We start from the raw sequence: 113969 nt of genomic DNA on the forward strand, positions 1-113969 counted from the left end.
GGGGCATACGGTTTCATCCAAAATTGGATTTAGATGAGATAAAAACTCTTGCATTATGGATGACAATAAAATGCGCTGTCGTCGACATCCCCTTTGGTGGTGCAAAAGGTGGGGTAATTGTTGATCCAAAACAATTATCTCGCATGGAGTTGGAGCGATTAAGTCGAAGCTACATTGAGTTAATAGCGGATTTTATTGGACCAGACAAAGACATCCCTGCTCCTGATATGTATACCAATGAGATGATCATGGGCTGGATGATGGATGAGTATGCCACCATTGTTCGGCAAAATAGTCCAGCGGTAATCACAGGCAAGCCTATTTCTTTGGGAGGGTGCTTGGGGCGTGAGGGTGCGACCGGTCTAGGTGCCTACTATTGCATTAAAATTCTTGAAAAAAAGAAAAAATGGCAGTCTTCTGAGCTACGAGTTGCTGTTCAAGGATTTGGTAATGCGGGACAAAGTATTGCTAAGCTGCTTTACGACAATGGCTATAAAATTGTTGCGATAAGTGATTCGAAAGGAGGAATTTATAATACCAAAGGCATCGATATACCTCGCATGATTGAAATAAAAAACAGCTCTAAAGAGGTGCAGTCCATATATTGCAAAGAGTCTGTTTGTAAACTTGCGAAGGATGCTACCATTACGAATGAAGAGTTATTGGAACTCGATGTCGATTTACTTATCCCAGCTGCTGCACAAAATCAAATTACCCAAGAAAATGCAGCCAGAATTAAGGCGCCAATAATCATTGAAATTGCAAATGGTCCAATAACCTTAGAGGCCGATGCACTATTGCAGAAAAAGGGAGTATTAATTGTACCCGACATATTAGCCAATACGGGTGGGGTCATCGTAAGCTATTTTGAGTGGGTTCAAAATAAATCAGGTTATTATTGGAGTATGGAAAAAGTTCAAGAAGAATTACAGACTATCATATCCCGTGAATTCAAGAATATTTGGCAGCTGATGGAACAATATCAAACAGATATGCGGCAAGCGGCATACATTCATGCCTTGAGTCGATACGATAAAGCAGTTACAGCCCAAGGAACTCGCGGATATTTTTCAAATTTAAGCCTAAGCCTATAAGGAGAGTTATCCTGCTTGAATTTCATGCCTCTTCTTACTGGGGCTCATTGTCCTATTATTGGTGTTGATTGGGGTATTAGGCTTACTCTCCCCAAAGATTAGAAGGTCCTTCCCCACGTCTTTATGACGGTGACTGATTTACCTGACTGAATATATTTGGCACAAAAAAAACCTCTTAACAACATGTTAATACAGTACCACGCATCAAGAGAATGAGCTCCCTTCTTCTTAATGTCCGCTGCCATGCCCGCCTTGCCAGCCGTGTCCACCTTGTCCACCGTGATGCCAGTTTTGTTGGTGCCAATTTTGATGCCAGTTATGATGCCACTTGTAGTGGTATTGAATCCAATGCCATCTATGTCCATCCCAATGCCACTTACCATGTCCACCATGAGGTGTCCAATGAGGTGGATGATGGACACTGGCAGCCAATATCATAGAACCTAATTGGGAATCATTTTTGACTGAGGTATCAAAAGCAGCGGCTACAGCAGTTGAGCCTATCAAAGCGGCTACAGCAACAAACCGCTTCAACGTCTTTAAAGTCCACATATTGCCGCTCCTTGTAAAGGATGTGATAGCGTTATTTCTAAGCTAGTCTAAATCCAATACTTATCAATCTAAGTATAGACAAGATAGCACTTTAGTTCGAAATTTGAACAATATATGGGTGATACTTTACTGGCGCAATCTTTTATCAGGATGGACTATACTAATAAAATTTAATGAGCAAAGGAGGGCACATCATGTCGCCTGAACCTAAGCATCACCCGCAGTCATCAAAACCACAAAAAGAGATGCACTTTTGGAGTTCTCCTTCTGGTATGGTGGCCATCATCATTATTGGGATTATTGGCTATTTCTTGATTGTAGAGCATGGTGCTCACATTGCGAGTTTTCTTGGGGCTTCGCCTTTTTTGCTGTTAGTCTTACTCTGTCCACTAATGCATCTGTTTATGCATAGAGGACATGGAGGTCATGAAGAGGAGCATCATCATAAGTCTGATAATGAGGACGACTCGTCTGAGGATAAGGATTAATCGAAAATGGAACATACTTCGTATGCCTATGGTTTGTGGTTATTGGTCATTGTCAATTCGGCTATTTTCATTTTGTTTGCGTACAGTTTTACCACCACGTTTAAAACAAGGCGAGATTGGCGCGCCTTTGGTGCTTTTTCTGCGTTTGTCATCGCTTATTTTACCGAAATGTATGGTTTTCCTTTAACCATTTATTTTCTGTCAGGATGGCTTTCTAAATATTATCCTGGAGTAGATTTATACGGTCATGACAGTGGTCATTTACTCCATACCCTGCTTGGCTTGAAAGGTGATCCCCATTTTGATGTCTTTCATATCTTAAGTTTTGTCTTCATTATCGGCGGTCTTTGGATGATTGCATCCGCCTGGGGTACTCTTTATCGTGCTCAAAAGAAGCATCAACTTGCAACCAGTGGGCTGTATGCCAAAATTCGTCATCCGCAATATGATGGGTTTATTCTGGTGATGATTGGTTTTTTATTGCAATGGCCAACCATTCTGACCTTAATCATGTTTCCTATACTGGTTTATATGTATGTTCGTCTCGCACGTAGGGAAGAAAAAGAGGTTTTGGCGGAGTTTGGTGAGGAATATCAACGCTACGCTGCGGTTACTCCTGGGTTTATACCTCGTTTTGGTAAACAACAAGACAGTAAAGGAGGTGCACCATGATGTTTATGTTTCACAGTGCCGAGATGCTCGGCCTTATCGCAATAGCGCTTGGAATCATGTTGGTCGTCTGGGCATTACGTAATGAAGGCAACAGTACTGGATTAAGCAAAGTATTTGGATGGCTGATTGTCATTATTGGGATTTTAGGGGAATTATGCAGTTCTTATTACGCAATTAAATACTGGTATGCAGGCTATTTCCAGATGCCAATGATGTCAGGTGAAGCATTCCTATTTCATGTGGCTCAGATGTTGTCTTTGATTGCTATAGCGTTTGGTATTATTTTGGTTGTCTGGACTTCACGTCACGAAGGTTTCGGTATTTCGTTGGCAAAAGTTTTTGGTTGGCTCATCGTTCTCTTTGCGATTTTAGGAATGATTTGTAGTGCTTATTATGCCACTGTGTATTGGCATAAAGGATATATTCAAACGCCTACTGGTATGCCTCTGTTGATGCAACATCAAATACCGATGCAGAAACAGTCACCCAATCAATAGTCCTGGTAAGTGCCATAATAAATTGTTATGGCACTTATAATTTTCCATTGTAGAGAAGGAGTCCCTCAATGATGCTTATAAAACCCAACTCCTTTAATATCAGTCCACAACGTGGTTTGGTGGCAAAGGAAGCATTGATCGACACGGGCTTCATGCTCATGAGCCACTTTTTTTGAAATCATATTAAAATGCTCCATATAATGACTGGGTGGCGCTTGGTGGCATTGAGCACAATCCATTGAACTCGGAGATGGGTGCCTAAATTCAGAGAGGCTCCAATGAGCCGTTTCATGACAAGCAGAACAATCGTCGCCAAATAACTTAAAGTGCTTGTCCTTGTTTTGATGACATGAGGCGCAGCGTAAAGTCAGTTCTTGAGGTGATGAATGGGGGTTGACCCGTAATGTGGACTTATTGGATTCGTTCTGCGCTAAAAAGAGCATAACTTGATTAATAATCAACTGTTCTTCTTCATCATTTGCATTTGAAAAGGCACGAAGTTGCTGAAGTCCTAACGAAACCAAAGCATTGTGATCCATCTGGGTGATACGTGCTGTTCTGCCCTGGTGCTCTCTATGACATTCAACACAACTGCCTATGTTGGCATGAAAGGAGGTCGGCTGGCGTTTTAACAGAGATTCGTTGTTGGCATGGCAGACGTTACAGTTCGCTGCCTCAACCCCTTTCACAGGCGTATGACATGCAGTGCAGTTGTGACTTAAAAACGAGTGGGCTTTGGAAAGTTCTCCGGGGCTTGCCATTCTTTGCCACTCCGCTACGTTCGTCAAACTGCTCACCTCATCTCCATGAGAAGACAGATAATAGGCCATAAAAGACAGTGCCGCGATTACGGTAAGGGCAGCGAGGGTAGCCCAACTCAGCTTCATTGAAACCACCTTAATCCAAAATAAATTCCAGACCAAACGTGCAAACCCAGCAGAACATACAATACCAGTGCTGTAATAATGTGACAGGTTAACCATTTTTGAAACAGGCGCTTGAAGTGCTCGTGAAAACGAATGGCGTATTCCAGCTCAGAGATGGCATCTGCTAAACACAAAGCGCGTACTTCTGCTGACTTGATTAACTGACCATCCAGTGCGGTGTCTTCAAGAAGCCAGGAAAGAAAGCGAGCTGTCATAAGATGTAATTTCCCGATGTTTTGCTTGGGGTGTGCGCTTGCTTGTAATTCTTGAGCTACGATTTGGTATTGCTGTTGTAATCCCAAGAGGATTGTCTTTTTTTCATCGATTTCCTGAGTCATAAAGCCCATGAGATAACGGCCAATAAAACCACTGAGCGTGACAATGAGCGTCATAGCAGTCAAAGCAATGCCTAGCGCGCTATTAAATTTATGTCCTGTATGAATCAAGACTAAAATCGAGCCGATAATACCTGTGTAAATATGCCACGACAACAGCGTATTCATGGACACATAGTGTGTTACCCAATTTTTCAAAAATGAAATGCGTTTAACAAAGAGGTAGAGGAGCGGAATCAGCATCAATATCGAGCCACTCACCCCAAACACACCACCCCAAAAACTCCCGGCAAAACGAGAAGACGTATGGACTGCAAAGCCTAGCCATGTAATAAGCATTAGAAGTACTAACCCCAAAACCATCATACGTCCTTGCGCATTCATTAAGCATCCACCTCAATGTTTTGAGTCGCTTTGGCCTGACAGGCTAAGATAAGCCCCTGTTGTTTGTCTTCCTTGGAAAGTGCATCTTCACAAGCCATGGTCACTTCCCCCGACAGCAATTTCACTTTACATAACCCACATTGCCCGGTTCGGCACGCATTATCAATCGCTATCCCATTGGCTTCAGCGATTTCAAGAAGGGTACGGTCCGGCAGAATTGGAACCATTTTTTCGGATTTCCTAAACGAAACCATCGCACGGGTATCGGCTTTGATGAAGTCTTCTTGGACTATTTCTGGTTTCTTTTCTGGTCCAAATGCTTCTGTTAGAATCAAATCAGCGGGCACGTTAAGCTCTTTTAAGATACCAAGGATAGCTTCCATCATCGCAGGAGGACCACAAACGTGGATACGATGAGAGGCAATATCAGGGACAAGATGGCTGATGATATTCTTGGTAAATAGGCCTTGTAACCCCATCCAAACGGTTCCCTCTGAACGCAGCATCGACGCATACACATGGAGATTCAGGTATCTTTCTTGAAGTTGCTCTAATTCTTCGCGAAAGATAAACTCACTCGTCGTGCGACAACAATACAGCAAATAAATGTCATTGTGCCATCCAATATCGGTGAGATAGCGGATGATACTCATCATGGGGGTAATGCCGACCCCGCCACAAATCAGTACAATGCTCTTTGCCTCTTCCCCAGTAAAAGTAAATTTACCATTAGGTCCCATCACCTCCAGTAAATCCCCTTCCTTAATTTCGTCATGCAAATAACGGGAAAACACGCCTTGTTCTTCCCGCTTGACCGTGATGGCACAATAATGCAATTGGGTTGGGGTGGACGCCATGGTGTAACTGCGTCTTATCGTTTTACCATTAATTAAGGCGGTGAGCGTAATGAACTGGCCAGGATAATAGGTAAATGGCAAAGCCACCTCATGGGTTGATGCCAAATGATACGTTTTGATTCCTGGTGCTTCTTGAAAGATACGGCAAACACGAAGTTGTCCTTCCCATTTCTCTTCCGGTTCGGTGAGCGATCTCATGACCGGAAATTGGGGGACTGGACATTTATGCGCGGGGCAGGTAGGAGGGGTAGTTGGGGCTGTTTCTGATGGCACTTTAGAAGCTTGAGAGGATTTAATGGGCTCCACTGATGTTAAGGAAGGGGTTGGTTCAGGTGTTTTTGAGAATTGGGGTGAGGTATCCAAAGGAGCAGCCGTATTTTGTTGGATTAAGCGATCGAGCAAAGCAGCCGCTCTTCTCATTTTGAAAAAATACATCCAAATCATGACCAAAAAAAACAGAGCAAATAGCGCAATAATCGTTAAATGAAAAAAAGGCCCCCCTAAGACATTCTCGGCTTGCGGACTAGTTGGAAGAAGATTCATTTCTCGTTTAAACCACTGCAAGGCGATGTCGCTTGGATTTTTTCCTTCAGAAAGGGCGCGAAGTGCGGCCAGTGCACTCTCATATTGCGCAATCCCTTCTCGTAATTTCTCTAAAGCTTCCTGCATTTTAGCGTAATTGTTAGTGCTGGATGCCAACAAAAGCTCGTTAAGCCCACCTTTCATGAGCGCGATGCCTGAGGTGATGCGCTGGTGTGCCTTTTGTTGAATTTCAAGGCGTTTTTCAGGGGATAATGTGGGTAAACTCATTAAAGAAGGGTAAAGCTCCTTAGAGGGAGTCCCTATATTTTTCATCATGCCACTCATTCCCTCGCCTTCTTTCTCCTTTTCTCCTGGATGATGTGCGGCATGCTCATCCGCTGTGGGTTGTGCAAAGGAAACAGAGGCCATCGCCAACAGGAAAGAAATGGATAATGTTCGAACCCATCGAAGTAAGGTAAACTTTTTAGTGTATTGAAACAGCATCCTTTCTCTCCAAAAGCTCACTTAACATGACGATTCAAAAAATGGTTAAAGTGGAGCAGTCTGCACGAGTGTTTTCCCGCCTCATATGAGTTTATTCACTATTCTGTAACCGATTTCCAATCACTCGAAAGGGATGACTACGAATTTATAGAAAATTCATTTCATTGATTAGAAACCCAGTCCAATCAGTATATTATAGTTTACCTTGTCTTTCTATGTGAGCTCATGACCAATAATCGCTTCGGCGCTTTGTACAATATTCTGAATTTCTTCGGTAATTTCTTCTTGGCGCAGTAAATTGAGACGATGGTTTAATGCATTTTTTTTATTTTCTAAGCGATCTAATGCCTGGTTTAAGTGAAACAGTCTTTGATGATTCTCCGCAAAAAACGATTGATATAAAATCGAATAACACATGGCCAGTAAATAATGCTCCACCAAGTCAGCGAAAAACTGGTCTTTGGAACCATTCAAAACGGGTGGCACAGAAAAATAAGGCGCAGGACTTGTATCCAACTCTTTAAAGGGTTGCCAGGTTTTTGCTTGAATTTGATTGTGCTCTTCCTCATTGAAGAGAATAGTCCATTGCCAAGAATGCCATGTCTTATTTCTTTGCAATAAGGCTTTTTCTAATGTTTGTAACACGTTTGAAATCACGTCTGGGATTTCTTCAATGGCATTGGGTCCATCGATTGTTGCTATGACACGAGGGTCATTAGGCATTTTTAATGCCAGTTTATGCCCTACAAGAATGAGTGCTGGTTCCAATTCAGAATGGTGCTCTTTGTGCACGTCTAACTGATGAAGCACATTATCATTAAAAGAACCACAAAAGCCGCGTTCTGAGCCAATAAGAATAGAAACTAAGGGAGGATTTTCTTGTTGATTCATGGGGGGCATGGGATAGAAACTTAAAAAATCATGACTCACCTCACTAATGGTTTTAATGACGTTGTCCTGCATGGAAAGACATTGAGTGATTTTGCCCAGTTCAATTAAAGAAAGATTTTTCATGGCCGTCATAATGTGGCCAATTTCTTCTAAAGTATGAAGATGTTCTTTGAGTTTGGTTCGTTTCGTCATGATACCATCCGGGTATTAAGTGATACTCATTGCTTTGGAGTGGATAATGAGTCCGTTCTATGCCATTAGCCATTCTTTTATCGCTTTTTCCCATTGTTCTCGTGGGTTTCCCAAGGATAAAGTGCTCTGTTTTATTTCTCCCTCTATTTTTTTGAGAATTTTGGGGATGTCTTCTAAATTCAATTCGTCAAAGAAACCCTCATTGTAAGCAATTAGCCATGCGAGTTGAAATTCAATGGGTAGTGGTGAAAAACGTTCTTGTTTTAGAATTTCTCTTAAAATTCTCCCTTTTTGAATCTGCTTTTGCATTTTGGCATCCAGTTTCGCCCCAAAGCGGGTGAACAGTTCCAAATCAAGAAATTGCAGGTAATCAAGTTTCATTCGACCGGATTCTTTTTTAATTTGTGGATGCTGCGCTTTACCACCGACTCGTGAGACCGATTTGGTGATATCAATGGCGGGAAGAAATCCAGAAGAGAATAAGGATTCATCAAAAAAGATTTGCCCATCGGTGATGGAGATGAGATTCGTTGGAATATAAGTAGCCATTTCACCTTCTTTGGTTTCAATAATAGGCAACGCGGTCATACTGCCGCCGCCCATAGCAGGGGAAAGACAGGTGGAGCGCTCTAATAAACGGGAATGCAGATAAAAAATGTCCGCAGGAAATGCCTCACGTCCAGGAGGTCTACGCAGTAAAAGGGACAGTTCACGATAACTATTGGCATGAGCACTCAAATCATCATAGACCACCAGGGTATCTAAGCCCTTTTTCATCCAGTGCTCGGCAATGGCGCACCCTGCAAAAGGAGCTAGATAAAGTAATCCTGGTAAGGCCGTCGCTTGGGCCACCACAACAGTCGTATAGTCCAAGGCATTGGCTTCTTTTAATAATTGAATGGTAGAGCTTACTGTAGAACGTTTTTGGCCAATCAACACATAGACACAATACACATTTTTATCTTTTTGATTCATCACAATGTCAAGGGCTAAAGCACTTTTACCAAGCCCATTATCCCCAATCAGTAACTCCCTTTGTCCTTTTCCGATGGGAATTAGATTATCAAGCATCTTATTTCCCGTGTACAATGGTCGATTCACAAAGTCGCGGTGAAGAATAGGTGGGGACAGCCTATCCAGTAATCCTTGTTCTTCATGGGGCGGAATCTCACCGCCGTCTAATGGATGGCCTAGAGGATCAATCACCCGCCCAAGCAGTTTATCGCCTACTGGAATACTCAATACGCGTTTCAGAGGAAAAATAGGGGTGCCTGCCTTTAATTTTTTGGTTTGTACCAGCATCACAGCGCCAACCAGATCTTCGGTGAGATGGAACACCATGGCAATACAGCACTCATCTTCTGAAATAAGAATTTCATCGATGGCAGCCCTTGGTAAGCCCTTAATCCAGATAATCCCATCTCCAACAGAAACCACCCGCCCTTGTTCGGATACCTTGATTTGAAATTGATAGCGCTCAAGGCGTTGTCGTTGCTTCTCAAGAAAAGAAGGGGTGTTAGGCCAATTCATTTTTTGTCTCTGTAAAGAATTTTAATTCATCACGAAGATTGGCTTGCAAGCACATGGGGCCCATTTGCAGGGTTAATCCCGCGAGAAGCTTTGGATTTTCCGTGAAACAGACGGTAAGTTTTTTAGGCGACAATTGTTCAATGACTTGCAAGAGATCCTGTTTCTGATGTTCTTGGATGGGGTAGGCCGTTTGTATCGAAATGGTTTCTTCTTCCGGCACAGTATTGAGCCATTGCCATTGTTCTACCGGAAAATGATTCAGATCCTCAATGGTTTTTTTAATGATGTTCTCTTCAAGATGGGCATCCGCAAAAGGCATTAACAATTTTTCAGCAAATTTCCCAGCCAATAGAAACGCTTCCTTGGCATTGTTTTCAATGGTGGCTGCGGCTTTTTGCATTTCATGGGAAAAAACCTGCTCTTTTTCTTGACGCAATTGTTTTTCAAACCGGAGTCTTTCTTCTGATTTCCATTGCTCCATCGCCTCATGCCACTCGTTTTGTAGGGTCGCTTTCTCTTGTTGCCAATCGGCAAGGCGATGTTCATAGGTTGTTTGCAATTGCGTTGCTTGCCTGTGCAGTGTTTGTGCAGTCTCTAATTGTTCTTGCACTCTTTTTTTTCGTTCTAATATGGTTTTTTGTATGGGCTCATAAAGAAAGCGTTTCAAAATCCAAATGAGAATAAGAAAATTAATGAGTTCTAATGAAAAAGTGGTCCAAGAGAGTTCCATTGGTTTTATCCCTGTTGCGTTACAAAATAAGACAATAATGGATTTCTAAAGAGGATAATCAAAACAATCACCAAACAATAAATGGCTAACGACTCGATCATGGCCAAACCAATAAATAAGGTTCTGGTGATGGATTTTTCGGCTTCAGGTTGCCTTGCCAAAGCATCTAAGGCGTGACTAATCGCGCGCCCCATGGCCAGAGCTGGCCCTATAGTTCCTATGGCAATGGCTATTGCTGCAATAACGGTTGACGCTAAACTAAACCAACTTATGTCATTCATAACGATTCTCCTTGGCTTTTAAGCTCATGGGCTTGAATGCCCCCAGCAATGTAAATTAAGGCCAGCATGCCAAAAATATACGCTTGGATGATGGCTTCAATAATATGTAAAATGAGTATTGGAATAGGAACTAAAAATCCGGCAATCATGAGGACAATCAGGGCGGTTAATTGCAAGCTCATGATATTACCAAACAAGCGGACGGCCAATGCTAAGGTTCGAGAGATTTCGCTGATTAAATGAAAAGGCAATAAAAAAGGAGTTGGCTTAATATAATGTTTCAAATACTCTCGCCACCCCTCGGCACGAATTCCAAACCAGTGTACCGATAAAAAAGTTATTATCGCAAGGGATGCCGTCACCGATAAATCCGCCGTTGGTGAATAAAATCCCGGGATAACACCGATTAAATTGGAAACAAGGATAAAAATCCACAAGGTGGCTACAAAAGGAAATATCAACTCAACGTGGTTGGGCAATACTTCTTTTATCGCATCGTACATGGTGCTCAAAACACCCTCCCAAAGGAGTTGGTACGTGCTTGGCTGTAGGAGAGAGCATTTGTAAGTGGTACTCCATGCCATGATGAATAAGGAGATCATAATGAACCACGTGGTTAAGACGCTTTGTGTGATGGGTAATCCACCGATTGAAAAGGCAAAATGCGCTAAGAATCCTTCTTCTCCCACGGTTAGTCCTTAATTAAAAGATACACGTTAATGGCACCAATAATCACCCCAAGGAGGATTAAATTGATGGTCCAACTCATGGAATACCCTTTTATTTTCTCATCGAGCCAAACCCCGAGATAGGCTCCTGCAATGATGGGTAACACAAAAACAAAGCCTAAAGTACCCAGGTAAACTGTTTGGGCTAATAACGTTGATTTTCCCTTTTTAGCTTTATTGATTTTGCGGACGTTTCGTTTCACTTGTTGTTCCAGTTCCTTGTTTGAATTTTTAAATTCCATAGCTGTTCTGCCGGTTTAATTCCCATAAACGCTTTAACATTTCTTCATCCAAACGATGCACGCTTTCTTTAGTGCGCAATAGATTGTTTTCTTCCCAATGTAATTCTTCCGCCAGGACCCTTTGTATGGCTTGGTATTCTTTATGGCGCACATAATGTCGTGTCGCAATATGCAATTGATTGTCAATGAAATAAACCACGGCACCTGGCAATGCTAAGTATTCCGTCTCTTGATTTTCATCACGAAACCAGGCCAAGCCGAATTTTAAGCACGTCATCATTCGGCTATGATGAGCTAAAATTCCAAATTGCCCAGAAGCATCCTCACCCACAAAACTGATGACCTTATCGATTTTTTCATATTGTGTGGCACTCTTAAGATGGATAGTAAAAAGCTCCATGTCCGTCGTTATCTCCCTTTATCCATGGCACCTCTCATGTAACACTCTTCTTCTGAAAATTCATCGTAATCGCCTCTTAGAAAGGATTCGCAATCGGTTAATGTGTGTTCTAATGAAACCGATTTCCCTTCCATTCCTGTTTGAAGCTTGGTGACATGAAAGGGTTGGCTAAGATAGCGCTGCAGTTTACGTGCTCTTAACACAATAGCACGGTCTTTAGGAGAAAGCTCTTCAATCCCCATCATAGAAATCATGTCTTCTAATTCTTGATAATGTTCAAGGTGTTCTCGTACGGCTTGTGCAATGGAATAGTGTCGCTCGCCCAATAGGATTTTATCCATAAATTGACTCTTGGAAGCTAAGGGATCTACGGCGGGATAAATGCCTTTGCCTGCTTGTGCGCGAGAGAGTACGATGATGGAATCCAAATGAGTAATAATCCCGGTCACCGCCGGATCGCTCATATCATCAGCCGGAACATAAACCGCTTGTACCGAAGTCACTGCTCCTTTGGCAGTCGATGTCATGCGCTCTTCAAGTTCCGCTATCTCAGTCATTAAGGTGGGTTGATAACCGACACTGGCCGGCATTCGGCCGAGTAGGCCTGAAATTTCACTGCCGGCTTGCACAAAACGATAAATATTATCCACAAGAAAAAGAACCTCATGGCCCAACGTATCACGCAAATATTCCGCATAAGTTAATGCCGATAACCCTGTGCGAAAACGCACTCCCGGTGATTCGTCCATTTGACCAAACACCATGAGGGTTTTATCCATTACGCCTGCGGATTTCATCTCATGCCACAATTCATGTCCCTCCCGAATACGCTCGCCAACACCAGCAAAGACGGAGGTTCCTTGATGCAATTGAATAATGGCATGCATCAATTCCATCAGGAGTACGGTTTTTCCAACTCCTGCACCACCAAACAATCCCGTTTTAGAGCCCCTGACGAAGGGACAAAGTAAATCAATGACCTTAATTCCTGTCTCAAGAATGGTTTCTTGAGTGCTCGTCATTTGAAGTGGTTCTGATTTGGCTAGAACATCACGATATTCATTGGTTTCTAATGGTGGGCCGCCGTCTAACGGCTCACCAAAAATATTTAAAAGGCGGCCCAAGCATTCTTTTGAAACGGGAATTTGTAACGAAGTGCCTTGGTCATAAACTATTAAACCTCTTTGCAATCCTGAGGCACGGTGGAGCGTGATGGCTCTCACATGATGCTCATCAAGGTGCTGACACACTTCCAAAATGTATTCATCACTGTCCGTGTAAGTTTTAAGAGATTGATGCAAAGGAGGCAGTACATCACAATGTATCCTGACAACAGGGCCATTGATTTCGATTATCCTGCCGATGGGAGTTCCATGACTTTGAGCAACAGCCGTGTTTTTATCCATCATTTTCCAATTGTATTCATGACCCATGAATTAGGTGTCGTCCTATTCTCTCTATTTTTACATCACTTTATGGAATTTTAATATAACAGAGTTTGAAAACAGAGAGCAAAATGCTAATTAATAACAGCCCGCCTCAAATCTAAAAAACAAAAGCTATGTAGGAGGTCTCATCAATCTGCACACCCATGTCACTGGGTTATATGATGATACACCAAACCATCCCTTTATAGAGTTCAATGAAATAGGTAGGCTCTGAATAGGCCAATCTTAATGGGCTACTGACAATAGGGCTCTTAGACATCTCATAAGAGCTCAGGTGATTTGAGTCAATTACCCTAGGATAGGCCTCTCTTATAGAGGAGTTATTGGTTTTTCATCATGGGACATCCCATCATTTGCCTATCCATCATCATCTGCATCATTTGCGTCATCATTTGCATCATTTTCATACGTTGATCCATCATCTCGGGTTGTTTTGCTGTATCATCGTGCATACTTTGCATCATCTTCATGCCTTTTTGCATGGTGTGCATGCCTTCTTCCATCATGGGCATTTGTGTTTGCATCAACGATTTCTTTTCTTCCGTTGTTTTTGCATTCATAAGCTTATCATGCATCTCCTGCATTTGTTTTAGTGCTTCTTGCATTTGCTTCATTTCGTCTTGCAGTTGGGTTGACTGCTGATTAGAGCTTTGCATTCCCATATTATTCATTTGAGAACCAGAAGGCATATCTTCTGCGAAGAGTGGCGTGGCAACCAAGCTGCAAGCGGCCAATAAAATGAACGCATTCCTTTTTAACATAATGAAATCTCCTTATTATTTTTTCAATGAATTGTTTGGACTGAACATCCTACTATAGCACTACATGAACAGGGGATGAAAAGCAAAAAACATACTTGTTCATGTTAATGCCAACCTATTCCTCCCGTGTTGTGTCCTTCATAAGTATGAGAAACACGGTGTGAATTATTGGTCGTTGTTGATGGGGCGCAAGAGATCAACAAAAGTATCGCGCTCATTATCCCAATAACTGCTTTAATAAGTCTCTGCTTTGGCATATCTATGCTCCTTGCAATGAAATAAAGTGAGAGAGAATCAATATAAAAACAACCCACCTCATTTTATAAATCATTTATATAATATAGCACCGTTTAGAAATACGCAGTGCCAGTCATGACTACTTGTTGAAAAAATCAGTTGTCTTTTGGAATAGGGAATCTATACCTCCCCAAGCTTAATATAAGTTCAAATTATTATTTGAATTCACTGCCAAGGATGTGAATAGATGTTGGAGTTAAGGAAGACGATAAGTAGGGTATTTAATTATTGCGAAGATTCTACCATTCTTTTATGAAGAAATTTTAAGATGATTCAAAAGGTAACATGCCAGTTAAGAAGCGATTTGGTGGCTATCATCACCACAGACATGGGCATTGACACCATTAGAAATGATCCAATGAACACTCATTATTAGTGATAATTAATGCCTGATATCGTATGAAAATATTGAGTATACGAAGACAAGTACTTTTGTTATAACTTTATTAATTTTCCTTATCCTGCAGGCATTTTTTACATGGGTTTTTATTTCAATTTTCCACTTCTTTATCAAGCATTAGATTAGCCCCTTACTCATCATGGTTTATGAGGCTGAGTTTTTAGTTATTTTCCTCTTCAAGCTCACATAAGTTGAGGGCGGGAACAACTCATTTGGTGTGACATCTAATCCTTTAAGAATTTTTAGAAGATTTAAAATGGTTATATTGGCTTCGCCACGTTCCACAGTCCCGTAGTAACCCCGATTCATTTCGATGAAATTGGCAAAACCCTCTTGAGAAAAACCTTTCTCTTTTCTGATTTTGCGAATTTGCTTGCCTAGTACAATTAAGTCGGTTTGTTTTTTCATTCAAAAAGCATATGTGCTATGCTTCATATATAGCCACACGGTATGTCTATCATTTTTGAGTTTTGTTTAGGAAATGGTAATAAAATCCTATTTTGTTATTTTTAACATTGTTAATTTTTAACACGGTAAATAATCGTTATTTGAACTATATTGATACGATTAGGAGAAGAAAATAATACCTGACTCACTGGATAGTTATCAGGAATTAAAGTAGGTTAGAGTTCTTTAGTTAAATTGAGCGGACTCATGAGGAATTCATCTGTAGGTAAACCAATTTTAGTATTGAGAAATGACGTGCTACTTAATTAAAAGGGATTTAAAGATTTGTTTTATGCTGGAGACCATAGATGAAAGGTATCGTTTTTACCTCCTTAAATAACATGATTATAGAACAATTTGGCATAGAAACCTGGGACCAACTCGTATCCTCACTAGACCTTCCAAGTGGTGGAAGTTATACAGCAGGCGGCACTTACTCGGATACAGAACTTCAGCAATTGATTCAGGCCATTGCGAAGAGGACCAATCAGCACGCTTCTGTTTTTTTAGAGGCCTTTGGTGAATACATGTTTCCTATCTTATCGAGTAAGTACGCAATTTTTTTAAAAAAGGACATGACATTAAAAGAATTTTTAAAAAGCATTGATGGAACAATTCATGTGGAAGTAGAAAAGTTATACCCAGATGAAACATTACCTACCATTAGCTATGAAGAGCCTGCTGCAAAACAATTGGTTATGTTATATCGATCACATAGAAGGCTCTGCCATTTTGCAATAGGTCTCATCCAAGGAGCCGCTCAACATTTTAAAAAGAGAATTACCATTAAGCAGACTCACTGCATGTTAAAAAAAGATGATCATTGTCGTTTGGAGATTACCTTTGAGTAATGAGAACAAAGCAATATTTGAGCGCTCTTATTATCGCGAAAGAAAAGCACGCGAGGAAGCCGAATTATTGTTGGAAAATAAGACAAGGGAACTTCATTTACTGAACCAGGATTTGGAAAAAAAGAATGCTGAACTGCTAAAAACGCTAAAAGATTTAGAAAGCGTACAAAAGAAATTATCGAAATTAGCCCATTTTGATGTATTAAGCCGATTACCCAATCGATTGCAGTTTGAACTGGATTTAAAACGTGAGATTGCCAGGTCAAAAAGATACGGTCGTCATCTGGCTCTGTTAAGCATCGATTTGGATTTTTTTAAAAATGTGAATGATCGCTTTGGTCATGATGTCGGTGATGGTCTATTGCGTGAAGTAGCGAAGCGTCTTTGCTCAAGTCTTCGCGAAGAAGATTGTGTGGCTCGATTAGGAGGAGATGAGTTTGCTGTTATTTTGACAGAAATTAATAATCCACAACAGGCAAAATTAGTGGCCAATACTATGATTCAAAAGATGGGTCAACCATTCCTTATTAAAGGTCATACCGTCATGATTGGACTAAGTATAGGAATTGCTTACTTTCCTGATGCCGGTGAGGAGGCAGTAACCCTTCGTAAGAATGCCGATATTGCTTTATACAACGCCAAAGAATGTGGTCGAAATAATTGCCAAATCTTTACACCGTCTCTTAGAAAACAATATTCAAAACGCTTGGGAATAGGGACCGAGTTGCATCTTGCTTTGGAGCGACAAGAGTTTTTTCTCGTTTATCAGCCTCGGGTTGACTTAAAAACGAATTCTATGGTTGGGATGGAGGTCTTATTGCGTTGGCAACATCCCAAGCGAGGTGTTGTTTTTCCTGATGAATTCATTTCCGTTGCAGAGCATTTTAACTTGATTATTCCAATTGGTGAATGGGTCTTACGAACCGCGTGTAGGCAGTATGTGGATTGGAAAAAGAGTTACGCTCCTTTCAACTGCACCCTGGCGATTAATATTTCGCTTCATCAATTTCAACACAAAGGGTTTATTTCTTCTGTGAAGCACATTTTACAAGAATATCAAATGCCATCGGATTGGTTAGAGCTTGAAATTACGGAAGCAACGGCAGTCAATTTTTTGGGAAAGATTGAAGATACATTAAGTACGCTTCGCAATATGGGGGTAAAGCTTGCTTTTGATAATTTTGGCTCAGGCTATTCTTTTTTATCTCACTTAAAAAATTCACCAGTCCAATCCATCAAACTGAAACAAACCTTAATTGAAGATGCTCATCTCAGAGAAAATGATAATTTAATTATCAAATCGACGATTGCTTTGTCGCAAGAATTAGGATTGAATGTGGTGGTGGGTGGTGTCGAAACAGAAGAACAACTCAATTTTTTACGGTCAAGTCACTGTTTCGAAGTGCAAGGTTATTACAGCAGTAAACCGTTAACAGTAGGACAGATGACGCAATTTATCGAGGAAAGGAACTCCAAAGGGCTGTAGCTTTATGTTATTTCATTCCTATCAAAAAATAACACCAATTAGGTTACCAAAAATAATTTAGCCTAAAATGGATAAGTTAATAAGCCCCGCTTTATTGACCAAAATCTATGAGAAAATGTTTCTTGTAGGAAAGTAGGAGCGCTGTTTGGTCAAGGAGACAGCAAGGGGTGACTATTTAGCCTTTCTATTTCCGAAGAGAGACTCCTTAAACGGAATTGATGGGTTAAATCTTGTGCTATGCTGTATTATATCGTGTTGATTATAGGGCATAATGCCAGGGATGTCGTGGCCATGAAGAGATCAGAAAAACAATGTTGTCCTAAGGAAAGGATACTCACTCAGAGTCAAGAATTGCAAGAAGGGGTAGATTTCTCGTGTTGTGCACAGGCTGATAGAGGTACTTCCGATAACTTCTTTCCATTTTTCACTCGATTAGTGCAAGCCAACTTGGCTAAATGGACGGCAGGAATAAGTCCTGCTGCCATCGGCTCTTCTTATTCCACCTGGCTTTGGCAATTGGCCCAATCCCCTGGGGTTTTGTGGGAACTTGCTTTTTATCCGTTTTTTCATGCCAAGGATTGCATTAATAATATCGTTTGTGTTGAACGTGCTGCGGATGGTAAAGACGTGCGTTTTAAAAAAGACAGTTGGCAGCCCATGCCTTGGCGTTTATTCGCCGAAGGATTTTTGCAGATGGAGGATTGGTGGCGACGCGCCACAACGGACGTACCAGGATTGCCCAACCAGGTGGAACGTATTGTTTCGTTCTGGGCACGTCAATCCCTTGATGCCCTATCCCCTTCCAATTTTGTTTGGTCTAATCCTGATTTATTCCATGAAGCCAGGCGCACTGGGGGCCTTAATCTCATCCAAGGAGGCCAAATCGCATTCGAAGATTGGCTAGAAAAGCTAACCGGTGCACCACCTACAGGTTCTGAACATTTTATCCCTGGGAAACAAGTGGCTATTACCCCAGGGCGGGTGGTCTTTCAAAATCATTTAATTGAGCTCATTCAATATGAGGCCCAAACGAAAACAGTCTATAAAGAGCCGATACTTATCTTACCAGCCTGGATTATGAAATATTATATTCTCGATTTATCACCACATAACTCCTTAGTGAAGTGGCTCGTAAGTCAGGGGCACACCGTATATATCATTTCTTGGCGCAATCCTGACAAAGAGGACCAGGATTTGGGGATGGATGATTATTATCGGCAAGGAGCTATGGCTGCATTTGATGCGGTGTCGACCCTTTTGCCAGAAACTAAAATCAATCTGATGGGGTATTGTTTAGGGGGCACCCTGGCCATGATTACCGCAGCTGCGATGGTAAGAGACAAGGACGAACGTTTAAACAGCTTGACCCTCGTGGCAGCCCAAGGGGATTTTACTGAGGCTGGGGAATTAATGCTTTTTGTGACTGAAAGTCAAGTGGATTTTCTTAAAAGTATGATGAGGGAGCAAGGGTATCTGGATACCAAGCAAATGGCCGGTTCTTTTCAGATGTTGCGTGCTTATGACTTAATTTGGTCCAAAATGGTTCAAGATTACATGCATGGCATGCGGCGCGGGATGATTGATTTAACCGCTTGGAATGCGGATGCTACACGAATGCCTTATAAAATGCACAGCGAATACCTTGAAAAACTGTTTTTAAAGAATGATTTTGCCGAAGGGCGTTACACCGTTGAAGGAAAGCCGGTGGCTGCTGAAAATATTCAGTTGCCTGTTTTTGCGGTGAGCACTGAAAAAGACCATGTAGCCCCTTGGCAATCCGTCTATAAAATCCATCTTATGACAGAAGGGGATGTGACCTTTGTTCTCACTGGCGGTGGGCATAATGCGGGCATCATCAGTGAACCTGGCCACTCAGGACGTTCTTATCGTGTTCATGAGCATAAACAAGGCGAGGCTTACTTAAATCCTGGGAGCTGGCTTGCGATGGCAGAGAAGCGGGAGGGCTCCTGGTGGCAAGCATGGCATGCGTGGTTAGTCCAGCAAAACACTAAAAAACGCATTGCATCATCGGTCATGAATCCCTCACTGCCAGCGGCACCGGGAACTTATGTGCTTCAGAAGTAGAGCGTTCTTCTTGAACAATAAAACAGGAGTCAAGGACGGATGAAGAGTAAAAACGCTTGATTGTCGATTTTGCTAATCCGCATTCTATTGGTGCTGCTCAATAGGGCAATGAATTGGTCATTACTTATCAAAATTGAAAAACCAGGGAATAGGTACAAATTTTTAGCCCCCCATTTTCATGCCGCTGGATATTATTAAGCATCTGATAAAGCCGCACCCATTGCTGGGCAAATCCTTTATGTGGATGGCGGCTTTAAAATATAAACGCTCAATGGACTTTCGAGTGAGTTACATGTATTGCCCACCATTGACATCAAAATTGGCGCCGGTAATAAAACCACTTTGCTCTTCTGCAAGGAAAGCAACAACACGAGCAATTTCCTGGGGTTTGCCTAATCGTCCCACAGGAATTTGAGCAACAATCGCTTCTAAAATGTCATCCCTCAGAGAAGCAAGCATCTCGGTATTAATATAGCCAGGGGAGATGGTATTCACTGTGATGCCTTTCTTTGCGACTTCTTGTGCCAGACTTTTGGTAAAACCGTATAATGCGGATTTAGTGGCCGCGTAATTACACTGGCCAAATTGACCTTTGCGTCCATTAACGGAAGAAATGGTGATGATACGTCCATAACTATTATCCAACATGGTGGATATCACGGTTTTCGTCATATTAAAGACACTATTTAAATTGGCATGGATGACATTCTGCCATTGTTCTTGAGTCATCTTTTTCAAAGTGGCATCGTTTGTAACACCGGCATTATTCACTAGAATATCGATCTTGCCGTATTTTTCGATGACCAATTCGGTCACTTTCTCACAATCATTGAAGGAAGAAATATCGGCGTAGACAATGTCGATATCAAAGCCTTGCATGGCCTGTTTTTTCTGCCATTCTTTCGCCAAATCATGATTGCCTTGTTTAAAATAACAGGCAATGACTTGATAATCTAACTTTTGCATTTCCTGGCATATGGCAGTACCAATACCACCAGTGCCCCCTGTGACTAAAGCAACTCGTTGATTCACTTCTTTCCTCCTTGATGGTTTCATACAGTAAAAAAATAAGTGTTATTGTCATCAGAACGGTTTTGCCTAGATCTAATAGTGGTCATTTATTAGATAACTTCTACTTCCTCGGCCTGAGGTCCTTTCTGTCCTTTTCCCATTTTAAAAAGAACAGTTGCCCCATCAGGAAGTGTTTTAAAGCCGTCACTTTGAATTGAACTAAAGTGGACAAAGTAGTCTTTGCCACTGCTTTCAATAAAACCAAAACCCTTGTCTTTATTAAACCATTTGACTTTACCACGAATTTTATTGGCCATTTTTGTTTATTTCCTTATAATCAAGCAGGTTACATAGTGTCATGCCACGTTGTTCTTTTTGTCAATACTTGTTAACCAGAGAGCTCTTAGTGATTTAATGGATTGAATCAGTGGACTCTCCAGTGTTTCCCTTTGTTTTTTTCAATGAAACCACTTTATCACATTGAATCTCAATGGTATTTGTTTTAGCAGCAGATACTCCCCAACATCGTATTCTTTTTCCCTCTTTCTCGATGAATAGCACGTGAATAACCAAATTTTTCCCATAAGTGTTGTCGATGGTGATGCCTTGAGTCTCATTCGTTTTTGTCAGGAGTCTTCCCAGTGAATTGCCACTACGGTGGAACTCTATTAATACTTCAGTATTGGATAAGGAAACATTGTTTATTTTGGAGTCTTTGTGGTATTTGATGTGATAGGATTGCAAGCCAGCATAGGCATTGAGTGTCGTGCAGGAAAAAATTGCCGCAAAAGTAATTTTAAGAAGAACTATTTTTTTTATTTTAAATGACTTGATATCGTTCATGTGATTCCTATCCTTATCTTTGTCCATGTACTTTTACTATTTTGTGTCATAAAATTTTTACATGCCCAATCTTTAATAGCAAACGGATTATCTGCTTAGACGTTGCACTTCTAACCTTAATATGTATAATTCTCAAAAAATTTACATTTCATTAAAATTTAAAGGCATCCATTAAATGGCTCATATAAGCAAATTTTTACCCCAATCTATTGAAGAGGCAAGTAAAATAACCACCGATCCTTTTAAAATTGGAGACCGTGTATATTTTGTAAATGATCAAACAAATGAAACATGGACAATTGTGAATTTTTCATTGAGCTCTATTGATAAAAAACCCGTGGCTATTCTCAGAAGCGATACTTTTGATACCTATTCTTCCCTGGGAAATATCAAATTAATTTGTTAATTGGGCTGATTTCAAAATTAATCAGCTAAATGCTTTACCCAATCAGCAAAAGCCTCATCTTCGAACTGATAAGTTCCAAAATCAATTTTAGTAATCAAATTTTTATTCGATAATCTTCTTAGTGCATTATGAGTGGTATTTTTATTAACACTATCAATTCCAAGGGCTTCACCGAGTTTTTGCAAAGCTAGTTTTCCATGTAAGTCACTTATTCCATTGGCAATCATTGACATTATTATTTTATCGGCCGGCAATAACGTTTCCCATTGACGCTTAAAATTATCATCACTAAATACCCTGCTTTTAGTAGCCGCTAAAGCTGCAGCCGTGCCCTCCTCCGGATTACTTAAATAGTATTCTATGTATCTTCGAAAAAACTCAGGAGTCTTCTTCAGTTTTTCAAATGCATCAAGAGCGTCATGAATACTCATTGGGTATTTCGATATTTTATTTACCCTTTCGACCATAGCCAATACGAAATCTTTTCCTAATAATTCGAAGGGTTCTAGAGGCGCCCAGTTATAAAATGGCTCTGATGCAACCCCAAACATACGTCTTAGAGTGGTTTCCGAACTGCCAGCAAAAATTACTTTTATACGCTCTTTCCTGATATCCAATGCTGCTCTTAGAGCATGAGCAAAATGAGAGTTCTCTTCATATGCCAAAACTTGGGCTTCATCTATTACCAAAATCATTTGATCTTTTGTTTTATCGAAAGCATTCATTGCTTCCATTAATAAAGTACTGGTTCCTTTTTTTGTTTCTGCTAAATCTGTCTCAAGAGTCCTTTCCCCTAGACCTGTAATTTTTCCTGAGGCCTTAACTTTTTTAATATTTATAGGCTTGTTTAAACTGGTCCAAATTTTATTAAATCCTTTTGGCTCAATTGTCTTATAAAATTCGGAAACCAAAGCTGTTGCAGGATCAATTTCTAATTCCCAAAGATTACTATAGACGACAATATAACCTGCCTTTTGAGCTGCAGGTATAAAATCTTGTTTCAAAAATTCGGTTTTTCCCATTCTTCGTCTAGCAAATAATCCTCGGGCAGAGGTTAGACCTATTTCAAATAGATCGAGATATTTTTTAGCTAGTTCGGGGCGGGCATAATGCCAATTGTTGTGTTTTTTCATAAGTTCTTAATAATTCTTAAAGGATTTAAGAATTATTCTATAGGATAGCCTAATCATTAACAATGAAAGTCTTAAAAATTCTTATCGTATTTAAGACTTTTTAAGAATTATCAGAAGTGTCTTAGTATGTGCATAAACCTTCGTGGTCTATTTCTTGCTTTAGAAAATGTTTACTTTTGGGTTGATTGAATCTCAAACATTTTCTTTATAATCGATATATCCTTTAAGGATCAAATATAGACTCTTATTCGCAAAATGTCCTAAACAATTTGTCATTTAATGTATTTGCTACATTGCTACACGACCATCAAATCATTGAAACCTGATGGATAAAATTATCCATTAAATCATAGGGTAATTCGGTTTTTTCTGTTATAAATCCGATTAATTAATTGTAGCAAAACTCGTGCTACTGTATTGCTACATAACGCTACACTAAGAACACCGAAAAAACACATCCTGAAATAGGCAAAAGAGGGTGTCCTCAGTTGTGGCTTGGGTTTCTTCATGTTTTGTTTTTTTAAGTTCTTTTGTTTTTTGCAAAGAGTTCCTTATTTATAATAATTTTCTATAAATAAGGAAAATGGCAGAAACAAGACGTGATCCAGTGAAATTTATTAATCTCTGAAATTGTAGCGATATGTAGCATTTATGTAGCAATATATTGCTACATAAATGCATTCATTTTGATGCGATGAATATTGTTATGATCCTTGTGAACACTGTATTATCTGATCAATATAGGTATGCTCGTTTGTCAACGAGTAGCAAAAGTAGCATGGTGCTCAATGGGTGAATATTAGAATAACGTTTAAATCAAGGGGAAGTTAATGCCTTCTGAAAAATCTCGGTACCTTAACAGAGGACCTAAATCACCTGTGGATATGCATCAGCTGAAAAAGTATTTAAACTCTTTTACTAAAGAACATTTGGCTGAAATTGTTCTTTTAAATGCACAATATAATTCTGTCTTATGGAGGGCTTTAAGTGCATCTATTGGAATGCGACTTGCCAATGGAGACTGGGAAGAGATAAAGAAAGCCATTGACTATGCATTTTATTTCCCTGAGTACATCCGTTATACAGAAAATGGGTATGGATTCATTATTTATGAAATGATTAATGCGCTTGAGTTCTTGTATAAAGATAGAGACAAGCAATTTATTTTGCAGGTTGCTGATTATATGTTTGAGCAGGCAGAACAGGCTCTTGAATCTTTTGAAGAAGGTTGGGATTGGACTTGTGCATTAGAAAGCCTTAAAGACTGGATAAGAAATAAAAAATCAAATGTAAATGAAGGTGTAACTTAATAGAATTAACACAGAAAAAACAACTTTTATCTCATTGGCTTTCTCCTAAATGAAAGGGATCGCAAGCAGGCGCACAATCGTGAAAGAGATGTTGCTTAAAATTTTTTCTTAGGGATACTTAAATAATCTTTTGATTCAACTTCCCTAATCCCCTTTATAAATTTCGTGATGATTGACCTTTTATTATAAAAAGCACTATAATTAAGTCATAATAAAGGTATTTATTTAGGTCATTAAAATGCAAACTTTATATGCAACACAAGTCGCTAGCATTAGCGAATTAAAGAAAAATCCCACAAAACTTATTAATGATGCGCATGGGATGCCCGTGGTGATTCTTAACCATAATGTAGCTGCTGCTTATTTAATTCCAGCAGAAACTTTTGAAAAACTGATGGATGCTGTTGACGAAAGCGAGCTAAAAAGCATTGTAGAACAACGCCTTTCAGAGCCCTTTACGCCAGTTAAGGTTGCGCTTGATGATCTATGAGTTACATTTCCATCCGCTTGCGTTAAAAGAATGGAAGAAACTATCGAAGGAGTTGCAGGAACAGTTTAAAAAACTATTAAAACGGCGACTGGAAAATCCGCATGTTATTTCTGCCAAACTTAGTGGCCATCTTAAAGATTGCTATAAGATAAAATTGCATCAGGCTGGCTATAGATTGGTCTACCAAGTTAACGATAATAAAATGATTCTCCTTGTTGTTGCTGTAGGCAAGCGAAACAAAAATAAAGTCTATGAGTCAGCAGAAGATAGGACTTAAGCTGATGATGAATAGGGTATTTGATGGTGTGCACCTGAAGTGATTCTTAAAAATAACAACTACAGAAACTTGCTAATTTAACTTAGTTTATGCAATCAATTTGATGACTGGATTAATGGTCGTTTTAACAGGTTTAAAAAAATTATTATATCTATTGACCTTGCCGTTACGTCAACCCTTATCGTGTATGTTGTCAATTAGAGGAGAGCAAAATGGCATACACGATTAATCAATTGGCGAGGCTTTCAGGGGTCAGTACCCGCACTCTGCGATTCTATGATGAAATTGCTTTATTAAAACCTGCCTACTATGGTGGCAATCAATATCGTTATTACAAAGAAGAGCAGCTGCTTATGTTACAGCAGATTTTATTTTTTCGTGAGCTTGGTTTTCCTCTAAATGATATCCAACAGATTATGAGTAGTGATGATTTTGATAAAATAGAATCATTAAAAAGACATAAATCTGCTTTGGAATCTAGTCTTGAACGAACAGCAACGCTCATCAAGACGATTGATAAAACCATTTCACATTTAAGAGGAAAAATAATTATGCGTGATGCGGAAATGTATGATGGCTTCGATCCCATCAAACAACAAGAGCACGAAAAATATATGCTCGAAACAGGAGTGATATCACAAAAGCAAATTGATGATAGTTGGACGCGTGTTTCTCACTGGAAAAAATCAAATTGGGAACAGTTTAAAAATGCGGGTGAAAAGCTTAATCTTGAGCTGGCCAATGCATTAGCAAAAGGAGTTAGGACTGATTCGGATGAGGTTCAGGCATTAATCCAAGAACATTACGATTGGGTTAATAATTTTTGGACACCAACAAAGGAGACATATTTAGGACTTGGAAAAATGTACCTGGACCATCCAGATTTTCGATTATTTTATAATAAATATCACCCTGGTTTGGTTGATTATTTGGTAGCTGCTATGAGAGTTTTTGCTGAACGTAAGCTATCGTGATCATCTTGCTCTGCTGATAGAAGCATCAGTAGAGCACTATCTTTCTGGGAAATTATTATGAATACCAAAATTTGCTTTACTAATTCTACTATTCTGTTAAACGATGGCAGAACACTTGGATATGCTGAGTTTGGAGATCCAAAAGGAGAGGTAGTTTTTTATTTTCATGGACTTCCAGGTTCTAGGCTTGAGGCTGGGCATTGGGAAAATATAGCATGTTTAAATCATTATCGATTAATTAGTATTGATAGACCAGGAATGGGTTTATCTTCTAAACATCCAACGCGCACTATTCTTTCATGGGCTGATGATGTTGAGGCTCTTGCCAATTACTTAGGTATCCCTAAATTTTCTATTATAGGTCACTCTGGTGGAGCTCCTTTTGTTGCAGGATGTGGATATAAAATACCTCATCGGTTAAATAAAATAGCGATTGTCTCAGGTATGGGGCCTTTTGAAATACCTGAGGCTACAGCAAGTCTAGGACGAGGACAGCGGTTTATAAATAAAATGATTAAAGCAATACCCCCAATTGCTACCGTCATGGTAAATCTCATGTTTTTGATGCTGAAAAAACCCGGGATATTAAAAAAAATGACGAGTAAAATGTCAGAGGTAGATCAGCGTATTTTAGGTGACACAGAAGCTGGTGATTTATTTATCCAATCATCGTTAGAGGCTTTTAAAGGTGGTATTACAGGCGTATCTCAAGAAATTCAATTAAGCCTAAAGCCTTGGGGATTTGATATGAGCCATATAAAGTGCCCTGTTGTCATTTGGCAAGGTAGATTAGATAAACAAGCTCCGTTAGCTCATGCCAATCTTTATGCAAAATTAATCCCTAACGCCTCACTAAAAGTTTTGGATCATGAAGGACATATCTCGTTGCTCATTAACCATGGTGAGAAAATTTTGCGCAGTGTTCGTGAATAAAATTTTGCATCGTCGCTACTATTTTAGGTTACAACCGTATTGGAAGTAACGATCGTGATAAAAGTGGCATACAAGAGAACATTTTTATTTATATTAGAGCGTTAGATTCAACGATTTTCCCCCAATTTCACAATTGTCGCTATTGCCTGTAAGATAAACGTAGCCCATCGTTTTAAGTTCTGTTTGCAATCCCAATAAATTATAAAACTGCTCACATTCAGCAAGTTTATTAACTGCTAGGGCTATATGTCCCAAACTGGCATTTTTGGGTAACATTTTTTAGGTCCTTATTTGAATGTAAGTTGGTTCATATTGGAAGCATTGTTTATTATTAGATACTCTCAACCCGAAACGCTTGATAAGAAGGTGATTCATAGGGATGAGCCTTCTTTAAGGCCGCAACAGCCACTGTGATTTGCTCTTCAGTACAGATAATTTCTACTTTATATTCAGGTACTCTTTCAAGCTGATTGATTTCCCCAATAAAAGCATGGCTTCCAGGTAATGGCATAAATTGCCCCTCACCCAATGTTTGCCAAGCACAATGCTGATAATGATCAACACTCCCTGCGCCTGTAGCAAAAATAGCATTTTTAACAATTTCTAAATGGGTTTCTGGAACACAAAAACAAAGCATGTACATGATATCACCTATGGGGAAATTAATTCTGATTTCCAAGAATCTTCTATCTTCGTATAGCGAATTACTTCAGAAAAAGAAATAGAGCCGACCGTGTAGAAAATCCATGTTTCTGGGATAAAGCGAAAACCGAAATAATACTCGCTCATAGGGATAGGAAGTCCTGCAAATTGATCACTCAATTCTTTTTTCCTGGTTTCCAATTGGTTTAAATCTTTAATGACAAGTCCTGAAGTAGGAGCATAAGCAGAGAATCTCAATTGGCGTTCACGAGGAAGAGTACTCCAAAAAGCTTCATTTTCTTCTTGAGAAATGGGGATTGCTGTACCTTCTAAAATAACTTGTCGGTTCTGCATCGCAAATAAAAAATTTAAACAGGATTTAGGGTTATTTAATAATTCAGCAACCTTGCGTGTTTTTTGCTGCGTAAAAAATAAAAGACTCTCTGTTTCAATTTCCCGAATGGCCACCACTCGACTATGAGGTTCGCTAGAGCTGCTACAAGTACTTAAAACAGCACAGGAAGGATCCTCAATCCCCCTTTCTTTTTCCTTGTTCAACCATTCTTTTAGCATGTTAAAGGGCACGAGTTTCTCCTGTAAATTGGTGTGATAAAGTTAAAAGTATTAAACAAAACTCATGTTGGCACTTTGCATGCGCGTGGATTCACTTCCACCATCGTTTTTGAACCTGATTTTACAATGCGTATTTGATTGTGCTCCACTAATAATTCAACCGCTTGGTCGCGTTTTATTTTATCTCGCAATGGACTTAATTGTTGAATAGTTCGTAAGGTTGTTGAACTAATATTTTTTTCAATAAACCAGTCCATAAGTTTTAGGGCATCGGAAAACTGCAAAGAAACGGTTTCAGTAGGCATAATTCGTCGTGCTTCTTGCAAATGCCAACTAATTATTTCAATGGCATTTTCGGTATGCTCTACACCAATATCCCCATGGCGTCCTTCAAAAAGATGAAAGAGTGCTGCAAGTCGCGCTGTATTTTCAGCGGCCTTTGACGCGAAATCAACGACATCGACCCACTGGCCTTGAGGTTTTAACCCAGCTTCCACTGCATTAAAAAATAAAATCCATTGTTGTTTTGCGGCCATACTCATTTTCAACAATGGAAGTTGAATACAACCTTGATGGCTTAATTGTTCTGACTGGTTTAAGCAGGCAGTGACGCGTTGCTCATAATGGGTTAGAGAATGTAAAGAGGCAGGCGGCTCTTGGTAAAATCGATTTCCCATACTATTGGCAGGATAAGCCATAAGGCAACGAGCTAAAAAACCGCTTTGTCGGCTAATACCGGATGCTTGCTTGGTAAGTTGTTGTAAGATAAGCGGTTGCATCATCAAGTTAAGTGTTAAACGCCGATTTTCAATGGTAAATCCTTGCGTTGTCTTACGATGTGCTGTGAACGTCTTACCGTCCCACAAACGATTAAGCAATGCTACAAAACGAGTTGGATTGCCTTGCATGCTATGGCTACCCAAGATGATGCCTGCCTCATCAGACCATAAGGATGCAGAAGGCCAACCTTGGGCTAAATGAATAGCCAGTGCTTCTTGGGTAGCATCTTCAAAATAAAGAGTGGGTTGCAAAGGAATTTCCGGTTCTTGATGAATTAACTCATCAAGCATTTCTTTGGCATAATCCGAGTCTTCTCCCGTATAGGTTGCACGTTTGATTTGGGAGAATAAACTGTCTTTTTCCATTTGCCATACTTGGTGTTGCGTTAGCGCTGACAACACTTCAGGTTCGCGCCTTTTACGAATAAGTGTTTCCCAGTGACGCGCTGCCCTCGAAAAAACATTATCTGCAGCAGTTTTTCGGGTGCCAGAGCCGCTGGCAATTAAAAAATAAAGCGATACAGGACTAATTAAATAGTTGTCTCGCGCTACATTGGCAAGTGATTGACATGATAAAGACATGTTAGCCAAGGCGCTGCATGCAATCAAAGGCAGAGGTTGCTGTCCATATTGTTGATAGTCTACTACGGCTTTTTTAACAATTGAGGGAAGTGCCTCAACTGGGTAAGGACAGTCAGGGGCTAAGATTGGGGAAAGTGGAATAGGTTGTCCCCATGTAATGCTTTGATGTAGATTATTTTTAATCTCTAATTCATTCTGTTCAATAGTCATTGTTTTAGAGGATAAAGTTTTGGTTTTCGATTTTACCAGTAGCCTCAGTATGATGTAAAATTAGTGGCTGAAATATACTGATGATGCTAAATACTGGCTCTATGGCGATTCGGATATAGCGCTTCTATTAAAAATTGTTAGGGTCTAGATGATTGTAAAATGTGTACGAGCTGGTGTCCATGAATTAAAACAGATCAATGAGTTAATGTATCGCTCAAAATCTTATTGGGGATATGATAAAGCATTTATGGATAAATTCATGCAGCTTTTTCAAATGACCACAGACTATCTTGAAAAAAATACAGTGCAACTTTTTTGTGAAAGAAATACTGAAAAACCCGAAAAGGTGATGGGTTTTTATAGTTTTAGCATCAGAAATAAAGAGTCTGAACTGGATAATTTTTTTATTGATCTAGATTATATTGGTAAAGGCTTCGGTAAAAAAATGTGGTCTATGATGGTAGAAGATTTTAAATCAAATGGTGTTAGTAGATTCAAATTATGGAGCGATCCTGGTGCTGAACCATTTTACAAGAAAATGGGATGCATCAAAATTGGTGTTAAAAAATCTCCTATGATGCCAAATAGATATCCCATTATTTTTGAGTATAAGATTTGAAGAAGTTTTTTTCATTTTACTCTGGAGTAATGTGGTTTTTTTGAGCAACCCAAACAGTTGCTTCCCCACAATCAGGATCCCTAATGTTATGTACAAGGACTTTAAAATGGCACTTTAGAAGAATTTGAGTATATTCTTCAGACGAAAGGGATGCATGATATAAATCATATCCCCCATTATCACCCCAGACTTCCCCGTACTCGGGTCCGGAAGTAAATATTAATAAACCATTTTGCTCTACCAAAGAAGCAAGAGATTTTAATGTTTTTCGTTGATCATCATGAGGTAAATGAAAGAAACTATGCCAGGCAATGACCGCATCGAATTTCTCTTGTAAATCTAAAGTTCTCATATCAGCAAGTAGCCATTTTGCATCTGGGAATCTTATCTTGTATTGCTCAATCATTTTTTGACTTGCATCAATGCCCGTTACTTTATATCCTTGTTTAATTAAAAATTGTGCTATGGGTTCGCCTGTACCGCAGCCATCCGATATTTCAACTGAACAAAACCACCGCCAATACATTTGGTTTCAAGATGCTCCAGTTCAATGTCTTGTGTCAAATGTACAAATAATGAACGACCAGAACCTAGCAAGACTGGTGCGATGGTTATTGTTATTCATGGATTAAATTCGCGGCTATAAAATTTTGGACAGTTATTCCTCCATCAATATAAAGATGCTTAAATCCTTCATCAGTTAACCGCTTAACGAGCTCGATGGGTGTTTCGGAAGATGCTGAAACATATTTTAAATGAGCAGGAATTTCTATAGGTTTGCTACTCATCACTATGACAGGAAGCTCACCATAAGGCCAAGGGTCGAATGATAAGACTTTCTCAAAAGAATGCCTCCCCATAATGAGTCCATCGACCGTAGATATGAACTCTTTATAACCACCATCCTCACCTGGGGGCACAAGCTCATTTGCTTTCATTAGCCAATCAATAGAACCATTATCTCTTGCAATAAAGCCATCAAGACTTGTAGCAATAAATACAGAACATTTAGCAAACATCATCATTTATCCTTTGTATACAGACTTATTGATTGAGCTCATGCAGTGTAATAGCATTTCCTTCAGAATCGATGATAATTGCCATTCTACATACGGGTGATGAAAAAGTATCCAATTTGAATGTTACCCCATTCTTTTTTAATTGTTGCGTTAAGGAATCCAAACCTTCCACTTCAAAAGCAATACTACCCCCGGACACAGCACTTGGTTTAACACCTTCCGCAAGGGTTGTGATTGCAAAGCATCCGCCTTGGGGTAAGTCGTACTCTATCCAATGACCATTCGCAGATATTTTGCTAGGTATTAAACCAAGATTTTTTTTATAAAAATCCATCGCTCGATCTAAATTTTCGACAGGATACATGGTAAACGCTACTTTTTTAACATGGTTTCTCCTTTAAATAATTTTTCCCATTATTATAAGCTCACATGCGCCCAAATGTCGTCATGGTGAAAATGATCGATTATTTATCGAAGCGGTTTGCTGGATTATCAGGACTGGCGCGCCTTGGAGAGATTTGCCACCTGATTATGGAAAATGGCAAAGTGTTTATGGTCGCTATAATCGATGGGTTAAAAATGGACATTTCAATGGAATACTTGAAATTTTAAAAAAAAGATGGCGATCACGAATGGCACATGATGGATGGTAGCGTTATTCGAGCACATCAACATGCGGCTGGAGCTCAAGGCGGCCAAGAGAAACAAGCACTAGGCCGAAGCAAAGGTGGTTTTAGCTCAAAAATCCATGTAAAGGTTGATTCTTTTGGATTGCCTTTGAGTTTTATTTTAACACCTGGACAAGACAGTGAGATAAAAACAGCAAAGGAATTGCTCGGTGATGAACTATCCGAGTATTTATTAGCCGATAAGGCTTATGATAGCAATGAATTTCGCGGGGAGTTGAAAAATAGAGGAATCACGGCGGTCATCCCATCCAAAAAGAATCGCATCATACCTATAGAGCATGATACACATATATACAAAGAGCGTAATTACGTTGAGCGTTTTTTTAATCGAGTCAAAAGTTTTAGGAGAATTGCTACACATTATGATAAAACAGCTATCATGTTTCTAGGAGCACTAACTCTAGTAAGTATTATATTGTGGCTGAAACTTTAAAAACACGCCCTAGTATTAAAGTGCCATTGTTACCTAAAAATAAATTTTTTTAAAGAATTCACTCTAGACATTGAATAGAACTATTTGTTTTTCTAGCAGTATTTGGAAAATTAATTACTAATAAAGAAAGACTTTGGTTATCTATCTGTATGAAAATACTATAACAACTTTATGTCACATGAACATCATGTATTTATTCAAGCATTTTTGGGACCCTTTTATTAAAAGTTCACGAGAAGTTTTCAAAGAAATTTTTGGCTGGGTATTTATTGTGTGGGATATTTTGCGATTATCTGCCTTTATTAGCCTCTATTTTACAGAAAGGAGGTTCTAGTTCACATTTGCTCCGTTTCTGTAACTTAAGCATTCAAATTCTTAATGCTAACTATATGAAAACAAATTATTTTGTTAAAATAAGCGCTAACTTTTGATGGTAAGTGGCCTAGCGCTCCGGAACTTGCGCCCTGATGCAAAAATCTAAAATATTAGATTGGAAAATCTCTTATGACGTCATTATATTTATCTTGTGCATGCTAAGCCTTCCTTGGATTTAAAAAACAGGCAGCATTGCAGGCATCAGCTGATTCGTGATGGCTCTTGGGATAAGGATAGAGGATGTCAAGTCTTAAATTTCTTTAAGCTTAACTTAAATAGGTTGGCTGTTTTATTTATTGAAAAATTTTAAATGTTGCAGAATTAATAACTCTAGTTCTCTTATTCAAGGATATATATTTTGCCAGAATTAGCATCGATGCGTAATTTAATTTTTTTATCCTCTGTACCAAGGGCCTTTGCCTCATACTGACTGCCGTGCGCTTCAATTTTGAAAATAGTATGATAGCCAGCGCCCTCAATTCTCTGCGCCGCTTCAAGCATTGAGATGGGGTATTTCTTGGTTTTTAAATTGGTGTTGATAAAGTCCCCTGTATTTGGGTTCATTCGAATAATAAGCTGAATCCCTTTTTCATCAAAGGCTTCCACCTCATATAAACCATCATCAAATTCAACTTCTCTTATTACGCTATAACCGCGAGTCTGTAGAATTTTCAAGATTTCAGACATAGGTAAGGTGCGACTGGGAATTTCATCGGCCAGGATTGTTTGTGTGGATAACGAAAAAATAAGGCCGCCACAGATTGAAATAAAAACCTCTTTTTTCATATTCGCCTCCTGTGCGGTGTTGACGGGAATAAAATTTCATCAATTTAACTCCGTTTTTTTTATATTGAATGAATATAAAACCAAAGGAGTACAATTTACTTTTATTTCATCCATAATAATGATATTAAAAAATAACAGCAAGTGAGTTATTCCAAGGATGCGAATGATGAAAAAATCTAGTTTGGTAACCCCATATGTATTAGTGCTCATTTCTTTAATGTTTTTGTTGGCTTCCTGCGCTTCTTCTATTAATAAGGAAGATTCAAAAAACAATAAACAGCCTAAACGTGTATTTGGTGGGTATCACCCGCGTGGTCATGGTCACGGACACCACTAAACCGAATTAAATTAAAAAATTGACATTAAGATAACCGTTAGTGATTCATATTTTAATGCATGGGTATGGTGTGAAAATATTTTTGATATAAAGATAAATAAAATCCATTTTTTTCGATATGTTTTAAGGCTTGATTGATTTGGTTCATTAGCATCTTAGAATCCATTTTGGCCATGATTCCATAACCGATGCCGACGGGGAAGGGTTTACCTAATCCTTTAAACAAGGTGTTATTATTGGCTATCCAATAATCAGCCGAAAAGTCATCCATAAGCAAGGCATCCACTTCCTGTTGATTTAAGGCAGTGATGAGTTGATTAGTTGAAGGATATTCTCTAACCCTATTGGTTTTAAATTTCTGAGTAATGAGTTGTTTGAAGAGAGAGCCTCTGATAATGCCTATTGATCTATTGTTGAGTTTTTTAAGAGATGTAATTGAGTCGTTTTTTGTGGTCATAAAACGTGCTGCACTTGCCAGATAGGGAAGACTAAAGAGAAAGGTTTTCTGTCGTTCGTCGGTGATGATAATTGCCGCTATCCCCAAGTCAATTTTACTCGCTTTTAATTCTGTAAACAGCTCGTCAAACAGCATGGGTTTCAATTGACACTGAGCTTTAATTTGCTTGCAAAGCTCTGTTATGAGCTCAACATCAAATCCAAAGAAATGATTTTTGTCGGCATTCATTGAAAACGGCGGGTCATACGCTACTATTCCAATAGTTAATGACTGAGCCTTAAGTTCGGCAGTCAAGATTATTAAAAAAACAAATAATAATCGTAGGTGCATAGGATAAACAAGTTAATGGATTATAAAGATCAGTGTATACCAGTTTGGTAATCATTTCAGTGACTTAATGCTATGATTTTCTGGTTTTTTTAGCAATAAGGTGTATCAAGGCCCAAAATCAAGGTACACTGGAACGAAAGGTTTGACAAGGATTTGATAGGGTAGGGAATGCGTTATTTATTTTATTATGTTGTGTGGAGTGCAATGAGCCTTGTAGCGAGTGAGGCACTCGCGGCCACCCCTTTGACATTCAAACAAGCCCTGGGCATTGCTTATCGCAATAATCCCGAATTACAGGCCGAAATAGATAAAGCACAAGCCATGCGCGGTTTTTTTATCCAAAGTGGGCTTTATCCCAATCCTCAAGTGACTTTAACCGCAGAAAACTTTGGCGGCTCGGGGAGTTATTCAAGTTATGAGGCGGCAGAAACTACGGCATCAGTGACCCAGCCCATCCCTTTGGGTAATCGGTTGCAGTATCTGAAAAAAGCAACCTATTCAGATTACTTAGCCTCTCTTGCCCAAATTCAAGTACAAAAAGCGATACTTTATGTGGCAGTTGGTGTGGCCTATGTGGATGCACTTTATGCGGGTCAATGGCATCAAGTCACCCAAAAACTTATTCGCCTCAATCAAGACATCGTAAGCGCAATCGAGCGTCGAGTTAAGGCAGGCGCTGGAGCGGAATTAGACTTACGTTTGGCCCAGGTGCGCTTAGGCGAAGCGCGTATTCAAGAAAATAAAGCTGCAAGGGATGCATTATTTCAGCGTGCGAAATTGGCGCGTCTATTAGGTGATGGATTACGAGTTGATGGACAATTAGTGGATAAAGGTCTTCCTGGAGTGACATTGAACTGGGCTGTGTTACTTAGAAAATTACCGCAAAGCCCTCAGTTAGTACAGCTTCAACAGCAATTACACGCCAAGCGTGCGACTATTACTGCAGTTAAAAAATCTGTGTGGCCGGATTTAAACATTCAATTAGGCGGTCGTCATTTCTCTGATGATGGCAGTAATGCCGCAGTGGCTTCAGCCTTTGCAGAAGTCCCTGTTTACAATAGAAATCAAGGAAAAATCATAACCGCTGAGGCACAATACACCCAAACGGCTCATGAGCTTCAAGGTACACGCCTTGATGTGCGTCAAAATGTCTATGGGGCTTTTCTACAAGCCGAACAAAGTCATTATGAGGCGAGCTTGGTGACGAATTCGTTATTACCTTTGGCGCGTAAATCAATCAAATTGGCACAGGATGGCTACCAAATGGGACGTTATACGTATATTGAATTATCCACAGCCCTTAATTCGTTGTATGAAGAAGAGCGTCATTACCAACAAGCTCATGCTGATTATCATAAAGCCTTAATTCAACTGACCGGGCTTTTAGGATTAGCGCCTTCTAAGGAGAGTAAATGAGAGTTTTAAAGCCATTCCTATCCTGCATGCCCTTTATAATTCTGTTATTGGGGTTGAGTTCCTTTTCGTTATGGGCAACAAATGAAGAATCCCATGGCGATGAAGAAAAAAATCATCAAGAAACCATGGAAAAGGGTCCGCAAGGTGGGCGTTTGTTTAAGGATGAAGATATAGCCCTTGAGTTTTTAATTTTTGAACGGGGCATGCCACCGCATTTTCGCGCTTATTTGTATAAGAATGGTGAGCCTATCGCGCCTGGGAAAGCGCAATTGACCGTTCAGTTAAAGCGATTTGGTGATAAAAAAGAAGCAATTGCGTTCACTCCTGTCGAGAATTTTTTACAAAGCGTTGAGGTGATTGAAGAGCCTCATTCTTTTGATGTGAGCATTCAATTAGAGCTTCAGGATAAACGCTATACCTGGCATTATGCGACTTATGAAGGCCGCATTAAAATGGTGCCAGCCATTCTAAAAGCGGCAGACATTCAAACGGCTAAGGCACAAAGCCAAACAATTAAAACTCAACTTAAAGTCGTAGGTAAAATTGCTCCCAATCGAGACACCTTAGCTCCCATCTATGCACGCTATTCAGGCATTATTAAATCAATGACTAAGAATTTAGGCGATGAAGTCACCAAAGGGGAGGTATTAGTTACGATTGAGAGTAACGAAAGTTTACAAAATTATACAATTAATGCACCCATGAGCGGAACCATCGTGCAAAAATACGCAACCAATGGGGAGCTTGCGCAAAGCACCAAACCTATTTATGAAGTGGCTAATTTGGCTACTGTGTGGGCTGATTTTACCTTATATCGTAAAGAGGTGCCTTTAGTAAAACAAGGAATGAGTGTGGTGGTAACTGGAGATGAAGGAACACCAAAATCCATCAGCACCATCTCCTACATTGCGCCCTTAGGCATTGAAGACAGTCAAACAACGCTCGCACGAGCAGTTCTTTCTAATGAGCCTCGTGTTTGGTTGCCTGGGATGTACATTAATGCCGCAATTACCATTAAAGAAAAAACGGTTCCAGTTGCCATACTTTTGTCGGCTATTCAGCGCATGGATGAGAAAGAAGTAATTTTTATCCAGCAAGGAGATTATTTTGAGGCAACGCCTGTTATTTTAGGCCAAAGGGATGATGAATGGGTCGAAGTGGTTTCGGGGCTTGATGCAGGCCAGCGCTATGTCAGCAATAATAGCTTTTTTATGAAAGCAGAGTTAGGAAAGGATGGCGCAAGCCACGAGCACTAAGGATTGGTAATGCTTGAAAAAATAATTCGTTTTTCCCTAAAACATCGATGGTTTGTCTTATTATTTACGACAATCATTGCTCTTTATGGTGTGTATAATTTTCAACGTTTGCCTATTGATGCGGTACCTGACATCACCAACGTGCAAGTGCAAATCAATACTCAAGCCTCAGGCTATTCACCCTTTGAGGTGGAGCAACGAATTACTTTCCCTATTGAACTGGCTATGAGCGGGTTGCCTAATCTGGATTACACTCGTTCTTTATCACGTTATGGACTATCGCAAGTCACGGTGGTCTTTAAAGATGGCACGAACATTTATTTTGCGCGTCAATTAATTAATGAGCGCTTGCAGGAGGTAAAAGACAAGCTCCCACCAGGAGTAGAAACCACTTTAGGCCCAATCTCTACAGGGCTTGGTGAGATTTTTATGTACACGGTAACCAATAAAGCCAATGTACCAGCAAGTCAACGTTACAATCCAACGGAACTGCGTACCATTCAAGATTGGATTATCAAGCCGCAACTGCGTAATGTAGAGGGAGTGGCTGAAGTAAACACCATTGGGGGTTATGAAAAACAATTTCACATCACTCCAGATCCCATGAAACTGGTTCGTTATGGGTTAAGCTTAAACAATGTGGTTGAGGCATTAGAACGCAATAATGCCAATGTGGGTGCAGGATATATTGAAACTAATGGCGAGCAGAACTTAATTCGCGTACCAGGGCAGGTGCAAAACATCACTGATATTGAGAACATTGTTATTGCAAGCTTTGAAGGAACACCTATTCGAATTCGTGATATTGCAGAAGTGGCTTTAGGCAAGGAGCTACGAACAGGAGCAGCAACAGAGAACAGTAAAGAAGTCGTTTTAGGCACAGTATTTATGCTTATGGGCGAGAACAGTCGCACAGTGTCTGAACGAGTTGCGGCCCAAATGAAAGTTATTAATAAATCATTGCCGGAAGGCATTGAAGCAGTCACGGTTTATAACCGAACCTTGCTTGTGAACGCTACCATTAATACGGTGAAGAAAAACTTGCTCGAAGGGGCATTGCTTGTTTGTGTTATTTTGTTTTTGTTTTTAGGTAACATTCGCGCAGCACTGATTACCGCGATGGTGATTCCTTTATCCATGCTCTTGACCATTACAGGGATGGTATCTAATAAAATCAGTGCCAATTTGATGAGCTTAGGCGCTCTTGATTTTGGTTTGATTGTCGATGGTGCGGTCATTATTGTTGAAAACTGCATTAAGCATTTGGGTGAACAACAGCATGCCTTGCATCGTGTTTTAAATTTAGAAGAGCGCTTGAAAGTCATAGCTTATGCCACAACAGAGGTGATTCGGCCCAGTATCTTTGGTGTCTTTATTATCACGGTGGTTTATTTACCGATTTTAACGTTAACAGGGGTTGAGGGGAAAATGTTTTTGCCGATGGCGCAAACGGTTATTACCGCGCTGCTCGCCTCCATGCTTTTTGCTCTGACTTTTGTTCCAGCAGCCGTTGCCATTTTTTTAGGTGGGCGTGTACAAGAAAAAGAAAATTGGTTGGTACACTACCTCTCACTTGTTTATGCAAAAGCCTTGCGCCGCTGTTTTCATGCCAGAAGGTTGGTGATAGGAGCTGCGGTTGCTTTGGTGGGGATAAGTCTTTTGCTTGCATTTCGGTTGGGTGGTGAATTTATTCCAAGTCTTGATGAAGGCGATATTGCCATGCACGCGATGCGAATTCCTGGCACTAGTTTAACACAAGCCATTACCATGCAGCATTTAGTAGAGGAGCGAGTAAGCCAGTTTCCAGAAGTCAAACGTGTTTTTGCAAAACTAGGGACTGCGGAAGTGGCTACTGATCCCATGCCGCCCAATGTCGCTGACACGTTTATTATGTTAAAGCCTCGGAAGGATTGGCCGAATCCTAAAAAAAGCAAACAGCAACTAGTACAAGAAATCGAGGCGGCAGTAAAGCAAATTCCGGGGAATAACTATGAATTTACTCAGCCCATTCAGATGCGCTTTAATGAATTAATTTCAGGGGTTCGTAGTGATGTTGCGGTGAAAGTATTTGGCGATGACATGAATACATTGCTGGAAGTAGCTGAAGCCATCAGTGCTCAATTAAAAAAAGTGCCCGGTGCTGCTGATGTAAAAGTAGAGCAAGTCAGTGGTTTACCGCTACTAACCGTTGAAATCAATCGCGATGCTTTGGCACGCTACGGCTTACAAATTGGCACGGTTCAAGATGCCATTGTCATTGCCACAGGCGGCAAAAAAGGTGGCGAGCTCTTTGAGGGAGATAAGCGTTTTGATTTAGTGGTGCGCTTGCCTGAAGAGTTACGTACAAACCCTAATGTACTACGCCAAGTATTTATTCCGTTGCCACAGGCTAAAGATGGCGAACGACATTTTATTCCGTTGAGTGAAGTAGCCAAAATGGTGCGTAGTGAAAGCCCCAATCAAATCAGTCGGGAAAGTGGTAAACGGCGTGTGGTGGTCAGTGCTAACGTTCGCAATCGGGATTTAAGCTCGTTTGTGAATGAAGCCAAGCAACGGATTGACCAGAGTGTCAAAATTCCCAGTGGCTACTGGGTAACCTGGGGTGGTCAGTTTGAGCAGTTGCAATCAGCCTCTCAACGGCTACAAATCGTTGTTCCTATCACACTATTGGGCATTTTCTTATTGTTGTTTATGAGTTTTGGTCGAGTACGAGATGCGCTCTTAGTGTTTAGTGGCATTCCTTTGGCGTTAACTGGTGGGGTATTTGCACTGTGGCTTCGAGGGATTCCCTTGTCCATTTCAGCCGGTGTTGGGTTTATTGCGTTGTCAGGGGTGGCAGTTCTTAATGGCCTGGTCATGATTACCTTTATTAATAAACTGCATGAACAGAAAAAAATGTACTTAAAAGATGCGGTATTACAAGGCTCTCTGGCGAGGCTTCGTCCGGTACTCATGACTGCTTTAGTGGCCTCTTTGGGGTTTGTGCCGATGGCTTTGGCTACGGGCACGGGCTCTGAAGTACAACGTCCCTTGGCAACGGTGGTTATAGGTGGCATTATCTCATCCACTTTCCTAACACTCTTAGTCTTACCCGGTTTGTATTACCTGTTTCATGAGCGGCACAAGAAATCAGTAATTAAAAAATCAGGCGAGGATGAGTGATTCCTTTGATGGAATTGTAACATATTGGTGATTGTCATTTTAAAATAAGTGGAAAGACATCTATAAAAAGCACTATAGCAAAGATAAGTGCGGCAGCAAGAGAAAGATAAAATCCCAAGTGAGTTATAAATTTCATTTTATGGCCGGAACTCCCTTTTGCCAGAATAATTAAAATTATTCCCATAAAAAAAGCAAATCCTAAGATGATCAGAAGACTGTGATTTGAAAGAAGGGTCGTCATTCTTCTTCCTTATACAAAAATAGATTCATTTAATTATAGCTCTTTTGAGCAAAGGACAACGGATAGTGTTTTTGACAACCGCTGTGAATGAGCTACACTTAAAGTTAAATACTTATTTAACTGTTTAATAAACTATGCTAACTCAAGACCAAATCATCACTTTAAGCGATATCTTGCATTTGATGGGTGAGCCTAATCGTTTAAAGCTTCTTATCGAGTGTTTGCATGGTCCAAAATCAGTTTCAGAGCTGGCGGAACAACTGCAACTTTCGGTGCCATTGGCGAGCCATCATTTAAGTCTGTTACGTTCTGCACGCCTTCTTCTAGCAAATAGAGAGGGAAAGCATATTTATTACACTATTTATGATGCGCATGTGCGTTGTATTTTAGAGGACATGCTCAAACACTTTACTGAAGAGACGGAGAATTAACATGAGTTTTCTAAAACGAATGCTTGGAAGTCTTGGCGGCCATCATGGCGGATACCGACGCTCTCATCATGGCCAAATAAGCCAACAGAATAATTACTCAACCAATCCTGAGCCAAGAGGATTGAGTTGCCCGCGCTGTAAGAGCTCTCTAGCTCCTGGATCACGATTTTGTAGTCAATGTGGCAGTGGTCTTGAGAATACTCAATGCAGTTGTGGCGCCACTATTGCTGCAGGGGCAAATTTTTGCGGCCAATGTGGGGGCTCATTATGACAAAGCCTCTAACCTTAACCACTTTTTTTGTTGCAGGCCTTGATTGCCCGGCTGAAGAGCAATTAATCAGGCGGCAATTAAAAGTGATTCCTGAAGTGGCGCAGATGGATTTTAATTTCATTGCTGAGGAAGTGACCGTGCACCATCGTCTTCCAGCTATTGATGTGTTGCAAAAACAAATTGAAGCGTTAGGCATGAGTGTTCGGGTTCAAGGCAGTACCTCCTCTGCAAAAGAAGAGAAGAAGCAAGTTGATTCGTCATGGCCATTGCTTGCTTTGGCAGGTCTTTTAGCGCTTTGCTCTGAGTTAACTGCTTATTTCATTGCCAAAGAGCAATCAATCTGGGTCATTTTGCCTGCGGTGCTTGCCATTATCTTAAGTGGCCCTTCTACTTTTAAGAAGGGTTTAATCGCGCTTCGTACTAAGGCCATGAATATTAATAGCCTGATGTTAATTGCAATCACCGGGGCTATGATTATAGGTGCCTGGCCGGAAGCTGCGATGGTCACCGTTTTATTTGCTCTTGCTGAGCGAATCGAACGTTATTCATTAGATAAAGCCCGCCTTGCCATTCGCAGTCTCATGCAAATTGCACCAGAGGTGGCTCGGATTAAAATGGATAATGGTCAATGGCAGACTTTGCCTGTAGAAGATGTAGCGGTCGGTGCGGTATTTAAAGTAAAACCCGGTGAGCGCATCCCACTGGATGGGGTGTTGATATCGGGACAAAGTACGGTCAATCAAGCCCCGATTACAGGGGAATCCATGCCGGTGAGCAAGCAAGTAGGTGATGACGTGTTTGCCGGAACCTTAAATGAGCACGGTGCCTTTGAAGTTAAAGTCACTAAGGCTTCGGGTGATACGTTGCTTGCTAAAATTGGTAAAGCCATTGAGCAGGCACAAAGTGAGCGGGCACCAACGCAACGCTTTGTCGATGAGTTTGCCAAATACTACACCCCAATTATGGTCTTGATTGCACTGGTTATTGCACTTATTCCCCCGTTGGTGTTTGGTTATCCTTTTTATGATTGGATTTATAAGGCCTTAACGTTATTGGTTATTGCTTGCCCTTGTGCTTTGGTCATCTCTACACCGGTAACGGTAGTCAGCGGATTGGCTTCAGCAGCACAACATGGTCTTCTTATCAAAGGCGGCAGCTATTTAGAACTGGGGCACCAGCTCAAATTAATTGCCCTGGATAAAACAGGCACCTTAACTGAGGGGAAGCCTGTGGTGACTGATTTTATCGTTTACGATAAAATCCAACCAAAAGAATACTTGTTAGTGCTGGCTGCAAGCCTTGATAGTCATTCGGAACATCCAGTGGCTCATGCTTTGGTTGAGTATTGGAAGCAAAGCCAACCTAATGGGTCTTTATTTGAGGTAGAGCAATTTTCAGCACTTCCTGGCCGCGGGGTGCAAGGCATTATTAGTCAAGAACTGTATTACGTTGGAAATCATCAACTGGCAGAAGATAATAAGGTGTGCTCTCTTGCTGTAGAGCAGGAACTTAAGCGTTTGGAAGAGGAAGGAAAAACAACAGTCATTTTGAGTAATTCAGCGGTAGTTTTGGCGGTTTTTGCGGTGGCTGATACTTTGCGCTCTACAAGCAAATGGGCAATTGACACCTTGCATCAACAAGGACTTAAAACAGCGATGTTAACGGGTGATAATGCCTTAACAGCTAAAGCCATTGCCAAAGTGGTGGGGATTGATGAAGTGCAGGCGAATGTCTTGCCTACTGAAAAATTACAAGCAATTAATCACCTTTTGGAACAGTATAAAACGGTAGGAATGGTGGGGGATGGAATCAATGACGCTCCAGCCTTGGCTAAGGCTACGATTAGTTTTGCAATGGGGAAAGGTACTGATACCGCTTTAGAAACGGCAGATGTTGCATTAATGAATGATAATTTAGCCATGCTGCCTTTATACATTGATTTAAGCCGAAAAACGGCGCGTATTCTTCGCCAAAATATTACTTTGTCCCTTGCCATCAAAGGGGTGTTTTTTATTCTGGCCTTGGGAGGATTCGCAACGCTATGGATGGCGGTATTTGCTGATATGGGTGCGAGTCTAATTGTTGTTGCGAATGGTCTGCGCTTACTTAATTCCCATAAAGGGCATTCTGAATATCAGGAAATGAATGGATAATGAGAGTCTTTGCGGGTTTGTCACGAAAGAGGTTGCATGATGAATGATTGGGTTGAAAATGAACAATGCAGCGCTCATCCATTGCGTTTTTTAGTGGTGGAATCCTCATTAGGAATTCGTATTCTCATTCGTATGCATTTATTAGAGTTGAAGCATTTGGTGGATATGGCAGGAGATGATGACTCGGCAAGAGAGTTGGCTTTCATGAGAGTTTATGATTTTATTTTAGTGGATAAAAATTTAAATTGCCATGAGCTGATTGACCAGATACAAAAAAATTCAGTATTAAACAACCATACGCCTATGATCATTTTAACTTCCAACCCTAATCAGGAAAACCTGCACGATAGCGCTACTTATTTTAAAAAACCTATATCCAAGAAGGATGCAGTACAGTTGCTTGATTTTGTAAAGAATATTAAAAAATGAATTTTTTTAAAGGTGGCGTGTAAACGTAAAATTGGAGAAGATAAGATGCATTTATCTTATGTTATTGAGTATATTACGATGTAAGTAGTTTCATGTTATTTTGATTGGCTGTTAAGGAGAAATAATGAATATTAATGGATTTAAAATAATTGTATTGATCGGTTTATTGGGTCTGGGCTTAACTGCCTGCACTCCTAAAACAACACCTGCTCCAGCTCATCCTGAGGTTGGCTATGAGGGAGGATTTGGTGGTGATGGAGGTCATAACCACCAACCTAAGAACGACTAAATAGGAAAACATAATGTTTACTAATGGATGGTTTTTAGGTTCTTTAGGTATTGCAATTATTGTATTGATTGGTCTTATCTTCTGGTTCAGAAAAACTAAGAAAACCATTCATTTTTACACCGCTTTAATTACTTTTCTTATTCTTGCCGCAATTTTCTTACATGGTGTTTCATTTAAATTAAATTAGCTGGTGGTGATGAGGAGCAATAATGAGTAAGGATGTACCTCATGATTAAAAAAATACTCAAAAGAGCAGTTACTTTGGTTCGCTCTTTTGCTCACGGGAGGCTTTTTAATTGTCGATGTCGCTGGTGGCATTATGGGTTAAATTACTCGTAACACTAGTTCCTATTTATTTTACTTCGTTAATTTTTTATATCCGAATACTAGCTCTTACCCAATAAACTTCTTTAAAATCATTTCAAGAGGACAAAATCCTGTAAATCCACTTTGCAAAAGATTAGCTCCTACAAATACCGTAAACCATAAAAAATTAACGTTGATAAATACTGGGCTGGTCGACACGCCTAGAGCGAGTGATATCAAAACAAAGGCACCAGCGACAATTCGAATAATACGTTCAATAGTCATCATCTATTCTCCTAATACTAATTAATGGTTACGCTTCCACCAACTTAAATAGATCAATGGAATTAAAAACAAGGTAAGTACTGTTGAAGCAAATGAACCAAATATCAAAGAAATAGCAAGGCCGCCAAAGACAGGATCGGATAACATCACAGCGGAGCCCAGAATAATAGCAAGTGCTGTTAAGACAATCGGTAGAATTCGCTCCACGCCTGACTCAATAACGGCTTCTACGATAGAGGAACCTCGATGTTGATGTTCTAAAATAAAATCGATGAGTAATAGCGAATTTCGAACAACAATTCCGGCTAAAGCAATTACCCCTATCATGGACGTGGCAGTGAACGGTTGGTTCATTAACCAATGGCCAGGAAAAACGCCAATGACAGTTAGCGGTATAGCCCCCATAATAATTAGGGGAATAAAAAACGACTGGTAAAAAGCTGTTAGTAAAATATAAATCAAGACTATAGCCACAATAAAGGCTGAGCCTAAATCACGAAAAACATCCAACGTCAGGCGCATTTCACCAAGCCAAAAGAGTTGACTTTTAGCAAAGCGATTAGGCTGTGATTCATGAAATCCTAAATTTTCAACCCCCATTGAAAAAGGGGGCTTCTTGAGCATATTTGTTGCAGAAGTGACCGCATAAGCAGGGCTCGTGCCCAACACTTCACCGGTTACATAAACAACGGGTGTTTGATCTTTAGTGAAGATGGGTTTTTCCTCTTTATCTTCATGTAAGGTTGCAATTTTTGCCAGAGGGATTAGTTGTTGTTGCTGATTTTTTAAACACAGCTGATTAAGTACTTGAGCAACTTCACGTGCCTTTTGCGGAAGACGTAAGATGATGTGCTCGGGCTGTCTGGCATTGGGTTCATGTGCATTTCCGATGGAAATACCCTTGAACAAAGCGCTTACCTCCTGCGCTACCGTTTTTGGGGCTAAGCCTGCCAGCATGACTGCATTATGATTGATTTCAATGCGGTATTGATTGGTGTCTTGAGTCACTGAGTTATCAATATTTATCATGCCGTATATTTTGGGATACACTTCAGAGGTTATCTTATTAGCGACAGACCTCAATTCATTGTAATTAGGCCCGTAGAGACCTGCCTCCATTTGTGAGCGAACAGGCGGCCCAGGAGGGCTTTCAAAAAGCTTGATATGGCTTTGGGGATGTTGTTTTTGCAAATGCACAAGTCCCTGGTAAACCTGTGTTGCAATTTGGTGTGAGCCAATAGCTCGATGATGTTTGTTCACCAAATTCACGCGTATTTGCCCGTATTGACTGCCTCTTAATAGATTATCTCCACGCACCAGAGCGGCAAAATCTTCTGGGGCTGATTCTCCTAAGTACAGCTCCAAGTCTGTGACGTAAGGATTTTTTTGGATGGTTGCACTAAGTTCGCGAAGTAACTCGTTTGTTTTCGTTAACGTTGCGTTAGCGCCTGCATCAACGGACACTAAAAAGGTATTCACGTTGTCATCGGGTAGCATTTTAATTTCAACTCCTAACGGGCTTAATGGGCCATTAGGGCCTGCAGGGCGAATAAATTGCCAGGCAGGTTGGAGTAATACCGCGAAGAGCAATAGTACAATAATCAAATAAAAGAGATGTCGTTTTTTCGATGAGTAAAGTAATCCTTTGAATAATACAAGGTACGCTCGCTGCAACCAGGTGCTATGGCTTTGATGATGCTCATTCATTTGTTTTTTAGCTTTAGTTCTTAACCAACGATAAGCAAGATAAGGAACCACGCTATAGGCAATAAAGAGGGATACAATCATTGCCAATGGCGCATTAAAAGGTATAGGCGCCATAAACGGCCCCATCATTCCACCTACAAAATCCATAGGCAGTAGCGCCAGCATCACTGTAAAGGTAGCAATAATCGTTGGCTTACCAATTTCATTGGCTGCATAAATAACTAAACGGGTAAAGTTTTTTTGCACTCCCTTAATAATATGGCGGTGAATGTTTTCAATCACCACAATGCTATCGTCTACTAAGAGGCCTAATGAAAGAATGAGCGCAAACAAAGTAATTCGATTGATAGTCTGGCCTGATAGCCAGCCAATACCAAGTACTAGGCACAAAATTAAGGGAATAGAAAAAACAACCACTGATGCTTCGCGCCATCCTAAAAACACCATCAGCAATACCACGACACTTAGAATCGCAATCCCTAAGTGCTCGACCAAAGTATTCACTGCATCATTAGCTTCATCTCCATAATTGCGAGTGATTGAGACATCTATATTTTTTGGAATGAGCTGACTGTTTTGTAATTGCTCAAGTTTATTCAAAAGTGCTTTTGCTACATCAACACCATTGCTTCCTTTTTGACGTGCAAGAGCAATGGTTACTGCAGGTTCTATATCTGCATTCTTCAATGGGCCGTGTGCTCCATAGGCAAAATAGGACGCAATAGTTTCATCTTGAGGCCCCTTTTCAATAGTCGCAATATCTTTTAATAAAATAGGTTTGGCCCCATCAGTTCCAATAATAATGTTGGCTAAGTCTTGATTGGAAATGAGTGAGCCCTCGATGCGAAGAGATGTTTCACTTAATTCATGCTCTAATGTTCCTGCGTCAAGACTGATGTTATTAACAGAGAAGGCTTGTTGAATGTTGGCAATTGAAATGGCGTGCTCTGCCATGTGCTTTGGGTTCAGCCAGACACGAATAGCCTGAGGTGATGCACCCATTACCCAACTTTTCCCAACTTGGGGTACGGTGCGCAATTCCTCCAAGACTTTATCGGCAAGCGTGCGTAAGTCAACTGGATTTGCGCCTTTAGCATGTAATGTCAGTGTCACTAGTGGAACATCGTACAAACTGATAGAGCGGATTAAAGGCATTAAAGTACCCGGGGGCATTTTATCCATGTTGCTGTTGATTTGGTTATAGACCTTAACCAAGCTCGCCTCTTCATTTTCATTCACTTTAAAGCGAACCGTAACCATAGCACTATCATCAATGGCCATCCCGTAAGTATGCTCAACGCCTGAAATAGAGGCCATCAACCCTTCTAGTGGGCGAACAATTTGATGTAGCATTTCTTGGCTATCACTACCAGGGCGACTCACAGAAATAGTTACTGCTGGAACAATAATTTCAGGATTATAGCTTCGCGGGGTGCGTTCTAGGGCAAGTACGCCAAACAACAGAATACCAACAATCAGTAACAGAGTCAGCTTGGATTGAATAAAGGTTCGCGCCAATTGCCCTGCTTTATTGAGCTTATTTTTGGAATAAAACACATCCTTCACCATAGTCTCCTGGTATACAATCAATTTATGCGCTTTTTATCGCTTTAGAAATTAGTTGATTACTGAGCATCAGCCAATGGGCTTGATGCACTCTTGATTGATGAAGCGCTTGCAGTTCTTGTGCTTTACTCTGCGTTAGTTTCATCTGACTCTCCAATAAAGCACTTAGAGGAACCAACCCACGACCAAATCGCTGCTTTAGTTTTTGAATTACTGCCTCTTCTTTCTCTGCTGTTTGTCGACTTAATTGCAACTCGTAAAGAGTTTGTTGCTCGGCACGCCGTATTTGCTTTAATTGTAATCGCAGCTGATTTCGTTGCTCATCAAGCTCAAATTGAATTTTTTTTGCATTTGCACTTGCTACCTGGACAGCGCCAGCGCGCTCGCCCGCACTAAATAAAGTCCAGTTAGCACCTAGCGCAATCGTATCTGACGGAAGGCCTGAACCTATGGTATTGCCATTCCAATCATGTCTTAATTGCATCGACACTTGGGGCTTATAGAGTGCCAAAGAGGCAGCAATTACCGCTTTTTCTGCTTGAAGACGTGCATGAAGGGTTTTAATTGATGGATTATCATTGATTGCTCGTGTCATCAATAAAAAGTTGAGTTTTGTCTTTGCACTCAAGGTTGTGTGCCGACTTGGTATAAAGGTGCTTTCGGGACTACCAAGCAACGTTCTAAAGCCATCAAGTTCATCTTCTGTTTGAATTCTTGCATTAGATAAACCAAGAAGAGAGCTGTTTAAGTAAGCCTCTGCCATTAATACATCGCTATTTAGGGTAATAGATTGCTTTTTTAGGTCCTTGGTTGTTGACAGAAACACCTTTGCTCGAGCAACCTGTCTTTCAGCGATGCCTACCAGTTCCTTGGCTGTTAAAAAACGCTCATAGGACACATAGACTTCATACGCCAGTTGATTTTGAGCTTGTTGATTGCCACGTTGTGCGGATGCAACTAAAGCACGCGTCTGTGCTTGCTGCGCTTTTATTCTTCCTCCAGTATAAATAGGAACGCTTAGTTTAAACGCAGTATCCAGATTACTATAATATCCTGGGTGGTTTAATGCTTGAGGCTTGGTATATAAGGTATTTAGTCCAGTATATTGATTGGCGCCAAAATCAGCAAAACTGGCATTCCCTTGACTTAGTTTATAACCAAATACCGACATCGGATTATCAGTCCTTGCTCCGCTTACCTCAAGGTCTAATTGTGGCCAACTCATACTTTTTGCTTGCTTTGAGGCCCCGACCGCTGCTTCTATTGAAGCGTTTGCCGCATGGATTTTAGGGTTATTAGCGAGCGCAAGCTGAATCGCTTTAGAATATGAGATGGGTACCGAGCCTGCGCAAAGAGAAGTCGACAGTGCACTTATTACAATAATAAAAGCACTGTGTTTTCTTGGGGTAATACTACTTAATAACATGACAGAAATCCTTAAAACATTAGAGTATTCTAATGAATGGAGCGATTTTTATTCTTTGCAATAAATTAAATAAAGCGTTGATAAAACAGCTTCCACTTCGGGTTTGCTAATAAAATAATAAACTCGAGTCCCTTCTTTTCTTACCGAAAGTACACCTTCGCGCCTCATTTTAGCTAAATGCTGTGAAAGCGCAGATTGAGACAAACCGACAAGGGGTTCTAGTTCGCCAACCGTGCATTCTTGTTTGAGGAGATAGCATAGAATGAGAAGCCTTTTGGAATTGGCTAAAAGTTTAAGTAATTGTTCAGCCTTAGAAGCATTATTTTTCATCACTTCAAGGCTAGTGTTTATTAATGTATTCATAGGGTCATTATATTAGAAAATTCTAATATTTCAATGTCAGGTACAATCTTTTTTTACGAGTAGTTAAAGTCGAGCAACCGGGTCTTGACTTAATCACACTGTGTTTAGGTTACGGCTTCAAATCTGTCTCAAAATAATGGGCATACTTATTTGCGACTTCTATCCTAATTATTTCATGATGTATTTCACGTAATTATAAAATATACGTTATTTTATTGTTATTACTACAGAGGGATACTTAAAGGAGCGAGATTAAAGTGGGGCCAGAATCGATGTTTTTATGAGGAGCCATAGGCCAACTTGATTATCGGTAATTAGACGCCTCTTTGTGTAAAACAAACATTGAAAATGTAACGCATTTGTTATACAATTTAATTATGAAAAGTATTGGAGTGAATATCATGAATAAGGCGGCGACAATTAATGCTCGTATTGAGCCTGCTCTTAAAATACAGGCGGAAGAGATATTACATAAAGTAGGTTTATCTGCTGCTGAGGCTATTCGGCTTTTCTATAGTCAAGTATGTCTTCAAAATGGTCTTCCATTTGATGTAAAAATACCGAACAAAAAGACGCTTGATGCAATTGAAGAGCTTGAGTCAGGTAAGGGCGAACGATTTAAAACAATGAAGGATGTTTGGAATTCTATAGATAATGCTTGAATTAGAACTGGCTACTCAATTTAAGCGTGATCTTAAAAAGATAGTAAAGCAGAGGAAAAATAAAGATCTTTTAGATTCTATTTTAGATCCCAAGCATAAAGATCATAATCTTTCAGGAGATTGGCATGGTTATCGTGAGTGTCATATAACCCCTGATTGGCTTTTAATTTATAAAATCATTAAAGATGATTGTGTGCAGTTGTTAAGATTATCAAGAACAGGATCTCATTCTGATTTGTTTAAGTAAGTATGGCATCATTCTAATGCGTACTTCTAAGAATATTAGTCAAATCTCTTTTAGGTTGAACATGGAACTTTTAGATAAAATTAGCGCTCTGGAAGAAGAAGCCTCCCAATTTGGGTTCAAGTGGCAAAGTGCAGACCAAATCATGAATCAAATTCACAGTGAGTGTGATGAAATCAAGGAGCACTTGAATCATGATAGTTCTAAAGAAAATCAAACTGCTTTGCAAGAAGAGATTGGTGATTTACTCCACGCAGTGTTTTCGCTGTGTATTTTTTGTAAGTTAAGCCCAAGAGTAACACTTGGACAAACGCTGACTAAATTTGAAAGACGATTACGAGCGGTTAAACTGATTGCTGAGGAACGTGAATTGATTAACCTTGAGGGTCTATCCCTTAATGAGTTGATGCATATTTGGGATAGGGCTAAAGAGTTAGTTGGGTAAAGAGCTGTAATCTCATTATTAAAAGTTAAGCTGAATTCTGGGTCTTTTTTGTTGTGCGTGGAATTAAATTCTGTAGTGAGCTAACCAAGGGACGTCCTGTATACATAGAAGTCATAGTTGTGCCTGTGCGCAGCTGTGATTGCCATTGAATTGAGATCATCCTTGATCTCGCTAGTGTTTCAACATCCTGTCAACAATCCAGCTGCGCCAAACAATTACATTGTAGCTTTATATTAATAAAATAAATTGATTTGTTTGCTTATTTTTTTGTAAGATATTTCTCAAATTAAATACTGATATACCTTGGCGTTCGTTTCAATCGACCATGTATGTTTAATGATCTATTTGATCCAATTAACGTACATACACTTCAATCCTGCTTTTTATTTTTTATCTACTTTTATCTAATCTTGATAAGTATATGACAAACAACAATATAATTGGGTAGCCGTTAAAATTACATAAATTAAGACACTTTTTGTTTACTTGGCTTAAGAAAAAAAAATATTGATGATGCTTTTATCCAACCTTACTCCGAACATGCGAAAAGAGATTCGTTAGAAATTTATTCAAAATTAAGCTTAGCTGATGCACAAGATAAATATAATGATGTTATTGGAGACTTCCCAGTCTGATATTTTAAATTTTTGCATCAGGGCGCAAGTTCTGGAGCGCTACGCCAATTAGAGTATTCTCACAAAAGTTTAATTGGGGGTAATGGGATCTATACAAAAACAGCATCGATAGTTTTTATAAGTCCAATAGTTTATACTATTGGACTGTTTGCAATTATTTGAAAATTAAGTATTATTGATATCTAATTTGGCAATTAAACTTTTTGCAACGCCCGTTGCAGAAAGTTTTTGAAATTAAGTTATCGTAGTCGTATAATTTTCGCTCACGACAGGACAGTGAGCAAAAATTTTGTGCTTGGAAGACAAATTGAATTGAAATCGATTAGTCAATCCAACAAAGGAACCAAGTATGTCAAAAGAAATAACTTTTCATCTCGATCATGATTATAAGTCATTTTTAAGTGCGCTTAAAACTCAAATAAAATCCTCACAATTCCGTGCAGCACTGGCCGTAAATCAAGAAGTTATCAACCACTATTGGTACATTGGCAAACAAATAATTGAGAAACAGAAGCAAAAATCTTGGGGAACGGGCTTTATTGAAACATTATCTCGAGATCTACAGAATTTATTTCCTGAAACCCGGGGTTATTCAGTAGCAAACATCCGACGAATGAAACGTCTTGCCGAGGAATATCCTGATTTAAATGAAATTCGCGCACAAGCTGTGCGGGATTTACCTTGGGGACATATTGTTGTTTTAATACAAAGAGTTAATGATGCTATCATGCGTGATTGGTATGTAAGTCAAACCATTGAAAATGGTTGGTCACGCTCAACACTTGAAAAAAATATTAATCAAAATTTATATCAATCTCAAGCTTTATCCTCTAGTAAAGCATCTAATTTTATACACCGATTACCAGCGGCACAATCATCACTTGCGCAAGAAGTACTTAAAAGTCCATATAATTTTGATTTTTTAGGTCTTCATGATGATGCACTTGAGCGCGAAATTGAGCATGCTTCCATTGCACATATTACCAAGTTTTTATTAGAGCTGGGCAAGGGTTTCTCATTTGTTGGTAGTCAATATCCGATGGAAATTGATGGCGAAACTTATTTCCTAGATATGCTCTTTTATCATTTAAAACTTAGGGCATTTATTGTTATAGAATGGAAGGCAGTTCGCTTCAAACCAGAACATGCTGGACAATTAAATTTTTATCTCAACTTGGTTGATCAGTATCTTAAAACGGAACACGATAACCCTAGCATAGGTTTATTGCTTTGCAAATCAAGAAGCAAAGTCATTGCTGAGTATGCTCTAAAAGGCATAGAAAAACCAATAGGCGTTTCTGAATATCAACTTACAAAGGCAATTCCTGAAAACTTAAAATCAAACCTGCCAAGCATTGCAGAACTTGAAGCAGAATTCAGTGAAGATAATATTGATGGTAGTACGCATAAGACCAAATGATCTATTTATTTTAAATTAGAGTGTGACCATGGCAAGTATTCCTATACCACAACCATTAATAGACACTTGCCAACAGCTTAAAGAAAAAAATTGGCAAGCATTTATGCCACCATCTTTTGCGCCATATGACCTAATTTTTTGTCTCGACTTTTTAAAACAATATGATAACAATAATGCCACATTTGAATCATATCGTCGAGAAGTAGAACGATTAATTCAATGGGCCTGGCTAATTGAGAAAAAATCATTACTGGATTTGAAACGGCAAGACATTGAAAATTACATGCAATTTTGTTTCAATCCACCAAAATCATGGATTGGATTTAAAAAAGTAGCACGATTCATTACGCATAACGGCGAACGCATTCCCAACCATGAGTGGCGCCCATTTGTAGCCACTGTAAGTAAAATTGATCATAAAAATGGACTGAGGCCCAATAAGCAAAACTATCAATTATCACAAAAAGCAATTCGTGAAATTTTTACGGTGCTGAGCAGTTTTTATAATTACTTGGCCTTAGAGGAAAAAGTATCCATTAACCCGATTACTTTGATCAAACAAAAAAGCAAGTATATCCAAAAAACTCAACATCAAGCACAAGTGATGCGCTTGAGTGAAAAACAATGGCGAACTTGTCTTGATACAGTTAAAAATATGGCAAATAATGCGCCCGATAGACATGAACGGACATTGTTTATTATTTCTGCGCTTTATTTATTGTACTTACGTATCTCTGAGCTATGTGCCAGTGATCGTTGGACTCCAGAAATGCGACATTTTTATCAAGATAGCCAAGGATGTTGGTGGTTTAAGACGGTAGGAAAAGGTAACAAAATGCGAGATATTGCCGTACCTGATGACATGCTTGCAGCACTCAAGCGATATCGTGTCAGTATGCAGTTAACCCCACTTCCTTCAATGAATGATCAAAGCCCTCTATTACCTAAAGAAAAAGGTAAAGGAGCAATGACTAGTTCAAGACACATTCGTCGCTTGGTTCAAGACTGCTTTGATAACACCATACAAAATTTAAGAAGCACCGGCTTTTCAATAGAGGCTGATAGTTTTGAGTCAGCAACAGTACATTGGTTGCGCCATACAGGTATTTCCGATGATATTAATATGCGTGGGCGGCCTGTTGCGCACGTACGAGATGATGCTGGTCATAGTTCCAGTGCTATTACCGATCGATATAATGATATTGATCTCCTTGAACGACATCAATCTGCCAAATATAAAAGACTAATGTCGAAAGAAGATTAATCAGGAGGTGTACCAAAATAATTCTGTCAGCAATGCTGACAGTTTCGCATTTTACTTTAACAGATTTCCGCAACACCGCTGCGGAAATCTGTTATTAGCTAGTTTACTGCCGGAGATAGTGACAATTATCACAAATATGAGTTGGATTACATATCTGGGGCAAAAGCGAACTGAGATCCAATAGATACCATGCCAGGCTTGAGTTTATCTCATAATTTATGACATTCAGTGAGTGACAAAAAATCCAGGGGAGAATCAATAAAATTAGTGTGACACGCAACCGGTTTGATTATAATTAACACTTATTTGTGTGATATAGAAACTCTAATTCGCTTTTGCCCCAGATATGTAATTCAACCCAGTATAGCGAGAAAAACAAAAAATACGCTGCTCTCTGGAGTCTGAGTAGATTAATTCGGGATCAATATTTTGCCATGTCTCCTTTATATGAGTATTCAGTCCACGAGTAAAGCAATGCAAACCAAATTCAATGACAAACGCATATCGAATTTCAGGCTTATTTGTAGCTTCCTGTTGAACAAATTCCCAACGCAATTCGTTTAGATGATCGAGTTGATATACTTTGCTTTTGTAAATAAATGGATTCCACGTTTTAATTGTACATACCTCTTATTGTTATTTTGATTTTATCAATGCAAACTGGATTACTTGTTAAGCAATAAATAATCCCCCCGCTCCATAGCAATGGTAATGAATGCACTATATCTTAATGGGCTTGTGCTCCTACGGGCTTTAGTTCTTTTTGAAAAGTCCAAATCAAACCTAATATAATAATCCCCATCCAAGTTATTGATTTGCACCATGAAGCATAATAATAAAGCTGTATGAAGTGTTGTGGCTGATTTAAAATGGGAATTACATTAGGGGATGAAAATAAACTGATATTATTACTTACAATAATTGGTGATGCAAAAAGGAAAAACCCTTTTAAAATAAGCTCATGATTCTTCATTTTAACAGAAGAAAGAATAATCAAAACAAGCGCAGGCGCTAGAAGCAAAGCAAACCTTGGCCAGTAAAAAATATGAGTTATTGGGGTAAATAAATCGCCATAAGAGGAAAATACCCCTGATTTTAAAGCGGTTTCAAAAGAAAGCGACAAATAGGACAGAACTAACAGTAAAAAAGAGAAGTAGTGTATTGGTGTTTTTAGATTTATGCGCATTATAATAGTTCCTTTTTTTTGATCACGGTGTGAGCGTGCTTTAGCTCACCGCTTATTCTTTAGGATATAGTGTTCTTCCAGAAACGGTTGCTATTGCTTCTATAGGAATCGCATGTTCCTCATCATTAGAACAATTTAGGCTGATGATGCTAGCTATAGCATTGCTGTATCGTAATCAGGCCTAATATGTGTATCTGACGAGGCGATACATAATGTATTTCCAATGAATAATTTAAAACGTGCTTGGCTTAGTTTTTCTGAGACGTCGAAAGTCTTTAGAGTAACTCCTGATAACACTGTCCCAGGGGAAATTGTTTTTTCCTTGTGAGCCTTATCAGATGGAAGCTCAAATTGTTTTGTTACTATAATGTGCGCTGTTTTCCCTCCTTCAACATAAATTCTATTGGGTTTTTCTGATGAAGTCGAATTGGTATTTTTTGCTTTGCTTTTTATTAAAAGGAGATCAGGCGGCATTGGGCCGATAATTTTTAGTTCTGGTGAAGCCCAATAGATGGCTTTATTATTGCCTAAAAGTTTATAAGGCAAAAACACCACATCATGTTCCCCCATATTCCAAAAAACACCACAAAATAGATGCTTATCACCTATTGTAGAGCGGTTTAATAAATTACCTTTGCTGTCTGTAAAGCGATCGCAATAATGGTTATTTTGGGTCTTTGGCACTTTTAATGGTGAATACGCTAATTGAATTTCGCCATTGGCACCCATAAGAAACAATTGCCGTGAAGCAGTTGCATAGAAATCATAGCTCAATTTAGCAATGAATGGAGACAAAAACAGCACCAAGATCCCTAGCTTTATACCCAAACGCCGCGATGATTTTTCATCGAAAATAGAAAATAGAATGCACCACGTAAGCACAAGCCCCAGAACAATGATACAACCGTTAGCAAATGTTAAGAACACAATACCTCTCTTGTAAAAACTATCTATGCAAATGGTTACCATTTTATCATATTATTTTTTATAACATTTAATCTTATTAATTAGCTCATTTTTATTGAGTGCATCTATTTTATGTATTATCTTCTTAGGATTATGCCCTTGATCGAGCAATTGTTTAGCCCATAACATAAACACATCATCCTCGGTGAGAATCTTAAAAAGAATACGTTTTAATAAAGTCTTCGTGTGAACGTTTCAGATGTGATTTAACCTCCTCCAAAAACATCTGATATTGCTCAGTCGAAGAAAATAAATCCATGTTTAGATACCAATGTGCGCCATATTTCAAACTCATGGCATTTGATATAGCGGTACGAAAAGCGACTTCTATTCTCTCTAGGGCATCGATAACTAATAAGCGTAGCTCTCTATCAAAGGCATACAAATTTAAAAGATCCGAAAATCGCGTGTTAGGTTTAAATTGGCTAGTGTTTGTCGCAGAGCTAATGAGAAAAGGCTTAAAATAAATCATCAAACGATAGTAACCAATGGTCGTCAAATACTGGCTAGCTTCTTGTTCATTATCCAACAATAGCCCTTTTTGCCGTAAGTGATGTATTTGTTCTGGTATGGAAAGAGGTGGTTTATTAAAAACCATTTTTGAATGCATAAAGTAAATAACCCGCCCTGGTCCGCATTATTAAGAGGCGTGGCAGGTATGGTTAATTATATTATAACCCGATTGCGCTCAAAATCAAATACGATTGATTGTCATTAATGTAATTTAAACAGAATGTGCAACGTAACTGCCTGAATCACCGTACACGCCAATTCCCCATAAGAATGTTATAATTAACCGATCGTTAAAAGTCCTCATTTAAAGATTTTTGATTTAGGAATTATGGTGTAAGCAATGGATGTGAGTGTAAAAGAGTTTTTGATAACGCTATATATCGTAGGTGGATTAATTACCCTAAGTTATTCTATCCACAGCTTTCTCAATTTTCGACGCTTAAAAATATATTACAATAATAATTTGCTGCTAAAAAGGCCTGATATTAAACGCTATTTGATTCTTAACCCTCTCCCTTTGGCCATATTTTTTTGTTATCGAAAAAAGCCCTATAGAGCGATTTTCCGAGCTATTTTTTAAACATTATGGTGATGAGGGGCATACTTATTTTAGAAGCCAAGGGCTTAAAAACTTTTTAAATGACCTATTCAAAGGAAAAAATCGTTATAAAAAGTATCAAATACACACACTTTGCTGGCCAATTGACAAAAACTCTCAAGATTGGATTGAGCATGAGCGATTTTTTAAAGGCAATAATTTCTATGCGCGGATTGGGTTGAAGGAAGAGACACAGGTCTATTAGCCTATATGTACATAAAACAGTTAGCCCCTAATTTTGATTTTGGCTCAACTGGAAATTATAATAGTGAGGTTTGGGAGTATGGAGAGTCTCTACCCTGGATTATAATGCACCATTGCCGGAATGGGTTCTAAAAGCTATTTAAATAGCTTTTAGAAATATTTTTCTTTTCAACCTATAGAGATTATATTTGGGATATTGAGTTGCAATTTAATTAAACAATAATGTCCCAAAATTCCATCTTTCTGGTACTGAACAAATCCTCTTTTGTATATTATATGTTGTCCTTGGTGTTGATTGAACTTGAAACAGGAACGTGCAATCTGTTTTTATCAATTAAATCCAGATGCTTTGGAAGTCATCTATCAAAAGTAAATATTTAAATCATATGATAGATGTAACCCTCTTGTTTTCTGCCTATCACTAAAGTGTGTACCCTTGTGATATCAGAAAGCCAGTTTTGAAATTGTGTGTAATGGCTCGGCATTGGCCATCAATGCTCTTGCTTTTTTAGAGACTTTAATAAGAAAAGGCTAAAATCAAATAGCTGAATTTGTTTAAATAGTTTCGAGATCCTCATTGAGCGTTTATTATTACGGGGAAGGAAAATAATTGTTTGGTCATAAAATGGTCGTGGAGCAGGGTAAAATCCAACTGGAGCACCAAAATGTTCACATTCTTCACTAATAAAGAACCAGTCTTTACTATTTACAGAAAAAAGATCAAATTGGTTTAATAAAGAAAATACGGACTGTGAGTCTAAATGAACTGTATATAGTCTACCGCAAACAGGAAACTTTTTATTTAATTTTAAGGCAAGATATCGAGCTGCTGAAAAATGATGAGATCCCCCACTATTACATAAATGAATGCGGTTGTTATCCCATGCATAGCAATAAAATGAAGGATTATTGAATATTCGTCCGCCCTCCCACTGCAAATTTTTATTTAAATTTTGTTCTGATATGTCGGCGATTAAATTATGGTTAACTGTTGTTGCGAAATCATCAAGGGTTTTAAACAGGCTCAGATCTGATTTTGATGCGCCAAGGCAATCAATATCGCGAATATCACACCACCAATTTTCTGTTTCGTTAACTGTGACAATATATTCTAATTCTGGGATATATTGTTGTGTTGAGTAGTATCTTTCCCTTAGATTCATGGTGTATTTTTTATCAAAATAAAAACTATCCCACCTGTTCCAATGAATTATTTGATCCGCGTTAGCCGTTTGGGGAGGTGTTTTTAATAACATTTGTAGCTGAGAGTGACTTTTGATTTTTTTTATAAATCTTGATGGGTGTAAAAAACCTTCTTGTATCGAATCAACAATTAAATTAAGTACAGTCCCCATGCTTATCCTTTGTTTAGACGTGCGTTCAACTAGCTCAAAAGCTATTAAAATAATGCTAAAGAAGTATTCCTTTTACTATTGATGAAATACTGTTTTTTAGTTGTTTCCCATTATATATTTAAAGTGTTCAGGTTTTTTTTGTTTTAAAATGAGTTGTGTAGTTGGCTGTAATATCATCAGCCTCTAACTTGTATTGATTAAGACGTTGTTTGACAGTTTGACTGTCTTCAAACTTATTATCAGAGGCTATAGATTTTATAAATTGACGAGCGTTATTAACTAACTTTTCTAACAAGCTCTTATTTATTATTTTTATATTTTTACTTGGAGAACACGCATACTCAAAACAAGCAGATAAATGAATCATAATAGGTACACATTTAGCACCATTGCCATAATTGTTATTAAACCAAATTTCAGAACCATTCAGCTGATTACAATCGTGTTTACAAATAAGATCAGTGGTTGCACCATTTTTACATTCAATAACTAAAAATTTTAAATCATCCAACAGCCAGAGATTATCTGGTCCTTTTCCATAATCATTTTCGGGGCGTTGGCCTATAAAGCCAAGTAGGTATGCTAACTCTTTAAAAGCATCCTCAAATATATTTGCAGTGCCTTCACTAAATACAAGTTTTGAAAATACTCCCTCTGCATAGATAATAAGTTTGTTTCCATCTTTAAATTTTTCTTTTAAATAGTTAGAACATTGTATTGCTTGTGATCCGGTATGATTTTGTAGTGGCCTATAACAGATGCCTTCGATTGGTTTAAGAACTCTTAAATTATCAGATATAGCGGATAGCTGAGTTTTTTGCGATTCCACCTTATCGTACTTGTTTATATATTCCGACATGTATTGTTTTAACACGCCTCTTAATAAAGGATCTTCAGTTGACCTATTGATTTCATTCAAAATTCTATTTGCTGCTTCTTGTGGTTTCCCAGAGCGATCTAAATCGTAAGCCTCTCTTAAAGCTATTTTTATTGGGTCAGTTTTATTTTGATTGGAATAATTTAAGTCTGCCATAATACCTCTGCTTAACTTAACCCATTGAGGATCCCTTTTTAGACTGTAGTTTATGACAGTTTTAATCTCATCAGCTCCCTTATCTTTTATTTGGTCTGCTATTTGCTCTGATAATTCTAATTGAGCCTTTGTCGCGGGTGAAAATAGTTCTAAAGTTTCGCTCGTATAAAGCTGAGAAGTAAGATCTTTCCCCATAAGAAAAATGACGCAATAATCATCATTAGATCTAATTCCTCTCCCCATCCCCTGTTCCACTTTATGAACTATTTGATTTACTCTGTTCGAACTACCTGCAAGCTCACTCTGGCGAATTTTATCAATATTATTTCGGGCTGCTGGTAATCCATCTATAACTAATAATCGGCAAGCATTTTCGGGTAAATCAATCCCATCATATTTGTTAACTAAAATCGTTAAGCCAATATGAGTCGTTTTAAGTTGTTCAATTCCATGAAGCATACTGTCTTTATTTAAAATGAGATCCGCTGCATCCTCCCAAAACTCCACTCGCTTGTTAGAGGGGACAATAACTACCACGTTATATTCTTTGGATAATTCCAAACATAATGCTTTAACATCACTATCGAACATATTGGTGTTAAGAGCTTGTGGTAATAAGATTAATCTGTCACCTACATCCCCCGCTGAATCTGGAGTGATGGGGGTATTAAGATATTGGGGGCTTACACCAAAATGAGTCGTTAAGACGCTATCGTCCGATAATGTGGCGGTCATAAATATTTTTCTTGATGCATTACTCAGAGACGGAATCACATCAATTGGAATACAATTACTTGTAATTTCAATGTCATGCTTACTAATCACGCAACTACATCGCTCTAAATTTTCTTTTATTAATGCCCATTTAAATTTTATTTCTTCATGATTTTTGTTTTCAATTAAAACCTGCATTACATTACTAAGATTTTCTTGCCAGTTCCAATATGGGATTAAGATGTAGGCAAAAGGATCCCCTGATTTAATCTCCAAATATTTTGCTTCCGACTGCCTTTTCATTGCCTCTTCAAAAATACTAAATATTTTTTTATGTGCCGGGTTAGAGGATGATACATTCAAAGTGAATTGTTCTTCGACTGTATTTACGCATGCATGGGCATCATCAATAAGGATCGTTTTAATGGGTATTTTAGTTCCTTCATCCCCAACACCAAATACTGATTTTCCGTTAATTAATTTATATATATTAGTTACTAAAATTGCTTTCCCTTTTAAAAAACTCTCATTTTCAGGGTCATCGACTGCATTTAATCCAAGATCTTTTGCTTCGGATAAAACTTGCTCTACTAAAAAATTATCTGGAACAATGTAAACTACAGGTCCTTTCTTCTCATTCAAGCAACTTTTTAAAATTAAAAGGCCAACCACTGTTTTACCGCCGCCTGTATTCATTTTTATGACCAGGTTTCGTTCCTCTTTTCGGTCAAACCACTTGCTCCATACTTGAGATTGCACATCGCGGGGATAATGGAATTTGTTTGATTTTTTATTGGGTAACGCATTAAAAATTTCTCTCGGTTTTAAAACAGTATCAACAGTTTGTCCCGTACCCAATTTGGAAAAATCTAATGCCATTTAATGTCCTTTAAAGTTTACTGTTAATCCATATTGGCCAAAGAGTAATTAGGCCTGTAATTGCAATTTTAAGTGCATGTTCAGCGCATCAGCAACCTTCACCAGGGTCTCTAATGAGGGAATAAATGAACTATTGCCACTTTCAAGGCGAGAAATAACCGATTGTTTGGTTCCAATTTTATTAGCCAATTCAGATTGTGTCATATGTCGCTTTTTACGGGCATTTACAATCATTACTGCTATATTATTAATAATTTGCTCACGCTCATAGTGCTTGGCAAATTCTTCATCTTGATTGATTTTATCGTCAATAAATTCATTTAAGGTAAGTGCTTTCATTCTCGTATACCTCCATCATTCGTTTTTCAGCCAGTTCAATTTCTTGCTTTGGCGCTTTTTGTGATTGTTTTTTATAGGCATGTAAAAGAACGATGATTTCTTTTTGAATGCACACATAAAAAAACCGATAACCACTGCGCGATGTTTTAATTTTAATTTCCCAAAGCGAGCCTTTTATTTGCCTGAATTGTACCCTTGGGCTGTCAAACCCTAGCTCTTCAATACTCTTTAAACAACCAGCAAGTCGCGCTATCTCATCGGACGGCAAATCATTTAGAAATTCCGCCACGGGGTTTTTGCCCGATTGTTTTTGGTAAAATTTTATTTTCATAATAATTTATAGCATAAATGTGATAATTTGGAAAGTATTTAACTAAACTTAATCCATGGATTTTAGTTTATTGCTTAACGTTTCCGAGTTATTCAAAGATTCTAGTTTATCGAGCAGTTCCTTGAGCGGTCTATGATTTTTTAGTAATGGATTTGCCCACAAAAACAAGATATCGTCATCAGTTAATATTTTTTGCACTATATCTGGTTTTTCCTCCAGTAAAATCTCTACAGCACAAGCTACTAACCATTTAGAGGTTGATAATTCACCTTTTGCGATTTCTTCAATGGTTTTTGGCGCAATACTTTTATCTTTATTGAAAAGCGTTCTGGCTTTTTGGTGCAGTTTTTCTGATTTGTTATGAATGGATAATAATTCAGAAAATATCGCCTGTATTTTCAAGGAAACATCTGTTTTTACATTTTCAGATAATCCTAGTTGATTAAGCAGTGTAAGCGCTTGCTGTTTTTTTTCATCAGGAAGGCTTGCTGTCTTTATTTTAAGTTGCCCAATAGCGGCACTTATCATGGCATCATAAACATTCAAGTCGATGTGTTCTTCAAAGCATAACCTGCTGAGCTCATCAATAGCATCAATAAAACTACCTGGTAATCGGATCCTAAAATCTTTTTGTTCGGACAGAGCCTTTGTGGAAAAATAATGCTCAATAGCCACAAGATTATTCATGTAGTGCTTTAGTTCAATGGCTTCGTCCTGGCTTAATTTGTCCCAGCTATCGAATTCATCGCAGTTATTTGCTTGAAATGAGCCATAGGTTGTTTTTTTATCGGCTGATTGCACGTGAACTCTAGGTGGTTTATTCATGTTTGCTTTAACGGCAAACGATAGTTTTTTCATGAATCTACTCCTGTTAATGGCCTACTCCCTACGGTAGGGAGTAGGGCAATAGTCAGTATTTATAATCGGGTATTCTTTCTATTCTGTTATCAATGAATTCAACCAGTTGATCGCAATAGACTCCTTTTATCGGTTTATAGGGTATCACTGGCCACACTAGCATGTCTGAAAAGTCTTTGTTAAGGTAAAAGGAAATATTGTATAAGTCTTGCGCCTCATCCAACTCGATACAGACAAAACCATCTAAATAACGCGCATGAACTCTTATTGCAAGTGCATTAGATGATAGTTCATGCCATTTAGATACGCCCCAAGACCAAACGATCGCTTTATTCGTGTGCAGCAATTGTTGCTGGATAATTTCTGGAATAGTCATTGTGTTCTCCTATGTTTTTACTATGTGTCATTAGGACAAGAACAATATAACAAGGGCAGCAATAAATATCAACATTTTTGGTAAATAATTTTTATAAATATATTTTATAATAATTGTTGACGATTACGCGCTTTTTTGAGATACTGTATTTGTTCCTTGAGAACAATAGTAAAAACATAGGAGAAAACATAATGTTACCCATTTTATCAAAAGAAAAACTATTTAAATTAGCCCCTTCCATATTCACACAAGAAAGTTCCCACAAAACAAGTGATCAGTACTCACCCATCTCAACAGAGCAAATCATTGAAAAATTAATGTCAGAAGGATTTTTTCCAACTTGGGCAACTCAGACCAAAAGCCTGAGTCAAGAATCGAAAGCATTTGCAAAACACATGCTCCGTTTTCAACGCCATGATGTCATTCAAAATAATCAGGGACTTTATCCAGAACTTGTTCTTATCAATTCTCATGATGGCCTGTCTTCTTATCGCCTAATGGCGGGTCTTTTTCGGGTTGTGTGTGGTAATGGAATGATTGCGGGACAATCCTATGACGAAATTAGAATTAAACATCAGGGAGATGTTGTTGGGAACGTTATTGAAGGTACTTATAAGGTGATTGAAACCGCGAACAAGATGCTCGATGTATCAGATGATATGGCTTCAATTCATTTAAACGATACTGAAAAGATGATTTTTGCCGAAGCTGCCCATTCTCTAAAATTTTCTGATGATGAGGGCGCAATGATCGTTGCTCCTGAGCGTTTATTGCAACCAAGGCGTTATGTGGATCAAAAAGATAATGATTTGTTTACGGTGTTTAATGTCCTACAAGAAAATTTAATTAAAGGAGGGATCCGTGGCCATCGTTTAAATAAATACGGTTACACCACTCGAACAAAAACGAGAGAAGTAAAAGCCATTGATCAAAATGTGAAATTAAATCGTGCGTTGTGGACGTTAACCGAAAAAATGATGGAAATAAAAAGGTAAAGGAATTTTTTAGAGGCAAAGAAAAATCCCTTTGCCTCATCTTGAAAATAGCGTGTTAACAATAGCAAGATAAAAGGAACATTGATGAAATTAAGACTATACCACGGACGCAATACCCCAGAACAAGAAATGGATGATTGGGGCTTTGAAGGAGCAACACTTTTTGGTGTTGATGGCATTATCTGGACATACGGAGTTCCTAGAGTGTTTTTTATTAATGATGATTATTTTAATATAGCCAAGGAAGTAACCGGTTGGGATGAGATTGCTGATGGTTTAGAGATGCGTGTTTATGAGGATTTAATTAAAACCAAAGAGGGGTACTTTGGGGATTGGGAATTAATTGGAATATAAGTGGTACTTTTTTCTATTCTTTTTGTCTCCTTTTGTTGGTTTTATATCTTATATATGCGTTGATAATTAATAGTATGTTAATTGATAGGATCACAGAATAATAAAAAATTCTGTGATCTAAAATTAGAGCTTCCAATTTATTGATGATTAAAAATAAAAAATTCTTGATGTAAGAAAAAATAGCATTAATATTAATCAGAATAATAATGACTAAAAATAACCCCACCTTCCTTTTTATTAAGGAAAAAAATAACATTATTGAATGTGCTTTTATTTGTAAGGATCTAATATTCATTCTAGGATAGTACCCTACCTGATACCAATCCCACGGCTTCTAAGGGTATCGATTTTGAGTTCTCATTGGCGCAGTTTATGCCGCTAATTTTTGCAACTATATTTCCTGATCTATAATCAGTTTTTAAAATGGAATCCGCAATTGCCGTACAAGACATGGAATTGATGTTTATTTTAAATCGTAATTGATTTGGATTATCAGAATCATGAAAAGGAGCCATGACGAATGCGCTGAAAATTGTACCCATGGGTATCGATTTAGATTCCTTAATATCAGATGAGGTGAAATTAAAATTTTTTGTAACCACAACTTCCCCCATCTTGCTTTCTGACACATAAATTCTTTTTGATTTTGATGTGAGTTCATTTTTATGTTCGGCCAGCAGTTTTAGAGACTCATTTTTATTAATAAACGGAATAGGGATAAACCAATCAACAATGGTTATCATGACCTTATCCAGAAAAGGAGGTTCAACACCATGAATTTTCGCGGCAATCTCGGACAACTCTTTTAGAGATATATAGGTTTGCTTTTCTTTTTGATTTAGTTTTGATTGAACGGAATAAGAGTGATAACCAAATAGACCAATAATAGTTAGTGGTATGATGTATTTACATGTAGTCCTAATACGGTTTTTCACTCGGATATCCTTTTTTTTTAATTGTATATTTACTAAATTAAATCCTAATGCGGAACAATACTAAACGGATTCAATAGCCTGTTTCTTCTCTTTTCGATGTTGCTTCCATTCTTTATCTTTAGAAAAGATCATGATGGAGGACTCTTCAAAAAAATAGCTAATATCATCAATGCCAACCCATGAGCAGTATTCTTTTATTTCTGAGTAAATGTCTTTACTAATTTCGATTTTAATTTTTTCTTTTTCAGGTGTTTTTTTTGCACTAATTAAAGCCATGGTATTCTCCAAAATTAACATCAATTTTATAAAAAATTTAGTTTACTATATCAGTAAAAATAGGACATAAAAATACAAATCGAAACAATTAATAGCGATTGGCAAACGGATCATAACTATTGCAATAATTTGTAGATGAATAACTACGATAATTGTTGTCATGATTTCTATAATAATCATCAAATGAACTGTTAGATCCAAATGTATTGCCATTTACATCCAGACAACCAATCATTGGCAGGCCGCTTGCAGGATTAATTTTTGTATCATTTGATTTAGAGTAAGAATGAAAAGAATGCCGTTTAGCATACACAGCCTTCTCTTCTTCAGTCCATTCACTATAGGGTCTAAAATGAATGATTTTAGCAATTTTTTTCAGAAATCTTTTTAATATATTCATGATATAAATATCCCTATTGAGTAAATGGTTAAGAGAATACTGTGAATCACAAGCACGCAATTATTATGCGCTTTTCATAATATTAATTTAAATAAATAATACTAAAATTCCCAGTTAAATGCCCATACAAAAAGAATGATTAAATTAAAAAAGAAGTCGGGTAACAGGACCGAGTCGCCCCAGTCCCGTCCCCTAAGAACGTAGCGTGCGACTTTCACCGCACTACGCTCGAGCCTTTCTAAGGCTATTCACCCAGCAGTAATTCACTTCCGATAACATTTAATTTCTGGTCTTTTACCCATTGGATAAAAGAGCACTGTTTAGTCCATTTTTTCCTACCTTCAAAGTATTCTTTATACTCTGGGAGATAGGGATTAGCAATCGATCTTACTTTAACGTGTCGTTGTATTTTTATATCCATCATTTTGCAAATACAAACATTCTTCTTACCGTCCTTGGTTTTAACAACATCACTAAAAATCCATCGCCTGGACACGCTTCGATTTCGAAAGTAGCGATCCATTGCTTTAACGCGTTTATGTCCGTTAAATTTTCTCATCGTCCAATAAAATGTTTTCTGGTAAATGTAATTATCCAGTGCGGCATAAGTTGCTTTGGAAACGACCCTTCGATAATAATTAGCCCATCCTTTTATGATTGGGTTTAGTTTTGCTATGAGTTCAGCTCCACTCCAACCATATCCTCTTTGGACTGTTTCTTTAATCTTCAACTTTATCGCTTTAATGCTGCTTTTTGAGGGTTTGGTTAGAAATTTCCCTTTGTATTTTCTGACATTAAAACCAAGAAAATCAAAGCCTTCTTCAATATGCACGATTTTGGTTTTTTCCTGTGATAGCGAAAGCCCTCGTTGTGCAAGAAAGTTGGTTATTATCGGCATCACTTTTTCTTTGAGGATTTCAGGACTTTTCGCGGTTACGACGAAGTCATCAGCAAAGCGAATATTATTTACTTTATCACCTTGCTTACAGCCGGAATGAATTTCCTTCTCAAGCCCATCTAGAATCAGATTTGCAAGCAGTGGTGAAGCTGGACCTCCTTGAGGGGTGCCTCGCACTGTTTCAAATAACTGATTCTTGTCCATGTAACCTGCCTGTAGCCATTGGGTTAGCACTCGTTTGTCTATAATGACGTTATCTTTCAACCATCCATGATCAATTTCATCAAAACAGGCTTTGATGTCACCCTCTAGAATCCATTGGGCGCAATTTTTCCTCGCTAATGTTGAATAGCATTGATATATTGCATCATGGGTACTGCGTTTAGGCCTGAATCCGTAGGAGTTCAGATCAGCAGTAGCCTCACTTATTGGATCTAGGGATAGTAAATAGAGTACTTGCATAGCCCTGTCTTTCATCGTAGGTATGCTTAATGGCCGCTGTTTACCATTCTTCTTAGGGATATAGATTCTTCGAAGTGGTTGAGCCTTGTATCCTCTTACCTTTAGGCTGCGCGTTGCTTCGTATTTTTCCTCTGGTGTGTTCCAAACAACACCATCGATACCTGGCGTTTTGCTGCCTTTAGCGGTAGTGACTCGTTTTACTGCAAGTCGTTTTGCACTAGCTGAATTAACTAGCAACCATTGCAGTGATCTCACTTTTCCATACTGTTTATTACGTACTGCCTTTGCGATACGCATTTGTAGTCTGTATACATTCTTCTCAATACTGTGCCAGCACAGCTGGCTCCACTCTGTATTTAAATTAAATGTGTCAGGTGCACCAGATACCAAAGGACCTGTCATTTGCTTTCCTCACTTCTACAAATTCTACAAACTCTTTCGCAATGAAAGACCAGTTGGACGTGGGCTTCTTTTCAGAGCAGGTGACATTTAAACCTGTATCCAATTCACTACAAATTGGCCTTCGCTTTTTCCAACCTCCCAAACCTGCATCCCCATAGGTAGATCTTGCGATCTACTGTCTCCAATAAGGAGAGAGATACAGGGTTTCCAAGTTCCCCTGTTTGAGTAATACCGGGTTAGGTGCCTGCTCTCAGCCGGAAAGTTTTGTAATCGTGTGGGGTTCGTGTGATTCTCCCAACTACCTTTCGTACCTTTTTGGTTCAAGCGTGTCAGCCAATTGCGCTTGTTGCGAGTTACGGCCTTTATCACAGATTTACTTACATTCACCATACCAGTTACCTAGTAGCTATCCCGATTTTGGCTATCAGGTAGATTTTATTCTTTTCAGAGGTTATCATCTCACCACAGGCTCTTCACCCGTAGTTTTGCTACGTTGTCAGAGAGGCTTTATTAACTCTCGTAGGTTCATCTGACGACACAGATGGTTTTCGGAATTGCTCCCGATTAACAACTCAAAACAGCAACTTTTCTTGTCGCACCACACCCCTCGCAATGTTTATTGCTTAAAACATTTTATTATTATTCAATAACTTACGTGAAGATGAGCATTTTTAAATCTGCCAACACCTCTGTTTTATATGGGTGTGCATCCACTCTTTAATATTAATCAATAATTTATAAAATATCAACACCTAATCCACACCTAGTAAATGAATAAAAAACCTCTATTAAACAAAGATACACACCTATTCGACCCCTATAATTAAATGATATAATTATTCTCAACTAGCCAAAATCAGTGCACTGAACCTGTATTATAAATTTAAAAGAGGATTTTATGCCCAAGGCCTATTGTTATTTAAATCAAAAAATTATTGATCAGCTCGAATCCATTAAAAAAGATGAAGGGCATGATTCATCGTCTCAAACAATGAAAGAAATGATTGAATTAGGAATAAAGGTTTATCTCCATAATAAAGATAATCCAGTGATAAGCGAGGATGAAAAAAGACGCTTAGAAAAAGAAGAAGAGTTAAATCGTCAACACACGACCCATCTTTTAAGATTGCTGGGAATAAGTGCTGATATTTTTCGTTGTGTTTATGATAAAAACAAACTTCAAAGTGATTCGAATAATGCCGAAGAACATATCGCAGAACTGAAGAAAAAGGTAGATAATTTCATTGAAGGATTTATCAATAATTAAGTTATAAAAAATAGTACTTGCCGTTAAATTGAAAGTAATAAAGATAATTTTTACTCTAAAAATTTTACCTAGAATCGAACATTAATTGTTTTAATTGGAAATAGGTAGTTAATCCAATTAAAGTAAATGCCCCTAATGAAATAGCTAAACTACCATAATAAAATAGTTCATTTCCCTTGGGAAAATGAACTATTTGGTCAATATATTCGATAAATAAAAAATACAATAACCAAATCAAAACCAACGAAAACGCTAATCCATTTTTTACATCATAATAAAAACAATGAATACGACTTAATATTGCTAAAATTATAAAAAACGGGAGCGATATAAAATAAAAAAACATTTGCATTCCAGATGGCTCATAAGCAACCTGTAATAGGTTGTTCATTTTGGTGGAACAAGCTACTAATACATAGACATAAATAAGGTAGAATGATGATCCATTTATCAATATTAGAGAGATTATTCCACACATTTTTTTCATATAAAAATTCCCATGCTCAATCAATTAAAGATATTTTAATATATTTCCATTTCTTCTCGCTGAAGGGTTTTCAATTTATCAATTGAATTGTTTTTAATTTCAGGAGTTTCAAGGTTCATTTGTCGTGAAATGGTATCAAGACACTTCTTAATTTGATCTTGATTCAAATCTGTTTTATTGGGGCTTCCAATCAGTTTATCGACACTAACTGCTTTATTTAATGTATCAACTACTTCTTGTATCCCTCCGATTTTAATCACATCATTAAAGTCTTTTTGACGCAGCGGAATGGCAATTTCTATGGTTTTTCCATGCTGTTTCAATCGTTCAATGGTTTGAATAATTACCCTGTCCTCTTTAATGGGTTTTCCATCATTATCCATGCAAATGACTATTTTATCGGTGAGCAAAGCCATATCGATATTTACAAAATTTTCTTTCCCTAGTGTCGCTATAACGCGTTCATTTTGAACTGCATCCCTGATGCTTAGTCCTGTTTCTACACCTTCTGCGATATAGGTGACACTTTCATGTCCTTTCCCCTCATTTAATATGACTCCAGCGCCTGCTTTTATTCCATAAGATTTCTTAGGCTTTATCTTCATAATTGCTTGATTCGCTGTGTCATTATCCAGATATACTGCTTCAACGCAGGCCACTTTATTGTCTTTGTCCCGCGCAATATTCAATAGTGCTGGCCTGTAGCGAACTTCTTCGGTATCTTTAGTATAAACATGGGGATGAAAGCGAATATTTTCTCCAGACACATTATGAATCTTTCTGATTTCTTTTAAATACCGCTCTGCTATTGTACCTGATATGGGTTTAGATTCTCTCGCTAATTGCAGCCCATAATCTGATGTTTTTCTTTTCTTATCAGAATCGATTGCTTGAATCTTATTAGGGTTTTTGCTTGCTAATTTAATACGTTCTTTTAAGTCATCACCTGTGAATTTGGCAGCATATTCAAGACTTTCTTTAAAATTTAGATTTAATGTTTTTTGAATCAAATGAAGCATGTTTCCTTTTTCCTTTGTTTCAAAGTTATGCCAAACTCCTCTTTTTTCTCCACTTAAACAGATGCTTAAGCTGCCTTTAGTACCATATCGATATTCTGTTTTTGACGAAAGCGCTCTATTGGGCTCTCCAAGTAGTGATTCAATCACGAGCTCAGCCTGGTCGGATAAGTTTTGTGACAGCATATTCGCATCATAGCGAGGTTCCTGGTTCTTTATTTTGGGCATACCATGCATTGGCTTGAGTGATTTTGGTTGCTCATTGGGCGTTTTGGACTTCATTGGGGTATGCAGGAGGCCAAGCGATTCCAATGCAGAAGTTTTTTCAGGAGTAACACGAAGTTGTTTTCGTAGTTTTTTATGATCGTCCGTATAAATCATGGCATGCAAGGAACCTCGCGTTACCATGATATAAAATGAACGCAGATGGTTTACTTGAGCATTTTTAGTTTCAGCAACTCCAATAACAAATGGGGATGAAGCCCCTTGAATTGAATAACTGGTAGCAGTATAACTATAATCCCAATGGGAATCCTTCATCTGTTTTTTTTCCAGAACGTGCGCCACGCCACTACTGTCTTTTACGGTAAATGACTCATCGTTTACCTCCGTCACCTGCACCCTTTCATTAGCGAAACGTCCCAAAGTCTTATCAGATTTTTTAAAATGAATTTTTTCACCCACCGAAACTCTTCCTGGCATGGATTGAAACAATTCAATCTTCCAGTCTTTATTTTCTTTTTCAGGAACAAAGAGGCATTTATTTCCTTTCGTATCATTTAATACCACTACTTTCGCTGCCTCATCTACCGAAACTACTTTGAAATAGTGCTCTCCTTTCTTTAAAAAATACTCTTCTTTCTTTTTTAAGCAATCCCGATACGTTTCACAATAATAAAGCTCTGCAGTGGTGTAATTCGTGCTTAGTAGCCGCGGGAACTCTTTGTTTTCAAGGCCTATGGTAGACTCTTTCATCAGTGCATTTCTAATCAGACCATTTGCAACTTCCCTTTTTTTATTTTCATGAATGATAACAATGGTGCTATCACGGCATGCTGGTGTCCGTGATAAATAATCTCCTACAGCCATTTCTATCGGGCTTTTTTCTTTTAATTCTTCCTGGAAGGGTTCTCTCGATTCTTGTTGAGTGTGTTCTTGTTGCTGGTACGCTTGGGTCGAGTGGCCTGTTTCAATAATTGAAGAGGTTATGTTGTGGTAAGGACTATCGGTTTTAGTTCGGGTGATTGAGTCTAAGGGTTGATTCGCTAACTGAGTTAACGCCTTATCAATATCCCCCGTGATTAATGTTTCGATTGCCTTTTTGTATTCGATGACTTGTTGTCGTACCAAATCATCCATACAGGCCACCTTGATGCTTCCTTCCTGAATCAATATCTTGCTTGGCTTACCGCTTTCAATGCTTTGATGCTGGCTAATATCGCCAAGCATTGCGCAACGAGCGCCCGAATCATGGATTTTTTGGATGAGGCTTGCGCAATCTCGATTAGAGACCATAGAAGATTCATCAAGCAGCACCAGTGTTTCTTTGCTTAATGTCGCTTGCTGTTCTTGTTCAATAAGAAAACTCTTTAATGTTTGCGCTTCAATTCCCAGCGCCCTCATTTCTTTTACAGCCTGGTGCGTGGGCGCGACCGCAATCAGTTTAACCTCTTCATGAGTCATAGATTGGACATGCCTGATGGTGTCAATCGCACTTCGAGTCATGGTTGTTTTTCCTGTTCCTGCATAACCCTGAATCATAATAAACTGATCAGTTGTAGTCGTGATTAACTCACATGCTTCTTTTTGGCCTTTGGTAAGGTGTGTGGGCTCTAATTGTTTTCGTGCTTCATCACCACTCATTAGCGGCTTTATGGTGTTAATACCTGCTTTAACATTCTTGATAATCGACTCTTCAAATGCCACCGCTTCTTTGGTGGTCAAAATCTCGTTCCCCCCTGATATTAAATCCCCATTAGTCATGACCTTATCCAGGACGTTATTTAATTCGTTAAGTCCTGCTTTTCCTATAGCCTGAGTGAGCGCAACCTTAAGCAAATCTGACCGAGTAAAGGCTGCTTCTCGTTCTGAAAGATGGGCTATTGCAAAGTTCAGCGCTTTTTCTGCATCACTTTTTTGAGGTTTTTCCGAGGTTAAAATAGTTAAGGCCTGTTCCAGTGACGTGAGTAGATCAGTCGTGGTTCTATGGTCAATAATCTGTGCACCATGATTGGTTTTGGCAGCATCCAAAGTCAGCGATATCGCCGAGGATTTTGTTGCAGTCTTCATTGCAAACCGATTAGCCTTCTCCACATCATCCGTAATAATCATTAATTCTTCTTTGCTCGATTCGCATAATACCGACATGGTATTTTGTTTGAGCGCATAGGCCGGTAGTGTCATAATGGTTTGTTTCACGAGTTTAAAATCATCAGAATAAATGGTTTTGGCATAGGCATGGCTCAATGGGAAATGCTTTTCGTTACTCGTGATAAGATGAATAGTTCTTTTTCCATCTTTTATTTTTATTCCATGGCGGGTAAATGCAGTGACCTCATATTGGTTACCGATTTTTAATCCTTCAAAGGATAAACTGCCCATAGCAATTAATTGATCTCCTATACTTACTGATAATGGTGTTTGTTCATAAACCTGCGTGGAATCTGTAATATTTTTAGCAGCAAGTTGTGATCTTACCCCGTTATGATTCCGAACAATCAATTGATTGTCTTTTTCATTGACACCGATTACCGTGAATTTTTTTGATTCTGTACGGGTGTTCTGGATTAATACCCAATCGGGCTGATAACTTTTGGCCAATTTTTTTTCACTTAAGGTCAAGGACATAGGGGTTAACGTATTGATGCTCTTTTCATCTACTGAAATCTCCCCGTGCTCTTTTAACTGCTTACGGATTGCTTCATTGACCTCTTTCGCTTCGAGCTTTGAGACAGTTAATACTTTTGTATTCTGCCTCTGGTTCAACGGTAAGTTACTGTACATTTGTGCTGTTTTTAGAATACGCCCTTCAATCGTTTTTTCTTCTATGAGATTGATGTTGGTAGCAGGCGCTTTCCTGTCATCAACCTCAAATGTTTTTATGCCGGCTTTATTCAGCAAGTCGGGAATATCGGATTTAAAACCAGAAAGGGATTGTGATTTTTCCAGCAAAATGACTTTGGCACTACGCTTATCGGCAATAGATAATAAAGTATTCATCTCGTCGGGAGTAAGACGCTGTGATTCATCCACAATCAGCACCTCGCGCTCCTTTTTACTGTTAAAAAAAGGTAATTTATGCTCTGAACGATGGCGATAATTAAAGCCCGCAACTGTTTCACACAAATCCTGTTTTCCAATAGATAAAATCCATTGCCACAGGGTAGGCGCTGATTGGGTCATGTCCTTATTCATCGTCCGCGCAGAATAAGCAGAAGGACAAAGAATACGAATTTTTTTTGAATCCTGTGAATAATCAATTAAAGTACTTAAGAGCTCACGCGAGGTAGCACTTTGCTGTTTGATGCGCACAACCCCTTCTTTATTAAATAAGGCTTGAGTTACTGCTTTTTGAATGGACTCATTATCAGTGAGTTTGCAAACCTTATCCGTATTGCGTTCTAAGCCTTTTTTTTGGGGTGTGAAGTTCACGATTTTTTTAATGAGTTCTTGTTCCTTGTTAATGAGCGTACTCGTTGTAAAAGAGGAGTTTTCTGTATTAAGAGCAATCAGATTTTGTGCATCAATTTCTTTATCAATCCGTGCCATCAGTGCTTCAAAGCCCTGTTCACCTAAGGAAAAATAAAGGCTCGTCTGTAATACTTCCTGATAGGTAAAGGTTAGTTTTTTTTCTTCTAAATGCGCAATTGCGTCAAGAACACTTCTATCGAGTTCTTGATTATTGGACATGGTTTCTTTTGGTGTATGCGATTCTTTAGTTTTTTCTTTTAAGGTGGCAAGATAGGTGGCTGGATTAACGCCCAACGCTTCACTTTCAGCGCTCCATCGTGTGCGTAATTCCTCTGGAGAAACCATTTCCTTTGATTTCCTTGAATCCAGAGTCGCCCTGTCATACGCTTTTAATGAATTAGAGTGCATCCCTTTAATATGTTCTTCAACCTGGGCACGGCGCTTAGAGATTTGCTCCAACAATGCCTTATCAAAATGCTTGATTTCAAATAGACCATGAGCATCACCCGTATGCTCTATTTCGAGCCCCATTTCTTTTAAACCAAGAGCCATTTCAGAGCGGTACACAAGTCCCAAAAAGATTTGATTATCCATAATCCACTCCATGGTGCCATTATTGCGACTGATATCAGAAGCCAACGCACGCCATTTGCCATCCAGCCGCTCGGTGAAATTCATCAACAATGCATGCACATGAAGCTGAGGATCAAGCTCTCTGGAGGTATCATGGAGAATGGCAGCAAAACAAAGATTCCCCGTTTTTTCATATTCCATGCCTTCTTTTCCTGATTTGCGCGCTTGTGCCGCCTCCTTTTCAATCAGTTTTAAGACTGTCTTTACCGCATTGAGGTGCAAATCAATAAATTCTTTGTGTTCACAAACCAGCCCAAGATAGGACACGGATTTTGGGGCAGAAAAAGTTAAATCATAACCGCCTCGCCTGTTCATTTCACCAGTGGCTGATTTCAAGCCTTTAATCACATCACCGCTTGGTAATTCGCCACTGACAATAGACTCAAGGGTTTTTACGTTAACTTCTCCAGAAAGATTTTGACGCGCAGCACTTAATCCAACCCATTGGGTAACCAATTGGTTCGTAAAATAATAATTTTCCTGATCAAAATAATAACCAGGCTTTTTAATTGGTTTGACTCGCAGACTTAACATGATTTATTCCCCTATCAAAAAATGAATTCCTTATCGGACTCGCATTCGATACGTTTGATGTTGGTTGGCGCTTGCACCTCAAAACGACCGCTGGTGGGCTCATTAACGGCAGAACCCTTTTTGAGATTTGCATCACACGGAGGAAGGGACGGTATGGCACGAGGTAAAAAACCTGCGGCCTTTATACTTCTTTTTTGATAATGAAGTTCCAGCTTTGTAATAGGGTATTGACCAGGCAATCGCAGATAACAGGTAAGCGGATCAAGTCCCATAATTTCAGGATAGGTTACTAAGGGGCGTGTTATACGGTTTTTTCCTAATGAAATGCCGTCACGAATGGAGTTGGCTCCATAAGAGTAATTTTCTCGGGTGTCATCAATTTCTTCATCCCCAAGCTCTTTACTGACAAGTTGCGCCATTTCATGGCTTGGGCTTGCAAAAAAGGCTCGGGTATTAAGCAAATCAAAAATTTCAGCTGCCCCACTACGCCCATATACCTTCTCCAATTGACTAAAGCTCTGCATTCCCAGAAGAAAACAGCCGCCAAATTTCCTGACTTCAGCAATGGTTTCACCTAATAAGGGTAATTTGTGCAGGCTTGGTAATTCATCACAAATAAACCAAATTCGCCTGTTCGCGTCTTCTGGCAAACTTAAGAGTGTCAGTGATGCCATGGCAATCCACATCGAAATCAACGGCTTTAAAGATTTATGTTGTTCCCCATTGCTTGATATAAAAAGCCAGCCCTCCAAATCTTTATTTAACAGATAATCACGAATGGAAAAGGAAGGCTTCCCAGACTCATCAAGACCACTTAACGACTGCATTGATTTAAGGTAGGTTGTAATGACAGAGCGAATGGAGATGGCTGTTTTTTCTATTTTATTACTGACCAAAGTTGCTGCCGCTGTACCGTTGAGATAAGGTTCCAACTCGCTAAACTCACCAGTTACAAGTAACCCTAACAGCTTGGATAAGGAACGTTCTTTATCCTCACGCATTTGACTTGCAAGACAGGCAAACACGGTACGTGCTGCATTAACCCAAAACGGATCGTTTTCTCCATGCATAGGGATGAGACTTTCTGCCATATTTTCCAGTAATTCATCTTTTGGGGCTTCCAGCCATAAATCCCAATTAGCGCAGCGTGCATCAAAAGGATTGAGCAAGACATCATGACCTTCCTGAAAATACGCCTGAGTAAACGTGCACCCCTTGTCATAAACAATCACTCGGTCGCCACGCGCACGTAAACAATCCATCAATTTCATGATGAACTGACTTTTCCCCATACCGACCGTACCATGTACCAATAAATGCTGTACCTCTGATCCTTGCAAAAGAGGAAATCCATCAAGTTGTAAATCAGATGCTTTTCTTTGTTTTATTATCTGTTTTTTAAGTGTTTCTGATGGGACTAAACTCGCCCCTCGTATAAATTGATTTTGCGTTTGAACCTTTCCTCGATAAATGAAATATCGGCTCACCAAAAGTGCCACAATCAACGATAAGGGAAAACTCCATAGAGTTGACTGTAACAAGAAGGTCAGTAAACGATCTGAGGTAGCAGAAAAATAGTGATTGTGGAGAAGCTGCTCGACAGTTTGTGATGCATTCCCCCCTTTAACAGGGATAGAAAATACATGTGGCACCCCTGCCAGGTGATAAAAGTGAGCCGCGTGATAGGACACCGTCTGTCTTATCATTCCATGTGGCGCAAAAATACCGGTCAATACAATGCTTAACCCTGCCCAAATGAATAAGTAAACATGAAAGAGCGCTTTGTTAATCTGAAACCACATCCGCAGATTATGGAATGAGATCTGGCCTCCACGGGTATAATGTTTGTAATTGGATTCATGACTCATTTTATCTTCCTTCTGCTTGTTTTGGGCAAAGCAGCGGCTTCCACTGCTTGCATTTGTGGTTAAAATTTATTCTTTTTGATGTGTTTTGTTTATTTTAAGGGTATTGCCGCACTGGCATTTTTGTCCTTATCAAAATAATTCTTTATGAGAGTAAACAGAGCGCTGATGCCTATCCTATTGAGCTCCATTTCAACAAGGATGCTCGTTAAAATCCCGCTGATGAAAAAAGCGCCAAAGGATATGAAGAAGGCAGCACTGGGAAACAAGAACAGTGAAGGAATCAAAACAAGCCCTGCAAATATTCGATAAGCTATAGTTCCAGCCCGCCTTATTTGTTTTACAATCAATGAGCCTGTTCTTAGTTTGTGTTTCAATTGATAGTCAATCAAAATGTATTGATTTAATGAGCTGTAAATGAATAGAAAAACAAAAAGGCATAGTCCTAGAGCCATTAATGGCAGCCAGAAAAAAATGTAGATGAGCTCGTGTGTTGAAGTCTCCACCATCAACACCTTCCAATAAAAAGGGAGTGGAAGTAAAAATCCAAGAAGTATTGTTCCATATAGTTTAAAAAAAACATGCAAAAACAAACGCCTGTTCGCCTGGTAATACTCCTTGGCCGGCATAATATCCACGTCCAATGTTTTTAATGTTTCTATATCCAAGGCGATGGCCTCTTTTAATTCTTGTGAATTCATTTCTTCATTATTCATGGATAAGCTCCTTCTTTGGGGCTGATTTATCATGATGATCAACCCATTTAGTAAAATAGGCGGGTATGGCCACGTTGGTTTGCCCCAGTTTTTTACCTTCGCCTACATCGTTGTTTGTTGTTTCAACCGCTTGCTGGTATTGACTCTTTAAACGCCCTCCTCCACTGCTTGTTTTATTAACCGCCGCATCTACATGATTATTAATTTTTTGCTGCATACTTTGGGCTCTTGAAGCATCCATACCAATCCCCATAGTCTTTCCAGAATCCTCCAATGCATTACTGTTTTTGTGGTAGTCTGCTCTCATTTGTGACTCTTTTGAACTTAATGGATTTGCTGCATCCTGATAAAAGGAGTCAATCCGAGCATTTTTAGAAGCATTGCCGTATCGTGCGATTAAACCTTCTCGTTGCTCATGGATAAACTCATTAGCCAGCGTTTGTAATTGTTTTAATGAAGCCAGATCTGAAGGATTGGAATACAACGCATCACGAGTTACTTCATCAGTTCGACTTGCAACATATTTCGAGAAGGCCTGATTTAGATCGGTAGTAACTTGATCAGCGTTTGATTCCACATAACTCCTGGCCGTGCTAATGCGAGCGGCTTTAGACATCGAGGCATCATAGTTTTGGCTTGCCGTTTGCGCCTCCCTTAAATCGGTACCCATTTGATTCGAAAGGCTTGCCCCTTCCGAATGGCTGTTATCAAAATGATGGTTTTGTGCAAACTGGCTCACGTAATTAAGCGCCTGATTAAAGTCTTCTGCTTCCTTCGCTGACATGCTGCTGTCCGTCCCTTCATGGTAACGATCACTACTTGTTGATGACCTGTCGAACTTGGCATGACTATCAGCACCTCCTGTTGCTCCAAAAGCAAACCGCCCAATGCTTCCCAGCATGCTTTTTTCACTTGCAACTCCGGCGTGGACATTTAATCCAGCAGCGGTCATATGAGCCAGCGCATCTTCTTGGCTTATCCCTTCGCGTTTAGCTACATCCGAGGCAATATGCGTCATGGTCGATAATGCCTGGCTGTATTGACCGGATTCACTTTCAGACACTCCATCGCCCAAACGCATATCATGACCCTGCATTTTAGATAACTGCACGGCACTGTGCGCAAAACTGGACAAGGACGTTTGATAATGCTGACTTTCATTGGCTGCAGCCTGTCTGGATTCTTCAAAAGCCTGATTTAAAGAGCCGCTTATGGCCTTTGTATCTGATATGTGTACGGGGCCTCGTGACATCCCAGGATTTACGTCAAAAACAGCATCCCCATGGCTTGTGGTAGTCTTAAGCACACCACTTCCCAATTGTTCCGTGTGCATCCCATGCATGTTCGTCCAATTGGTATCGTGCTTGTTAGCCGAAACGTTATTGGCGCTGGTATTTTCATAGTTCATATTCCAACCACTGTAACTTGCCATTGAGATGTTACCTGCAGCTGCAGATTGCGCTTCACTGACTGACAAAGATTGTGCCATACCACCAAAATGCTGGGAGGATGTACTCAAAATCTGTCCCAATCCTTTCGTGATGTACAGGGCAATAACAGGAACACTTGCCGCCAATGCGCCTGCCGTATAGGCAAAATTACTGTGCATGCTGGCTAATGAATCGATATTAGAGAAGGTCACACCTCCTGTTTTTTGACCAAACAAAGTAATGGTGGTACTTGAGGCCATGGAAACAAACCAATGAAAAATAATAAACATCGGAGGCCATGACCAAAGGTAGATTTGAGATTGCACCCACAGGAAATAAGCGTTACTCAGGGTCGGAAAAAATGAAATCAAAACGACTAATGGAAAGATACACAGGGTCAACATCCACATCACGGTCATATAGTAAGGCAGGCGAAATCCTGCAAGCCAAAAGCTATTGGCTTCAGCGATGTGCATTTTTTGGGTGCTGTCCGTATTGGTGTAATTCATGAGTGCGGCATCAGCTCCTGAGAAAGCAAAAGCATCGGCTGCGGCATCTCGGGTCGCATTAATTAAGATATTTTGGGTGAGTGTTTCGGCAGCATCTTCGGTAATATTCATGTAATATTTATGAGCGGCCTCCAACCTGTCACCAAAAGTCTTTTCGCCAGGCAACGAACTGCTGTCTGTGTTGCGTGATGTTAAAGCGCCTGTGGTTACCAGATGATTAAGACGCTCCAACTCCAATTTCGCTGCAATGGGTAGTCGAGTCTTCAAATTGGCTGCTGCATCACCACAACTTAAATTGACTCCATTGTGCAGAATTACCCGATAAATGGGTGATGGCTCCTCAAAATAGGTTTTAGAAAGATGAGCACTTTGGGTCAGCTCTTGAGGGCTTAATTGATGGCTTGCCAAAAGTTTTGCCGTAAACACGCATTGGCGGATATAGGACGATAGGTCTTGTGCCAAATCAGGCGACATGGAGAGCCTTGTCTGAGTTGCTGCAAGCCAAGTCCTTGCACCAAAAATCATTCCTGTTTTGTTGTACTCCAGGCTATCTGGCATGCGAAATACATCACTAAAGGCAGTCGTAATTCCATACCCCATGCCACTAATCAATGAGGCAGGTAAAGCAACGCCTAGCGGTACATGATCAACCGTTAAGGCTTCCCCTGCTCCTTCGGCTGTCTGCATGTCAATAATAGCCACAGGCACTTTAATGCCCAGCACGCAATACATGACTAAAAAGGTGGTCAGCATAAAGCGAGTTAATGATTCGAGCTTTTTCCCCATCACGAACTGATAACCGACCATACTAACGGATAGAATCATGATAATGTCACACGCCGTACTAAAGGTAGATTCAGTAAGCAAAGTGGCCATACCATCAAGCAACTCTTTTAAATAAATCCCATTTTGTGGGGTATAGATTAATAATGGGCTCATTGTGCGCCTCCGGTATAGGATTGTCTTAAGATGGGATTAAGGGCATTCAGTGCCTGCTTCACGTTGTTTTGAACCAATTGATTGGTGGTCAGTGCCGCATTAAAACGTGCTCTTGATTCGCTATTAAAATTATCTACAAATTGTTGTGCAACCTGCAGATTTTTAAATAGTTTTTCTTCATGGGCATTTCCTATATCACGCCCTGCAAGGGATGCTCGAATCACTTCAAGTGAGTTTGCAAGATATTGGGCAAGCAAATCCGTTGCTACACTCTGGGCAAGCTCATAACTGCTTTGTATGCCAATATTCTGCTGTGCGCTGGCTGAAATAAGCTGAAATACGGACGGCTGGGTGAGTTCAATTAACCCTTTTTGTTGGGGCGTTAAGGCTGTCCCTGATTTGATATTCTCATAAACTCCCTGCAGGATGGCCTGTACTTGAGATACCAGAGCGTCTTTACTGCTAATCTCCTGGCTTCCTTTCACATTGATGGCAACACATTTCATCGGCTTATTCGAATCAGTACATTTATAGCTGGGCAATTTGCCTCCATAAAGCAAGGCTTTTACAAAATCCTGATTAGTCGCTAAAGAGGGGTACGTTTGCATCCCTCCTTTGGCATCAAATACCAGCGTTCCTGAAATCGACATATAGACTTCTGAAATTTCTGTATCTGATTTGATGAATTCATTCAGTTGTAATGCATCCCAAACTACGTTGGTATTCAAAAGAGCCCTGTCTTTATATTCTGAATCGTTTTTTGCCTGTTCCAATCGTTTTTCAATCTCCCCTCCTGTCGAACATTTATGTCGGGCTTCTGCCCAATCGGTGTATACATTACGGTTACGCCCGATGTCCTCACACAAACGCTGATGTGCCGCTCTATTTTTGGGATAAAGCGCTGCAGTCAGATTTTCTCCCATCTCACACGAATTAAAATTAGTTCCATTAATGTCATTTGCCAGCTTTTGCATGTACTGCATGGCATGAGCAATTTCAGGCAGCTCGGTCTCGAGTGCCAGGTTCATTGCATAGCCTGCCCCGTTACTTAAAATGTTCTGCATGAATGAAACTATCTGCTCTGATTTAATAAAGGAAAAACCACCTGCAAAAATATCAATTCCGCCACATCCTGAGCGAAAACCAGGTACATCAACGTGAGCTATCTGAATGGAGCGCACTTGATTTCTGGCATAGACTGAGCCTAATGATGCAAATCCTGCTGCCTGTGATTCATAGGAATGGCTACCTGTGACATTCGCAGAATAACCAAGATTATTAAAAAAATGATTTAAATCGGCACTGGCTGATGCATGAACACCATTTCCTGCCACGCAAGTAAAAGACGCAACAACGGCTAGCACAAGAGCTCTAATCATTAAATTTCTCCTCAATGTGTTGCTTTAATTCATGAACTCTTTGTGCCAGCTGATAAGGAGTTGCTTCTCCAAACAAGACAGCGTAGGCTTCCAGGGTATGTCGATTGACTAAAAACAAGGCGGGAACCGTAGGCTTATACCCTCCTGATACATAGAACGTTTGAAAAAGTTCAGGTGTTAATGGTGTGGTATCGAGTCCATCCAGGGATTCTCCATCCAGGCTAAAAGCACGAACCTTAATATGGAATGTTTCTGAAAAATCCTTTAATACAGGGGAGAATTTTTTACAATGTGGGCAGGTGCTTCGATAAATAAATGCAAAATAATAATTTTTAGATAAATCTTTAGCTTCAGCTGATTCCTTTTGTGCAAAAGCTTTAGGGGCTTGCTTTTTCAATAACAGTGCATTGAGTTCTTCAACTGCCACATTGGCGTGCAAAGGACTAATTACAGAAAAAAGCAGTAAAAAAATGATGCGAACAATCATGCTTCAAACCCCTCATAGCTGTATCGTTTGTAATGAGTCGCCACATCCAGCAGACGTTCCTTTAATTCGGTTGTGGAGACAAATCCGTAGGACAAGGGCGACATGTGTTGTGTTTTTAAATCAACAAGAAACAGTGCAGGCATGTAGCGTGACTGCAAATTCATTGTTTTTTGTATTTCATGAAGAGGTATGTTTTTAGGATTAGGCAGACCTTCAATAGGTTGCCCATCTGTCGTGACTGAAATCATGGAAAAATGGGTCAAATTGACGAATGGAACAAGATGAGTGATGAATTTTTGCGAAATGGAACTGTTCCCTTTGTAAAAAAGGATTAATCCATAACGTTTCGCCCCTTCTCTGACTACCCTCTCCATTAAAAGATTCATTGAATCATTGCGAATGGCCACAGCCGTATTGTCGGTTGGAAAATTTAAGGAATGATCCAGCTCAGGATGAGACAACAGAACCTGTTGCCAGTACTGGACAAATTTCTGATTGTTTTTGGCATACACCTGCTGGGCTTTCATGTACTCATAGGTTGCATCAAATGATGGGGCAATTAATGCCGTTGCGAGCTTATTCATTGTGGCTTTGCGGACTTCCATGAGCTGCTCATAAGGAGTCAGCGAAGGCTTTGATACCTTTGGATTTTGAACAGGTTTCACCTGATGCTCTTTGTTTTCTGTACTGTACCAATGAAACCCATGAGCGGGTGGACTTACTAAATCAGCCATGACCGGCATGGAAAGTAACATTAAAATAATAGTGAATAATCTCATTTTTGTTCCGCCTTTTTCTGGACTCGCCGTTTGATTTCATCCATGGTTTTTGAAGCGTCGGGGCTATTTAAAACGACATCGCCTACAATTCCTGCTTCTTTTGTTGGCTGTCCCTGGGGAAATGGATACACAGGGTTTAAAAAATCGATGCGTCCCATATCAAGGCTTTGTAATTCATTCACACTGAGCCCCGCACAGCGTGTATGCTCTGCATCTCCTAAAGCGTTGGGATTTAATTGTCTTAAACGTCCTTCGGCCTGGATAATGCGCGCCATTTTGCTGTCAAAGACACAATAGGTGCGTTTGTGCTCCAGACAGGTGCCAAAAATGGGATCTTTCTGGCTGCAAAACTCGCCTACATAATGAGCCAGGTAATTCAATTTGGCTTTGCCTAAAGCCTTATCTTCTTCACGACACAAATCGATATGGAGTTTGTCAGCCCAGCCTTCATTCGAACAACAATCAATAATGTCCCAAACCCAGATTTTGCACTGCACAGGATGGCCTGAAAATAAGGTAGCCTGCGTTTTACCAAACTCAGCGCCAGCAGCCCCTGCAACGGCCATGGGTGCCATGGCCTCTCCAAAACCATCATTCTGAGTTGCTGCATGTTCCGTGCAGTCTCCATCGGCACAAAAGAGATCTCGCACACAGGCCACAGGCTGTGGGCAGACTGTCTCATCGCAACGATATACCTGCTCATAGAGCGAGCAGGTATTATTGTTCATTAATGTGCAGCGCGAGCTTGCCTGTAAGCATCCTTTTTCCCGTTGCGTTTTACATTCATCGGCTGCAGCGGATGCACACTGGTATCGTGCATTAAGCTCCCAGCAATCACGGGTGACGGGCAGACCATTAATGACACGGGTTGGATTGGAATCAGTACACTGCTCTTGTGTTTTTTGACATAGGTTGTTTGTCTCAAGAGTGGCGCATTCATTATCCCAGTGCTCTTCTTCCACATAGGATTTGGAATGGGCATTAATCGTCAATGCCACCTGAATTGGGTAATAGCGACTGAACTTATCTGAAATATACAAGGTGATTACGCCTCCATTCTGGCAAGTTGGGAGTCCCACAACATGCACCCAATGAGCAGAACCACCATTATTTAAAATGGAGTGAACCGTGGCTTTCATTTCTTCACAGGGATGATTTAACTTCACAGGATTGGTTAAGTGCCCGCCTGCGCTATTGGTCATGGCGCCCGTTATAAGATTAACCGCAATAAGCCCCGTCCATTTTTTATGAACCCATACCTCAAAATCAGCTCTTTGACTTAAACGCTCGGTATTCACGGTTACTTTACGTTTTTTAAAACACTGCTGCTCGGGCAATTGCCTTGATGTATGACAGATTTCCTCATGCGATTTAATTTGACAAGCCTGTGGTTTTTCATCACATTTGACTCGCTCATTGGATTGTCCATGAGTAATGGCATAACTTTCTTCTTCAATTAATTTAGCGTTTTTAATCGCTTCATTTTTGGTATTGATTTCAAATTGGCGCTGACCAAAATGCTCAGTCACAGTACGTCCACCGGCATCATTGTGTAAGGCATTGGCAGCAAAGGTACTTAAATCGGTTTTTTCAGTTTCAACCCCCTGATAATGAAGCGATTGCGAGGGAGTTTCCGTATAGTCTTTGAAGGTATTCTGGGGCTTAAATTCATTCATGGCGCTCAGTGGTTGATTCCCCAAAGATTTTGCGTATTCTTTTAATTTCTGAAAGTCTTGGGCTGTTGTATTGGCAGCCGAGAAAGTGCAAAAACCAAAAATACAGGCGATGGCCAACAAACTTCTAAACATGGCCTTTCTCCAAAATGGTGGCCGCTAATGTCGCTCCTGCGTCTCCTTTCTGGGCGATGAGCTCGAGTCCTTTTTTAATGCTTGCATTGCCATACACTACATCAAACGGTTGATTGGTGCAGGGCTGCCCTGAACCGCAAGACCTGGAGGGCTCTGTTACTACAAGCGCTGGAACCGTTGTAATGTGGAATTGATTAAACCAGACTGGATCAATAGAAATTCCCTTAAAGTTCAAATGCTGCTTTTGGGCTTCGCTATTAAGACGTTTAAATGTTTCTATGGTCTGTTTAAAATCACCATCCACTAACCCATTAATGACCACGGGAATATGAAACCGTGCTGCTTCATCGCTCAATGCAAATAAAAGTGAGTCGGGCATGGAAAAGGATACAAATAAAATGGCACCTTCAGCTCCCTGCGGTTTTTGATTGCTTTGTAAACCGTCTGTGCTGCGTTGCATGAGTGTATCAATTAATAATTGGTGCTCTGATTGATTCCGTGAGGACGTGCGCTTTAACGTTTCAATTGTCTTATTCGAAATGGTTGATACCTGGTGAGCCCCCTCCTCTTGATAATGCCTTAACTCATCATTAGTGTTTGCAAAGCATCCGCCAATCCCAGTTAGAAACAGAATAATGATTTTAATGTAGTGCGCCATGAAAGGCCTCCTTATAAAAAGCAACAATTTCTCTTGCGCCAAATCATGAAACCAAAATTATCCCCATCCCCAGGATAGGTATGTCCGGCTTCCCAGGTAATGACTGAACGGCCAAAGGGCTGGCAGCGTTTTGCATCAGGCAATGTATTGACTAATTGGTAGCGATACCGGCTTTTAGGTAAAATGGAAGAGCGATAGGTGCTACAAAGTGCAGGCCAATCTTTACCAACGGAATCTTTAATTGCTCCAAGGCGATGAAGCTTAAAGTCGGTGCGTTCTGTCAGAAGCGTTGCGGCACTAATGGGACTTGCCTGATTGGCAACAAAACCATTGAGAGGATAGGTAGAGCCTTGAGCGCCCATGCACCAGAATAAAGAATCCATGGCCGTCCCTGCCAATGCTTTGGTTGCATCTGCAGCACAAGACGCACGCACTGGCGGTGTGGTAAATAAAGTGGCCTCAGGATTAAGAACAAAAGCAAACTCAGAGTCATTCCATGTTGGATCAAGTTCACTCAAATACATCACATCAAAATCTTGTGTCTCCATACAGCCGATGGAAGTGAGTACCTGCAGCCAATACATCAGTGGGTATTTGTACCAATGCACGTAATAAAATGCGCCCCGCCCATCGGTATCAGGCATTTGTGAACCACCCAGCCCCTGATCTTTAATGTGTAATTGCACCCCAAGATTCACCATGCAATAAGGCTTTCGTGTCACATCCACTAACGCAAAGGGTTCCCAATAACCTATGGTCACTCCTAAAAGCTGTAATTTGTTTGGGCAGGAACAGACAGGGCTGCCAGGGTTTTTCGTATCAGGATATTGGCTCTTTACCACTTCGGAGGAGCCAATGGTTAATGGGAACAAACAATCCCAGCAAATGTCGGTTATAGGATTGACAAAATGCCCCTTACATTGTGATGCCTGCAGTGAACCTATGAAGAATAAGCCCACAATAATCGAATAGAAGAATCGTTTATTCATCGTTCACTCCAATTTCTTTAACCTGCCAATCAAGACCTTCCTGGCTGACTATGCTTGGAACGTGTTGAAGGTGAAGCTTGGATGAAATGATGCCGTTCACATCAAAATAAATTCGACCAAAAAGCTCTGCAGCAACTCGAACATCCCCACCGGTCAAAATAAATTTAACGTGCTTAAAGTCGGTGTAATGTTTTTTAACCCAGGCAACCTGTCCTGCATCATCTGCATTAAAAAAAATCAGGGTTTTAAGGAAGTGAACACGCTCAAATGGATTGATCCGAGTTCCTGCTTTTGCAATTAAATGTCCATCAGGTGTCCAGACATCATGAGATACAGTCACTGCCGGTGAAATGCGAAACGTCTTAGGCTTGCGAGTCGTGCTCAATGCTAAAGGGTTTGGCCTCATCGCTTGACGTGCGGCTTTCTGCTCTAAATCGCGTTGAACATGCTCTAAATCACCGCTTTGCTGCAATGCATAGAGTTTGTTCATAATGACTTTCCTTATATCCTCTTCATTGACAGGGAATGTCTGACCATAATGACCTATATTTTTTGCATGACCCACAGGTTCTAATAGACAGAAAAAACATAGAATAAGGAGAAAAAATCGTTTACTAGCGCGCTTCATGTTTTATCCTTGTTATGGTCAAGGCAATAAGCTCATCCGTCACATCCACATGGGACGGTTTAAAACTCGACAATACGGACGCACTCACAAGGGTTACCTGATGTGACGCCCCATAATCCTTGATGACTTCTGGGAGGGTGCGTGAAAAGCGCTCCATTATTTTTAATTGTTCTTCATGAGTCAGTTTGGAACGAGCAAGCATTACCGAAGGCGCTTCAATGGCACGATTCATGTCAACTACCAAAAGAGGAAAAGGCTTAGGCCACATCACCAAAATACCCGCCAGAATTCCAATTAATCCGCCAATTCCTGCAAAGACCCAGTGCATGGTTTTGAATCGGTTAAGCAGCATAAGACCTCCCATAATGCTCCTTTGCCACTCGCGATACGGCATCAAGAAATAACAGTCCCTGTGCCACGTAATTAATGACTGCCTGATAATCATCACCATCGGAAGATAAAAGCACGCGAGTAAACGGATCCACAAACAAGCGATGAAAGGAGGAAATACCATTAGCACGCAGCAAGACTTGAGAAAAACCCGCTTCTTTCGCTATTGGGAATGATTTGAGAATAGTCATCTCGTAGTCTGAAAAAGTCTCATGCTTTTTTTGATGCTCTAAAAGCGGTGATTCCTCTTGTAAAAAAACAAGCTTTAATGCGGAATTTTCCCAGGCGGCTCGCGCCTCTGAAAATTCGAAATAATCCTCAATCCCCTGGGTAATCGTGACAAATGATGCTTTATGCCGCCGACCAGTACGAAAGCCTTTGGTAATAAAGTTCACCGCAATTGAATCTCCTGTAAAAAATGACCAGGCTTCATCAATGATGCACATCTTTTGTTTGTTCCTGTCTGAGTTGAACATACGTCTTTGAAACTGGGAAATAACGGACAGAAGAACAGGGGCGCGAATACTTTGATTGTCCTCAATTTCCTTTAAGTCCACTACAATCATACGAGCATCAGGTGATAGTTGAGATGGTTCATTAAACGCTTTGCCATGCTCTGAGGCAGAACAGTAACGCTGGAGGTTCTTAGACAAAATGCGCGCTGTAGGATAAGTTTCGCGGTCGTGCTCGTACAACGACAATAAGACTCCTGCAACCTCATCAATGCGTGTTTGATTCTGAGTTGTTCCAAAAGCGGTTAAAATGGCTTCTCTTAAAGTGCCTCGGTCGTCATCTGTAGCACCGCTGGTTGGGCAGGTTAATAATTCAAACAAGGCAATAATGTCATCAATCTCCCGTAAAATGTCCGTTACATGGGTAAAGGGATTCATCGCCAAATTGCTGTATTCAAGATAAGTCCCACCGAGCGCCTCACACAGTTTTCTATAGCTCCCACCTACATCAATAATGAAAATATCTCCGCCATTAAATAGGATATTGAGCATCAGCATCTGAATGAAAAAGCTTTTTCCACCGCCCGAGGTTCCGGTGACAGCCATGTTGTAATTGCTGCCAAATACACCAGAGAAAGGATCGATGCAGGCAAATTGATCGCGCATGGTAGGCAACAAGATACCCTTACCTACTCCGCGCCAGTCAGAAAGAATGGGCATGTATTGAGTTGCATTCCATGAAGAAATTGGCCACATCATTGTGGGAAGAGAAAAATCCTTAACCAGATTTCCTGTGAAAAAAAACGGCATCGATACTAAAAAATAGGGACATTGCATGCGTTTACACAATGCCAGTTTAATGTCATTAAACGCAAATACTGTGCGAGCAGCTTCTACATCACGCTCTTTCTCATGAGGTCTTGAAAAAAGAACCACGTTATAAAGCATCTTTACAGAGCGAGTCTTTTGTGAGGATAAATCATCACGAAAGGTACGCCATACCCGTGCCTGCTCCTCCGTTCCCGCCACATTTAATGCGTAATCACTTTTAGATTTTTTATCCAAATCACGGGTTTTACGATTCGCCCTACCCTGAGCGCGTCCTTGCTCTTCGACCAGATAGATGACCGAGATGATGTGATTGCAGGATATTCTTTTATCAGGATGAAAAATATTGCTGGTATTATTAATGTTCTCCCATAAACAATACTGGCGAGGCAGGCGATCAATGGTCAGAACAGATACTGCTGTTTCATAAGCACGCCCAGATTCATTAACCCCTTTAATCACTACTTCATTATTTTTAAATTCAATATCAAAGTCATGAGACAGTGCCTGCTCTTTGAGTAATTTGGTTTTATCATAAATCACAGGGCGTGGAGTAATGACATCAGGGCAATTATCCAGATAAAAGTGAAGCAAATGCAAAAAATCAGTTGCATCCGCTTGCTTGAATCCAATTTTTGCAGCACTTAAGGATGCTTCAAACGAAACGCGAAACTGGCCAAAACAGGCTTTTAAATCACTCTCGGATTCTTTTTTGATTTTATCAATAACGATATAGCAATCTGTATGCGTTAATCGCGGTGAAAGCATCGTGTTGGTTTTAAAACCATGGATGGCGGCTTTTTGATAAAAGGCCTTAAGGTTATCTCCTAACAGGCTTAAATTTTCAAATTCGCTTTTTGCAAACTGGGAAGTAAACGCTTCAATATCATTCCCAACTTGATTGTGTTTGACGCAAATCAACTGTAAGGTGAACTCATGCGACACTTTAGATTGAAGCAGCGTATCCAGTTGTTCCGCTATGTGTTCATTCGCACCTGTTAAAGGAATAATGCGATAAATTAATCCTGCGTTGTATTCGTTAAAAAATAGCTTCGATTCCTCATCAAAATATTGATAAGGCAGTATTTTTTCAGTAAACGAAGGATATTGATGTGTCTTGAGGTCAAAATCGAGATCATTGCCCGTTAGCCCTTTGTCATTCCAGGTCTCCTTTAGCAACTCATAAGTATCTTGGACCCATTCTATAGCGTTTGTAAACATGGCTTCTCTCCTGTGAACTGGTCAGCGCCTACTTATAACCTGAATAAAGAACCTGGCTTTTTGCTTGCTGCACGAATTGACCATCGGGTGTGTAGCGTTTTTCCTGTACCATGCGATTCACCATCTCCATGCTTTGACAACCACCCCTGTCAGCAAAGGGGCATCTGGCATCCTCGTTGTCCAGGATGGATTTGGAGCAGGCAGATAACTGCGACACTAAGAAAAGGGTACTCAATAAAAATAGAGGTTTAATCATGAAGTGGCTCCTCATTTTGTACGGTTGAAAATAATGGGGTAGTGGGTTGTCCTGGTTGATTTAATAGTGGATTCTCAACAGGATTAACGGTTTGAACCATGGGCTCTTGATTATTGGACTGCATCAATGAAGCGCCATTCACAGGGTGTGTATTTAATTCATAGGCACGGCTTACAGTGGTTGTAACCCCAGACTCGTTTTGGGCACGTCCTTCATTGATGGCGCGTCCTGACTCATACACCTGATGTTCTTTGTCTATCCAAAAGCCTTTAGTAAATAAAACTGAAACACGACGACCAGCACGTGCCACAACCAGTGGATGGTAAATATCGGCAATGCGCATTACATAATCTGAAATACGATTGGCAGGATTACTAAGCGCACCACCAGCAGCCGATTGAGCAAGGGTTGATGCCTGCCCATAGGTTGTAATGGTGCCTGCCCCTGGATTGATTGTTTGAGCGGTATTTAAATTCTTTAAACCATCACCAAATCCTGCCAGCATGCCTGCCGCTGCCGAATAGGTTAACAGAGGTTTTGTTTTTAAAATGGAAGTCCCGCGTAAATCCTGCATGGCATCCAAATCAAATACAGAGCCGTAGGCCTTTTGTTCAAAATTGATATTGTTTCCTGCGCAAGACAGTGTTTCTAAATGCATCACCACGGAGCTTCCTGATAAATCACCATAAGTGGATACCAGTGCGACACAGTCTTCCAGATGAGAATGCTGGTTGTTAGGCATGATTCCTCCGCTGGTAAGGCGGATTAAAGCAGTTCCCATATTTTTTGAGCCGTTTATTCCTGCATCACCTAAAACCCCAGTCAGCAACACTCCTTCAACAAAGGTTCCCGCCCAAACGTAATTTTTAGCGGTTCGTACTTCCTTGTTTCTTTTGTTCCGGTTGTTAAATTGCACTGTTTCCAGTCCTGATTTTGCCAGCAGTTCGCGCTCTGCCTGATGCTTTTTCTTTTGCTGTGCTTCCATTTCTTCACGAGTTGGCGGCCTTACGGTGACCAGGCTTGCCTGACGGGTAGAAACCAGTGCAACCTGTAATTGTTCGTTCATTTTTTTATTTTCTTCTTCAAGGTGTGCAAGCTGCTCTTTCATGGCCTGGATCAAGGCTTTTGTTTCCGAATTTTCTGTATTCACAGGTGCTGCTTCCTGCTGTTTTTTATGATGTTCTGCCACTAACTCTTTTAAAGAATCAATTTGTTGCTGCTGTTGCAGAAGGAGTGCTTCGTCACTGCCCTGGTTAAAAGTACTTTCAAAAATACTCTCGAACGAAGCTTCTTCCTGGTGGATTGGCTTTTTTTTCTCAGCCGATGAGTAACAATAAAATCCATAGGACGCGCCACCCACCAGTAATAGAATGGCTGCATGCTTCAATTGTTCCTTTTTAGCGAGCTTATTGGCGTTTTGAGGCTTTAGCGTCAACCATTGTTTTATTTTTTTAAACATTACCTACTCTCCTTCCAACTCATTTTAAGCCGCTCCTGGTTTATCCCTGATTGCTGTATAACCCGTATAAATAAGCGATTTTTTTAGGTGGGAGTGCCTCATCACTTAATGACAGGGACTCTGCATCCTTATGGGCAAATAAGGCTGTTGTAAGCGCTAGTTCATGATTTGATGTATTTTCTAACCGATAGACATAGCCCGTGAAACGCTTACCCTGATATTGCTTTTCAAGAGTTACCTTAATGTTTTTTTTAATGTAAAAAGGACTTGGAATAACCCGTTTCTCATTAAATTCTTTGGGAGTCTCCCCTGCTTTCATGGCAGCGATTGCCTCATCTACTTCGCTGGCATCAGGGGTATCCAGTTTCACAAATTTCAATTTTGTTTGAGCGCGAGGCACAAGTCTTAAGGTTTTTCCAACCGATTCATCAGGTGTCAAGGTAAGTGATACGTGATGTCCTTTATCTGTAGTTAGGAACAGGGTAATGGGAACTTGAAAATTGGGCTTTATATACACCGAAGAATCCGTGCTTTCGGGATTATCCATCTCACTTTTATCTACTGTAATAGCATGCTCTGGGTAACTTAATTTAGTGATCGATTCCCCTTCAACAAACACACGATTAAAGTTAATACTCGATAAGGTCAGATTAAACTGCTCTCCTTCTTCAAAAGCGATGATCGAAGGAGCTGTGCTTGCACCAACAATTCCTGAGCACAAACAACTTATAAGAAAAATGGTTTTTTTAGCTTTATCATAAATTGAGTTAGTCATGGTGTATCTCCTGAATGGACACAAGATTTAAAAGGCCTGATTGATGTGAAAACTGAACTCGATACATTTTGTGTTGTGGCTTTAATTGAAGTCCATGGCTTGTGCGATACAACTGCCCTTCGATTTGACCTTGGTTTTTAGTGACATCCACCGATACTTTTTCAGCGTAAAATACTGAGCTTACGTTTTTGTCATGTACTGTTTTTCGCTCGGCATCCAATAGTTTGGAAAACGATTCCTGGTATTTCGCTGGAATCAGATGAGACAGCATGGTGTAGCGTGCATCAATGGTTTCAGGGTTGTAGGTCAGGCGTAAGTCGGCTGCTTTCTGCGTCATTTCTTTCAGGTACTCGGGTGAATAGCCTTTATCACCAATGCTAAACTCAGAACCAGTGCACACTGGAAGCCAGTGAACCTGCTTATGCAGTAAGGTATAAAAATTTAAGGCACAAAGAACAATAACTGCAAACGTACTCGATAGCGCCCAAATCAGCGTCAGCTTGAATAACAGTCTGTTTTTTGCAATCGCATTATCACGAAATGAAGTATCCATTAAATCACCTGATATAAATTCGGTTGGCAGAATCGGGCAAAGCTCGAAATAAAAGGGACGTTAACCGGTGAGGCAGCGACCAGTATACGATGGCAAACAGACTCCGAAGAGGCAGTCCGCCATACTTGATATGCATCGCAACGCTTAGGGCTGCGCCTATCATAAAAAGCTGATAGGCAAGTCCTGTTAAAAGCCCAATTCCCGTGAGTAAAAAAATGGGCAGGCCTGTGGTAACAGGAATACCCGCAATTTTGGGCTCATCAGAGAGCATAAAGGTTTGGTAATTGCGAGCCATTATTTCAATGCCCAGTGAGTAAACACCATCAATACCGGAACACCCGCAAGGACTGCGATATTTTTGGTTTTGATGTAGGCATAAGCCCCTGCAAGCCCTTCTGCTAACAAAAGAAAATAAGGGAGATCTGAATCCGCTCCAAAGGTTGCCTTTACTTCCTCTTTTAATCCAGAAAGCCGATTCTCAGCAGCGAAACAAGAGTCAGGCATCAAACACAACAGTGCCAAACCAATCATTAAAAAAGGGAGCAGCTGCCTGGCATACAGATATCCTTTAATGCTCAAATCGTTCATTGCTGTTCTATAGTTCATCACATTCTCCTTTTTTGGTTAAAAAAATCCCCTGAGCCCCAATTTGTGCTCATTTTTTATTCTTTTTATTTAATGAATCGTGTTTTTGTGGTTTTATAAAGAGCGTTTATCCATTCATGGTTACTCCTTTATCGAGCATGCTTTGACTTAATAGGTGGTTGTTCTTTTTAAGTTCAACTAAAATTTGTGTCAGTAGGTGATTTGCAGAATCCAGTTTTTTGAACAAAGCCACATACTCAACTGCTTTGGCTACGTCAGGAACCTCCTTATCCATTGATAGCAAAAGCGTAAAAAGCGCTCCACCGGAAAGAATGTGTTTAAAATATTCGACATCCTGTTCATCATTTTCAGTTGAAACGGCAGTCAGATTCTGATTAATCTTAAAGTTGTTTTCAGGCAGTGTTGTGGGCTCTGCGTGAATAACTCCAGTCACAACGATGAGAGTCATCGACAGCATGAGTGTTTTAATCGGGTTCATTAAGAGCTCCTTTTATTTTTGTTATGAACTTAAGCCTTTAAACTTAGTCCGATGTTTGGTCTGTTTCTGGCATGTCGATGTTCTCAAGTTCACTTTTCATCACAATGACTCGTGCAAGATAGGGTTTTACCTTCGGTGATAAATGTGTACAGTAGCTTCTTACATTGCTGATTGCTTTTAATTCATTGTATCCATAAGCCATAGAAACAACTGCTCTGTCTTTTTTATGATGCTGCAATTGCGCTCCTGCTGATTCCAGGTAGGCTGCAGCAATTGCGACATCTCCAGAACATAAATCGGAGTTGTTTTCTTCGGCAATCTGGTTTAGTTGATAAGACGTCTCAAAAATTCGTCTTTCTAAATCGTAGTGATTCGAACTGGTTGCAACAGCACAGGGTGAACCCAGTGCGGTGATGATAAGTCCTGCTATTACATTGATTCTCATTACTATTCCCTCTTTAACTAATTATTGTTTTTTTAAATCCTATGCGCTTTTTTTCATGAAGCTCTAATCAGGCTGCATCAAAAAATGCCCGCTAATGTTTTTACCAGACCTTGTTCCAGTGCTGGTCTTGCCTCTGCAAAACTCAGATTGACTTTATCGGCATTGGATACCACCCGCGTTCTATAGCGTTGGTAATCACTGTGTTTGCTCAATGTCTGGGTGGTTCCAGATGCAGTGCCATTTTGAAGGTTGGAATTAAACTGTTCATGAACGGCACCCTTTCCAACGCGCTCAGAAATTTGTACATCGGTAATCATCGTGTAATTCACTGCCTTGACTAGAGAATCTGCAGCCAAACCAATAATTCCTCCACCAATACCTGCACCAATCATGGTGCTTGAATGACCGCTTAATGCACCCAGTGCAGTTCCTGTTGCAGCCCCCGCCAATGCACTGCCATACCCGCCACCTAGCGCAGACTGACTTGCAGACACGCTCATTTTTCCAACCTTTAAAATATTGGCTTGTAGCAGGTAATGGGCTTTGGATGGATTTCCAACCACTTTATAGCCATGTTCTTCTAATGCCTGCTTTAGTGACTTATCAATGGATAATGACTCTTGAGAAGTATTCTTAATTGTGATGTAAATCGTTTTTTGACTTTGAGCCACAGGATCAAGAAAAATCGTTTGGCTGAGTTTTGTATCTGTTTCTAAGTTACGATGTTCAATTACTGTTGATGTAGCAGCACAGCTCACCAACAGGGCAAAAGATCCAGTTAAAGCTAAAGTGGTAATTGCCTTTTGTATCTGGTTAATGCATGGTTTCATTTTATTCCCTTAACTCGTTAGTATGATGATTTGATTGGTTAATGAGTCTGTACGCCACGCTCTTCCTTCCACTTACCAGGCTTATTTAAAAACAGAGATTGTTCATTTTTAATTTTTTGATGTATTTCCTGACGATGAATAATTACATCTTGTGGTGCATCGAACCCTAAGCGGACTTGATTCCCTTTAACACCGAGCACGGTGATATAAATGTCATCATTGATTAGTACGGTTTCGCCTATTCTACGTGTAAGTATTAACATGCTGTGTTCCTTTTATTGGTTAGTGAATTGAATATTCTTTTTTTTGTGAATCAATTTCGAATCGAAGCGCTTCGCATGCCAATCGTGCCTCCATCGCAATGTGCCAGAAATCGCATTCAGGGATTTCCTGATAGGCCAGAGCCAATGACTCGGAGCAGGCGTTTAAAAGACAGTACAGCTCTTCCTTTGTAAACAGTTTTAAACATGGAATTTGTTTCATCATGCAACTCCCAATAACTGGCGAATTTTCGCAAGGTGTGTTGTTGCAATGTCCTTTGATTGAGGCAAAGCGCACAAGACCTTCTCTTTAATTTCCGGGATCTGGTGTCCTTGTCTCATTAAATGACATACCTGTTCATAGGCTTCTTTAAATACTGCAAAAGAATGGCCTTCATTATCAATTTCCAGAAATTTAAGCCCCAGTCTTTTAGCAGTAAATTTAACCACTGCATGACTCCAGTTTGGGTTCGTTGAATAAGCGCTGTTTAATACCTCCCTATGCGCCTGGGCAGCAGAAGGCAGTCGCAAATCACTATAAAAGCCAAGACACAAAGCTCGAAACTGCAGGCAATTGGGTGGAAATTCACAAAACTTGTCGCCTTTATTCAAAGCCATTAATCGTTCCACACCACTGTCTAATGCTTTTGGAGTTAAATCTTTAAGTGCGGCAAACCAAACTCCCGTATCTTTCACTCCATGCTTACTGATAAAAAGTTGCCCGTATATTGCGGTCAGCTTCATCCAGAGGCTGGACAAGTGTTCCTTCGATAAATGCACCGGAGTTGAGTTCACTGTCCTGGGTGTCCCAGAGTGAGTCGATTGAAATGCCATGATGTTCGCTGACTCGTTCAAGTGCTGTTTGGTTAAGAGTGCTTTGATTGGTACCACGCTCATTGTGATGACTCCTTAATTGTCCTTGTGCCTTTTGTTGTTTGTTTTGGGTATATTGGGAATCTCTTTCCAACCAGTTAATGAATACTGGATTAAAATCAGCCCATTGAGTGTTGTGTTTTTTGTTATGTTTTATGAATGCCTGAATTTCTTTTAAATCGGTGACTTTGGTGAGTCCCATGGAAAATGCCATTTCGATGGTTTTTGGGTTTGGATAAAAGTCGTCATGAATTTGTTTTTTGCTGCAACAAAAATCATTATTCGCAGTTTGAGTTTGTTTGTTTGAGTTAGTTATATTAAATATTTTAATATTCTTTGCAGGACTTTTGAGTGTGTTAGCTTCTCTGTTAACTTCTATGTTAGATTGTACCTCCAACTTTCCTTCTATATCAGAATCCATAAGGGATTTAGGTGAATTAAGATCTGTGTTAACTTCTTTCTTTCTAATCAATTGATTATAGATCTGAGGAGCCTCAGGGAACATAAATTTTAAATTTTGCCCTTCAGTTATAACTTTAAAGTATTCACCACACTCATGTTCTATAGACTTTATGAAATTTCTGATGGTTTGCTTGGATGGAATACCACTGTTGATTCGACCTGGAGCGGATTTAATCTCCAAGGCTTTTGATAGATCACGATAACTAATATCAGATACAATGCCTGTAAGAGGATTTGCAAGATTTAATAGCTCATAAATAATTAATCTAGGACCATAGGGCAATAATTGAAACTTTTTTTCTATTTGTTTCCTAGCATTAATGTATAACTCAACATCCAACTTCATCAACAAGTCCTTTTATTTACATAATTTATTTAGATAAGAGTATCAGTTTATGGTAAAAATTACAATGATATTTTTACCATAAAGGTAAATTTATAATGCTTTATCACACCTAGAATGCTATAACGCATTGTATTTTGATGTTTTTTAAACTATTTTTTTGGTAAATTCTTACGAAGATTTATTAACCATTTTGGTATATCATAGAATAAACATGTATCTGACTGAATTATTTAAATATGAGCAATCCTGTAATAGACAATGTTTCATCCCCCGAGTCTCGGGGCAAAAGAATAAGATTCATACGCGAGCATCTTCTGTCTTTTACACGAGAAGATTTTTGTCGCGATTCTAATTTTACTGCTCAATCATTAAAGGGATGGGAATTGGCTTGGGGAGGGGGTTTATCCCAACAGGGGGCTGTAAAAATCGTTAAGCGATCTAAAGAGTTAAATATTTATTGCACAGAGTCATGGTTAATGCATGGCATTGGTAAAAATGCCACAAGAATCACAAAAGATTTAGATATCCAAGAGGGTGACGAAAGCCACATAGCTAAAGAATTACTACTATTCAGAGAACTACAAAACTCTATTGACACTGTCATAAAAGATGATGGCATGATACCTTTCTTATACCCTGGCAATTATGTTGGCGGTATAATAGTCAACAATATTGAGAGTGCCATTGGCAAAGATTGTATTATTATTGCGGACAATGATGAAGTATTCGTTAGGATCTTAAAGCATGGAGAAGAACCAGCTCGCTATGACTTAGTTTGTTTAAATGAAAAAACCACATTAGTGAAAAAAGAAATAAAAAATACCGCTATTAAATTTGCTGCCCCAATTGTATGGATCCGCAGAATATTTCGAGAAAGTAATTAATGAAAGCTTACAAAAAAGATATTTTGCCACATCAAGAATTTTATATAGTCAGATTTACTAAAAGCTCCAGCCTACCTTATGCTCTTTTCATTCATGGTGGTCCTGGCCTTAATTGTGGAACCATAGAGTATCTTATTGAGCATCATAATTTATTTAATCCTCTGCAGTGCAATATTATTCTATATGATCAACGAAATTGCGGTAAATCTAATAAAATTAAAAAGCTAGTACTACAGCAAGATAATATAATTGATTTGCAAAAAATAATTCTATACCTTGCTGACCATTTTAATCTTAACATCAATGCATTGATTGGACATAGTTATGGTGCAAAACTTCTTTTTGATTACTACAAAAGTTATGAGTCTACCATCCCTGGCGTTTTTGTTTCTACCGCTAAATCAATACTAACGCCTCGTTTGAATAATTTAATGCTTGACCTATCCTATTTGAAAAAAAGTAATTTAGACCTATATAACAAAATATTAAAAGAAATTAATAATCTTGATCTTAATAAAATCTGGGAACTATCAGAACAATTAACTCCAGTTTTCCAAGAAAATAAAGACAGGCCTTATCTGTATTGGGCCAATTTAGAATATTATAATTTGGTCCAAGATATTCAAAAGCATATCAATTTACCATTAAATACAAACACGTTTATCAGTGTAAGAAAAGATCTTTATTCAAAAGAGGCGAATTTTTCTGTTAATATTGATGAGCTTAAAATCCGCAAATTATGGATAAATGGTTTTCATGATTTTGTCATTAACGGACACCAAATAGTATTGTCAAACAATCATGAAATTATAACTTTCAATAAATCTTCCCACTACCCACATCTAGAAGAGAATGATCGTTTTAGTGAGCTTTTAAATGAATTTATTAAGTAGCTCTAAGGCCATCATATTATTATTTTCTATACTGATATCCACTGTTGTTTACGCACAATCTAAAATTAAAATATGTTTAACCGGAAGAGTTGTTGAAAATTTAAAATCATATGGCCAGTCTTTTTTAAATGCGGCATATCTTGCCAAAGAAGAAAATGATCCTGCTAATAAAGTTGAAATCAAGAGTTATTTTTATAATAACAGACCATTGGAGCCAATGCATATTTATAATCAAATGGTAAATGACTCCTGCTCCGCAATTATTGGGTTTGAATATCTTTCCGACTTGTTATTAGCTGTAAAAGAACAGAAAAATGACACCATACCTATTTTTACTTCTTACGCTAGCACCACTAACTCTGATCAATTACCCAAGAATATTTTTATCTTTATGCCCAGCTATAATTACCAAGCTGATAAAATGATGAGCTACTTACAAGATCGTTATAAAAATATAAACAACGTGTTACTTATAACGGAAATTAACCGTGATGAGATGCTAAAGTATAAGGAAGTGTACTCCAGCACTCTAAAAAAAGAACACATACAATATTCTACATTCGATTTTCTAGAAAATGACAGCGATATAGAGGGAAAACTGAAGAAATTTTTGAATGAGCGAAAATATCAATACGTTTTTTTATTGTCAGGTGCAATAGCATCAGCAAAAATTGCCAATATTATGAATAACCATTGTACTGTTTTTATTGGCACAGAAAACTTTGGTTCTTCAGTCAGTCAAACATTTTTTATGCGACTAAATGATAAAGTCATTCGTTCTCATTTTATCCGTAATTTGGATTTTATACAGCCCTATGATGCTTTAACCAGATTTGAAAATATTTATGTTCAAAAATACCATGAAAAACCCACTGTATTGGCAGTATACACTTATGATTCAATGAAGATCATTTTAAAAGCATTGGATAGAACCGGTATCGTCAATACAAATAGCATATTAAATACTAATTATACAGGAATTACTGGAGCTTATTTAAAAAACGGTCAATTTTATCGATCGACCAATTACGTTATTTTATCAGTTAATAGCAATGGATATGCTTATGAAAAATAAAAGCTCTTCAATCAAAGCAATTTTTATCAAGAAAATGGCATATTCTGCTCTAATCCAATTTATTATTTTTGGATTTATACTCATGCTTGCAAAAGATTATTTTCATAATCAGATGAGTGTTTTTTCCAGAAATTTAATTATTAATGACTCATTTACCACTGATGAAATTGGTAGGTATCAGCTGCTTAATAATAAGGATGCTCTTGATTTAGTACTATACAATTTAGGTAATGAACGCAAACTAGACTCAATAAAATTTGTTCCTTTAAAAAATAAAATAGAAGATGTAGGTACTTGCGAAGAAAACAGCAAAAGCAATTACCTTCTATGCAAAAAAGATAATGGGCAAATTTCTGGTATAACATTAATTAAAAATGATGAAAAGATATTGGGCTCGGTGGTTGCAAGTAAGCAATATAATTCCATCTATACTTTGCCAGTATCCTATGGTCTTTTGTTAATTTTATTGATCGTACTTGGAATATTTCTTTTTAATTTCTTATTTTTATTCCTTTCCATGAGAAAGAAAATAGCAAACAATACCGAATACTTGCTCGATTTCATTTCATCACATCAAACTAATAATGCTGTTGATTTTGCAAAAGTTGAAATTAATGAATACAGACAAATTGCTAATAAATTTATTGATGAACATCGACAAATAATCAATTTACAGAAAGAAAAAGCCTATTACGAGGTAAGAAAAAATATTGCTGAGCTTGTTGCTCACGATATTCGATCACCATTAGCGGCAATAAATACCGCAGTAGCTGATGTAACATCAATTCCTGAAAATAAACGCATTATGATCAGAAATGCAGCTAAAAGAATCAATGATATTGCTAATAACCTACTCATACAATCAAAAAATAATTTGCTTGACTGTAAGAGTAGCGAAATAAATATGAATAATTCTCCAGAATTAATATTTGTTGTTTTAGATAATATCGTTGCAGAAAAAAGATATGAATATTACGGAACCAACATTCAAATCAACTTACTTGGGTCGGACTACTCATATAATTGTTTTTCTAACATACACCCTGATTCTTTTAAGCGTGTTCTATCCAATCTCATTAATAATGGTATTGAAGCAGTTAATTCTAATGGCTCTATTATTATCTCTCTAACCTGCAATGCTACCCATGTCGAAATTATTATAGAAGATAATGGCTGCGGCATTCCTCGCGATATCTTGCCAAAGGTTACGGAGCAAGGATTTAGCTTTAATAAGAAAACTGGTGCTGGTTTTGGCTTATCTTATGCTAAACAATATTTAGAGCAAATCAATGGTTCAATGCATATTCACTCCGAAGAAAAAGTTGGAACAAAAATTCAGATCACTCTAATTCGGTCTACCCCTCCTAGCTGGTTCTGTGATTCAATGAATATTAGGCATGGTACTAATATTGTCGTATTAGATGACGATATATCCATCCATGATGCATGGAATGAACGGTTTTCAAATATTTCACACGTTAAAATGTTTCATTTTTATAACGCGATCGACTTATTACAGTATAAAGTTGATCCAGAAATCCCAGTATTATATTTAGTAGATTATGAGCTGCTCGCTGATGTTAAAAATGGTTTAGATGTGATTGAAGAGCTTAATTTAAATGGCAAAGCTATTTTAGTTACCAGTTGCTTTGAAGATATTGCTATACGAAATCGGTGCGAAAATATTGGTGTAAAAATCATACCAAAATCTTATGTACCCTATATTAAAATTATTGAAACTCCAAAGAAAGAACATATAAATACGGTTGTTTTTATTGATGACGATGAAATGATGCGAATGACTTGGATCTTTGCTGCTGAAGAGGCTGGACAATGTATTTCAACTTATTCTTCATTTGATGAGTTCATAAATGAAATAAATAATTATGGTGAGAATACTCTTATTTATATTGATTCAGATCTAGGAAACAATGTTAGAGGCGAGGATTGTGCAAAACTCCTTTTTGATAAGGGCTTTATTGATGTTCATCTTGCCACTGGCCATTCAAGAGATCGATTTAGCCAAATGCCATGGATTAAATCCATTGTTGGTAAAGAACCACCTTTTCGATTTGCACACGGGAATTTAACATGAACTCAACGGATAAAGATAAATTAAAACACGATTTTTTAAACTCAATTGTTATCATCAACAGCATGACAAAATCGGCTTCGAGTTTCATTAATACAATTTCACAGTCAATGGAGACCAGCGATATTAATCAAAAACAGATGGAAAAATTTTTATATTCCATGAGCACTATTCGTGAGCAGACTGTAAAGATTGAAAATTATTTTCTATCTCTTTTGAATGAATAATTCTGCCAAATTATCTCTCTGCTAGATATGAGGAATATGAAACCACCCTTCCCCAATTTATAGAATCAGTTAAATGATCTTTGGTAATACTGTAGTAGTAATTGTTATCTAGCTTTTTCGCATCAAATAAATAGTTAATCCACTCACTTATTGGTTTTTTATATTCTTTTTCTGATAACAAGAATAATATTTTCTCTTTTTTTGCAACAGCGGCTATAGTCTGTTTGGGTAGTTCATATCCCTGCATTAAATCTAATTGATCAGATAGCTCTTTTACATGTCTAATGATAAGCCATGTAGGTTTGGCATCTTTATCAAGAAATAAAACACTCCCTGAATTATCAACTAGATAATATTCAACAGCCTGTGCTTGCAGTAAAACACTGGCAAATAATTGTTGATATAATTCATTACCAAATAAATCACTAATGGAGTTTTCATACGCATTAACTATATTCTTTGTTAACTCTCTAAAATAGCGCTGAGTTAGGTCATCGACAGCTAATGTAATTTCTGGATATAGATTTTCGCTTGTCTTGAGTATAAATTTATCAATTAAACCGTTATTGAACGCGCTGATCGCTGTATCTTTATCTGCTTCTGCCGTTAGCATAATTTTAAAGATTTTTTTCTCTTTAATTTTTTTGCAAAATTCAATTCCATTAATAACGGGCATTTGATAATCCACTACTAACAGTGGGGCATGCTCAAACCTTGCTTTATCATAAATCAGGTTTAACATTTTACTAACATCAAAGCCAATAACCCGATCATTAGTAGTATCTAGATTAACATCATTCATCAATTTGAAAATTGATTGGGTAACATCCTGACTATCATTATCAATCAGATGAAAAGCCATATCTGAGCTTGTAAGTGTCAGTATATTAAATTTTTCGCCAAATTCTAAATCTAACGCATCCAAAAATGCACGGTTATCATCTAAAAAAATGACTTTTATCGGATGATAAAAACAGGTAGGTCTTGCATCAATAATAGTCATATAGTAATTCCTCTACGTTACAGCTTTAATTGCATCACACCCATGATAAATCGCCAATATTTCAGACTCCTAATTTATACTGTATTGTTCCATTATCATTGCTGTTAAGGAAAATTAAACTAACATGGATGTCGCTTTGTATAATAAATGATTATTCAAATTTTTTCCTCCTCAATTTTATATTTTGTCACTTAAGTTGTAGTTGTTTATATTTTGCGATTAAGTTTGAATACTTTTCCTGTTAATTTTTTTTCTCTCAAACGTTTGTTAATTTGTAATCACCATAATTTGCTTTAAAATTTGCCGCCTCATAAATCTACACCATTCCATAACCCCCATGTGAATTACAGAATATTGTTTATTTTTATTGTTTATAATCAATAAGTTACTAAAATTATCCCCCGGGGACAATTTATGAAACCGATAATTCCTAGTAGAAGTCTCGTAAAATTAAAAGCGCTTGTTGAAACAGAGACAGGATCGAATTTAATAAAAAATTCAACAGTCCAAAAACAAAAAACATCATCCTAAAGATAATTAAGATTATCATAAAATTAGAATGCAACCCTATTAATTAATATTTGTAGATAATTAATTCGTCACACATTTAGTATAGGTTGATTACTTTAATATTTAAAAAACAACAAGCTTTGCTTAAATCAGGAATAAATTTCTTAGATCTATAAATGAGTTAAATAAATACTGCGAGAGAAAAGATCTTATCGTTAAATGGATTATTGAAAAATGTTAAGCGATAAACCTATTTAACTTGATAATAGATACATAGTTATAAAAACTAATTTATCCATTCAAGTAGAGAAGCTAATCTCAGCTCCAACAACACCAGCGATCAATATTCGTTAAAAAAATATAATCTTCGCTATGGACAAAGACAAATAAGCAACCATCCATAATCTTTTATAAAACATAAAGATAGTGTAATGTCCGCATCAACTTTTAAGGAGTAGCTGAGTTTTAAGGATGGGTAAAGCGATAAAAGTGATTATCACGCAAGAGCAAAAACAAACACTTCTAAAACTAAGAGGCTCGCGAACGGGAAAAAATATAGGGGAGCGAGCGTATTATGTTTTACTGTCCTCATCAGGCAAAAGTATAGGTGAAATCTCAGCGCAATTGAGTCGTAATCCACACACGGTGAGATGTTGGATAAAACGTTATTTACATTTTGGCATTTCAGGATTAATAGATAAAAATTCAAGCGGTCGACCGAATCAATTGAGAGAAAAAGTCAAGGAAGAGCTCAACCAATTGCTAAGTGTATCGCCCAAGGAGTACGGTTACCAACAGTCTGGATGGCAAATTAATCTTCAATTAGATCAATTGACTAAAACGGTTGGCTCTGTGAGTGCGACAACAGTAAAGCGAGCACTTCATGAGCATGGATGGGTATATAAACGCTATTCTAAAAAGCCCCCACTGAATGCGCCGAGTAAAGAAGATAAAGCAGCTTATATTGAAAAAATGGTTGCATCGCTAAGTAAACAAAAGTTAGAGCATGAAATAGAAATATTATTTGCAGATGAGTCTCACTTCTCAAACGAACCCTATGTAGAGAGAGGTTGGTTTAAACGTGGCGAAAAAAAACCCGTCCACACCAACAAAATGAGAGAAAGTAAAACATTATTTGGTGCTCTGAGTTTAAGCTCACAAGCTTTTTATTGGAAACAAGCCGAAAGAGGAACTCTAAGATATTTATTCAATTTCTACATCAATTACATAAAAGCTAAACCCAACAAAAAGATAGTGATGATTATTGATAATGGCTCTATTCATCGCAGCAAAAAGGTTTCAAAATTTGTGAAAAAACACGAATGGGTGGAGTTATTTTTTTTACCACCATATTCACCTGAATATAATCCAATTGAGCTATTTTGGAAGTGGTTGAAGAGGAAAATATATGGTGCGAATGGATTTACTTGTATTGAGCAATTGATTGCTCGTATTAGAAAATTTATCTGGCATTACAATGAAAATAAATTTGCTTGACCCTATTCAATTTGAGTTTAACGCATATCGGGAGTTGTTATAAATGTTTTTGGATGGTTACTTATAATAGATTTAACTCAATACGTGGACCCTTATTACGGGCATATATAGCTGAATAACCAAGATACTTAGCAAGAATTAATCACAAACTAACACCGCTACAAAGTAGCAATTGGTATGATTATTTAATCGCAAATGAAGTTATTCTGTTACAACTAGAAATGAAATCTAGAATATGGAAATAACATTCGTTTATATCTATTCCCGAATTTATTCTATTATCAAAGTTAATCAATGTGCGACTTATTCGAGCAAACGCAAAAAGTATAGTGTGGTACTATCCAGTTAAACATATCTTATTGCAGGGTAGAGATTTAATACAAAAGATAAGTATACCCAAACAAACATCAGGATAATCTTTTACTGAGATTCGCAATACCACTTGCCACTCCGAATTTTCAAAGTTTCTAGAGCAAAAGATCCAGCCGCCTAAAATCTAGCATTCATTGCATTAGGTAGATTATGGATAAAAGTTAAAATCTCTCCCATAAATCTACACCATTATCATATAACTACACCACAATACCCCATAAAGCTACACATATGATTAAAAAACCTTTTGAACCCCATATTACTACACAGAAAAACTCATAAACCTACACTATCACTCCCAAATAGATACACAATTATCCTTTCATAAATCATTTAAAATCAATTAGTTACTGTGTTTTATATAAGGAATCTATGAATAGAAGAAAAAAGATATATATTTTTCTTTTTTATAAATTTAAAAGAATAGTACAAATTACCGCTTGCAAATTCATTTCAAAGAAGATAGCCTAATAACAAATAGTACAAAACACCTTATTGTAAGAAGGGGGATGGATGAAAGTAATTACAACAGCCGGAAACAAAGGAGGGATTGGCAAATCAACTATTGCACTCACTCTTGCACAATATCTAGCTAAATGTAAAAACATGAAAGGGGCATTTATTGATTTAGACCCACAAGGTAATTCTTCATCTAGCCTAATTCCAACTACCAGAGATCCTGCTCACCCAACGGGTTATATGCCTAAAGCGCATCCAGAGTGGGATCCTAATAACTTACCAGAAGATGATCCACATTGGGATGGTGTTAGTAGTATTGCAGATATATTCATAGGTAAATCTATTTATCCATACCCAACATGGGTTGACAATTTACATTGTTTCCCTTCTTTTGCTTCATTACTGGAAGATGCACAACGTGTTCTAAAAGTTGATGTAAAAGAAAAAGTTATAAATCGTCTTAAAGAATTTACCGAAATGCTGTCAACCCACAGTGATTACCAATTTGTTATTATTGATACGAATCCACAGTTTGGCCCACTAACAATGGCAGGGTTGCGAGCAGCAACTCATGGACTATTGCCAACCGAACTAGAACAATATGGTATTAATGGAACCATAGGTATGATCCAAGCAATTTCACAAGAGCAACTTAGAAGAGTAAAAGATGACACAATCAAAATAGCGGGAATTTTACCTAACCAAGTTCGTAAAACAGCAGTACATACTAAGTTCCTTAATGACTTGCGTTCGATAGAGAAATCAGAAGAATGGTTGTTACCTCCGATCGCCCAAAGAACTATTTATTCAGAATTGGTAGTAGAAGATGCAAAACCTAATTGTGTATTTAATCTACCGCAAACACATCTAGCTAGAATTGAGAGTGAAAAATGGTGTTCTTATGTATATGACAGGGTATTTCATAATGTATACAACAAAATAGAAGAAAAGGAGGCTTCTTATGGTTAGTAAATTCAAACTAAATCCAGTCAAAACCGGAGAGACAAAGGAAGCCATATCAAGAACACTGGCGATTGCCAATGATTATGCTGGGGAACTGTCAATAGAAGTATTATCCTTAGATAAAATAGAACTTGATCCAGAAAACAATCGTGAACTAGCACTAACTCTTCATGATGCTATGAATGGAATAGATCCTTCTGATCCTGACTATGCAAAAAAGAAAAATGATTGGAAGTCACTTGAGTCATTAGCAAAAACTATACTAGATGATCAGTTAATTAACCCCATATTTGTATACAGGTTTGGGAACAAATGTCGTTTAATCGCTGGTGAACGTAGAACCTTGGCCTCAGCGATTGCTGGTAAAAAGGAAATTATAGCAAGAATTGCAAGTCAACGACCTGTTGGTACAAAGTTAAGAGTTCTACAGTGGATTGAGAATAATGAGCGTGTTGACTTATCTCTGGCTGAAAGAGTTGCGAGCATTGAGGCTATTGTTAAGGAATATTTAAACGAAAATAAAGGAAAAAATGATAACGAGAAAATAACATCAAAAGTTTTAAGTGACTTAACAGGAATGTCCATAACACAATCTCGAAGATATATTCTGATTCTGCAAGCTAGCCCAGACATAAAACAAGCGATTGTTGAAGGAAAAATAGAGAATATAAAGTTAATTGAATTAATTATTTCAGTTGAAAATGCAGAACATCAACAAGTTCTTTTAAAGGCTGCCATAGAAAATCTATCCTTTGAAGCAATTGTTAAGCTAAAAAAAGAACTCGAATTTTCATTAGTTACAAAAAAAGAAATAAGAGGACGTAAACAATTAAATGTTAGTTTAGGTAAGGTAAAACCCAATATTGCCAAAATTATCTTTGATGCCTTAGTTTCAAGCAACATTCTACACGAGAGCATCGTCGAGCAAATGAATATGTTAAGCAATAATGTCCAATGGAATAATGGTAAATCAGTTGAGGAGTGCTTTAAAAAAATAATTCCTCTAATTGCTCAGGAAGTGTGATTAAAATGAATAAACTGAAACTCAATAATAATGAAGACGATAAGAAAATTATTACATTTACTATTAATAAAGAAATTAAAGAGTCACTCAGAGAAATTCTGTTAAATTCTGAAAAATATAATTTAAAAAAGAAAACTGATTGGGTAAACGAAGCCATCATAATGTTAAAGGAAAATCCTGATTACAAAGAAATGGTACTCAATGCAGAAGGGAATAGTGAAAATTTTGTATTTGATAAAATTTACATGACATTTAAGCAACGATGTTTTTTTTCTGATATGAGAAGTGAAGTTGTAAAGGAATATCCTGATATAAGAGGCCCTCAAACTGCCATAATACGCGCTGCTATTTTGAGTAGAATGATGAGGAAAAAATAAGAAAAAAGGCCAAACGGAATGGGTAATGTTCGCTGAAAAAACAATACGTAAACATGTAACAATTATTCATGCATACTCTTTAATGAGTGTATTGCAACGGAAAATTGTCAATGTGCTTTTGTATGAAGCAATAAAAGGAGATGGCCGCATAAATAACCATCAAAATTCGGTCGCTGTCGAATGCAATATGCCTTTTTCTAAGCTGTTAAAAGCAGTTAAGTTCAATAGTAATAATACCCAATATCTAAAAGAGTCCATTGATGGGTTGGCATCATTAAAAATAGAATGGAATTTATTGAAAGATAAGGTACCTACAGATATCTCTTTTTTAAATTTACGAGTTTTACATGGTGCACCTACGTTCTATCAGGATAATACCATCAATTTTTCTTTTCATAAAATCATGCTTGATTTACTAGTTAATCCATCTATATACGGTACTATTGACATTGATCTGCAATCTGAATTTGAATCGAAATATGGTCATGCTCTTTATGAAAATAGTACACGGTTTATTAACTTACAAAAAAATAAAATTATTTCGTTAGATACATTTAGAAAAATTTTAGGAGTTCCTGAAGATAAATATCCAAGTATGCGGGAACTTACAAGAAATGTCATTTCGCCTTCATTAGAAGAGGTTAATGATCGAGCTAATTTTGCTGTTAGTTTGGATCCAATAAGAGTTGGTAGAAAAATTACTGGATTTGAGGTGTTAGTCCAGAATAAAAAAAATACAATAAAATCAGAAGTCAGCTGTATTGATTATGAAAATGAGAAGATGCATAAAGAAATAAAAGTAACTTTTGGTATATTAAATGAGTCTATATTAGAAAATATTATAAATAACTACTCAGAAGAATATATTCAAGAGAAGATTAACTATACCAAGAAATATGCAAAAAAAGAGCGCACAGGTTTTTATCCAATTCCATATTTTATTAGTGCTTTAAAATATGATTATAAATTCAAGGAAGAATCTAAGCCAGACGGTTCTCAAGAAAAAGAATCTAATGAACAAATTGAGTGGGAAAAGAAATTATTCGCTTTACAGGCAGAGCTTAATCATTGGGAAAAACTATCAGGTTATACTAAAGCTGGAGATAATCAAGAGCATGTTAAAAACATGCAGAAATTTGTTCTGGAAACCCGGGAAAAATTAAAGCAACATTATTTAGAGAAGCCCATTAAAATGGAGGCGGTTTAATATGAAATTTCCTGCCTTTGAACCAATTAATCTAAAAAATGACATACAATCCTTGGAAGCAATTGATCTGTGTTTATCAAAAATTTATCCAGATCAAAATCAGGCTAGAAAGTTTTTTAGCGATGCTTCACTAGAAGAACTGGCCTCGTCAATTCGACAGCATGGGATTATACAGCCTATTCTTGTCAAAGAAAGAGATCATAATAGGAATGAATATCAAATTATTGCGGGTGAACGGCGTTGGCGTGCAGCTAAAATAGTAGGATTAGAAAAAATCCCTGCAATCATCAGAAAATATAATAAAGCAAACGGGATGGCAGTTTCTTTAATTGAAAACATTCAAAGAGAAGATTTAAACCCATTGGAAGAAGCACAAGCTATACAGCGGTTAATAGAAGAGTGTTACATGACGCATGGTGAAGTTGCTGAAACTTTAGGTAGATCGCGAACAACAGTTACTAATCTTCTTAGATTGCTTACTCTCACGGATGAAGTAAAAGAAATGTTAAAAATGGGATTACTAGAAATGGGGCATGCCAGAGCTTTATTAAGTTTGTCGAGTATACAACAAGCAGAAACAGCAAAAATAATTATCAATAAGTCTTTATCCGTTAGGGAAACTGAAAAATTGGTTCAGCGCTTAAATATGCCAGAAGATAAACAAGAGTTTTTTCTAGATCCCCAATTTGAACAAAAAACGAAAGATTGGATGGCACAATTATCGAAAAAACTTTCATCCAAAGTTAACATGCATTTTAATGATGGAGGAAAAGGTAGGGTGGTGATAAGTTTTGACTCTTTAGAGGAAGCAGATTGGTTAATGGCCCATCTTAAGGTGGAAGGGTAGGGCTATTTTTTTATTCACAAAATTAGTGGATAACTATGTGGAAAAATTAGAAGATGTTTGCCCTCGAGTCTGTAGTTATAATTTTACTGGTATACTGGAAAAAAATGACCTCCAAATTTTACCTTCAAGAGACGATTGGACTACGGCGAATGGTAAAGTGTGGCAAGAGCTCAGCTTCTTTCTAATCACTATTAGAGCGCTCTTAAATCGGTCTGATTATTTAATGATCACTTTTCTTTTTAGAAATTAAAAAAATAAGTCAAGTTGGAATGCTTTTGTATGAGATAAGTTGTTTTGAACAGTCGTGGAACAATTATTTTGACTCAACTCGGATCTTGGTTTTTCCTTCCTTTTGGCATGGGTTTTATTAGCATATTTTTGTGATACTAAAAGAAACAGCAGATTGTGAAGGGAAAAAATATTTTCACTATACAAAATTTTAAGTCGATAATTATGCTGATAACGGATTTTTATCATGATTAAGAATTGAGCAAACGCATTTGTGTACGTTGAAAAATCCAATATTCTTCTTTGTCCCAACTTGGATTTTATTCGTCCGTTAATAGCGGTGATTGTCCAATCATCTAGTAAATCTTTCTCTAAACGAAGTACATAATAGCGTTTGTCTTTTTCAAAGCGTGCCTCATGGTAGACTTCATTGTAGGTAAAATCCAAATAGTGTAACCAAGGTAAAGTAATAAACCATGGTGTCATTTAGAAAATAGCCAAGTTAGCAATACGTTTCAGGCGATCAGGGTTGTCTTCAACATAAATTGCGGTGGTGACAATGTTGGCATGACCTGCAAGACGAGAGACTGCTTTAATATCAGCGCCTTGCTCAATTAAGCGGGTAATGAAAGTACGTCGACCAGAATGGGAGCTTGCCCCAATGATTCCTGCCTTATCATAGAGTGACTTGAACCATTTTTGCAAACTATTGGGTGTAAAGCGACTTTTACGTTGGGTCTGAAATAAGGGTTTGTCTCGTGCAACAGGTTTTAGGGTATCGAGATGAGCTTGGAGTGCTTTACGGATTTTTTCATTGGCAAGATAAGCGTAACGCTGCTTTTCACCTTTGGTCATTGAGCGCTTCAAACAAATCTCTTCAGTCAATTGATAGTTGTAATCGGCTACATCTGCAATAGTGAGAGAGGCGATTTCTTTCACTCGCAATCCAAGTCCAAAAGAACAATACACAAGGGCACTATTTCTTATAGCGAATTGCCCATCTTTGGCAACAATAAGCAGTCGCTTAAACTCTGCTTCACTTAAGACTCTGGCCTTTCCTTCTTTTGGCATAAAAGACTCAATATTTTCCTGTTATAATGGTATTCTAAATAAATCAGGCTGTCTTGGCAAAAGCAAAAATAAAATTGTGGTTTATAGTAGAGCTTTAGTATGAATACACTCATCGATGCAGCAATAAAATATCTTTCCAATCATTATTGCAGTGAAAAAGAGCTCATAAGGCAATTAGAGAGGGATTTTTCGCATGTACCCGAGTTAGATGCTCAGATTCATGCAACCATAGCTCGCCTTCGGGAATTACATTTAATTAATGATAATCGTTTGGCTGAATCATTAAGTGCCCGTTATATCCATAAAGGAAACCGTTTTATTCAACAAATATTAAAACAA

Annotated in this window: 118 protein-coding genes and 1 pseudogene (1 of these 119 running past the window's edge); 45 read left to right on the forward strand and 74 right to left on the reverse strand. The window is 38.7% G+C overall.

Going from position 1 to position 113969, the window contains the following annotated elements; all coding sequences use genetic code 11:
• The coding region (locus ACN4Z1_RS04155; RefSeq protein WP_419413437.1) for a Glu/Leu/Phe/Val family dehydrogenase at window positions 1–1094 on the forward strand (1094 nt) is incomplete at its 5' end.
• Between the two features lie 228 nt (window positions 1095–1322).
• Here ACN4Z1_RS04155 and ACN4Z1_RS04160 read toward each other — a convergent pair.
• Window positions 1323–1646 carry a hypothetical protein gene (locus ACN4Z1_RS04160; protein ID WP_021460680.1) on the reverse strand — a complete coding sequence of 108 codons (324 nt, stop codon included), beginning with the start codon at window positions 1644–1646 and terminating at the stop codon, window positions 1323–1325.
• Window positions 1647–1840: 194 nt separating this feature from the next.
• On the opposite strand from ACN4Z1_RS04160, the gene ACN4Z1_RS04165 reads away from it, so the two are divergent.
• Genes ACN4Z1_RS04165 through ACN4Z1_RS04175 form a run of 3 tightly spaced genes read left to right on the forward strand, consistent with a single transcriptional unit; the run spans window position 1841 to window position 3303 of the window.
• Complete coding sequence (locus ACN4Z1_RS04165) at window positions 1841–2134, forward strand: DUF2933 domain-containing protein (protein WP_021460679.1); 294 nt, start codon at window positions 1841–1843, stop codon at window positions 2132–2134.
• Window positions 2135–2140: 6 nt separating this feature from the next.
• Window positions 2141–2806 (forward strand): methyltransferase family protein, encoded by a 666-nt coding sequence (locus ACN4Z1_RS04170; RefSeq protein WP_021460678.1) that lies wholly within the window; start codon window positions 2141–2143, stop codon window positions 2804–2806.
• On the forward strand, window positions 2803–3303 hold the full coding sequence (locus ACN4Z1_RS04175; protein WP_021460677.1) for a hypothetical protein: 501 nt from the start codon (window positions 2803–2805) through the stop codon (window positions 3301–3303). Before ACN4Z1_RS04170 ends, ACN4Z1_RS04175 begins: the two co-directional genes overlap by 4 nt.
• Window positions 3304–3368: 65 nt before the next feature.
• Here the strand turns inward: ACN4Z1_RS04175 and ACN4Z1_RS04180 are convergent, their stop codons facing one another.
• From ACN4Z1_RS04180 to ACN4Z1_RS04240, 13 genes are all read right to left on the reverse strand, one after another.
• On the reverse strand, window positions 3369–4190 hold the full coding sequence (locus tag ACN4Z1_RS04180) for a hypothetical protein (RefSeq protein WP_021582716.1): 822 nt from the start codon (window positions 4188–4190) through the stop codon (window positions 3369–3371).
• Window positions 4187–4948, reverse strand: coding sequence for a hypothetical protein (locus ACN4Z1_RS04185; protein WP_021460709.1), 762 nt, complete (start codon window positions 4946–4948; stop codon window positions 4187–4189). Before ACN4Z1_RS04185 ends, ACN4Z1_RS04180 begins: the two co-directional genes overlap by 4 nt.
• Window positions 4948–6831, reverse strand: coding sequence for a 2Fe-2S iron-sulfur cluster-binding protein (locus ACN4Z1_RS04190; protein WP_021582717.1), 1884 nt, complete (start codon window positions 6829–6831; stop codon window positions 4948–4950). Before ACN4Z1_RS04190 ends, ACN4Z1_RS04185 begins: the two co-directional genes overlap by 1 nt.
• A 213-nt stretch (window positions 6832–7044) precedes the next feature.
• Window positions 7045–7914 (reverse strand): F0F1 ATP synthase subunit gamma, encoded by an 870-nt coding sequence (locus tag ACN4Z1_RS04195; protein WP_021460706.1) that lies wholly within the window; start codon window positions 7912–7914, stop codon window positions 7045–7047.
• A 57-nt stretch (window positions 7915–7971) separates the two neighbouring features.
• On the reverse strand, window positions 7972–9444 hold the full coding sequence (locus tag ACN4Z1_RS04200) for a F0F1 ATP synthase subunit alpha (protein ID WP_021582718.1): 1473 nt from the start codon (window positions 9442–9444) through the stop codon (window positions 7972–7974).
• Window positions 9431–10174 carry a F0F1 ATP synthase subunit delta gene (locus ACN4Z1_RS04205; protein ID WP_021460705.1) on the reverse strand — a complete coding sequence of 248 codons (744 nt, stop codon included), beginning with the start codon at window positions 10172–10174 and terminating at the stop codon, window positions 9431–9433. Before ACN4Z1_RS04205 ends, ACN4Z1_RS04200 begins: the two co-directional genes overlap by 14 nt.
• 5 nt (window positions 10175–10179) lie before the next feature.
• Window positions 10180–10455, reverse strand: a complete 276-nt coding sequence (locus ACN4Z1_RS04210; RefSeq protein ID WP_011946148.1) for a F0F1 ATP synthase subunit C — start codon at window positions 10453–10455, stop codon at window positions 10180–10182.
• Window positions 10452–11105, reverse strand: coding sequence for a F0F1 ATP synthase subunit A (locus tag ACN4Z1_RS04215; protein WP_237758685.1), 654 nt, complete (start codon window positions 11103–11105; stop codon window positions 10452–10454). Before ACN4Z1_RS04215 ends, ACN4Z1_RS04210 begins: the two co-directional genes overlap by 4 nt.
• Before the next feature lie 41 nt (window positions 11106–11146).
• Window positions 11147–11425: an AtpZ/AtpI family protein gene (locus tag ACN4Z1_RS04220; protein WP_011946150.1), complete on the reverse strand. Its 279-nt coding sequence runs from the start codon at window positions 11423–11425 to the stop codon at window positions 11147–11149.
• A complete protein-coding gene (locus ACN4Z1_RS04225; RefSeq protein WP_058393158.1) occupies window positions 11415–11825 on the reverse strand; it encodes a F0F1 ATP synthase subunit epsilon in 411 nt (136 codons plus the stop codon). The genes ACN4Z1_RS04220 and ACN4Z1_RS04225 overlap by 11 nt, the downstream gene beginning before the upstream one ends.
• An 8-nt stretch (window positions 11826–11833) precedes the next feature.
• Window positions 11834–13258: a F0F1 ATP synthase subunit beta gene (gene atpD / locus ACN4Z1_RS04230; protein ID WP_058393157.1), complete on the reverse strand. Its 1425-nt coding sequence runs from the start codon at window positions 13256–13258 to the stop codon at window positions 11834–11836.
• 335 nt (window positions 13259–13593) lie between these two features.
• A complete protein-coding gene (locus ACN4Z1_RS04235) occupies window positions 13594–14034 on the reverse strand; it encodes a substrate of the Dot/Icm secretion system (RefSeq protein WP_021582720.1) in 441 nt (146 codons plus the stop codon).
• A gap of 841 nt (window positions 14035–14875) precedes the next feature.
• Window positions 14876–15139, reverse strand: coding sequence for a helix-turn-helix domain-containing protein (locus ACN4Z1_RS04240; protein WP_015961459.1), 264 nt, complete (start codon window positions 15137–15139; stop codon window positions 14876–14878).
• Window positions 15140–15486: 347 nt separating this feature from the next.
• Between ACN4Z1_RS04240 and ACN4Z1_RS04245 the strand changes: the two genes are divergently transcribed.
• The 3 genes from ACN4Z1_RS04245 to ACN4Z1_RS04255 all read left to right on the forward strand — a co-directional run bounded on the left by ACN4Z1_RS04245 (window position 15487) and on the right by ACN4Z1_RS04255 (window position 19600).
• Window positions 15487–16029: a heme NO-binding domain-containing protein gene (locus tag ACN4Z1_RS04245; protein ID WP_021460711.1), complete on the forward strand. Its 543-nt coding sequence runs from the start codon at window positions 15487–15489 to the stop codon at window positions 16027–16029.
• The gene (locus ACN4Z1_RS04250; protein WP_031297987.1) at window positions 15995–17515 is read left to right on the forward strand and encodes a putative bifunctional diguanylate cyclase/phosphodiesterase; all 1521 of its coding nucleotides are present in this window, start codon (window positions 15995–15997) and stop codon (window positions 17513–17515) included. Before ACN4Z1_RS04245 ends, ACN4Z1_RS04250 begins: the two co-directional genes overlap by 35 nt.
• 291 nt (window positions 17516–17806) lie before the next feature.
• Window positions 17807–19600, forward strand: coding sequence for a PHA/PHB synthase family protein (locus ACN4Z1_RS04255; protein WP_031297984.1), 1794 nt, complete (start codon window positions 17807–17809; stop codon window positions 19598–19600).
• Window positions 19601–19888: 288 nt separating this feature from the next.
• Here ACN4Z1_RS04255 and phbB read toward each other — a convergent pair whose 3' ends face one another.
• The 3 genes from phbB to ACN4Z1_RS04270 form a co-directional block, all read right to left on the reverse strand.
• The gene (gene phbB, locus ACN4Z1_RS04260) at window positions 19889–20632 is read right to left on the reverse strand and encodes an acetoacetyl-CoA reductase (RefSeq protein ID WP_021460714.1); all 744 of its coding nucleotides are present in this window, start codon (window positions 20630–20632) and stop codon (window positions 19889–19891) included.
• A gap of 89 nt (window positions 20633–20721) precedes the next feature.
• A complete protein-coding gene (locus tag ACN4Z1_RS04265; protein ID WP_021460715.1) occupies window positions 20722–20928 on the reverse strand; it encodes a cold-shock protein in 207 nt (68 codons plus the stop codon).
• A 94-nt stretch (window positions 20929–21022) separates the two neighbouring features.
• The gene (locus tag ACN4Z1_RS04270) at window positions 21023–21454 is read right to left on the reverse strand and encodes a hypothetical protein (protein ID WP_021460579.1); all 432 of its coding nucleotides are present in this window, start codon (window positions 21452–21454) and stop codon (window positions 21023–21025) included.
• A 175-nt stretch (window positions 21455–21629) separates the two neighbouring features.
• On the opposite strand from ACN4Z1_RS04270, the gene ACN4Z1_RS04275 reads away from it, so the two are divergent.
• Window positions 21630–21860, forward strand: coding sequence for a hypothetical protein (locus tag ACN4Z1_RS04275; protein ID WP_021460580.1), 231 nt, complete (start codon window positions 21630–21632; stop codon window positions 21858–21860).
• Window positions 21861–21877: 17 nt separating this feature from the next.
• Here ACN4Z1_RS04275 and ACN4Z1_RS04280 read toward each other — a convergent pair whose 3' ends face one another.
• Entirely contained in the window at window positions 21878–22993 is a 1116-nt protein-coding gene (locus ACN4Z1_RS04280) for a hypothetical protein (protein ID WP_021460581.1), read from the reverse strand.
• A gap of 830 nt (window positions 22994–23823) precedes the next feature.
• Here ACN4Z1_RS04280 and ACN4Z1_RS04285 point away from each other — a divergent pair.
• The 5 genes from ACN4Z1_RS04285 to ACN4Z1_RS04305 all read left to right on the forward strand — a co-directional run bounded on the left by ACN4Z1_RS04285 (window position 23824) and on the right by ACN4Z1_RS04305 (window position 26977).
• Window positions 23824–24303: a hypothetical protein gene (locus tag ACN4Z1_RS04285; RefSeq protein WP_021460582.1), complete on the forward strand. Its 480-nt coding sequence runs from the start codon at window positions 23824–23826 to the stop codon at window positions 24301–24303.
• 238 nt (window positions 24304–24541) lie between these two features.
• Entirely contained in the window at window positions 24542–24793 is a 252-nt protein-coding gene (locus ACN4Z1_RS04290) for a type II toxin-antitoxin system Phd/YefM family antitoxin (protein ID WP_011212545.1), read from the forward strand.
• Entirely contained in the window at window positions 24783–25070 is a 288-nt protein-coding gene (locus ACN4Z1_RS04295; protein WP_011212544.1) for a type II toxin-antitoxin system RelE family toxin, read from the forward strand. Before ACN4Z1_RS04290 ends, ACN4Z1_RS04295 begins: the two co-directional genes overlap by 11 nt.
• A 212-nt stretch (window positions 25071–25282) precedes the next feature.
• Window positions 25283–26044: a MerR family transcriptional regulator gene (locus ACN4Z1_RS04300; RefSeq protein ID WP_011212543.1), complete on the forward strand. Its 762-nt coding sequence runs from the start codon at window positions 25283–25285 to the stop codon at window positions 26042–26044.
• Window positions 26045–26101: 57 nt separating this feature from the next.
• Window positions 26102–26977: an alpha/beta fold hydrolase gene (locus ACN4Z1_RS04305; RefSeq protein ID WP_011212542.1), complete on the forward strand. Its 876-nt coding sequence runs from the start codon at window positions 26102–26104 to the stop codon at window positions 26975–26977.
• Between the two features lie 93 nt (window positions 26978–27070).
• Here the strand turns inward: ACN4Z1_RS04305 and ACN4Z1_RS04310 are convergent, their stop codons facing one another.
• Genes ACN4Z1_RS04310 through ACN4Z1_RS04325 form a run of 4 tightly spaced genes read right to left on the reverse strand, consistent with a single transcriptional unit; the run spans window position 27071 to window position 29763 of the window.
• Window positions 27071–27253: a hypothetical protein gene (locus ACN4Z1_RS04310; RefSeq protein WP_011212541.1), complete on the reverse strand. Its 183-nt coding sequence runs from the start codon at window positions 27251–27253 to the stop codon at window positions 27071–27073.
• Between the two features lie 55 nt (window positions 27254–27308).
• Window positions 27309–27620 carry a hypothetical protein gene (locus tag ACN4Z1_RS04315; protein WP_025520126.1) on the reverse strand — a complete coding sequence of 104 codons (312 nt, stop codon included), beginning with the start codon at window positions 27618–27620 and terminating at the stop codon, window positions 27309–27311.
• Window positions 27621–27628: 8 nt separating this feature from the next.
• Entirely contained in the window at window positions 27629–28204 is a 576-nt protein-coding gene (locus tag ACN4Z1_RS04320; protein WP_021582681.1) for a pyridoxine/pyridoxamine 5'-phosphate oxidase, read from the reverse strand.
• Window positions 28205–28254: 50 nt separating this feature from the next.
• Window positions 28255–29763 carry a YfjI family protein gene (locus ACN4Z1_RS04325; protein WP_021460635.1) on the reverse strand — a complete coding sequence of 503 codons (1509 nt, stop codon included), beginning with the start codon at window positions 29761–29763 and terminating at the stop codon, window positions 28255–28257.
• A gap of 148 nt (window positions 29764–29911) precedes the next feature.
• On the opposite strand from ACN4Z1_RS04325, the gene ACN4Z1_RS04330 reads away from it, so the two are divergent.
• Window positions 29912–30382, forward strand: a complete 471-nt coding sequence (locus ACN4Z1_RS04330) for a GNAT family N-acetyltransferase (protein WP_021582682.1) — start codon at window positions 29912–29914, stop codon at window positions 30380–30382.
• A gap of 16 nt (window positions 30383–30398) precedes the next feature.
• Here ACN4Z1_RS04330 and ACN4Z1_RS04335 read toward each other — a convergent pair whose 3' ends face one another.
• From ACN4Z1_RS04335 to ACN4Z1_RS04345, 3 genes are all read right to left on the reverse strand, one after another.
• Window positions 30399–30908 (reverse strand): class I SAM-dependent methyltransferase, encoded by a 510-nt coding sequence (locus tag ACN4Z1_RS04335; protein ID WP_021460632.1) that lies wholly within the window; start codon window positions 30906–30908, stop codon window positions 30399–30401.
• A gap of 91 nt (window positions 30909–30999) precedes the next feature.
• The gene (locus ACN4Z1_RS04340; RefSeq protein ID WP_230305094.1) at window positions 31000–31404 is read right to left on the reverse strand and encodes a dihydrofolate reductase family protein; all 405 of its coding nucleotides are present in this window, start codon (window positions 31402–31404) and stop codon (window positions 31000–31002) included.
• 22 nt (window positions 31405–31426) lie between these two features.
• The gene (locus ACN4Z1_RS04345; RefSeq protein WP_021460631.1) at window positions 31427–31765 is read right to left on the reverse strand and encodes a VOC family protein; all 339 of its coding nucleotides are present in this window, start codon (window positions 31763–31765) and stop codon (window positions 31427–31429) included.
• Window positions 31766–31820: 55 nt separating this feature from the next.
• On the opposite strand from ACN4Z1_RS04345, the gene ACN4Z1_RS04350 reads away from it, so the two are divergent.
• Entirely contained in the window at window positions 31821–32054 is a 234-nt protein-coding gene (locus ACN4Z1_RS04350; protein WP_369410940.1) for a transposase, read from the forward strand.
• Window positions 32035–32523, forward strand: a pseudogene (locus ACN4Z1_RS04355) (IS5 family transposase); the annotation flags it as partial. The gene ACN4Z1_RS04350 and the pseudogene ACN4Z1_RS04355, both read left to right, overlap by 20 nt.
• Window positions 32524–33237: 714 nt before the next feature.
• Here the strand turns inward: ACN4Z1_RS04355 and ACN4Z1_RS04360 are convergent.
• Window positions 33238–33684 carry a PepSY domain-containing protein gene (locus ACN4Z1_RS04360; RefSeq protein ID WP_021460627.1) on the reverse strand — a complete coding sequence of 149 codons (447 nt, stop codon included), beginning with the start codon at window positions 33682–33684 and terminating at the stop codon, window positions 33238–33240.
• Window positions 33685–33847: 163 nt separating this feature from the next.
• On the opposite strand from ACN4Z1_RS04360, the gene ACN4Z1_RS04365 reads away from it, so the two are divergent.
• Entirely contained in the window at window positions 33848–34021 is a 174-nt protein-coding gene (locus tag ACN4Z1_RS04365) for a hypothetical protein (RefSeq protein ID WP_154694749.1), read from the forward strand.
• Between the two features lie 52 nt (window positions 34022–34073).
• Here the strand turns inward: ACN4Z1_RS04365 and ACN4Z1_RS04370 are convergent, their stop codons facing one another.
• A complete protein-coding gene (locus tag ACN4Z1_RS04370; RefSeq protein WP_032831349.1) occupies window positions 34074–34808 on the reverse strand; it encodes a transporter substrate-binding domain-containing protein in 735 nt (244 codons plus the stop codon).
• Window positions 34809–34976: 168 nt separating this feature from the next.
• On the opposite strand from ACN4Z1_RS04370, the gene ACN4Z1_RS04375 reads away from it, so the two are divergent.
• The 3 genes from ACN4Z1_RS04375 to ACN4Z1_RS04385 are packed head-to-tail and all read left to right on the forward strand — an operon-like array spanning window position 34977 to window position 40642.
• The gene (locus ACN4Z1_RS04375) at window positions 34977–36224 is read left to right on the forward strand and encodes a TolC family protein (protein ID WP_021582686.1); all 1248 of its coding nucleotides are present in this window, start codon (window positions 34977–34979) and stop codon (window positions 36222–36224) included.
• Complete coding sequence (locus ACN4Z1_RS04380) at window positions 36221–37480, forward strand: efflux RND transporter periplasmic adaptor subunit (RefSeq protein ID WP_021460624.1); 1260 nt, start codon at window positions 36221–36223, stop codon at window positions 37478–37480. The genes ACN4Z1_RS04375 and ACN4Z1_RS04380 overlap by 4 nt, the downstream gene beginning before the upstream one ends.
• Before the next feature lie 9 nt (window positions 37481–37489).
• Complete coding sequence (locus ACN4Z1_RS04385; RefSeq protein WP_021582687.1) at window positions 37490–40642, forward strand: efflux RND transporter permease subunit; 3153 nt, start codon at window positions 37490–37492, stop codon at window positions 40640–40642.
• A 34-nt stretch (window positions 40643–40676) separates the two neighbouring features.
• On the opposite strand, the gene ACN4Z1_RS04390 is transcribed toward ACN4Z1_RS04385, so the two are convergent.
• A complete protein-coding gene (locus ACN4Z1_RS04390; RefSeq protein ID WP_021460623.1) occupies window positions 40677–40883 on the reverse strand; it encodes a hypothetical protein in 207 nt (68 codons plus the stop codon).
• A 134-nt stretch (window positions 40884–41017) separates the two neighbouring features.
• Between ACN4Z1_RS04390 and ACN4Z1_RS04395 the strand changes: the two genes are divergently transcribed.
• The 6 genes from ACN4Z1_RS04395 (at window position 41018) to ACN4Z1_RS04420 (ending at window position 44643) form a co-directional block, all read left to right on the forward strand.
• Window positions 41018–41314: an ArsR/SmtB family transcription factor gene (locus tag ACN4Z1_RS04395; protein WP_021460622.1), complete on the forward strand. Its 297-nt coding sequence runs from the start codon at window positions 41018–41020 to the stop codon at window positions 41312–41314.
• 1 nt (window position 41315) lies between these two features.
• Window positions 41316–41585, forward strand: a complete 270-nt coding sequence (locus tag ACN4Z1_RS04400) for a zinc ribbon domain-containing protein (RefSeq protein ID WP_021460621.1) — start codon at window positions 41316–41318, stop codon at window positions 41583–41585.
• On the forward strand, window positions 41582–43738 hold the full coding sequence (locus ACN4Z1_RS04405; RefSeq protein ID WP_021460620.1) for a heavy metal translocating P-type ATPase: 2157 nt from the start codon (window positions 41582–41584) through the stop codon (window positions 43736–43738). The genes ACN4Z1_RS04400 and ACN4Z1_RS04405 overlap by 4 nt, the downstream gene beginning before the upstream one ends.
• A gap of 36 nt (window positions 43739–43774) precedes the next feature.
• Window positions 43775–44167 carry a response regulator gene (locus ACN4Z1_RS04410; RefSeq protein ID WP_021460619.1) on the forward strand — a complete coding sequence of 131 codons (393 nt, stop codon included), beginning with the start codon at window positions 43775–43777 and terminating at the stop codon, window positions 44165–44167.
• Window positions 44168–44291: 124 nt separating this feature from the next.
• On the forward strand, window positions 44292–44456 hold the full coding sequence (locus ACN4Z1_RS04415) for a hypothetical protein (RefSeq protein WP_021460618.1): 165 nt from the start codon (window positions 44292–44294) through the stop codon (window positions 44454–44456).
• A gap of 13 nt (window positions 44457–44469) precedes the next feature.
• Window positions 44470–44643, forward strand: a complete 174-nt coding sequence (locus tag ACN4Z1_RS04420; RefSeq protein WP_021460617.1) for a hypothetical protein — start codon at window positions 44470–44472, stop codon at window positions 44641–44643.
• Window positions 44644–44849: 206 nt separating this feature from the next.
• On the opposite strand, the gene ACN4Z1_RS04425 is transcribed toward ACN4Z1_RS04420, so the two are convergent.
• The 4 genes from ACN4Z1_RS04425 to ACN4Z1_RS04440 are packed head-to-tail and all read right to left on the reverse strand — an operon-like array spanning window position 44850 to window position 50109.
• Window positions 44850–45050 carry a YgaP family membrane protein gene (locus ACN4Z1_RS04425; protein WP_021460616.1) on the reverse strand — a complete coding sequence of 67 codons (201 nt, stop codon included), beginning with the start codon at window positions 45048–45050 and terminating at the stop codon, window positions 44850–44852.
• Window positions 45051–45068: 18 nt separating this feature from the next.
• Window positions 45069–48323, reverse strand: a complete 3255-nt coding sequence (locus ACN4Z1_RS04430) for an efflux RND transporter permease subunit (protein WP_058393155.1) — start codon at window positions 48321–48323, stop codon at window positions 45069–45071.
• Window positions 48324–48345: 22 nt separating this feature from the next.
• Window positions 48346–49746 (reverse strand): TolC family protein, encoded by a 1401-nt coding sequence (locus tag ACN4Z1_RS04435; RefSeq protein WP_021460639.1) that lies wholly within the window; start codon window positions 49744–49746, stop codon window positions 48346–48348.
• A 48-nt stretch (window positions 49747–49794) separates the two neighbouring features.
• Window positions 49795–50109 carry an ArsR/SmtB family transcription factor gene (locus ACN4Z1_RS04440; protein WP_021582658.1) on the reverse strand — a complete coding sequence of 105 codons (315 nt, stop codon included), beginning with the start codon at window positions 50107–50109 and terminating at the stop codon, window positions 49795–49797.
• Between the two features lie 401 nt (window positions 50110–50510).
• Between ACN4Z1_RS04440 and ACN4Z1_RS04445 the strand changes: the two genes are divergently transcribed.
• From ACN4Z1_RS04445 to ACN4Z1_RS04465, 5 genes are all read left to right on the forward strand, one after another.
• Window positions 50511–50771 carry a type II toxin-antitoxin system RelB/DinJ family antitoxin gene (locus ACN4Z1_RS04445; RefSeq protein ID WP_021460640.1) on the forward strand — a complete coding sequence of 87 codons (261 nt, stop codon included), beginning with the start codon at window positions 50511–50513 and terminating at the stop codon, window positions 50769–50771.
• Window positions 50764–51018 (forward strand): type II toxin-antitoxin system YafQ family toxin, encoded by a 255-nt coding sequence (locus tag ACN4Z1_RS04450; RefSeq protein ID WP_021460641.1) that lies wholly within the window; start codon window positions 50764–50766, stop codon window positions 51016–51018. Before ACN4Z1_RS04445 ends, ACN4Z1_RS04450 begins: the two co-directional genes overlap by 8 nt.
• 61 nt (window positions 51019–51079) lie before the next feature.
• Window positions 51080–51460, forward strand: coding sequence for a MazG nucleotide pyrophosphohydrolase domain-containing protein (locus ACN4Z1_RS04455; RefSeq protein WP_021460642.1), 381 nt, complete (start codon window positions 51080–51082; stop codon window positions 51458–51460).
• A gap of 984 nt (window positions 51461–52444) precedes the next feature.
• Window positions 52445–53515, forward strand: coding sequence for a PDDEXK nuclease domain-containing protein (locus tag ACN4Z1_RS04460; protein WP_021460643.1), 1071 nt, complete (start codon window positions 52445–52447; stop codon window positions 53513–53515).
• A 28-nt stretch (window positions 53516–53543) separates the two neighbouring features.
• On the forward strand, window positions 53544–54779 hold the full coding sequence (locus ACN4Z1_RS04465) for a tyrosine-type recombinase/integrase (protein ID WP_021460644.1): 1236 nt from the start codon (window positions 53544–53546) through the stop codon (window positions 54777–54779).
• Between the two features lie 727 nt (window positions 54780–55506).
• On the opposite strand, the gene ACN4Z1_RS04470 is transcribed toward ACN4Z1_RS04465, so the two are convergent.
• The 9 genes from ACN4Z1_RS04470 to ACN4Z1_RS04510 all read right to left on the reverse strand — a co-directional run bounded on the left by ACN4Z1_RS04470 (window position 55507) and on the right by ACN4Z1_RS04510 (window position 64131).
• Window positions 55507–55965, reverse strand: coding sequence for a hypothetical protein (locus ACN4Z1_RS04470; protein WP_058393154.1), 459 nt, complete (start codon window positions 55963–55965; stop codon window positions 55507–55509).
• Between the two features lie 153 nt (window positions 55966–56118).
• Window positions 56119–56892, reverse strand: a complete 774-nt coding sequence (locus ACN4Z1_RS04475) for a hypothetical protein (protein WP_230305092.1) — start codon at window positions 56890–56892, stop codon at window positions 56119–56121.
• 193 nt (window positions 56893–57085) lie between these two features.
• A complete protein-coding gene (locus ACN4Z1_RS04480; protein WP_021460518.1) occupies window positions 57086–57541 on the reverse strand; it encodes an Abi family protein in 456 nt (151 codons plus the stop codon).
• Window positions 57542–58737: 1196 nt separating this feature from the next.
• The gene (locus ACN4Z1_RS04485) at window positions 58738–59601 is read right to left on the reverse strand and encodes a DUF6685 family protein (RefSeq protein ID WP_021582677.1); all 864 of its coding nucleotides are present in this window, start codon (window positions 59599–59601) and stop codon (window positions 58738–58740) included.
• Window positions 59602–59728: 127 nt separating this feature from the next.
• Window positions 59729–62227 carry a helicase C-terminal domain-containing protein gene (locus tag ACN4Z1_RS04490; RefSeq protein WP_025520167.1) on the reverse strand — a complete coding sequence of 833 codons (2499 nt, stop codon included), beginning with the start codon at window positions 62225–62227 and terminating at the stop codon, window positions 59729–59731.
• 48 nt (window positions 62228–62275) lie between these two features.
• On the reverse strand, window positions 62276–62566 hold the full coding sequence (locus ACN4Z1_RS04495) for a helix-turn-helix domain-containing protein (protein ID WP_021460513.1): 291 nt from the start codon (window positions 62564–62566) through the stop codon (window positions 62276–62278).
• Entirely contained in the window at window positions 62544–62897 is a 354-nt protein-coding gene (locus tag ACN4Z1_RS04500) for a type II toxin-antitoxin system RelE/ParE family toxin (protein WP_021460512.1), read from the reverse strand. The genes ACN4Z1_RS04495 and ACN4Z1_RS04500 overlap by 23 nt, the downstream gene beginning before the upstream one ends.
• 48 nt (window positions 62898–62945) lie before the next feature.
• Window positions 62946–63755 (reverse strand): hypothetical protein, encoded by an 810-nt coding sequence (locus ACN4Z1_RS04505; RefSeq protein ID WP_021460511.1) that lies wholly within the window; start codon window positions 63753–63755, stop codon window positions 62946–62948.
• A 52-nt stretch (window positions 63756–63807) separates the two neighbouring features.
• Entirely contained in the window at window positions 63808–64131 is a 324-nt protein-coding gene (locus ACN4Z1_RS04510; RefSeq protein WP_021460510.1) for a hypothetical protein, read from the reverse strand.
• A gap of 191 nt (window positions 64132–64322) precedes the next feature.
• On the opposite strand from ACN4Z1_RS04510, the gene ACN4Z1_RS04515 reads away from it, so the two are divergent.
• Both ACN4Z1_RS04515 and ACN4Z1_RS04520 read left to right on the forward strand, forming a co-directional pair.
• Window positions 64323–65126, forward strand: coding sequence for a DUF932 domain-containing protein (locus ACN4Z1_RS04515; protein ID WP_021460509.1), 804 nt, complete (start codon window positions 64323–64325; stop codon window positions 65124–65126).
• An 84-nt stretch (window positions 65127–65210) separates the two neighbouring features.
• On the forward strand, window positions 65211–65480 hold the full coding sequence (locus ACN4Z1_RS04520; protein WP_021460508.1) for a hypothetical protein: 270 nt from the start codon (window positions 65211–65213) through the stop codon (window positions 65478–65480).
• A 296-nt stretch (window positions 65481–65776) separates the two neighbouring features.
• Here the strand turns inward: ACN4Z1_RS04520 and ACN4Z1_RS04525 are convergent, their stop codons facing one another.
• From ACN4Z1_RS04525 to ltrA, 4 genes are all read right to left on the reverse strand, one after another.
• A complete protein-coding gene (locus ACN4Z1_RS04525) occupies window positions 65777–66415 on the reverse strand; it encodes a hypothetical protein (RefSeq protein WP_021460685.1) in 639 nt (212 codons plus the stop codon).
• A gap of 60 nt (window positions 66416–66475) precedes the next feature.
• Complete coding sequence (locus ACN4Z1_RS04530; RefSeq protein WP_021582697.1) at window positions 66476–66691, reverse strand: hypothetical protein; 216 nt, start codon at window positions 66689–66691, stop codon at window positions 66476–66478.
• Window positions 66692–66779: 88 nt separating this feature from the next.
• Window positions 66780–67091: a hypothetical protein gene (locus ACN4Z1_RS04535; protein WP_021460687.1), complete on the reverse strand. Its 312-nt coding sequence runs from the start codon at window positions 67089–67091 to the stop codon at window positions 66780–66782.
• Window positions 67092–67335: 244 nt separating this feature from the next.
• On the reverse strand, window positions 67336–68853 hold the full coding sequence (ltrA, locus tag ACN4Z1_RS04540) for a group II intron reverse transcriptase/maturase (RefSeq protein WP_419388091.1): 1518 nt from the start codon (window positions 68851–68853) through the stop codon (window positions 67336–67338).
• Between the two features lie 898 nt (window positions 68854–69751).
• Between ltrA and ACN4Z1_RS04545 the strand changes: the two genes are divergently transcribed.
• A complete protein-coding gene (locus ACN4Z1_RS04545; RefSeq protein ID WP_042238349.1) occupies window positions 69752–70120 on the forward strand; it encodes a hypothetical protein in 369 nt (122 codons plus the stop codon).
• A 522-nt stretch (window positions 70121–70642) separates the two neighbouring features.
• On the opposite strand, the gene traI is transcribed toward ACN4Z1_RS04545, so the two are convergent.
• The 26 genes from traI to ACN4Z1_RS04675 all read right to left on the reverse strand — a co-directional run bounded on the left by traI (window position 70643) and on the right by ACN4Z1_RS04675 (window position 98901).
• Window positions 70643–76480, reverse strand: a complete 5838-nt coding sequence (gene traI, locus ACN4Z1_RS04550) for a conjugative transfer relaxase/helicase TraI (protein WP_058393364.1) — start codon at window positions 76478–76480, stop codon at window positions 70643–70645.
• 14 nt (window positions 76481–76494) lie between these two features.
• A complete protein-coding gene (traD, locus tag ACN4Z1_RS04555) occupies window positions 76495–78348 on the reverse strand; it encodes a type IV conjugative transfer system coupling protein TraD (RefSeq protein WP_058478482.1) in 1854 nt (617 codons plus the stop codon).
• Window positions 78349–78437: 89 nt separating this feature from the next.
• Window positions 78438–79061: a hypothetical protein gene (locus tag ACN4Z1_RS04560; protein WP_058478481.1), complete on the reverse strand. Its 624-nt coding sequence runs from the start codon at window positions 79059–79061 to the stop codon at window positions 78438–78440.
• Window positions 79054–81939: a conjugal transfer protein TraG N-terminal domain-containing protein gene (locus ACN4Z1_RS04565; RefSeq protein ID WP_058478480.1), complete on the reverse strand. Its 2886-nt coding sequence runs from the start codon at window positions 81937–81939 to the stop codon at window positions 79054–79056. The genes ACN4Z1_RS04560 and ACN4Z1_RS04565 overlap by 8 nt, the downstream gene beginning before the upstream one ends.
• Window positions 81936–83318, reverse strand: coding sequence for a conjugal transfer protein TraH (locus ACN4Z1_RS04570; RefSeq protein ID WP_021582612.1), 1383 nt, complete (start codon window positions 83316–83318; stop codon window positions 81936–81938). The genes ACN4Z1_RS04565 and ACN4Z1_RS04570 overlap by 4 nt, the downstream gene beginning before the upstream one ends.
• Window positions 83311–83805, reverse strand: coding sequence for a type-F conjugative transfer system pilin assembly thiol-disulfide isomerase TrbB (gene trbB / locus ACN4Z1_RS04575; RefSeq protein WP_021582611.1), 495 nt, complete (start codon window positions 83803–83805; stop codon window positions 83311–83313). Before trbB ends, ACN4Z1_RS04570 begins: the two co-directional genes overlap by 8 nt.
• Window positions 83802–84584: a type-F conjugative transfer system pilin assembly protein TraF gene (gene traF, locus ACN4Z1_RS04580; RefSeq protein ID WP_021460428.1), complete on the reverse strand. Its 783-nt coding sequence runs from the start codon at window positions 84582–84584 to the stop codon at window positions 83802–83804. Before traF ends, trbB begins: the two co-directional genes overlap by 4 nt.
• Window positions 84581–86392 carry a type-F conjugative transfer system mating-pair stabilization protein TraN gene (gene traN, locus ACN4Z1_RS04585; RefSeq protein WP_021582610.1) on the reverse strand — a complete coding sequence of 604 codons (1812 nt, stop codon included), beginning with the start codon at window positions 86390–86392 and terminating at the stop codon, window positions 84581–84583. The genes traF and traN overlap by 4 nt, the downstream gene beginning before the upstream one ends.
• Window positions 86385–87050: a type-F conjugative transfer system pilin assembly protein TrbC gene (trbC, locus tag ACN4Z1_RS04590; protein ID WP_021460425.1), complete on the reverse strand. Its 666-nt coding sequence runs from the start codon at window positions 87048–87050 to the stop codon at window positions 86385–86387. The genes traN and trbC overlap by 8 nt, the downstream gene beginning before the upstream one ends.
• A gap of 11 nt (window positions 87051–87061) precedes the next feature.
• Window positions 87062–88039, reverse strand: coding sequence for a conjugal transfer pilus assembly protein TraU (traU, locus tag ACN4Z1_RS04595; RefSeq protein WP_025520153.1), 978 nt, complete (start codon window positions 88037–88039; stop codon window positions 87062–87064).
• Complete coding sequence (gene traW / locus ACN4Z1_RS04600) at window positions 88032–88667, reverse strand: type-F conjugative transfer system protein TraW (RefSeq protein WP_058478476.1); 636 nt, start codon at window positions 88665–88667, stop codon at window positions 88032–88034. The genes traU and traW overlap by 8 nt, the downstream gene beginning before the upstream one ends.
• A complete protein-coding gene (locus ACN4Z1_RS04605; protein WP_419388092.1) occupies window positions 88654–89031 on the reverse strand; it encodes a pilus assembly protein in 378 nt (125 codons plus the stop codon). Before ACN4Z1_RS04605 ends, traW begins: the two co-directional genes overlap by 14 nt.
• Complete coding sequence (gene traC, locus ACN4Z1_RS04610) at window positions 89009–91558, reverse strand: type IV secretion system protein TraC (protein ID WP_021460421.1); 2550 nt, start codon at window positions 91556–91558, stop codon at window positions 89009–89011. Before traC ends, ACN4Z1_RS04605 begins: the two co-directional genes overlap by 23 nt.
• A gap of 28 nt (window positions 91559–91586) precedes the next feature.
• Window positions 91587–91814 carry a hypothetical protein gene (locus ACN4Z1_RS04615; protein WP_021460420.1) on the reverse strand — a complete coding sequence of 76 codons (228 nt, stop codon included), beginning with the start codon at window positions 91812–91814 and terminating at the stop codon, window positions 91587–91589.
• Window positions 91807–93273: a TraB/VirB10 family protein gene (locus ACN4Z1_RS04620; protein WP_042238376.1), complete on the reverse strand. Its 1467-nt coding sequence runs from the start codon at window positions 93271–93273 to the stop codon at window positions 91807–91809. Before ACN4Z1_RS04620 ends, ACN4Z1_RS04615 begins: the two co-directional genes overlap by 8 nt.
• Before the next feature lie 40 nt (window positions 93274–93313).
• Window positions 93314–94048 carry a type-F conjugative transfer system secretin TraK gene (gene traK / locus ACN4Z1_RS04625; protein ID WP_021460418.1) on the reverse strand — a complete coding sequence of 245 codons (735 nt, stop codon included), beginning with the start codon at window positions 94046–94048 and terminating at the stop codon, window positions 93314–93316.
• Window positions 94041–94601 (reverse strand): TraE/TraK family type IV conjugative transfer system protein, encoded by a 561-nt coding sequence (locus ACN4Z1_RS04630; RefSeq protein ID WP_021460417.1) that lies wholly within the window; start codon window positions 94599–94601, stop codon window positions 94041–94043. The genes traK and ACN4Z1_RS04630 overlap by 8 nt, the downstream gene beginning before the upstream one ends.
• Before the next feature lie 4 nt (window positions 94602–94605).
• Window positions 94606–94896 carry a type IV conjugative transfer system protein TraL gene (traL, locus tag ACN4Z1_RS04635; protein WP_021460416.1) on the reverse strand — a complete coding sequence of 97 codons (291 nt, stop codon included), beginning with the start codon at window positions 94894–94896 and terminating at the stop codon, window positions 94606–94608.
• Entirely contained in the window at window positions 94896–95207 is a 312-nt protein-coding gene (locus tag ACN4Z1_RS04640) for a type IV conjugative transfer system pilin TraA (RefSeq protein WP_014845152.1), read from the reverse strand. The genes traL and ACN4Z1_RS04640 overlap by 1 nt, the downstream gene beginning before the upstream one ends.
• A 106-nt stretch (window positions 95208–95313) precedes the next feature.
• Window positions 95314–95685, reverse strand: coding sequence for a hypothetical protein (locus ACN4Z1_RS04645; protein WP_021460415.1), 372 nt, complete (start codon window positions 95683–95685; stop codon window positions 95314–95316).
• 43 nt (window positions 95686–95728) lie between these two features.
• A complete protein-coding gene (locus ACN4Z1_RS04650) occupies window positions 95729–96130 on the reverse strand; it encodes a hypothetical protein (RefSeq protein ID WP_021460414.1) in 402 nt (133 codons plus the stop codon).
• A 77-nt stretch (window positions 96131–96207) separates the two neighbouring features.
• Complete coding sequence (locus ACN4Z1_RS04655; protein ID WP_021460413.1) at window positions 96208–96960, reverse strand: complement resistance protein TraT; 753 nt, start codon at window positions 96958–96960, stop codon at window positions 96208–96210.
• Between the two features lie 38 nt (window positions 96961–96998).
• Complete coding sequence (csrA, locus tag ACN4Z1_RS04660; protein WP_042238390.1) at window positions 96999–97223, reverse strand: carbon storage regulator CsrA; 225 nt, start codon at window positions 97221–97223, stop codon at window positions 96999–97001.
• 19 nt (window positions 97224–97242) lie between these two features.
• Window positions 97243–97446 carry a hypothetical protein gene (locus ACN4Z1_RS04665; protein WP_014845157.1) on the reverse strand — a complete coding sequence of 68 codons (204 nt, stop codon included), beginning with the start codon at window positions 97444–97446 and terminating at the stop codon, window positions 97243–97245.
• On the reverse strand, window positions 97443–97916 hold the full coding sequence (locus ACN4Z1_RS04670) for a hypothetical protein (RefSeq protein WP_237758679.1): 474 nt from the start codon (window positions 97914–97916) through the stop codon (window positions 97443–97445). The genes ACN4Z1_RS04665 and ACN4Z1_RS04670 overlap by 4 nt, the downstream gene beginning before the upstream one ends.
• A 7-nt stretch (window positions 97917–97923) precedes the next feature.
• Complete coding sequence (locus tag ACN4Z1_RS04675; protein WP_021582609.1) at window positions 97924–98901, reverse strand: hypothetical protein; 978 nt, start codon at window positions 98899–98901, stop codon at window positions 97924–97926.
• 383 nt (window positions 98902–99284) lie between these two features.
• On the opposite strand from ACN4Z1_RS04675, the gene ACN4Z1_RS04680 reads away from it, so the two are divergent.
• Genes ACN4Z1_RS04680 through ACN4Z1_RS04695 form a run of 4 tightly spaced genes read left to right on the forward strand, consistent with a single transcriptional unit; the run spans window position 99285 to window position 103848 of the window.
• Window positions 99285–99785 carry a hypothetical protein gene (locus tag ACN4Z1_RS04680; protein ID WP_242605400.1) on the forward strand — a complete coding sequence of 167 codons (501 nt, stop codon included), beginning with the start codon at window positions 99285–99287 and terminating at the stop codon, window positions 99783–99785.
• Window positions 99785–100678 (forward strand): alpha/beta fold hydrolase, encoded by an 894-nt coding sequence (locus ACN4Z1_RS04685; RefSeq protein WP_021460407.1) that lies wholly within the window; start codon window positions 99785–99787, stop codon window positions 100676–100678. The genes ACN4Z1_RS04680 and ACN4Z1_RS04685 overlap by 1 nt, the downstream gene beginning before the upstream one ends.
• Complete coding sequence (locus tag ACN4Z1_RS04690; protein WP_021582607.1) at window positions 100662–101753, forward strand: ABC transporter substrate-binding protein; 1092 nt, start codon at window positions 100662–100664, stop codon at window positions 101751–101753. The genes ACN4Z1_RS04685 and ACN4Z1_RS04690 overlap by 17 nt, the downstream gene beginning before the upstream one ends.
• Window positions 101743–103848 (forward strand): sensor histidine kinase, encoded by a 2106-nt coding sequence (locus tag ACN4Z1_RS04695; RefSeq protein WP_021460564.1) that lies wholly within the window; start codon window positions 101743–101745, stop codon window positions 103846–103848. The genes ACN4Z1_RS04690 and ACN4Z1_RS04695 overlap by 11 nt, the downstream gene beginning before the upstream one ends.
• 234 nt (window positions 103849–104082) lie before the next feature.
• Here the strand turns inward: ACN4Z1_RS04695 and ACN4Z1_RS04700 are convergent, their stop codons facing one another.
• Entirely contained in the window at window positions 104083–105075 is a 993-nt protein-coding gene (locus ACN4Z1_RS04700; RefSeq protein WP_021460566.1) for a response regulator, read from the reverse strand.
• Between the two features lie 981 nt (window positions 105076–106056).
• Here ACN4Z1_RS04700 and ACN4Z1_RS04705 point away from each other — a divergent pair.
• The 6 genes from ACN4Z1_RS04705 to ACN4Z1_RS04730 all read left to right on the forward strand — a co-directional run bounded on the left by ACN4Z1_RS04705 (window position 106057) and on the right by ACN4Z1_RS04730 (window position 112331).
• Entirely contained in the window at window positions 106057–107082 is a 1026-nt protein-coding gene (locus ACN4Z1_RS04705; RefSeq protein ID WP_021460567.1) for an IS630 family transposase, read from the forward strand.
• A gap of 885 nt (window positions 107083–107967) precedes the next feature.
• Window positions 107968–108882: a ParA family protein gene (locus tag ACN4Z1_RS04710; protein WP_010655313.1), complete on the forward strand. Its 915-nt coding sequence runs from the start codon at window positions 107968–107970 to the stop codon at window positions 108880–108882.
• Window positions 108875–109900, forward strand: a complete 1026-nt coding sequence (locus ACN4Z1_RS04715; RefSeq protein WP_021582606.1) for a ParB/RepB/Spo0J family partition protein — start codon at window positions 108875–108877, stop codon at window positions 109898–109900. Before ACN4Z1_RS04710 ends, ACN4Z1_RS04715 begins: the two co-directional genes overlap by 8 nt.
• A 5-nt stretch (window positions 109901–109905) precedes the next feature.
• Window positions 109906–110277, forward strand: coding sequence for a hypothetical protein (locus ACN4Z1_RS04720; RefSeq protein ID WP_021582605.1), 372 nt, complete (start codon window positions 109906–109908; stop codon window positions 110275–110277).
• A gap of 25 nt (window positions 110278–110302) precedes the next feature.
• Window positions 110303–111484: a replication initiation protein gene (locus tag ACN4Z1_RS04725; RefSeq protein WP_021582604.1), complete on the forward strand. Its 1182-nt coding sequence runs from the start codon at window positions 110303–110305 to the stop codon at window positions 111482–111484.
• A gap of 1 nt (window position 111485) precedes the next feature.
• On the forward strand, window positions 111486–112331 hold the full coding sequence (locus ACN4Z1_RS04730; protein ID WP_021460571.1) for a ParB/RepB/Spo0J family partition protein: 846 nt from the start codon (window positions 111486–111488) through the stop codon (window positions 112329–112331).
• Between the two features lie 246 nt (window positions 112332–112577).
• Here the strand turns inward: ACN4Z1_RS04730 and ACN4Z1_RS04735 are convergent, their stop codons facing one another.
• Window positions 112578–113045, reverse strand: a complete 468-nt coding sequence (locus tag ACN4Z1_RS04735; RefSeq protein WP_021460573.1) for a hypothetical protein — start codon at window positions 113043–113045, stop codon at window positions 112578–112580.
• Entirely contained in the window at window positions 113046–113630 is a 585-nt protein-coding gene (locus tag ACN4Z1_RS04740) for a tyrosine-type recombinase/integrase (protein WP_021460574.1), read from the reverse strand.
• Between the two features lie 99 nt (window positions 113631–113729).
• Between ACN4Z1_RS04740 and ACN4Z1_RS04745 the strand changes: the two genes are divergently transcribed.
• On the forward strand, window positions 113730–113969 hold the 5' portion of the coding sequence (locus ACN4Z1_RS04745; protein ID WP_021460575.1) for a regulatory protein RecX. The gene runs 219 nt beyond the window's last position; only the first 240 of its 459 coding nucleotides appear in the window; it begins with the start codon at window positions 113730–113732; the stop codon falls past the right edge of the window.

The organism is Legionella sp. ST3F1 (genome assembly GCF_048553315.1).
Classification (GTDB): domain Bacteria; phylum Pseudomonadota; class Gammaproteobacteria; order Legionellales; family Legionellaceae; genus Tatlockia; species Tatlockia donaldsonii.

Bases quoted from the DNA above. Each gene is read 5' to 3' on its own strand.
- ACN4Z1_RS04225 (WP_058393158.1), bottom strand. From the start codon at position 11,825: ATGGAGCTTTTTACTATCCATCTTAAGAGTGCCACACAATATGAAAAA.
- ACN4Z1_RS04165 (WP_021460679.1), top strand. From the start codon at position 1,841: ATGTCGCCTGAACCTAAGCATCACCCGCAGTCATCAAAACCACAAAAA.
- ACN4Z1_RS04615 (WP_021460420.1), bottom strand. From the start codon at position 91,814: ATGATTAAACCTCTATTTTTATTGAGTACCCTTTTCTTAGTGTCGCAG.
- ACN4Z1_RS04390 (WP_021460623.1), bottom strand. From the start codon at position 40,883: ATGACGACCCTTCTTTCAAATCACAGTCTTCTGATCATCTTAGGATTT.
- ACN4Z1_RS04395 (WP_021460622.1), top strand. From the start codon at position 41,018: ATGCTAACTCAAGACCAAATCATCACTTTAAGCGATATCTTGCATTTG.
- ACN4Z1_RS04645 (WP_021460415.1), bottom strand. From the start codon at position 95,685: ATGAACCCGATTAAAACACTCATGCTGTCGATGACTCTCATCGTTGTG.
- ACN4Z1_RS04545 (WP_042238349.1), top strand. From the start codon at position 69,752: ATGCCCAAGGCCTATTGTTATTTAAATCAAAAAATTATTGATCAGCTC.
- ACN4Z1_RS04570 (WP_021582612.1), bottom strand. From the start codon at position 83,318: ATGATTAGAGCTCTTGTGCTAGCCGTTGTTGCGTCTTTTACTTGCGTG.
- ACN4Z1_RS04295 (WP_011212544.1), top strand. From the start codon at position 24,783: ATGATCTATGAGTTACATTTCCATCCGCTTGCGTTAAAAGAATGGAAG.
- ACN4Z1_RS04630 (WP_021460417.1), bottom strand. From the start codon at position 94,601: ATGGATACTTCATTTCGTGATAATGCGATTGCAAAAAACAGACTGTTA.
- ACN4Z1_RS04655 (WP_021460413.1), bottom strand. From the start codon at position 96,960: ATGAAACCATGCATTAACCAGATACAAAAGGCAATTACCACTTTAGCT.
- ACN4Z1_RS04735 (WP_021460573.1), bottom strand. From the start codon at position 113,045: ATGACACCATGGTTTATTACTTTACCTTGGTTACACTATTTGGATTTT.
- ACN4Z1_RS04160 (WP_021460680.1), bottom strand. From the start codon at position 1,646: ATGTGGACTTTAAAGACGTTGAAGCGGTTTGTTGCTGTAGCCGCTTTG.
- ACN4Z1_RS04175 (WP_021460677.1), top strand. From the start codon at position 2,803: ATGATGTTTATGTTTCACAGTGCCGAGATGCTCGGCCTTATCGCAATA.
- traU (WP_025520153.1), bottom strand. From the start codon at position 88,039: ATGAATAAACGATTCTTCTATTCGATTATTGTGGGCTTATTCTTCATA.
- ACN4Z1_RS04695 (WP_021460564.1), top strand. From the start codon at position 101,743: ATGAAAAATAAAAGCTCTTCAATCAAAGCAATTTTTATCAAGAAAATG.
- ACN4Z1_RS04530 (WP_021582697.1), bottom strand. From the start codon at position 66,691: ATGGCTTTAATTAGTGCAAAAAAAACACCTGAAAAAGAAAAAATTAAA.
- ACN4Z1_RS04245 (WP_021460711.1), top strand. From the start codon at position 15,487: ATGAAAGGTATCGTTTTTACCTCCTTAAATAACATGATTATAGAACAA.
- ACN4Z1_RS04190 (WP_021582717.1), bottom strand. From the start codon at position 6,831: ATGCTGTTTCAATACACTAAAAAGTTTACCTTACTTCGATGGGTTCGA.
- ACN4Z1_RS04380 (WP_021460624.1), top strand. From the start codon at position 36,221: ATGAGAGTTTTAAAGCCATTCCTATCCTGCATGCCCTTTATAATTCTG.
- traC (WP_021460421.1), bottom strand. From the start codon at position 91,558: ATGTTTACAAACGCTATAGAATGGGTCCAAGATACTTATGAGTTGCTA.
- ACN4Z1_RS04315 (WP_025520126.1), bottom strand. From the start codon at position 27,620: ATGTACATGCTTTGTTTTTGTGTTCCAGAAACCCATTTAGAAATTGTT.
- trbC (WP_021460425.1), bottom strand. From the start codon at position 87,050: ATGGCGCACTACATTAAAATCATTATTCTGTTTCTAACTGGGATTGGC.
- csrA (WP_042238390.1), bottom strand. From the start codon at position 97,223: ATGTTAATACTTACACGTAGAATAGGCGAAACCGTACTAATCAATGAT.
- ACN4Z1_RS04240 (WP_015961459.1), bottom strand. From the start codon at position 15,139: ATGAAAAAACAAACCGACTTAATTGTACTAGGCAAGCAAATTCGCAAA.
- ACN4Z1_RS04285 (WP_021460582.1), top strand. From the start codon at position 23,824: ATGCCTTCTGAAAAATCTCGGTACCTTAACAGAGGACCTAAATCACCT.
- ACN4Z1_RS04270 (WP_021460579.1), bottom strand. From the start codon at position 21,454: ATGAACGATATCAAGTCATTTAAAATAAAAAAAATAGTTCTTCTTAAA.
- traI (WP_058393364.1), bottom strand. From the start codon at position 76,480: ATGTTAAGTCTGCGAGTCAAACCAATTAAAAAGCCTGGTTATTATTTT.
- ACN4Z1_RS04170 (WP_021460678.1), top strand. From the start codon at position 2,141: ATGGAACATACTTCGTATGCCTATGGTTTGTGGTTATTGGTCATTGTC.
- ACN4Z1_RS04325 (WP_021460635.1), bottom strand. From the start codon at position 29,763: ATGACTATTGAACAGAATGAATTAGAGATTAAAAATAATCTACATCAA.
- ACN4Z1_RS04280 (WP_021460581.1), bottom strand. From the start codon at position 22,993: ATGAAAAAACACAACAATTGGCATTATGCCCGCCCCGAACTAGCTAAA.
- ACN4Z1_RS04340 (WP_230305094.1), bottom strand. From the start codon at position 31,404: ATGATGTTTGCTAAATGTTCTGTATTTATTGCTACAAGTCTTGATGGC.
- ACN4Z1_RS04560 (WP_058478481.1), bottom strand. From the start codon at position 79,061: ATGAATAATGAAGAAATGAATTCACAAGAATTAAAAGAGGCCATCGCC.
- ACN4Z1_RS04440 (WP_021582658.1), bottom strand. From the start codon at position 50,109: ATGAATACATTAATAAACACTAGCCTTGAAGTGATGAAAAATAATGCT.
- ACN4Z1_RS04375 (WP_021582686.1), top strand. From the start codon at position 34,977: ATGCGTTATTTATTTTATTATGTTGTGTGGAGTGCAATGAGCCTTGTA.
- traK (WP_021460418.1), bottom strand. From the start codon at position 94,048: ATGACTAACTCAATTTATGATAAAGCTAAAAAAACCATTTTTCTTATA.
- ACN4Z1_RS04690 (WP_021582607.1), top strand. From the start codon at position 100,662: ATGAATTTATTAAGTAGCTCTAAGGCCATCATATTATTATTTTCTATA.
- traF (WP_021460428.1), bottom strand. From the start codon at position 84,584: ATGAGATTATTCACTATTATTTTAATGTTACTTTCCATGCCGGTCATG.
- ACN4Z1_RS04425 (WP_021460616.1), bottom strand. From the start codon at position 45,050: ATGATGACTATTGAACGTATTATTCGAATTGTCGCTGGTGCCTTTGTT.
- ACN4Z1_RS04335 (WP_021460632.1), bottom strand. From the start codon at position 30,908: ATGTATTGGCGGTGGTTTTGTTCAGTTGAAATATCGGATGGCTGCGGT.
- ACN4Z1_RS04520 (WP_021460508.1), top strand. From the start codon at position 65,211: ATGAAATTAAGACTATACCACGGACGCAATACCCCAGAACAAGAAATG.
- ACN4Z1_RS04675 (WP_021582609.1), bottom strand. From the start codon at position 98,901: ATGAAGTTGGATGTTGAGTTATACATTAATGCTAGGAAACAAATAGAA.
- ACN4Z1_RS04220 (WP_011946150.1), bottom strand. From the start codon at position 11,425: ATGGAATTTAAAAATTCAAACAAGGAACTGGAACAACAAGTGAAACGA.
- ACN4Z1_RS04250 (WP_031297987.1), top strand. From the start codon at position 15,995: ATGATCATTGTCGTTTGGAGATTACCTTTGAGTAATGAGAACAAAGCA.
- traD (WP_058478482.1), bottom strand. From the start codon at position 78,348: ATGAGTCATGAATCCAATTACAAACATTATACCCGTGGAGGCCAGATC.
- ACN4Z1_RS04485 (WP_021582677.1), bottom strand. From the start codon at position 59,601: ATGGGGACTGTACTTAATTTAATTGTTGATTCGATACAAGAAGGTTTT.
- ACN4Z1_RS04435 (WP_021460639.1), bottom strand. From the start codon at position 49,746: ATGTTATTAAGTAGTATTACCCCAAGAAAACACAGTGCTTTTATTATT.
- ACN4Z1_RS04720 (WP_021582605.1), top strand. From the start codon at position 109,906: ATGAATAAACTGAAACTCAATAATAATGAAGACGATAAGAAAATTATT.
- ACN4Z1_RS04420 (WP_021460617.1), top strand. From the start codon at position 44,470: ATGTTTACTAATGGATGGTTTTTAGGTTCTTTAGGTATTGCAATTATT.
- ACN4Z1_RS04640 (WP_014845152.1), bottom strand. From the start codon at position 95,207: ATGAACTATAGAACAGCAATGAACGATTTGAGCATTAAAGGATATCTG.
- ACN4Z1_RS04715 (WP_021582606.1), top strand. From the start codon at position 108,875: ATGGTTAGTAAATTCAAACTAAATCCAGTCAAAACCGGAGAGACAAAG.
- ACN4Z1_RS04465 (WP_021460644.1), top strand. From the start codon at position 53,544: ATGGCAAGTATTCCTATACCACAACCATTAATAGACACTTGCCAACAG.
- ACN4Z1_RS04510 (WP_021460510.1), bottom strand. From the start codon at position 64,131: ATGACTATTCCAGAAATTATCCAGCAACAATTGCTGCACACGAATAAA.
- ACN4Z1_RS04235 (WP_021582720.1), bottom strand. From the start codon at position 14,034: ATGTTAAAAAGGAATGCGTTCATTTTATTGGCCGCTTGCAGCTTGGTT.
- traN (WP_021582610.1), bottom strand. From the start codon at position 86,392: ATGTTTAGAAGTTTGTTGGCCATCGCCTGTATTTTTGGTTTTTGCACT.
- ACN4Z1_RS04620 (WP_042238376.1), bottom strand. From the start codon at position 93,273: ATGTTTAAAAAAATAAAACAATGGTTGACGCTAAAGCCTCAAAACGCC.
- ACN4Z1_RS04200 (WP_021582718.1), bottom strand. From the start codon at position 9,444: ATGAATTGGCCTAACACCCCTTCTTTTCTTGAGAAGCAACGACAACGC.
- ACN4Z1_RS04300 (WP_011212543.1), top strand. From the start codon at position 25,283: ATGGCATACACGATTAATCAATTGGCGAGGCTTTCAGGGGTCAGTACC.
- atpD (WP_058393157.1), bottom strand. From the start codon at position 13,258: ATGGGTCATGAATACAATTGGAAAATGATGGATAAAAACACGGCTGTT.
- ACN4Z1_RS04700 (WP_021460566.1), bottom strand. From the start codon at position 105,075: ATGACTATTATTGATGCAAGACCTACCTGTTTTTATCATCCGATAAAA.
- ACN4Z1_RS04385 (WP_021582687.1), top strand. From the start codon at position 37,490: ATGCTTGAAAAAATAATTCGTTTTTCCCTAAAACATCGATGGTTTGTC.
- ACN4Z1_RS04685 (WP_021460407.1), top strand. From the start codon at position 99,785: ATGAAAGCTTACAAAAAAGATATTTTGCCACATCAAGAATTTTATATA.
- ACN4Z1_RS04400 (WP_021460621.1), top strand. From the start codon at position 41,316: ATGAGTTTTCTAAAACGAATGCTTGGAAGTCTTGGCGGCCATCATGGC.
- ACN4Z1_RS04705 (WP_021460567.1), top strand. From the start codon at position 106,057: ATGGGTAAAGCGATAAAAGTGATTATCACGCAAGAGCAAAAACAAACA.
- ACN4Z1_RS04370 (WP_032831349.1), bottom strand. From the start codon at position 34,808: ATGCACCTACGATTATTATTTGTTTTTTTAATAATCTTGACTGCCGAA.
- ACN4Z1_RS04195 (WP_021460706.1), bottom strand. From the start codon at position 7,914: ATGACGAAACGAACCAAACTCAAAGAACATCTTCATACTTTAGAAGAA.
- traW (WP_058478476.1), bottom strand. From the start codon at position 88,667: ATGAAGCGCGCTAGTAAACGATTTTTTCTCCTTATTCTATGTTTTTTC.
- ACN4Z1_RS04365 (WP_154694749.1), top strand. From the start codon at position 33,848: ATGATGAAAAAATCTAGTTTGGTAACCCCATATGTATTAGTGCTCATT.
- ACN4Z1_RS04480 (WP_021460518.1), bottom strand. From the start codon at position 57,541: ATGCATTCAAAAATGGTTTTTAATAAACCACCTCTTTCCATACCAGAA.
- ACN4Z1_RS04265 (WP_021460715.1), bottom strand. From the start codon at position 20,928: ATGGCCAATAAAATTCGTGGTAAAGTCAAATGGTTTAATAAAGACAAG.
- traL (WP_021460416.1), bottom strand. From the start codon at position 94,896: ATGGCTCGCAATTACCAAACCTTTATGCTCTCTGATGAGCCCAAAATT.
- ACN4Z1_RS04445 (WP_021460640.1), top strand. From the start codon at position 50,511: ATGAATAAGGCGGCGACAATTAATGCTCGTATTGAGCCTGCTCTTAAA.
- ACN4Z1_RS04460 (WP_021460643.1), top strand. From the start codon at position 52,445: ATGTCAAAAGAAATAACTTTTCATCTCGATCATGATTATAAGTCATTT.
- ACN4Z1_RS04505 (WP_021460511.1), bottom strand. From the start codon at position 63,755: ATGAAAAAACTATCGTTTGCCGTTAAAGCAAACATGAATAAACCACCT.
- ACN4Z1_RS04205 (WP_021460705.1), bottom strand. From the start codon at position 10,174: ATGGAACTCTCTTGGACCACTTTTTCATTAGAACTCATTAATTTTCTT.
- ACN4Z1_RS04495 (WP_021460513.1), bottom strand. From the start codon at position 62,566: ATGAAAGCACTTACCTTAAATGAATTTATTGACGATAAAATCAATCAA.
- ACN4Z1_RS04740 (WP_021460574.1), bottom strand. From the start codon at position 113,630: ATGCCAAAAGAAGGAAAGGCCAGAGTCTTAAGTGAAGCAGAGTTTAAG.
- ACN4Z1_RS04565 (WP_058478480.1), bottom strand. From the start codon at position 81,939: ATGAGCCCATTATTAATCTATACCCCACAAAATGGGATTTATTTAAAA.
- ACN4Z1_RS04210 (WP_011946148.1), bottom strand. From the start codon at position 10,455: ATGAATGACATAAGTTGGTTTAGTTTAGCGTCAACCGTTATTGCAGCA.
- ACN4Z1_RS04360 (WP_021460627.1), bottom strand. From the start codon at position 33,684: ATGAAAAAAGAGGTTTTTATTTCAATCTGTGGCGGCCTTATTTTTTCG.
- ACN4Z1_RS04470 (WP_058393154.1), bottom strand. From the start codon at position 55,965: ATGCGCATAAATCTAAAAACACCAATACACTACTTCTCTTTTTTACTG.
- ACN4Z1_RS04500 (WP_021460512.1), bottom strand. From the start codon at position 62,897: ATGAAAATAAAATTTTACCAAAAACAATCGGGCAAAAACCCCGTGGCG.
- ACN4Z1_RS04345 (WP_021460631.1), bottom strand. From the start codon at position 31,765: ATGTATCCTGTCGAAAATTTAGATCGAGCGATGGATTTTTATAAAAAA.
- ACN4Z1_RS04665 (WP_014845157.1), bottom strand. From the start codon at position 97,446: ATGATGAAACAAATTCCATGTTTAAAACTGTTTACAAAGGAAGAGCTG.
- ACN4Z1_RS04410 (WP_021460619.1), top strand. From the start codon at position 43,775: ATGATGAATGATTGGGTTGAAAATGAACAATGCAGCGCTCATCCATTG.
- ACN4Z1_RS04710 (WP_010655313.1), top strand. From the start codon at position 107,968: ATGAAAGTAATTACAACAGCCGGAAACAAAGGAGGGATTGGCAAATCA.
- ACN4Z1_RS04290 (WP_011212545.1), top strand. From the start codon at position 24,542: ATGCAAACTTTATATGCAACACAAGTCGCTAGCATTAGCGAATTAAAG.
- ACN4Z1_RS04490 (WP_025520167.1), bottom strand. From the start codon at position 62,227: ATGGCATTAGATTTTTCCAAATTGGGTACGGGACAAACTGTTGATACT.
- ACN4Z1_RS04180 (WP_021582716.1), bottom strand. From the start codon at position 4,190: ATGAAGCTGAGTTGGGCTACCCTCGCTGCCCTTACCGTAATCGCGGCA.
- ACN4Z1_RS04605 (WP_419388092.1), bottom strand. From the start codon at position 89,031: ATGGGAGGTCTTATGCTGCTTAACCGATTCAAAACCATGCACTGGGTC.
- ACN4Z1_RS04185 (WP_021460709.1), bottom strand. From the start codon at position 4,948: ATGAATGCGCAAGGACGTATGATGGTTTTGGGGTTAGTACTTCTAATG.
- ACN4Z1_RS04650 (WP_021460414.1), bottom strand. From the start codon at position 96,130: ATGAGAATCAATGTAATAGCAGGACTTATCATCACCGCACTGGGTTCA.
- ACN4Z1_RS04405 (WP_021460620.1), top strand. From the start codon at position 41,582: ATGACAAAGCCTCTAACCTTAACCACTTTTTTTGTTGCAGGCCTTGAT.
- ACN4Z1_RS04415 (WP_021460618.1), top strand. From the start codon at position 44,292: ATGAATATTAATGGATTTAAAATAATTGTATTGATCGGTTTATTGGGT.
- ACN4Z1_RS04275 (WP_021460580.1), top strand. From the start codon at position 21,630: ATGGCTCATATAAGCAAATTTTTACCCCAATCTATTGAAGAGGCAAGT.
- ACN4Z1_RS04305 (WP_011212542.1), top strand. From the start codon at position 26,102: ATGAATACCAAAATTTGCTTTACTAATTCTACTATTCTGTTAAACGAT.
- ACN4Z1_RS04430 (WP_058393155.1), bottom strand. From the start codon at position 48,323: ATGGTGAAGGATGTGTTTTATTCCAAAAATAAGCTCAATAAAGCAGGG.
- ACN4Z1_RS04450 (WP_021460641.1), top strand. From the start codon at position 50,764: ATGCTTGAATTAGAACTGGCTACTCAATTTAAGCGTGATCTTAAAAAG.
- ACN4Z1_RS04535 (WP_021460687.1), bottom strand. From the start codon at position 67,091: ATGAATATATTAAAAAGATTTCTGAAAAAAATTGCTAAAATCATTCAT.
- ACN4Z1_RS04730 (WP_021460571.1), top strand. From the start codon at position 111,486: ATGAAATTTCCTGCCTTTGAACCAATTAATCTAAAAAATGACATACAA.
- ACN4Z1_RS04455 (WP_021460642.1), top strand. From the start codon at position 51,080: ATGGAACTTTTAGATAAAATTAGCGCTCTGGAAGAAGAAGCCTCCCAA.
- ACN4Z1_RS04515 (WP_021460509.1), top strand. From the start codon at position 64,323: ATGTTACCCATTTTATCAAAAGAAAAACTATTTAAATTAGCCCCTTCC.
- trbB (WP_021582611.1), bottom strand. From the start codon at position 83,805: ATGATTGTTCGCATCATTTTTTTACTGCTTTTTTCTGTAATTAGTCCT.
- ACN4Z1_RS04330 (WP_021582682.1), top strand. From the start codon at position 29,912: ATGATTGTAAAATGTGTACGAGCTGGTGTCCATGAATTAAAACAGATC.
- ACN4Z1_RS04310 (WP_011212541.1), bottom strand. From the start codon at position 27,253: ATGTTACCCAAAAATGCCAGTTTGGGACATATAGCCCTAGCAGTTAAT.
- ACN4Z1_RS04255 (WP_031297984.1), top strand. From the start codon at position 17,807: ATGAAGAGATCAGAAAAACAATGTTGTCCTAAGGAAAGGATACTCACT.
- ACN4Z1_RS04725 (WP_021582604.1), top strand. From the start codon at position 110,303: ATGTTCGCTGAAAAAACAATACGTAAACATGTAACAATTATTCATGCA.
- ltrA (WP_419388091.1), bottom strand. From the start codon at position 68,853: ATGACAGGTCCTTTGGTATCTGGTGCACCTGACACATTTAATTTAAAT.